The 115,343-nt window shown below is 36.4% G+C and carries 107 protein-coding genes (2 of these 107 only partly in view); 61 read left to right on the top strand and 46 right to left on the bottom strand.

All coding sequences use genetic code 11. The annotated features are described in order from the left end of the window. Positions 1–842, bottom strand: partial view of a dehydrogenase E1 component subunit alpha/beta gene (locus ABJH90_RS02210; RefSeq protein ID WP_348141939.1) — the 5' portion only. It extends 1,135 nt beyond the left edge of the window; the window shows 842 of its 1,977 coding nt (coding positions 1–842); the start codon lies at positions 840–842; its stop codon lies beyond the left edge, outside the window. 132 nt (positions 843–974) lie between these two features. Here ABJH90_RS02210 and ABJH90_RS02205 point away from each other — a divergent pair, with 132 nt between their 5' ends. The 5 genes from ABJH90_RS02205 (at position 975) to ABJH90_RS02185 (ending at position 5,155) form a co-directional block, all read left to right on the top strand. Then, the gene (locus tag ABJH90_RS02205; protein ID WP_348141938.1) at positions 975–1,925 is read left to right on the top strand and encodes a 2-oxoglutarate and iron-dependent oxygenase domain-containing protein; all 951 of its coding nucleotides are present in this window, start codon (positions 975–977) and stop codon (positions 1,923–1,925) included. 106 nt (positions 1,926–2,031) lie between these two features. Beyond that, positions 2,032–2,361, top strand: a complete 330-nt coding sequence (locus ABJH90_RS02200) for a translation initiation factor (protein WP_348141937.1) — start codon at positions 2,032–2,034, stop codon at positions 2,359–2,361. A 139-nt stretch (positions 2,362–2,500) separates the two neighbouring features. After that, positions 2,501–3,433: a DUF1835 domain-containing protein gene (locus ABJH90_RS02195; protein WP_348141936.1), complete on the top strand. Its 933-nt coding sequence runs from the start codon at positions 2,501–2,503 to the stop codon at positions 3,431–3,433. A gap of 1 nt (position 3,434) precedes the next feature. Beyond that, the gene (locus ABJH90_RS02190; protein WP_348141935.1) at positions 3,435–4,307 is read left to right on the top strand and encodes a nucleoside phosphorylase; all 873 of its coding nucleotides are present in this window, start codon (positions 3,435–3,437) and stop codon (positions 4,305–4,307) included. Continuing rightward, on the top strand, positions 4,304–5,155 hold the full coding sequence (locus tag ABJH90_RS02185; RefSeq protein ID WP_348141934.1) for a substrate-binding domain-containing protein: 852 nt from the start codon (positions 4,304–4,306) through the stop codon (positions 5,153–5,155). The genes ABJH90_RS02190 and ABJH90_RS02185 overlap by 4 nt, the downstream gene beginning before the upstream one ends. Here ABJH90_RS02185 and ABJH90_RS02180 read toward each other — a convergent pair. After that, positions 5,142–5,807 carry a uracil-DNA glycosylase gene (locus ABJH90_RS02180; RefSeq protein ID WP_348141933.1) on the bottom strand — a complete coding sequence of 222 codons (666 nt, stop codon included), beginning with the start codon at positions 5,805–5,807 and terminating at the stop codon, positions 5,142–5,144. The genes ABJH90_RS02185 and ABJH90_RS02180 overlap by 14 nt on opposite strands. An 89-nt stretch (positions 5,808–5,896) precedes the next feature. After that, positions 5,897–6,961 carry a DUF6340 family protein gene (locus ABJH90_RS02175; protein ID WP_348141932.1) on the bottom strand — a complete coding sequence of 355 codons (1,065 nt, stop codon included), beginning with the start codon at positions 6,959–6,961 and terminating at the stop codon, positions 5,897–5,899. Positions 6,962–7,182: 221 nt separating this feature from the next. Between ABJH90_RS02175 and ABJH90_RS02170 the strand changes: the two genes are divergently transcribed. Both ABJH90_RS02170 and ABJH90_RS02165 read left to right on the top strand, forming a co-directional pair. Beyond that, complete coding sequence (locus ABJH90_RS02170; protein ID WP_348141931.1) at positions 7,183–9,354, top strand: DNA mismatch repair protein MutS; 2,172 nt, start codon at positions 7,183–7,185, stop codon at positions 9,352–9,354. A 149-nt stretch (positions 9,355–9,503) separates the two neighbouring features. Continuing rightward, complete coding sequence (locus tag ABJH90_RS02165; RefSeq protein WP_348141930.1) at positions 9,504–9,917, top strand: thiol-disulfide oxidoreductase DCC family protein; 414 nt, start codon at positions 9,504–9,506, stop codon at positions 9,915–9,917. 1 nt (position 9,918) lies between these two features. Here ABJH90_RS02165 and ABJH90_RS02160 read toward each other — a convergent pair whose 3' ends face one another. The 5 genes from ABJH90_RS02160 to aroC are packed head-to-tail and all read right to left on the bottom strand — an operon-like array spanning position 9,919 to position 15,405. Next, on the bottom strand, positions 9,919–11,091 hold the full coding sequence (locus ABJH90_RS02160) for a flavohemoglobin expression-modulating QEGLA motif protein (RefSeq protein WP_348141929.1): 1,173 nt from the start codon (positions 11,089–11,091) through the stop codon (positions 9,919–9,921). Then, positions 11,088–11,915: an N-formylglutamate amidohydrolase gene (locus ABJH90_RS02155; RefSeq protein ID WP_348141928.1), complete on the bottom strand. Its 828-nt coding sequence runs from the start codon at positions 11,913–11,915 to the stop codon at positions 11,088–11,090. The genes ABJH90_RS02160 and ABJH90_RS02155 overlap by 4 nt, the downstream gene beginning before the upstream one ends. Continuing rightward, entirely contained in the window at positions 11,908–12,939 is a 1,032-nt protein-coding gene (gene gshB / locus ABJH90_RS02150; protein ID WP_348141927.1) for a glutathione synthase, read from the bottom strand. The genes ABJH90_RS02155 and gshB overlap by 8 nt, the downstream gene beginning before the upstream one ends. 16 nt (positions 12,940–12,955) lie before the next feature. Beyond that, complete coding sequence (locus ABJH90_RS02145) at positions 12,956–14,281, bottom strand: dicarboxylate/amino acid:cation symporter (protein ID WP_348141926.1); 1,326 nt, start codon at positions 14,279–14,281, stop codon at positions 12,956–12,958. A 59-nt stretch (positions 14,282–14,340) separates the two neighbouring features. After that, positions 14,341–15,405 carry a chorismate synthase gene (aroC, locus tag ABJH90_RS02140; protein ID WP_348141925.1) on the bottom strand — a complete coding sequence of 355 codons (1,065 nt, stop codon included), beginning with the start codon at positions 15,403–15,405 and terminating at the stop codon, positions 14,341–14,343. A gap of 229 nt (positions 15,406–15,634) precedes the next feature. Between aroC and ABJH90_RS02135 the strand changes: the two genes are divergently transcribed. After that, complete coding sequence (locus ABJH90_RS02135) at positions 15,635–16,507, top strand: UDP-2,3-diacylglucosamine diphosphatase (RefSeq protein ID WP_348141924.1); 873 nt, start codon at positions 15,635–15,637, stop codon at positions 16,505–16,507. Here ABJH90_RS02135 and ABJH90_RS02130 read toward each other — a convergent pair. Continuing rightward, the gene (locus ABJH90_RS02130; protein WP_348141923.1) at positions 16,493–19,408 is read right to left on the bottom strand and encodes an FAD-linked oxidase C-terminal domain-containing protein; all 2,916 of its coding nucleotides are present in this window, start codon (positions 19,406–19,408) and stop codon (positions 16,493–16,495) included. The two genes, ABJH90_RS02135 and ABJH90_RS02130, sit on opposite strands and share 15 nt — an antisense overlap. Before the next feature lie 77 nt (positions 19,409–19,485). Here ABJH90_RS02130 and ABJH90_RS02125 point away from each other — a divergent pair, with 77 nt between their 5' ends. Together ABJH90_RS02125 and ABJH90_RS02120 are read left to right on the top strand one after the other, a co-directional pair. Next, the gene (locus ABJH90_RS02125; protein WP_348141922.1) at positions 19,486–19,983 is read left to right on the top strand and encodes a hypothetical protein; all 498 of its coding nucleotides are present in this window, start codon (positions 19,486–19,488) and stop codon (positions 19,981–19,983) included. A gap of 104 nt (positions 19,984–20,087) precedes the next feature. After that, the gene (locus ABJH90_RS02120) at positions 20,088–21,194 is read left to right on the top strand and encodes a TlpA disulfide reductase family protein (protein ID WP_348141921.1); all 1,107 of its coding nucleotides are present in this window, start codon (positions 20,088–20,090) and stop codon (positions 21,192–21,194) included. 75 nt (positions 21,195–21,269) lie between these two features. Here the strand turns inward: ABJH90_RS02120 and ABJH90_RS02115 are convergent, their stop codons facing one another. Continuing rightward, entirely contained in the window at positions 21,270–22,922 is a 1,653-nt protein-coding gene (locus tag ABJH90_RS02115) for a hypothetical protein (RefSeq protein WP_348141920.1), read from the bottom strand. 165 nt (positions 22,923–23,087) lie between these two features. After that, on the bottom strand, positions 23,088–23,735 hold the full coding sequence (locus ABJH90_RS02110) for a rhomboid family intramembrane serine protease (protein WP_348141919.1): 648 nt from the start codon (positions 23,733–23,735) through the stop codon (positions 23,088–23,090). A 60-nt stretch (positions 23,736–23,795) separates the two neighbouring features. Between ABJH90_RS02110 and ABJH90_RS02105 the strand changes: the two genes are divergently transcribed. Beyond that, positions 23,796–24,683 (top strand): lipid A biosynthesis acyltransferase, encoded by an 888-nt coding sequence (locus tag ABJH90_RS02105; protein WP_348141918.1) that lies wholly within the window; start codon positions 23,796–23,798, stop codon positions 24,681–24,683. A 20-nt stretch (positions 24,684–24,703) separates the two neighbouring features. Here the strand turns inward: ABJH90_RS02105 and glmM are convergent, their stop codons facing one another. Further along, positions 24,704–26,092, bottom strand: coding sequence for a phosphoglucosamine mutase (gene glmM, locus ABJH90_RS02100; protein ID WP_348141917.1), 1,389 nt, complete (start codon positions 26,090–26,092; stop codon positions 24,704–24,706). 95 nt (positions 26,093–26,187) lie between these two features. Between glmM and ABJH90_RS02095 the strand changes: the two genes are divergently transcribed. Both ABJH90_RS02095 and ggt read left to right on the top strand, forming a co-directional pair. Next, the gene (locus tag ABJH90_RS02095; protein WP_348141916.1) at positions 26,188–26,781 is read left to right on the top strand and encodes an acyl carrier protein phosphodiesterase; all 594 of its coding nucleotides are present in this window, start codon (positions 26,188–26,190) and stop codon (positions 26,779–26,781) included. Further along, positions 26,769–28,451, top strand: a complete 1,683-nt coding sequence (gene ggt / locus ABJH90_RS02090; protein ID WP_348141915.1) for a gamma-glutamyltransferase — start codon at positions 26,769–26,771, stop codon at positions 28,449–28,451. Before ABJH90_RS02095 ends, ggt begins: the two co-directional genes overlap by 13 nt. Before the next feature lie 58 nt (positions 28,452–28,509). Here ggt and ABJH90_RS02085 read toward each other — a convergent pair whose 3' ends face one another. Then, the gene (locus ABJH90_RS02085; RefSeq protein WP_348141914.1) at positions 28,510–29,262 is read right to left on the bottom strand and encodes a LexA family transcriptional regulator; all 753 of its coding nucleotides are present in this window, start codon (positions 29,260–29,262) and stop codon (positions 28,510–28,512) included. 403 nt (positions 29,263–29,665) lie between these two features. Between ABJH90_RS02085 and ABJH90_RS02080 the strand changes: the two genes are divergently transcribed. From ABJH90_RS02080 to ABJH90_RS02055, 6 genes are all read left to right on the top strand, one after another. Continuing rightward, the gene (locus tag ABJH90_RS02080) at positions 29,666–30,439 is read left to right on the top strand and encodes a TIGR03915 family putative DNA repair protein (RefSeq protein WP_348141913.1); all 774 of its coding nucleotides are present in this window, start codon (positions 29,666–29,668) and stop codon (positions 30,437–30,439) included. 137 nt (positions 30,440–30,576) lie between these two features. Then, positions 30,577–33,438, top strand: a complete 2,862-nt coding sequence (uvrA, locus tag ABJH90_RS02075; protein WP_348141912.1) for an excinuclease ABC subunit UvrA — start codon at positions 30,577–30,579, stop codon at positions 33,436–33,438. 46 nt (positions 33,439–33,484) lie between these two features. Then, a complete protein-coding gene (locus ABJH90_RS02070; protein WP_348141911.1) occupies positions 33,485–34,171 on the top strand; it encodes a TIGR00730 family Rossman fold protein in 687 nt (228 codons plus the stop codon). Between the two features lie 7 nt (positions 34,172–34,178). Next, entirely contained in the window at positions 34,179–37,016 is a 2,838-nt protein-coding gene (locus tag ABJH90_RS02065) for a metalloprotease (protein WP_348141910.1), read from the top strand. Positions 37,017–37,173: 157 nt separating this feature from the next. Then, on the top strand, positions 37,174–39,585 hold the full coding sequence (locus ABJH90_RS02060; protein WP_348141909.1) for a thiamine pyrophosphate-dependent enzyme: 2,412 nt from the start codon (positions 37,174–37,176) through the stop codon (positions 39,583–39,585). Positions 39,586–39,743: 158 nt separating this feature from the next. Next, entirely contained in the window at positions 39,744–40,121 is a 378-nt protein-coding gene (locus tag ABJH90_RS02055; RefSeq protein WP_348141908.1) for a DoxX family protein, read from the top strand. A 5-nt stretch (positions 40,122–40,126) separates the two neighbouring features. Here ABJH90_RS02055 and holA read toward each other — a convergent pair whose 3' ends face one another. After that, the gene (gene holA / locus ABJH90_RS02050) at positions 40,127–41,131 is read right to left on the bottom strand and encodes a DNA polymerase III subunit delta (protein WP_348141907.1); all 1,005 of its coding nucleotides are present in this window, start codon (positions 41,129–41,131) and stop codon (positions 40,127–40,129) included. 26 nt (positions 41,132–41,157) lie between these two features. Here holA and ABJH90_RS02045 point away from each other — a divergent pair, with 26 nt between their 5' ends. From ABJH90_RS02045 to ABJH90_RS02035, 3 genes are all read left to right on the top strand, one after another. Then, a complete protein-coding gene (locus tag ABJH90_RS02045) occupies positions 41,158–41,604 on the top strand; it encodes a type I restriction enzyme HsdR N-terminal domain-containing protein (RefSeq protein ID WP_348141906.1) in 447 nt (148 codons plus the stop codon). A gap of 12 nt (positions 41,605–41,616) precedes the next feature. Continuing rightward, the gene (locus ABJH90_RS02040; RefSeq protein WP_348141905.1) at positions 41,617–42,618 is read left to right on the top strand and encodes a glycosyltransferase; all 1,002 of its coding nucleotides are present in this window, start codon (positions 41,617–41,619) and stop codon (positions 42,616–42,618) included. Between the two features lie 99 nt (positions 42,619–42,717). Next, positions 42,718–43,569 carry an OmpA family protein gene (locus tag ABJH90_RS02035; RefSeq protein WP_348141904.1) on the top strand — a complete coding sequence of 284 codons (852 nt, stop codon included), beginning with the start codon at positions 42,718–42,720 and terminating at the stop codon, positions 43,567–43,569. Between the two features lie 48 nt (positions 43,570–43,617). Here ABJH90_RS02035 and ABJH90_RS02030 read toward each other — a convergent pair whose 3' ends face one another. From ABJH90_RS02030 to ABJH90_RS02020, 3 genes are all read right to left on the bottom strand, one after another. Next, positions 43,618–44,238, bottom strand: coding sequence for an L-threonylcarbamoyladenylate synthase (locus ABJH90_RS02030; protein ID WP_348141903.1), 621 nt, complete (start codon positions 44,236–44,238; stop codon positions 43,618–43,620). Positions 44,239–44,302: 64 nt separating this feature from the next. Beyond that, positions 44,303–45,178 carry a glycoside hydrolase family 16 protein gene (locus ABJH90_RS02025; protein ID WP_348141902.1) on the bottom strand — a complete coding sequence of 292 codons (876 nt, stop codon included), beginning with the start codon at positions 45,176–45,178 and terminating at the stop codon, positions 44,303–44,305. A gap of 115 nt (positions 45,179–45,293) precedes the next feature. Then, positions 45,294–47,621 carry a UvrD-helicase domain-containing protein gene (locus tag ABJH90_RS02020; RefSeq protein ID WP_348141901.1) on the bottom strand — a complete coding sequence of 776 codons (2,328 nt, stop codon included), beginning with the start codon at positions 47,619–47,621 and terminating at the stop codon, positions 45,294–45,296. A 128-nt stretch (positions 47,622–47,749) separates the two neighbouring features. On the opposite strand from ABJH90_RS02020, the gene ABJH90_RS02015 reads away from it, so the two are divergent. The 4 genes from ABJH90_RS02015 to ABJH90_RS02000 all read left to right on the top strand — a co-directional run bounded on the left by ABJH90_RS02015 (position 47,750) and on the right by ABJH90_RS02000 (position 51,153). Next, positions 47,750–48,295: a DsrE family protein gene (locus ABJH90_RS02015; RefSeq protein ID WP_348141900.1), complete on the top strand. Its 546-nt coding sequence runs from the start codon at positions 47,750–47,752 to the stop codon at positions 48,293–48,295. A 4-nt stretch (positions 48,296–48,299) separates the two neighbouring features. Beyond that, positions 48,300–49,574: an amidohydrolase gene (locus ABJH90_RS02010; RefSeq protein WP_348141899.1), complete on the top strand. Its 1,275-nt coding sequence runs from the start codon at positions 48,300–48,302 to the stop codon at positions 49,572–49,574. Between the two features lie 168 nt (positions 49,575–49,742). Next, positions 49,743–50,516 (top strand): hypothetical protein, encoded by a 774-nt coding sequence (locus ABJH90_RS02005; protein ID WP_348141898.1) that lies wholly within the window; start codon positions 49,743–49,745, stop codon positions 50,514–50,516. Positions 50,517–50,634: 118 nt separating this feature from the next. Then, the gene (locus tag ABJH90_RS02000) at positions 50,635–51,153 is read left to right on the top strand and encodes a hypothetical protein (protein ID WP_348141897.1); all 519 of its coding nucleotides are present in this window, start codon (positions 50,635–50,637) and stop codon (positions 51,151–51,153) included. A 15-nt stretch (positions 51,154–51,168) separates the two neighbouring features. Here the strand turns inward: ABJH90_RS02000 and ABJH90_RS01995 are convergent, their stop codons facing one another. Further along, positions 51,169–52,077, bottom strand: coding sequence for a patatin-like phospholipase family protein (locus tag ABJH90_RS01995; RefSeq protein ID WP_348141896.1), 909 nt, complete (start codon positions 52,075–52,077; stop codon positions 51,169–51,171). After that, a complete protein-coding gene (locus tag ABJH90_RS01990) occupies positions 52,074–54,164 on the bottom strand; it encodes a M1 family metallopeptidase (RefSeq protein WP_348141895.1) in 2,091 nt (696 codons plus the stop codon). Before ABJH90_RS01990 ends, ABJH90_RS01995 begins: the two co-directional genes overlap by 4 nt. Positions 54,165–54,245: 81 nt before the next feature. Here ABJH90_RS01990 and recG point away from each other — a divergent pair, with 81 nt between their 5' ends. Then, on the top strand, positions 54,246–56,351 hold the full coding sequence (recG, locus tag ABJH90_RS01985) for an ATP-dependent DNA helicase RecG (RefSeq protein WP_348141894.1): 2,106 nt from the start codon (positions 54,246–54,248) through the stop codon (positions 56,349–56,351). A 49-nt stretch (positions 56,352–56,400) separates the two neighbouring features. Here the strand turns inward: recG and ABJH90_RS01980 are convergent, their stop codons facing one another. Then, entirely contained in the window at positions 56,401–57,510 is a 1,110-nt protein-coding gene (locus ABJH90_RS01980) for a DUF2911 domain-containing protein (RefSeq protein WP_348141893.1), read from the bottom strand. A gap of 358 nt (positions 57,511–57,868) precedes the next feature. Here ABJH90_RS01980 and leuC point away from each other — a divergent pair, with 358 nt between their 5' ends. Genes leuC through leuB form a run of 4 tightly spaced genes read left to right on the top strand, consistent with a single transcriptional unit; the run spans position 57,869 to position 62,575 of the window. Next, on the top strand, positions 57,869–59,278 hold the full coding sequence (leuC, locus tag ABJH90_RS01975; RefSeq protein ID WP_348141892.1) for a 3-isopropylmalate dehydratase large subunit: 1,410 nt from the start codon (positions 57,869–57,871) through the stop codon (positions 59,276–59,278). Positions 59,279–59,311: 33 nt separating this feature from the next. Then, the gene (gene leuD, locus ABJH90_RS01970; protein WP_348141891.1) at positions 59,312–59,908 is read left to right on the top strand and encodes a 3-isopropylmalate dehydratase small subunit; all 597 of its coding nucleotides are present in this window, start codon (positions 59,312–59,314) and stop codon (positions 59,906–59,908) included. 42 nt (positions 59,909–59,950) lie between these two features. Continuing rightward, positions 59,951–61,468, top strand: coding sequence for an alpha-isopropylmalate synthase regulatory domain-containing protein (locus ABJH90_RS01965; protein ID WP_348141890.1), 1,518 nt, complete (start codon positions 59,951–59,953; stop codon positions 61,466–61,468). A 51-nt stretch (positions 61,469–61,519) separates the two neighbouring features. Continuing rightward, the gene (gene leuB / locus ABJH90_RS01960; RefSeq protein WP_348141889.1) at positions 61,520–62,575 is read left to right on the top strand and encodes a 3-isopropylmalate dehydrogenase; all 1,056 of its coding nucleotides are present in this window, start codon (positions 61,520–61,522) and stop codon (positions 62,573–62,575) included. 73 nt (positions 62,576–62,648) lie between these two features. Here the strand turns inward: leuB and ABJH90_RS01955 are convergent, their stop codons facing one another. The 5 genes from ABJH90_RS01955 to ilvD form a co-directional block, all read right to left on the bottom strand. Continuing rightward, positions 62,649–64,241 carry an NADP-dependent glyceraldehyde-3-phosphate dehydrogenase gene (locus tag ABJH90_RS01955; RefSeq protein ID WP_348141888.1) on the bottom strand — a complete coding sequence of 531 codons (1,593 nt, stop codon included), beginning with the start codon at positions 64,239–64,241 and terminating at the stop codon, positions 62,649–62,651. 56 nt (positions 64,242–64,297) lie between these two features. Then, positions 64,298–65,773, bottom strand: coding sequence for a ketol-acid reductoisomerase (gene ilvC, locus ABJH90_RS01950; protein ID WP_348141887.1), 1,476 nt, complete (start codon positions 65,771–65,773; stop codon positions 64,298–64,300). A 33-nt stretch (positions 65,774–65,806) separates the two neighbouring features. Beyond that, a complete protein-coding gene (gene ilvN, locus ABJH90_RS01945; protein WP_348141886.1) occupies positions 65,807–66,334 on the bottom strand; it encodes an acetolactate synthase small subunit in 528 nt (175 codons plus the stop codon). A gap of 6 nt (positions 66,335–66,340) precedes the next feature. Then, the gene (gene ilvB, locus ABJH90_RS01940) at positions 66,341–68,074 is read right to left on the bottom strand and encodes a biosynthetic-type acetolactate synthase large subunit (RefSeq protein WP_348141885.1); all 1,734 of its coding nucleotides are present in this window, start codon (positions 68,072–68,074) and stop codon (positions 66,341–66,343) included. Positions 68,075–68,142: 68 nt separating this feature from the next. Then, positions 68,143–69,819, bottom strand: a complete 1,677-nt coding sequence (gene ilvD / locus ABJH90_RS01935; RefSeq protein WP_348142786.1) for a dihydroxy-acid dehydratase — start codon at positions 69,817–69,819, stop codon at positions 68,143–68,145. Positions 69,820–70,109: 290 nt separating this feature from the next. On the opposite strand from ilvD, the gene ABJH90_RS01930 reads away from it, so the two are divergent. Continuing rightward, complete coding sequence (locus ABJH90_RS01930; RefSeq protein WP_348141884.1) at positions 70,110–70,844, top strand: nitroreductase family protein; 735 nt, start codon at positions 70,110–70,112, stop codon at positions 70,842–70,844. Here the strand turns inward: ABJH90_RS01930 and ABJH90_RS01925 are convergent. From ABJH90_RS01925 to ABJH90_RS01910, 4 genes are read right to left on the bottom strand one after another with little or no spacing between them, the layout of a single operon-like run. Further along, positions 70,841–71,686, bottom strand: a complete 846-nt coding sequence (locus tag ABJH90_RS01925) for a biotin-dependent carboxyltransferase family protein (RefSeq protein WP_348141883.1) — start codon at positions 71,684–71,686, stop codon at positions 70,841–70,843. The two genes, ABJH90_RS01930 and ABJH90_RS01925, sit on opposite strands and share 4 nt — an antisense overlap. Continuing rightward, positions 71,679–72,416: a 5-oxoprolinase subunit PxpB gene (gene pxpB, locus ABJH90_RS01920; RefSeq protein ID WP_348141882.1), complete on the bottom strand. Its 738-nt coding sequence runs from the start codon at positions 72,414–72,416 to the stop codon at positions 71,679–71,681. Before pxpB ends, ABJH90_RS01925 begins: the two co-directional genes overlap by 8 nt. Continuing rightward, complete coding sequence (gene pxpA / locus ABJH90_RS01915; protein ID WP_348141881.1) at positions 72,413–73,159, bottom strand: 5-oxoprolinase subunit PxpA; 747 nt, start codon at positions 73,157–73,159, stop codon at positions 72,413–72,415. Before pxpA ends, pxpB begins: the two co-directional genes overlap by 4 nt. Further along, a complete protein-coding gene (locus ABJH90_RS01910) occupies positions 73,156–74,349 on the bottom strand; it encodes an Nramp family divalent metal transporter (RefSeq protein ID WP_348141880.1) in 1,194 nt (397 codons plus the stop codon). Before ABJH90_RS01910 ends, pxpA begins: the two co-directional genes overlap by 4 nt. Positions 74,350–74,573: 224 nt before the next feature. Here ABJH90_RS01910 and ABJH90_RS01905 point away from each other — a divergent pair, with 224 nt between their 5' ends. The 7 genes from ABJH90_RS01905 to ABJH90_RS01875 all read left to right on the top strand — a co-directional run bounded on the left by ABJH90_RS01905 (position 74,574) and on the right by ABJH90_RS01875 (position 79,529). Beyond that, the gene (locus tag ABJH90_RS01905; protein WP_348141879.1) at positions 74,574–75,017 is read left to right on the top strand and encodes a hypothetical protein; all 444 of its coding nucleotides are present in this window, start codon (positions 74,574–74,576) and stop codon (positions 75,015–75,017) included. Positions 75,018–75,044: 27 nt separating this feature from the next. Beyond that, the gene (locus tag ABJH90_RS01900; RefSeq protein ID WP_297692177.1) at positions 75,045–75,335 is read left to right on the top strand and encodes a hypothetical protein; all 291 of its coding nucleotides are present in this window, start codon (positions 75,045–75,047) and stop codon (positions 75,333–75,335) included. A gap of 219 nt (positions 75,336–75,554) precedes the next feature. Continuing rightward, entirely contained in the window at positions 75,555–76,667 is a 1,113-nt protein-coding gene (locus ABJH90_RS01895; RefSeq protein ID WP_348141878.1) for a histidinol-phosphate transaminase, read from the top strand. Positions 76,668–76,720: 53 nt separating this feature from the next. Continuing rightward, positions 76,721–77,467, top strand: a complete 747-nt coding sequence (locus tag ABJH90_RS01890; protein ID WP_348141877.1) for a VIT1/CCC1 transporter family protein — start codon at positions 76,721–76,723, stop codon at positions 77,465–77,467. A gap of 521 nt (positions 77,468–77,988) precedes the next feature. Beyond that, positions 77,989–78,852, top strand: coding sequence for a 3-keto-5-aminohexanoate cleavage protein (locus ABJH90_RS01885; protein ID WP_348141876.1), 864 nt, complete (start codon positions 77,989–77,991; stop codon positions 78,850–78,852). Between the two features lie 18 nt (positions 78,853–78,870). Continuing rightward, positions 78,871–79,140, top strand: coding sequence for a hypothetical protein (locus ABJH90_RS01880; RefSeq protein WP_348141875.1), 270 nt, complete (start codon positions 78,871–78,873; stop codon positions 79,138–79,140). Continuing rightward, on the top strand, positions 79,137–79,529 hold the full coding sequence (locus ABJH90_RS01875; protein WP_348141874.1) for a hypothetical protein: 393 nt from the start codon (positions 79,137–79,139) through the stop codon (positions 79,527–79,529). Before ABJH90_RS01880 ends, ABJH90_RS01875 begins: the two co-directional genes overlap by 4 nt. Before the next feature lie 104 nt (positions 79,530–79,633). Here ABJH90_RS01875 and ABJH90_RS01870 read toward each other — a convergent pair whose 3' ends face one another. Beyond that, positions 79,634–79,918 carry an HTH domain-containing protein gene (locus ABJH90_RS01870; RefSeq protein ID WP_348141873.1) on the bottom strand — a complete coding sequence of 95 codons (285 nt, stop codon included), beginning with the start codon at positions 79,916–79,918 and terminating at the stop codon, positions 79,634–79,636. 256 nt (positions 79,919–80,174) lie between these two features. Between ABJH90_RS01870 and ABJH90_RS01865 the strand changes: the two genes are divergently transcribed. After that, on the top strand, positions 80,175–80,570 hold the full coding sequence (locus tag ABJH90_RS01865) for a hypothetical protein (RefSeq protein ID WP_348141872.1): 396 nt from the start codon (positions 80,175–80,177) through the stop codon (positions 80,568–80,570). On the opposite strand, the gene ABJH90_RS01860 is transcribed toward ABJH90_RS01865, so the two are convergent. Next, positions 80,567–81,820: a hypothetical protein gene (locus ABJH90_RS01860; RefSeq protein ID WP_348141871.1), complete on the bottom strand. Its 1,254-nt coding sequence runs from the start codon at positions 81,818–81,820 to the stop codon at positions 80,567–80,569. The two genes, ABJH90_RS01865 and ABJH90_RS01860, sit on opposite strands and share 4 nt — an antisense overlap. Positions 81,821–81,934: 114 nt before the next feature. On the opposite strand from ABJH90_RS01860, the gene tsaE reads away from it, so the two are divergent. The 7 genes from tsaE to ABJH90_RS01825 all read left to right on the top strand — a co-directional run bounded on the left by tsaE (position 81,935) and on the right by ABJH90_RS01825 (position 88,466). Next, positions 81,935–82,357: a tRNA (adenosine(37)-N6)-threonylcarbamoyltransferase complex ATPase subunit type 1 TsaE gene (gene tsaE, locus ABJH90_RS01855; RefSeq protein WP_348141870.1), complete on the top strand. Its 423-nt coding sequence runs from the start codon at positions 81,935–81,937 to the stop codon at positions 82,355–82,357. A 492-nt stretch (positions 82,358–82,849) separates the two neighbouring features. Next, positions 82,850–82,984: a hypothetical protein gene (locus ABJH90_RS01850; protein ID WP_348141869.1), complete on the top strand. Its 135-nt coding sequence runs from the start codon at positions 82,850–82,852 to the stop codon at positions 82,982–82,984. 102 nt (positions 82,985–83,086) lie between these two features. After that, positions 83,087–83,731, top strand: a complete 645-nt coding sequence (locus tag ABJH90_RS01845; protein WP_348141868.1) for a hypothetical protein — start codon at positions 83,087–83,089, stop codon at positions 83,729–83,731. A gap of 140 nt (positions 83,732–83,871) precedes the next feature. Next, the gene (locus tag ABJH90_RS01840) at positions 83,872–85,071 is read left to right on the top strand and encodes an alanine dehydrogenase (protein WP_348141867.1); all 1,200 of its coding nucleotides are present in this window, start codon (positions 83,872–83,874) and stop codon (positions 85,069–85,071) included. Between the two features lie 3 nt (positions 85,072–85,074). After that, positions 85,075–85,461 (top strand): DUF4258 domain-containing protein, encoded by a 387-nt coding sequence (locus tag ABJH90_RS01835; protein ID WP_348141866.1) that lies wholly within the window; start codon positions 85,075–85,077, stop codon positions 85,459–85,461. A 147-nt stretch (positions 85,462–85,608) separates the two neighbouring features. Then, positions 85,609–86,415, top strand: coding sequence for an NIPSNAP family protein (locus tag ABJH90_RS01830; RefSeq protein WP_348141865.1), 807 nt, complete (start codon positions 85,609–85,611; stop codon positions 86,413–86,415). Between the two features lie 386 nt (positions 86,416–86,801). Next, entirely contained in the window at positions 86,802–88,466 is a 1,665-nt protein-coding gene (locus tag ABJH90_RS01825) for a hypothetical protein (protein WP_348141864.1), read from the top strand. 106 nt (positions 88,467–88,572) lie between these two features. Here ABJH90_RS01825 and ABJH90_RS01820 read toward each other — a convergent pair whose 3' ends face one another. Beyond that, the gene (locus ABJH90_RS01820) at positions 88,573–89,739 is read right to left on the bottom strand and encodes a proline dehydrogenase family protein (protein WP_348141863.1); all 1,167 of its coding nucleotides are present in this window, start codon (positions 89,737–89,739) and stop codon (positions 88,573–88,575) included. 138 nt (positions 89,740–89,877) lie between these two features. On the opposite strand from ABJH90_RS01820, the gene aroB reads away from it, so the two are divergent. After that, positions 89,878–90,939: a 3-dehydroquinate synthase gene (gene aroB / locus ABJH90_RS01815; RefSeq protein WP_348141862.1), complete on the top strand. Its 1,062-nt coding sequence runs from the start codon at positions 89,878–89,880 to the stop codon at positions 90,937–90,939. 116 nt (positions 90,940–91,055) lie between these two features. Further along, complete coding sequence (locus ABJH90_RS01810) at positions 91,056–91,376, top strand: hypothetical protein (protein WP_348141861.1); 321 nt, start codon at positions 91,056–91,058, stop codon at positions 91,374–91,376. Here ABJH90_RS01810 and ABJH90_RS01805 read toward each other — a convergent pair. The 3 genes from ABJH90_RS01805 to ABJH90_RS01795 all read right to left on the bottom strand — a co-directional run bounded on the left by ABJH90_RS01805 (position 91,373) and on the right by ABJH90_RS01795 (position 93,719). Then, positions 91,373–91,894: a DinB family protein gene (locus ABJH90_RS01805; protein WP_348141860.1), complete on the bottom strand. Its 522-nt coding sequence runs from the start codon at positions 91,892–91,894 to the stop codon at positions 91,373–91,375. The two genes, ABJH90_RS01810 and ABJH90_RS01805, sit on opposite strands and share 4 nt — an antisense overlap. Positions 91,895–92,029: 135 nt before the next feature. Continuing rightward, the gene (locus ABJH90_RS01800; RefSeq protein WP_348141859.1) at positions 92,030–92,509 is read right to left on the bottom strand and encodes a winged helix-turn-helix transcriptional regulator; all 480 of its coding nucleotides are present in this window, start codon (positions 92,507–92,509) and stop codon (positions 92,030–92,032) included. Between the two features lie 106 nt (positions 92,510–92,615). Continuing rightward, entirely contained in the window at positions 92,616–93,719 is a 1,104-nt protein-coding gene (locus ABJH90_RS01795; RefSeq protein ID WP_348141858.1) for a M14 metallopeptidase family protein, read from the bottom strand. A 268-nt stretch (positions 93,720–93,987) separates the two neighbouring features. Between ABJH90_RS01795 and ABJH90_RS01790 the strand changes: the two genes are divergently transcribed. The 3 genes from ABJH90_RS01790 to ABJH90_RS01780 all read left to right on the top strand — a co-directional run bounded on the left by ABJH90_RS01790 (position 93,988) and on the right by ABJH90_RS01780 (position 95,617). After that, positions 93,988–94,356 carry a helix-turn-helix transcriptional regulator gene (locus ABJH90_RS01790; protein WP_348141857.1) on the top strand — a complete coding sequence of 123 codons (369 nt, stop codon included), beginning with the start codon at positions 93,988–93,990 and terminating at the stop codon, positions 94,354–94,356. Between the two features lie 176 nt (positions 94,357–94,532). Next, the gene (locus ABJH90_RS01785; RefSeq protein ID WP_348141856.1) at positions 94,533–94,799 is read left to right on the top strand and encodes a DNA topoisomerase IV; all 267 of its coding nucleotides are present in this window, start codon (positions 94,533–94,535) and stop codon (positions 94,797–94,799) included. 2 nt (positions 94,800–94,801) lie between these two features. Next, positions 94,802–95,617 (top strand): TerC family protein, encoded by an 816-nt coding sequence (locus ABJH90_RS01780; protein ID WP_348141855.1) that lies wholly within the window; start codon positions 94,802–94,804, stop codon positions 95,615–95,617. Positions 95,618–95,675: 58 nt separating this feature from the next. On the opposite strand, the gene ABJH90_RS01775 is transcribed toward ABJH90_RS01780, so the two are convergent. From ABJH90_RS01775 to ychF, 4 genes are all read right to left on the bottom strand, one after another. Then, a complete protein-coding gene (locus ABJH90_RS01775; protein WP_348141854.1) occupies positions 95,676–96,602 on the bottom strand; it encodes a sterol desaturase family protein in 927 nt (308 codons plus the stop codon). Positions 96,603–96,723: 121 nt separating this feature from the next. Next, a complete protein-coding gene (locus ABJH90_RS01770) occupies positions 96,724–99,399 on the bottom strand; it encodes a DNA gyrase/topoisomerase IV subunit A (RefSeq protein WP_348141853.1) in 2,676 nt (891 codons plus the stop codon). Between the two features lie 31 nt (positions 99,400–99,430). Then, positions 99,431–101,284 carry a DNA topoisomerase IV subunit B gene (locus ABJH90_RS01765; RefSeq protein WP_348141852.1) on the bottom strand — a complete coding sequence of 618 codons (1,854 nt, stop codon included), beginning with the start codon at positions 101,282–101,284 and terminating at the stop codon, positions 99,431–99,433. 149 nt (positions 101,285–101,433) lie between these two features. Next, positions 101,434–102,528 (bottom strand): redox-regulated ATPase YchF, encoded by a 1,095-nt coding sequence (gene ychF / locus ABJH90_RS01760; protein WP_348141851.1) that lies wholly within the window; start codon positions 102,526–102,528, stop codon positions 101,434–101,436. Between the two features lie 104 nt (positions 102,529–102,632). Between ychF and ABJH90_RS01755 the strand changes: the two genes are divergently transcribed. Then, positions 102,633–103,418 carry an agmatinase family protein gene (locus ABJH90_RS01755; RefSeq protein WP_348141850.1) on the top strand — a complete coding sequence of 262 codons (786 nt, stop codon included), beginning with the start codon at positions 102,633–102,635 and terminating at the stop codon, positions 103,416–103,418. 11 nt (positions 103,419–103,429) lie between these two features. Here the strand turns inward: ABJH90_RS01755 and ABJH90_RS01750 are convergent, their stop codons facing one another. Further along, positions 103,430–103,780, bottom strand: a complete 351-nt coding sequence (locus tag ABJH90_RS01750) for a 4Fe-4S dicluster domain-containing protein (protein WP_348141849.1) — start codon at positions 103,778–103,780, stop codon at positions 103,430–103,432. Between the two features lie 112 nt (positions 103,781–103,892). On the opposite strand from ABJH90_RS01750, the gene ABJH90_RS01745 reads away from it, so the two are divergent. The 3 genes from ABJH90_RS01745 to ABJH90_RS01735 all read left to right on the top strand — a co-directional run bounded on the left by ABJH90_RS01745 (position 103,893) and on the right by ABJH90_RS01735 (position 107,099). Beyond that, complete coding sequence (locus ABJH90_RS01745) at positions 103,893–104,954, top strand: acyl-CoA reductase (protein WP_348141848.1); 1,062 nt, start codon at positions 103,893–103,895, stop codon at positions 104,952–104,954. A 76-nt stretch (positions 104,955–105,030) separates the two neighbouring features. After that, positions 105,031–106,095, top strand: a complete 1,065-nt coding sequence (serC, locus tag ABJH90_RS01740; protein ID WP_348141847.1) for a 3-phosphoserine/phosphohydroxythreonine transaminase — start codon at positions 105,031–105,033, stop codon at positions 106,093–106,095. A gap of 53 nt (positions 106,096–106,148) precedes the next feature. Further along, positions 106,149–107,099: a D-2-hydroxyacid dehydrogenase gene (locus ABJH90_RS01735; protein WP_348141846.1), complete on the top strand. Its 951-nt coding sequence runs from the start codon at positions 106,149–106,151 to the stop codon at positions 107,097–107,099. A gap of 112 nt (positions 107,100–107,211) precedes the next feature. Here ABJH90_RS01735 and ABJH90_RS01730 read toward each other — a convergent pair whose 3' ends face one another. Genes ABJH90_RS01730 through ABJH90_RS01715 form a run of 4 tightly spaced genes read right to left on the bottom strand, consistent with a single transcriptional unit; the run spans position 107,212 to position 110,088 of the window. Beyond that, a complete protein-coding gene (locus ABJH90_RS01730; RefSeq protein ID WP_348141845.1) occupies positions 107,212–107,865 on the bottom strand; it encodes a hypothetical protein in 654 nt (217 codons plus the stop codon). Continuing rightward, on the bottom strand, positions 107,862–108,695 hold the full coding sequence (locus ABJH90_RS01725; RefSeq protein ID WP_348141844.1) for an ABC transporter permease: 834 nt from the start codon (positions 108,693–108,695) through the stop codon (positions 107,862–107,864). The genes ABJH90_RS01730 and ABJH90_RS01725 overlap by 4 nt, the downstream gene beginning before the upstream one ends. Beyond that, positions 108,692–109,549: an ABC transporter ATP-binding protein gene (locus ABJH90_RS01720; protein ID WP_348141843.1), complete on the bottom strand. Its 858-nt coding sequence runs from the start codon at positions 109,547–109,549 to the stop codon at positions 108,692–108,694. The genes ABJH90_RS01725 and ABJH90_RS01720 overlap by 4 nt, the downstream gene beginning before the upstream one ends. Continuing rightward, positions 109,546–110,088 carry a hypothetical protein gene (locus ABJH90_RS01715; RefSeq protein WP_348141842.1) on the bottom strand — a complete coding sequence of 181 codons (543 nt, stop codon included), beginning with the start codon at positions 110,086–110,088 and terminating at the stop codon, positions 109,546–109,548. The genes ABJH90_RS01720 and ABJH90_RS01715 overlap by 4 nt, the downstream gene beginning before the upstream one ends. Positions 110,089–110,394: 306 nt before the next feature. On the opposite strand from ABJH90_RS01715, the gene ABJH90_RS01710 reads away from it, so the two are divergent. The 5 genes from ABJH90_RS01710 (at position 110,395) to ABJH90_RS01690 (ending at position 114,595) form a co-directional block, all read left to right on the top strand. After that, a complete protein-coding gene (locus tag ABJH90_RS01710; protein ID WP_348141841.1) occupies positions 110,395–111,027 on the top strand; it encodes a DUF937 domain-containing protein in 633 nt (210 codons plus the stop codon). A gap of 86 nt (positions 111,028–111,113) precedes the next feature. Continuing rightward, a complete protein-coding gene (locus ABJH90_RS01705) occupies positions 111,114–111,575 on the top strand; it encodes a DUF6146 family protein (RefSeq protein WP_348141840.1) in 462 nt (153 codons plus the stop codon). Positions 111,576–111,601: 26 nt separating this feature from the next. Continuing rightward, complete coding sequence (locus tag ABJH90_RS01700; protein ID WP_348141839.1) at positions 111,602–111,919, top strand: DUF6787 family protein; 318 nt, start codon at positions 111,602–111,604, stop codon at positions 111,917–111,919. 54 nt (positions 111,920–111,973) lie between these two features. Beyond that, entirely contained in the window at positions 111,974–112,300 is a 327-nt protein-coding gene (locus ABJH90_RS01695) for a hypothetical protein (protein ID WP_348141838.1), read from the top strand. Positions 112,301–112,348: 48 nt separating this feature from the next. Further along, on the top strand, positions 112,349–114,595 hold the full coding sequence (locus ABJH90_RS01690) for a TonB-dependent receptor (RefSeq protein WP_348141837.1): 2,247 nt from the start codon (positions 112,349–112,351) through the stop codon (positions 114,593–114,595). Positions 114,596–114,661: 66 nt separating this feature from the next. Here the strand turns inward: ABJH90_RS01690 and ABJH90_RS01685 are convergent, their stop codons facing one another. Both ABJH90_RS01685 and folE read right to left on the bottom strand, forming a co-directional pair. After that, entirely contained in the window at positions 114,662–114,955 is a 294-nt protein-coding gene (locus tag ABJH90_RS01685; RefSeq protein ID WP_348141836.1) for a hypothetical protein, read from the bottom strand. A 56-nt stretch (positions 114,956–115,011) separates the two neighbouring features. Further along, positions 115,012–115,343, bottom strand: partial view of a GTP cyclohydrolase I FolE gene (gene folE, locus ABJH90_RS01680; protein ID WP_348141835.1) — the 3' portion only. The gene runs 268 nt beyond the window's last position; only the last 332 of its 600 coding nucleotides appear in the window; the start codon falls outside the window, past its right edge; it ends in the stop codon at positions 115,012–115,014.

Raw genomic sequence — 115,343 nt, 5'->3', positions numbered from 1 at the left:
CCCTGGGCGTGCAGATACTCCACATAATTTTCTAGAGGATCCTTCGCTGCCCACTCCTCCAATAGTTTCTTTGGAACATATTTAGTACCGCTGGCCTCTTCATGTCCCCGCATTCTAAATGTTTTGAACTCCAATAAAACAGGCCTGGGCTGTTTCCTGATGCTTTCACATATCTCAGTAACTTTGCTATAAACTTCAAGAATATTATTCCCATTTATAATATGGGCTTCCATTCCATAGCCCTTGCCTTTATCAGCTATATGTTCACACTTAAATTGCTCTGAAATTGGCGTTGAAAGTCCGTAACCATTGTTTTCAACACAAAATAGTACCGGCAAATCCCAAACAGCGGCGACATTAAGAGCCTCGTGGAAGTCTCCTTCACTGGTTGCTCCTTCTCCGGTAAAAACTGCAGTTACTTTTTTTCTCTTTTTTAGAAGATCAGCCAAAGCAATCCCGTCTGCCACTCCTAATTGAGGTCCCAGATGAGAAATCATTCCCACAATGTTATACTCTTGTGTTCCAAAGTGAAAACTTCGATCACGACCATTGGTAAATCCACTGGATTTTCCCTGCCATTGTGCAAATAATCGAAATAAAGGTATCCCTCGCGTGGTAAAAACACCAAGGTTTCTATGCATTGGAAGAATATATTCATCCTCATTTAAAGCACTGCTAACACCTATAGAAATAGCCTCCTGACCTATGCCACTAAACCATTTAGAAATCTTTCCCTGTCTTAAGAGAATAAGCATTTTTTCTTCGATCATCCTTGGCTTGAGCATTGCCCGGTAGAGCTCCAACAGCTTTTCTTTGCTAATCCCCTTGCTTAAATATTGCATATTTCAACGAATAGATTGTACGCCTATTTTGGGTATAAATGTAACAAAATTGCCCTCAATAAAACAGTATAAATGGGATGCATATTTGCACTTTATATTTATTAACTTTGGAAGTACTAAAAAACCATTATAATGAGCAGTATACCCAGTGTAGACCTGAGAGATTATACAAGTGGTGATCCGCAACGAAAAGAAATATTCATAAAAGAAATAGGCAATGCTTTTGAAAATATTGGCTTTGTGGCTCTGAGTGGTCATTTTCTTTCTGATAATCTGGTTGAAGATTTGTATGGTGAAGTTAAAAAGTTCTTTAATTTACCTGAAGGAGTAAAGGATTCCTATCATATAAAGGGCATAGGCGGACAAAGAGGCTATACCTCATTTGGGAAAGAACATGCCAAAGGAAGAAAAGAAGGAGACTTAAAAGAATTTTGGCATTTTGGTCAGTTTGTTGAGGACGATTCGGAATTGGAAGCTGAATACCCTGATAATGTGACCGTCAAAGAATTGCCAGAATTCAATACAGTTGGCGAAGAAACTTATAAGATGCTGGAGAAGACCGCCAAGTATGTCCTGAGAGCACTGGCTCTGCATCTGAATCTGTCTGAAACTTATTTTGATGAGTATATTAAAAATGGTAATTCTATTTTAAGGCCAATTCACTATCCCCCTATTGTGAACGAGCCTAAAAACGCTGTCAGAGCAGCTGCTCATGGAGATATTAATCTTATAACACTTTTAATGGGTGCTCACGGCAGAGGCCTTCAAGTTCAAAATCATAAGGGAGAATGGGTAGATGCCATAGCCAGTTCAGATCAATTAATGATCAATGTTGGTGACATGCTTTCTCGTTTATCCAATGATAAATTAAAATCGACTGTTCACAGGGTTATCAACCCACCACGTGAATTATGGAGTACATCCAGATATTCAATTCCTTTTTTCATGCACCCTATCAGTGGCATGCCACTTAATTGCCTCGTAAATTGTATTAATGACGAACATCCCAAGCAATTTGAAGATATTACGGCGGGTGAGTTTTTAAATGAACGCCTAATTGAACTCGGATTAATTAAAAAATGATTTATTACTTTAGATAAAATTATGTAACTAATTTTATTTCAATTAATTATAATATATTTGATTTTGAAATAATTTTTGTTTTACCAAAAAACACTCAAGTCTTAAAATGGATTTAAAAGATCAATTAAAAAACTTATTTCCAGAACACATCTCTTCTGAAGTAGAAAAAATGAATGCAAAGAAATCCGAAGTATGGCTTCAGAAAGAGCCCATAATTTGTAAATATGAAAAAAGAAAAGGAAAACCAATTACAATCCTGGAGGGATATAATGGCGCTGAGAAAGATTTTAAGAAATTGGCCCAGGATTTAAAAAAGAAATTAAGTGTTGGTGGGACGTTTAAAAACAACTCTATCATAATTCAAGGAGATTACAGAGACAAAATAATGATTTTATTACAGGAAATGGGATTTAAGACAAAACGTGTTGGAGGTTGACAAAATAAGGCCCTTGACGCCTGCGGAATAAGCCAAAAATATTTTTAACAAAATTTCATGAGGTTTTTCTGTTAATTTTTTTTGTTTTTTTCGATTAAATGTTACTTTTAAACGTTATAAACTAAACAACCCATTAATAATGAGTTCCCAATTGCATATCACCAACGGGGATAGTTTCACCCAAAAGTTGAAATCGCTAAAACTTAAGGGCGAAATAATCACCTGGCGCGAAATGTTATGTGAGGGGAAAACAGAAACCAATGTGGGCAGTGAATCATTTTGGAAAACTCGATTCGATTTTCTTCATAAAAATTATAAGGTAAGTAAAACCTGGTTTGTTGAAAAAACATTAAAAGAATATCGTTCTCTCTGTAATCATAAACAGCAAGATCAGATTGTACTTTGGTTTGAATATGACCTTTTTTGCCAGATAAATATGCTGGCCGTCTTAAGTTGGCTTAAGAAGCATCGGCGATATGCCGAGATTTATTTGGTGTGCAGTGGGGATGAAGATGAAACAAATCGCTTATACAGACTAAATGATTTAAGTGACGAACAACTACTGAATTCTTATGAGAATAAAGTAAAACTTTCTCAGAACGATATTGAATATGCAGACTATGTCTGGCAATTGTACTGCAGTGATAATCCTATCCGATTAGAAAATCTAATCGATTTTGATAATTATCAATTTGATTATCTCTCAGATGCCATCAAAGTTCACCTACGCAGATTTCCGACTATAAAAAATGGATTAAACGAATTGGAGAATCGGATTTTGGAATTTTCTCTTCAGCAGAAACCAAAATCTAAAAAGGAATTATTAAGTTCCCTGATTCAAAATCAAGGTTTTTATGGTTTTGGCGACACCCAATATGAGCGTGTAATTTCAAACTTAAGGCCACTGTTTTCCACTTTCAATCCAGTGCGTTTAACCAAGAAAGGAAAAGAAATTCTTGAAGGAAAAACCAATTATTATTCCCAAATACGGGACAACGAAGATTATCTTGGAGGTGCGTTAAAATATAACTTCTTATATAACACTGAGTCCGACAGAATTTTAAAACTGTAGTATGCAGCTGAGTGCATCTGAACTCATTCTTAATGCTGACAATAGTATATACCACCTTAATTTACTCCCCGAAGACCTGGCAGAGACTGTCATAGTTGTTGGCGACCAAAACAGGGTTCCATTAGTTTCCAAATATTTTGATACCCTTGAAATAGAAAAAGGAAAAAGAGAATTTATTACACATACGGGTACGCTTAACGGAACAAGGATTTCAGTTGTATCTACTGGTATAGGAACCGACAATATTGATATTGTCATGAATGAGTTGGATGCTTTGGTAAATATTGATTTCGAGACAAGAACTATAAAAGAAGACAAAACTAGCCTGGACATAGTCCGAATTGGCACTTCAGGCGGAATTCAACCGGATATAGAAACAGATTCCTTTTTATTAAGTGAATATGCCATTGGTTTTGACAATGTGCTTCATTTCTACGAGAGTGAACATATTCAACACCCTGAAATGCAACTTGCTTTTATAGATCATGCATCTTGGTCCGTTTTCAAGTCCATTCCTTATGTGGTGGAGTCAGATCTACAATTGACAGAAAAACTACGCTCAGACAGCGTTATATTAGGCTTCACAGGTACAAACGTTGGCTTCTATGGACCCCAGGGTCGAAGGCTACGCTTATTATTGGAAGATAATGATCTAAATTCCAAATTAAGTTCTTTTGAATACAATGGAATGAGAATCACTAATCTGGAAATGGAAACATCAGCAATTTATGGGCTTGCAAAATTAATGGGGCACAGAGCAGCATCAATGAACTGTGTACTAGCAAACAGAAGTACAGGCCAATTTTCCAGGGATCCTGTTAAAACTATTGATGCCCTTATTAAGTATACACTTGAAAAACTTACGGCCTATTGAAAACAATAAAGATCGTAGGCGTCCCGGAACACTTTAATTTTCCCTGGCTAATGGCTATAGAAGAAGGTGCGTTTAAAACAAGAGGAATAGACCTGGTATGGACAGATATCCCGGAAGGTACAGGAAAAATGAGTGCAATGTTAGAGAATGGTCAGGCAGAATTGGCCATTATTCTTACAGAAGGAATTGTGAAAAGCATTACTGAAGGTAACCCCGTAAAAATAGTACAAGAATATATTGCAACACCACTTCAATGGGGAATACATGTTGCGGCTAATAGTAAATACCAGACGGTAACAGATTTGGAAAATACCACGGCGGCCATCTCCAGATTTGGAAGTGGTAGCCACTTAATGTCTTTTGTAAATGCCCAAAATCAAGGTTGGGAAACAACTTCTTTAAATTTTGAGATTATTCATACCCTGGATGGGGCTATAGAAGCTCTTAAATCAGGAACTGCAGATTATTTTATGTGGGAACACTTTACAACAAAACCCATTGTTGATGCAGGGATATTCAGAAGATTAGAAGACTGCCCTACTCCATGGCCATGTTTTGTTATTGCTGCTACTGAATCATTTCTCATAAAGAATAAGGAGATTCTTAGCCATATTTTAGAAGTTATTAATCTTTACACATCAGAATTTAAACTTATTCCAAGTATTGACAGGACATTATCCAATAAATATGGGCAAGGGTTAGAAGATGTGCGTGAATGGTTAAGAATGACCCAATGGAGCCAGTCACAGTTAAGTGCGAAAACAATTGAGAATGTTCAGGATTATCTGTTTAAATTAGACTTGATAAGTAACAAACTTGAGGTTGATAAACTTATCACCAGTTTATAAGCTCTTTGCCCATCTTCTTTAATAATTCATTTGTTTTACTGAAATGCTTGTTACCAAACCAAAGACCCCTGTTCGCACTTAAAGGAGAGGGATGACCAGAGGTAAGAATATGATGTTTTGAAGTATCTATCAATGCGATTTTCTTTTTAGCAAATCCTCCCCATAACAAAAATACCAGTCCTTCCTTTTCGGCTGAAAGCTTCCGGATAACGGCATCAGTAAAAACTTCCCATCCCTTATTCTGATGACTGCCGGCGCTATTCGCTCTCACAGTAAGTGTAGCATTCAATAACAAAACACCCTGGTCTGCCCAATGTTCGAGGTTACCACTTTTTGGGTATGGTTTGCCGATATCCCTTTCTATTTCCTTAAAGATATTTATTAATGATGGGGGATGACGGATTCCATCTTTTACCGAAAAACAGAGACCATTGGCCTGATTAGGTCCGTGATAAGGATCCTGACCAATGATAACCACCTTAGTTGCTTCAAAATTTGAGTGGTCAAATGCAGCAAAAATTTTATTCCCCTTTGGATAACATATAGTTGAGGTATATTCATCTTTAACAAACCGCACAAGTGAATCAAAATAAGTTTGTTGGAATTCAGAATGCAGCTGACTCTGCCAGCTCGGATGAATGGAAACGTTCATTTAATACAGGGCTTATTACCAGCAGTAAAATTAAACCAATAATAACCACTTTACCAAATCATAAATAACATTCCAATCGGTCTGGAAAACTATTTGGAAGTCAAGGGTTCTGATTGTTGGAGGATGATTAACTCATTTTGCTGCTGCCGGTATTTTAAAGCTTCTATATACTCCGTTATTTTTTTTGTCTGGTATTGAGAATAAGCTCTGGTTGCCCAGTCCATTGCCACTACCAAATTATTGTTACGCTCATTTAAAATCGCCAGGTTATAGCAGGCTTTGCTACTTATTTTTGGGTCATTATTTTCCACCTCCTTTTTCCAAAGGTCCTCTGCGGCTTCCCAATCACCAGATAAGGTATAAATTTCAGCCTGTTCAAAACCTGGAGTACCGCGAACATAATAATCTCTGATAATACTATGCTCATAGGGTTGTAATCTGGCACCGTAGGAACTTCCTGTCTGTTCACTCTGCTCCACTATACTTTCCGTTCTGTCTTCTATTGCCTGCAGGGCCTCATAAGGATCGAGCCCCTTTGCTGTTGAAACAATCTGATTGTTAAAAGTAAATTCATCAATAAGAAGTTTACTCGAGGGGTCATAAATCCGCCATCCGTTTTCAATCAAGGTTTCAAGCGTAATCTGATGTGCAGCAACTTTTTCTTTTACACGCAGCAAATTTAGTTGCTCCATCGTGGTTTTTTTTAAAGAAACCCTGGTATCTGAATCATAATAAGCCATTGAAAAAATGGCATCAACCTCATATTTATGACATAAAGACTCAACTGTGTTCCAGTCTAAGTAGTTGCCGTAATTATTAAGATCTGCCTCATTTTGCACTATATCTGCCAGCAATATTATAGTGTCAAAACGCTTGTCACCTACAAGTTCATTATACAACCCACTTATTGCTGCGTCCCTTGCTTTTATGGCAAGTTGTTTATTTTCTCTGGAAATAAGCTGGTTTAGTCCGGTTTGCTCTTTCTCTTCCTTTAAATGTACCTTACCTCCTATAATTCCAACTCTTTTAATGGCATTTGAAAGAGAAACCTGAGCAGGCTCCATGGTCTGTATTTCAACATTCCTGGTTGTGCTGCAACTAACTATAATCATAAATAGAAACAGTAAGACAGTACTATTGTAATATCTTCTCATATAAACAGCTTTTATCCTTAGAATTATATTTAAATAGTTGTTCTATAGTTACTAAACACCTGTTTATATAGGATTATTGTCCTAAATGCTAAATTCAGTACGCTTTTAGACCAAACCTTTTTTAGAGTTATTCCATCGCATAAGGTTATTTTAACTCATGGTACAATAGAATTTTCAAAATCACCCCTATTCCATACCTTTGCCATCTGCAATTCTTAGTGATGCAAAAAATAGATAAAAAAACCTTACAAGATTTAGAGTTCCTATTGGTGTTACAACAACTGTCAGACCGCTGTAGTACTGAGCTGGGAAAGATAGGTGCTGAGGCTATTCAACCCATAGCCGGAAAAGAAGATCTCATGGAAGTATTAGGGCAAACCTCTGAATATCTGGCTTCTTTCAGTAATGACAATCGGATTCCTAATCACGGTTTTGATTCTATAAACAAAGAATTGCAGCTATTCAAAATAGAGAATACAACCTTGGAAATTTCGGGTTTTCGACGAATTGGCATTATCTGTATTACGGTGAATACCCATAAAAAGTTCTTTAAAAAATTTAAGGATTATTACCCCTTTCTATTTGCCAGTTCAGAACAAATAGAATCCAATTCCGAGATAACTTCGAATATAGATTTGGTTATCGATCGTTTTGGTGAGGTGAAAGACAATGCTTCTGGAGCATTAAAAGTAATACGCATGCAAATAAACCAGGTTAAGGGTAAAATTAATCAAAGTTTTGCTGTTGCCCTTAACACCTGTCAGTCTGCGGACTATTTGGACGAAATCCGCGAGTCTGTTGTAGAAAATCGGAGAGTGCTGGCGGTTAAGGCCATGTACAGGCGGAAAGTAAAAGGTACCGTAATGGGAACCTCCAAAACCGGAAGTATAGTTTATATAGAACCGGAAGCTTCGTTAAAAAATAGTAGAGAGCTAAATAACCTTGAATTTGATGAAAAAGAGGAGGTTCAAAGGATTCTTAATCAATTGACAAATCTGATCAGGCCTTACGAATATCTCCTGCGTGAATATCAGAGTTTTTTAACACAGATTGATATTACAGCTGCCAAGGCCAAATACGCAAGTGAAATGAATGCGTTATTACCTGAGATAAATTGGAATGGCAGGCTTTATTTGCGTGATGCTTTTCATCCCTTACTTTTTTTAACCAACAAAAGAAGTAGACAAAAGACATGGCCGCAGACCATTGAACTACATCCAGAGAAAAGGATAATTGTAATTTCCGGGCCCAATGCCGGAGGGAAAAGTATTACTCTAAAAACAATAGGATTACTTCAGGTTATGCTGCAAAGCGGGCTTTTGATTCCTGTTCACGAACGGAGTTCTTTATGTCTGTTTAAAAATATTCTTACAGATATAGGTGATAATCAATCTATTGAGAATCATCTCAGTACTTACAGTTACAGACTTAAGAATATGAATCGGTTTCTTAAGAAGTGTAATAAGGATACCTTATTCCTTATTGATGAATTTGGAACCGGAAGTGATCCTGAATTAGGTGGTGCTCTTGCAGAGGCTTTTTTAGAAGTCTTCTATGAGCGGGGAGCATTTGGTGTTATTACTACCCACTATGCCAATCTAAAGGCTTTAGCGGATGAATTACCACATACCACAAATGCGAATATGTTATTCAATTCCAAGACTCTTGAACCTACTTTTCAATTAGAATTAGGACAGCCCGGAAGCTCTTTTACTTTTGAAGTAGCTCAGAAGAATGGGATCCCATATAACTTAATAAACAAAGCTAAGAAGAAGGTTGAACGGGGGAAATTGCGGTTTGATGCAACCATTGCCAAAATGCAAAAAGAGCGGAGTAAAATGGCTCAAACTGGCACCAGGCTTCAGGAAGAAGAATCCAAAGCCAGGGATGAAGCAATGAGGTTGGAAAAACTGAATGCCAAAGTAAAATCGAAGTTGGAGAATTATCAGGAATTGTATGACCATGACCAGAGAATGATCCATTTGGGTAATAAAGTAAATACTATTGCCGAGAAGTATTTTCAGGATAAAAAGAAACGTATTCTGGTTTCCGAACTTATAAGAATCGTGGAGACTGAAAATAGTAAACGCAAGAAAAAGTCTGCTGCTCAGGCCAAAATGGAGCGACAAAAAAAGGTTGAAACAGCTCAGGAAGTACAGAAAGAGGTAAAAGTTATTCGTGAGAAAAAGAAGGTAGAAAAGAAAAAGGCAGGTTTAAAAGAGAAAAATAAACCGAGACCAGTTTTTAAGATTGGAGACCGGGTTAGACTGTTTGAGGGCAGGGCAATTGGCAGCATTGACAAGCTCGAAAAAAATAAAGCTGTAGTGAATTACGGAATGTTTACCACCAATGTAAGTGTGGATCAATTGGAATTGGTTGAAGTTAAAAAGTAACTATTAACAGTCATTCCTAGGAAAATGAAATTTATAATTGCCTTCGAATTGATTTTTAATCAAATCTTCAATGGTATGTGGGCTAAAGAATTTCTTAAAGACATTATAAAACATCTCGGAATCTAATTATTAGGCTTTATTTTTGATTTGTGACATCACAAGAGGATAAAAAAATTATATTGTTCGATGGCGTTTGCAACCTTTGCAATAGTGCCATTCAATTTGTCATTAAGCGTGATAAAAAAAACGTCTACAAGTTTGCCGCGTTGCAAAATGATGTAGCTACATTGCTTCTTCATGAAAGGGGAATTGATTCCTCACAAATAGATTCAATCATTCTCATTGATCCTAATATTGCCTATTATACTAAATCAACTGCAGCTTTGGAGATTGGCAAGTCTTTTGGAGGTGCTTGGCGTCTGTTAGGTATTTTTCAATGGATTCCAAAACCCATAAGGGATTGGATCTATGATTTTGTAGCAAAAAATAGGTATAGCTGGTTTGGAAAACAAAATGAATGTATGGTACCTACCCCGGAGCTAAAAGCAAAATTTCTGGATTAAGCTATTTTAGATTATTCAATATAAAATCTAGAGTGGCATTGGTGCTTAGTTTTTCTGTAAAAGCGAGATTATTGAAACTTATGGGCTGCGCCAGGCCTAAGTCTTGCAAGTATTTAATTTGATCAACGTTGTTTAATGCTACTTTTCCGGTAAGTAGAATATCCATTGACTCATTACTTTTATATCGTCTGTAGACTTTTTTTAACCCACTTAAGTATAACCTATCTTTGGTAAACCCACCTCCTCTGTGGGCTCTTAAGGTTATTGAAAAGGCATCATTTCTGTTCAGTTTGTATTGATTATGTATTAGATCGAAGGTATCAGCAAAACTATAACCCTTAATTAAACTATCTGATGCTAAAACTCTATACGCCAATTCTTTGAGTCTTTTTATTGTTAGTGCTCCGCTCATATATTCACTAAAAACAGCCAGCCCTTCCTGGGTTTCGACATTCTTGGGAAACCCGTTGGAAAATATTTTTAATGGTTGAAGTGCAGCATTAAACGTAGTAACCAGGTGCACCCCAATTTCATGATTGGCTAATGTAAGCAGTTGGTTTTGGCTAAATCTCGCATTTCGCTTTATAAGTAATGTTTTGGTTGCATTACTTACCATGGCATCAGCAGCTATATGCGTCGCATATTTAATATTTACAGGAAATTCATAGGTTGTGGCAAAATCTTCAAAATACGCTTTTGCCTCTTCTGTGGAAAAAACTTTTTCCATATCTGCAGAAGCAGGTTCATCATCAAAATGTAGTATGAATTTAGCATTCTGAACATCCTTCTCTGTAGGAGTTCCATATATGTTGAGCGAATTGTAATAAAACTCTTTCCCTTTGCCAATTGTTTTGATGCATTGCACCATATTGGCATAATAATAAATAATGTCGGTATATAAATTCTTTAATTCAGGATCCTGAATGCGCTCTAATCTTTGTGCATAAAATAAGCGATGAAGCTTATAGGGATCGAACTTTAATTTTGGGTATTTAAATTCGGGATCATCTATATATTTTGAAGCAAAAAACTTATGTTTTTCCTTTTCGATATTTAGTGGATTTACATAGCTGAGTAACTCGATACTCCTTATCAACCGATCGAGGTTGTCATCCACTTCCACTAAATCAGGGTACTTGTACTGAATTGCCAGGCGATGGTCTTCCGTAATCATAAATCTTTTTCGTGAAATTCTTTAGCCTGCAAAGGTACTAATTCTTTTAATTGCAACTCTACAGAACGTACTACTTCGGGATAAATAATAGCAGTGAGCTCATCACAATACACCTTTGCAATTTCTGTCGCCAAAACAAGGGTATTATTAAAAGTTGTTGTTATATATTTAAGAAAAAAACCATTTCCCTGAAAGGTGTCGTTAATTTTGCAATCCGATTTTATATTATTAGGTAATTTCATTGCACCCAGCTTTTGTTGCCAGTCTGTAACAATACTGCCAAAACGTCTGTTGTCAATGTTGCTGGTTCCAAGGTTCCAGGTAGGCACTTGCCTGTCCCAGCGTTTCCAGTTATAACTATGCATATCAAAAACTATGGCCTTGCCGTATTTCTTTTCAATTTGGTAAATGAGTGCGTGAACAACATTATAGAACGATGCGTGTTTACGCATACTAAGATCATATTCTTTTGCAGATAATGGTGTTTTCCATAACTGCTTTCCCCAGGCATCGGCATAGATGGCCCCGTCAGGAGGACGATTAAGATCATATTCAAATCTGCTATCACAACCCGATATGACAATAGGATGCGATTCTACCATTTCCCTGGTGCATGGATCTTCTTCGAACCATCGGTCATATTCGGTATGGAGACAATTATCCCAAAGTGATTTTCTGAACTGATGCCCATTGTGGACCGCAGCACAGATGTACGGGGCGTATTCACTTATTTTTAAAGTAAAAGAATAATCTTCAGAAACCGCCTCAAATGGGGTTTCAGATTCAATATTTGAAATAATTTCGGCAACTGAGAGCTTAAGCATTCTCAACCTCATTTCGCAATCTGGAACGTCTATCAAATGCCTGTAATTTGTCTACCACCTTGCTTTCTACAAAGTCTATTATCTTTGACTGAATTTTGGTTTTATAGACCTTATTCATATAGGTTATCCCACCGGGGGACATAACATTTACTTCAACTAATTTACCGCCTATAACATCGATTCCTACAAAAAATAGTCCATCCTTCACCAGTTTAGGTCCTATCTGTTTACAAAGGGCTTTTTCTTGTTTTGTAAGTGTATGCTTGGCAACTGAACCGCCTGCCGAAACATTGGAGCGATGATCATCAGACCCAGGAATGCGTCTCATTGCTCCAATGGGTTCTCCATTTAAGATCAGTATTCTTACATCACCCTGATCTGCACCTTCAATATATTCCTGAAGAATAACATAATTGGATGAACCATCGGAACTGGTAACATAAAAATCCAAAAGCGACTTTATATTTGACATTGCTGATTTTTCAATCAGGATAACTCCCGAACCCCCAAAGCCATTTAATGGCTTTAAGATCATTTTATCAGCTTTGGATTCTTTAACCTGCTTTACCAGATAATTCTTATTCTTGGAAACATGGGTGACTGGAATTATATTACTATGACTATCACCAAAGGCAGCGGTGTACAGTTTGTTGTTCGCCTCCCTTAAACCCTGCAGGGAATTTACAATGAACACATCATCCTTTACGGAATCTAAGAAATTCAGCATAATTGGGTCCAGTGGCGGATTGGCTCTCATGAAAATAACATCAAAACCAGCCAATGGCAGCATATCCTCCCTTATTTCTGCCTGTTTATAAAAGGACTTCAGATTTCCGGGTACTTTCTCCATTCTCCCTAAAACAGTACAAAAAGCATTGGTAACACTATTCCGAATTGTGAGATTCGCAGGAGTACACAAAGCTACGCCGTGATTTCGTTTAACGCATTCGTGAATTAACGCAAGGCTTGTATCATTCTCAGGATCAATCTCCTCCCAAGGATACATAAGAAAACAAATATTCATGGGTATAGTTTTAAATTTATTTTACTTCTTCATAAAATTCATCCCAGTCCTCTATATGGGGTTTACCTAATTTACCGACAGATTTGGCAACAACCATGGCAACGGTTGCATCTCCGGTAACATTTATAATAGTTCTGCACATATCCAAAGGCCGGTCTACTGCAAAAATAAGTGCCAGACCAATAGCCAGTTTATCTGATGGGAAACCAATAGATTCCAGAACAATTACAAGCATTACCATCCCTGCTCCGGGTACAGCCGCTGATCCAATCGATGCCAGTAAGGCTGTGAGAACAATAGTTAATTGCCCCCCAAGGGTCAGATCAAAACCAAGAGCCTGAGCGATAAAAACAGCCGCAACACCCTGATATAAACTTGTGCCATCCATATTGATAGTGGCCCCTACCGGGAGTACAAAACTAGACACCTCTTTGTCTACACCTATATGCTCCTCTACTCTTTCCATTGTAACAGGAAGTGTAGCCGCACTCGAACTTGTAGAAAATGCCAATAGCTGTGCCGGACTAATCTCCTTCAAAAACCAGAAAGGATTCTTCTTTGTATAAATAGACACTACAAGGGTGTAAAAAACAATCATTAAAAAAAGCCCTAAAACCACTACTCCGGCATATTTCAATAACGCCAGTAATAGATCCGGGTCGCCGGAAGAAGCAACAACATTGGCTAATAATGCAAATACCGCAAACGGCGCGGTTAGCATAATTAAATCTACCATTTTTAGAACAACATAATTTAATGAATCAAAAAACTTCTTCAGCGGTTTAGCTCTTTTTTCACCTATTAATAACAAAGATATGCCCAGGAAAATGGTAAAAAATATAACCTGTAACATCAATCTGTTATCACTCATGGCACCAAATGCATTATCGGGCACCATATCTTCTAAAAATTGCAGAGGCCCTACTTCTTTTCGCCTGGAAGCTTCTTCCAGTTTTGAAGTAACACCACTATCTGAAGCATAGGTCTCTGTTAATTTTGTAATTGTTTCTTCTGAAATGCCCTCGCCTGGTTGCAAAATATTAACCAAAACCAATCCGATAGTAATGGCAATAATTGTTGTGCATATATAAATGGCTATTGTTCGAAGTCCTATTCTTTTAAATTTTGAAATATCCTTTAAATCAGAAATCCCTTTAACTAAGGACGCGAGTATAAGAGGAATTGCAATTAGTTTAAGTAATTTAACGAATATAGTCCCAAAAGGGTTAATCCAATCCTGCACGAAACCACGACCCCATTCAATATAAGTCATTGCGAAGCCAAAAAGAAGGCCAAGGATCATCCCTATGAGGATTTGCCAATGCAATTCCAGTTTCTTCATATAAAAAGTTTAGGTTAGAAAGATAGTATTTTGATAGGAAAACCCCTAAAAAAGCAAGTTTATAATTTAATGGTTCTGTTTAGTAGTGTGAAATCCGCAAGTACCAATGCCGCCATTGCTTCTACTATTGGCACCGCTCTTGGTACCACACAGGGATCATGTCTGCCTTTACCCTGAGTTTTGACCATGTTCCCATCTTTATCAATAGTTTCATAAGACTGAATAACAGTAGCAACTGGTTTAAAGGCTACGTTAAAATAAATGTCCATACCATTGCTTATGCCCCCCTGTATTCCGCCACTGTTATTGGTAATCGTGGTGCCATCTGCTCTAAATTGATCATTATGAACACTTCCTTTCATTTTGACCCCTTCAAAACCGCTACCATATTCAAACCCTTTAACTGCGTTAATAGATAACATAGCCTTGCCAAGATCGGCATGAAGCTTATCAAAAACAGGTTCTCCCAGTCCAATAGGGACATTCTTTACTACACAGCTAATAATCCCGCCAACAGTATCTCCTTCCTTTCGGATTTCTTTAATATAAGATTCCATCCTGGTCGCTGTATCCGGATCCGGACATCGCACGGCATTGCTTTCAGTTAATTTTAAATCCAGTTCTGAATAGGGTTTTTCAAGTCGAAGAGAACCAACTTGAGAAACAAAGGCATTAATACTAATCCCATTTAAAAATTGTTTAGCGATTGCACCTGCAACCACGCGGCTGGCTGTCTCGCGAGCAGAACTCCTGCCCCCTCCTCTATAATCTCTAAAACCATATTTTTTATCATATACATAATCCGCATGAGAAGGGCGATATGAGTCCTTTATATGAGAGTAGTCTTTTGATTTTTGATTTGTATTATAAATCGCAAAACCAATAGGTGTGCCCGTAGTCTTTCCTTCAAAAATACCGGAATAAAAAACCACTCTATCCGGCTCTTTACGCTGGGTGACTATGGCCGACTGGCCGGGCTTTCTTCTATCCAGCTCATTTTGAATTGCTTCCATATCCAGAATTATTCCAGATGGGCATCCATCCAAAACTCCCCCGATGGCTTTACCGTGTGATTCACCAAAAGTAGTGAGTTTAAAAAGTGTTCCAAACGTATTACCAGCCATAAATTAGGGTCTATCCAATATCCAATTAAGAGTTAAAACTCCATCTATTACCAGCCAAAGATAGATGTTAAATGAACGGAATCCAAAACGCTTGTCCAGTTAATATTAAGGTAACAAATGGCTGTTTATCTGTGTAAAACTTAACCTTGACATTATACATTAATGACTTTAACTTAAAATAATATTATACCAATGGGCCTAATTTTGCAATAAAGTAATTCTTTATCCTTTGAAGAAGCGGAATATAGATGTAGTGGTAATATCTGATGTGCACTTAGGTACCTTTGGCTGCCATGCAGAAGAATTAATGGCTTATTTAAGCAGCATAAAACCTAAAAAATTAATTCTGAATGGGGATATTATTGATATCTGGCAATTTAACCAGCACTACTTTCCTGCCTCCCATTTGAGGATTCTCAAAAAAATTATAAGTATGGCTTCCAAGGGTACCGAAGTCATTTACATTACCGGTAATCATGATGAGATGTTGCGTAAGTTTAGCAATACGTATGTAGGAAACTTTAGTATTCATGACAAATTAGTTTTAAACTTAGACGGGAAAAAAGCCTGGTTTTTTCATGGAGATGTTTTTGATATTTCCATTCTACACGCAAAGTGGCTTGCTAAACTGGGGGGATATGGTTACGATATCCTGCTCCGTTTAAATAGACTTATAAATTGGTTTTTAACTAAACTCGGGAAAGAAAAATATTCACTTGCAAAAAAAATTAAAAATAGCGTTAAAAAAGCTATAAAATATATCGACAATTTTGAGAGAACGGCAATAGAAACTGCAATAGCCAAGGGTTATGACTATGTGATATGCGGACATATTCACCAGCCCAAAAAGGAAATACTTGAGACAAAGAATGGCAAATGTACTTATCTTAATTCCGGTGATTGGGTTGAAAACCTCACTGCTTTGGAATATTCATTTAAGCGTTGGAAAATCTATAACTACAGCTATGACAAACTTTCTCCCTTTTATGCTGATGAGGAATTAAAGTCAATGGAATTAAACGAATTAATTAGCTCCCTCGAAATGAAACCGGTCTCAAAACAACAACTTGCGGGAAAAAAAGACAAATCAATTGATGCGTAATGCCTTTTTTAAAATAGTTACGGGGTGTAGGGCTTGTCTTCCAGTACCATCAAATATCTGATGTCTGCAGCTGGTTCCGTTAGCGGCAATAATTACGTTATCATCAGATTTTCTTATTGATGGAAAGAGTTTTAACTCGCCAATTTGCATGCTTGTATTATAATGATCCTTTTCATAGCCAAAGGATCCCGCCATGCCGCAACAGCCGGACGCTATGATACTAACCTTATAATTTTCCGGAAGATTTAATATATCAAAAGTCACTTTTTGATTAGAAAGTGCCTTTTGATGGCAATGATTGTGAATTTTAATTGTAGCAGCCGACCTTGTAAACTGTTCTTTATGTATAGTTCCATTTTTTATCTCATTGGACAGGAATTCCTCAATTAGGAAGGATGCAGAAGCAATTGCTTCAACTTTTTCCGTTTCAAAATGAAACCTTTTGTATTCATCTCTGAAGGTCAGAATTGCAGATGGTTCTATTCCCAGAATTGGTATACCATGTTTTGCATATTCATACAGTTCCTCTATATTTTTAGCTGCCAGTTTTTTAGCCTCTTTCAAAAACCCTTTTGAAATAAATGTTCTACCACTTTCGGCGTGAATGAGACTTACTTCATACCCTAATCCGCATAACAAGTCTATTGCGTCCTTGCCTACCTCAGCATCCAGGTAATCAGTGAATTCATCAATATATAAAATAATTTTTTTTTCTTTATTAACTAATTGTTTATAAGTCTTTTGAAGATATTTATTTAAATTAATATTTGAAACATTAGGCAAGGTTCTTTCAGTCGCTATTCCTGAAATTTTCTTGATCATATTACCCAACATTTGGGAATTATAAATCGTATTCGTTATTTTGGGAACTATACTTCCCAAAGCATTCAGCCTGGTGTTATATGCAAATAGTTTATTCCTGAAACTATATCCGTTTGTCACCTGATATTGATATAGAAATTCAGATTTTAAGGTGGCAACATCGACATTACTGGGGCATTCACTGGCACATGCTTTACAACTTAAACAGAGGTCGAATACCTCTTTTAATTCATAAGAATTAAATCGGTTTATCTCAGCGGAATTTGTTAGTACTTCTCGAAGTAAATTTACACGTCCTCTGGTCGTATCTTTTTCATTCTTTGTCGCATGATAACTCGGACACATCCCCCCCGCAGCTTTATGGGTTTTCCTGCAATCTCCGCTTCCATTACATTTTTCTGCAGCTTTTAATATTCCCTCACTGTCTGAGAAGTCCAAAAGGGTATTGATATCAGGTTCAAGTCGATCTATTTCGTACCGCAAAGATTCATCCATAGGATAGGCGTCCACTATTTTCCCAGGATTAAAAATATGGTCAGGGTCAAAATATGATTTTATTCTGGTAAGCAGTTTATAATTCTCATCACCAATCATCATAGGAATAAATTCTGCCCTGACAATTCCATCGCCGTGTTCTCCACTAAATGACCCTCCAAATTTTTTGGTGAGTTTAGCTACATCTGTAGTGATTGCCCTGAAAAGTGAAACATCATCAGCCTGTTTTAAGTTTAGAATTGGTCTTAAATGGAGTTCGCCCGCACCTGCATGAGCGTAATAGACAGCATCCTGACCATAATCTTTCATAATCTGTGTGAATTCTCCAATGAAATCATTCAGATCATCTAAAGAAACCGCGGTGTCTTCTATACAGGCTACGGCCTTCCTATCCCCCACCATATTTCCCAAAAGACCAAGACCTGCTTTTCTTAATGCAATGGCTTTAGTAATATCGTTCCCTTTCAGAATAGGATTAGCATAGCTCAGTCCGGAGCTTTTTATCGTTTTTAGGAGTTTTTGTAAATTTCCTTCAAGACCTTCTTCAGATTCATCTTTCAATTCTAACATAAGCAAGGCTGCCGGATCGCCTTCAACAAAAAATCGGTTGGATAACTGCTCTCTATTATTTTTAGTACAATCTAAAATCACTTTATCCATCATTTCGCACAGGTGCAAATTGTGCTTCATAACAGGAACTACATCCTGAAGGCAATCTTCAAGGGTTTTATAGTGGGTAACAACCATAGCGGCAATTGGAGGGGGGCTATCATCTAATTGCAAAGTGATTTCCGTTGTAAAAGCAAGTGTTCCTTCGCTCCCACTTAGTAGTTTAGAAATATTAATTTCATCCTCAGGGCCACCAAAAAGGTTGCTAAGCAATAATTCATCTACTGCGTAACCGGTATTTCTTCTATGAATACTGCTTTTTGGAAATTCTTGCTTAATATTTTGCTGTATTTTTTTATTTTGCAACTCGGTAAATAATTCCCTGTATATAGTTCCTTCAAGGGAATTTAAACTCATTTTTTTTCTATATTCTGATGGTGTAACAGATTTAAAGGTAGCCTGGGAACCATCTGAAAGTATTGTTTTTAAAGAAATAATTTTATCGCGTGTTACCCCATATTGAATAGATGTTGTCCCACTCGAATTATTTCCCACCATACCTCCAATCATACAGCGGTTAGAGGTTGATGTATTTGGTCCGAAAAACAAACCATGCTCTTTGAGATATTCATTTAGTTCATCTCTGATTACCCCCGGCTGAACTGTAACAGTTTTTCCCTCTGCATCTAATTGTAGAATTTTAGTCAGATGTTTGGATACGTCAACAACTATTCCATCTCCAACGCATTGTCCTGCTAATGATGTGCCGGCGGTTCTCGGTATTAGCCCAATGCAGTGTTGCTTAGCAAAATGAACCAGTTTTACAATGTCATTTTCATCTTTGGGAAAGGTTACAGCCATTGGCACTTTTCTGTATACAGAGGCATCAGTTGCATACAGGGCTCTGGAAAGCTTATCAATATGTATAGTACCTTCCAGGTCACTACTAAGATCTATTAAAAGATTTTTATCCAATCTTGAACAATTTTAGTTGCAAAATTAAGTTTTTATTAGCTGAGAGTGATTTTAAACCTAAACTAAAATCAGAACATATGAAAATTTTAAATCCGGTTTTATTACTAACATGTCTTTTTACAATTACAATTAGTGCACAAGAAATTTCTGATAACGCCATTGGCCTTCGCCTGGGGGACAGTGATGGATTTGGTGCAGAAATATCATATCAAAGATTACTGAGCAGATATCACAGATTGGAATTAAATCTGGGTTGGAGAGACAGCAGGGAGTATGATGCTTTTAAAGTAACTGGGCTTTACGAATGGGTACGCCATATAGATGGTAATTTTAACTGGTTCTATGGTGCGGGCGCGGGATTTGGAAGTGCAAGTTTTGAACCGGTTCCTGATGATGTCACTCCCGATGGCGGTTTTTTTGTTTTAGTAGCAGGAAATGTAGGCGTAGAATATAATTTTGATATCCCACTGCTATTATCATTTGACATAAGACCTGAACTGGGTATTTTGGGATATAATGACTTTTCAGATAATTTTGACTTTGATGTTGCATTGGGAATCCGTTATCAGTTCTAAAACAACATTTTATTAGTACAGATGTCCTTAACATAACCTTATGTATAAGGACTTTTTTTATTCTGCTTTATATAATTACCTTTGCCCAGCTTATTTAAAAAACGATGAAAAAATACTTTTTTACAGCATTGCTATTCGGGATACTTATAGCATGTAACACTACTCCCGATGGATTTAAACTGGAAGGCACACTTAGTGGTGAAGTGGACAACGGAACACAGGTCTTTCTTAAAAAAACTGATGACGCTAATCAGTTAATAGAAGTAGACACTACTACTATAGAAAACGGGAAGTATACATTTACTGGAACTTCAGCATTACCGGAGCTTCATTATTTATTAATAAACAAGGTGCGAGGTAATATTCCGGTAGTTCTTGAAAACGGTTCTATTGAGGTCAATGCACAAAAAGACAGTCTGGCTTTCGCCAAAATGAAAGGCACCTTACAAAATGATTTATTCGCTGATTTCCTGGAGGAATCAAGAAGTCTGGCTCGAAGGGCAAGATCGATGTCCGATGAAATGAGGAACGCTACTGCACAGCAGGATACTGCTTCTATGACATCTTTGAGGGATGAATACTTCGAATTACAGGAAGAAGCCAGGACTTTCGAAATTAAATTTGCCAAAGAACATCCAGAGGCGCTTATTTCGGCATTGATCATTGAAAAGGTCCTGGCAACCAAAGGACTTCCGGAAAATGAAATTAAGGAATTGTATGAGGCACTCACACCAACTATAAAAGAAACAGTTGTGGGCCAACGAATAAAAGATAAACTTGATAAACTTGTAAATACTTCGATTGGGTCTAAAGCACCAAATTTTACTGCACCTACCCCTTCTGGTGATGAATTAGCTTTGAATGATGTTTTAGGAAAAGTAACCATAGTAGATTTTTGGGCAGCCTGGTGTAAGCCATGCAGGGCAGAGAATCCTAATGTAGTTCAGGTTTATAATAAATACCATGACAAGGGTCTGAATATTCTTGGAGTTTCTTTAGACAGACGAGCAGAAGACTGGACTAAGGCTATTGAAGACGATGGTTTGGTCTGGAACCATGTTTCAAATATTCAATATTTTGATGAAATCGCAGAACTCTATAATGTTAAGGCAATCCCTGCAACATTCATCCTCGACGAAAATGGAGTTATAATTGCTAAAGATTTAAGAGGAGCGGCCTTAGAAAATAAAATTAGTGAACTCCTTCAGTAAAAAAAGGAAATTTTGTATAACAAAAAGCCCTGATGTTTTGAACATCAGGGCTTTTTCATTTAATCCAATAGTTCTTTAAAACTTATTCTGTACATCGTCGAATTCACCTTCTATGGTAACGTTATCCCCCATTTTAACTTCACCAAAAATATTGACCACAGAATCAGTACCTATAAATTCTATGGTAGATCCATCTTTTAAGTCTAAATCTCCATAAATGGTAAGATCTCCTTCTATTCGTAAAGTCGCACCTTCTTCAATTTTAATTTCTTTCCTTTTCCTATTTCTACCTACTAAAAGGTTGCCGTTCATTTCTAAAAGACCACTAACCATTTTAATATCTACATCATTAATGACCGTCCAGGAACCACACATTAATAAGGATCCTTCTACCTGGATAGAATTAAATCTCTTAGCACCCCTAAAGGCAATATCCTGACCATCATTAATAACTAATTTACTGGTCCCAATGTATTCAGGTAGCGTTGCACAGGTCGCCGCCAAACTTTGCGACAATCTATTGAGTTTTATGATCTGTAAACCTTCCGCTCCTGAAGCAGCAAAAGCATAATCCCCTTTAGATTCTACATAATTAACAGAACCATTAATCTGTATTACTCCGTAAGGTGCGGCAGAAGGGCCTCTATCTTCAGATAGTGAAAGCCCGGCACCACCATTGGCCATTAATATTATATCCTTGTTAAAAGCAACTGCATTATTAACCACATCTCCTGTTGCTGAGTTATTGGGGTCAATACTTATAGGAATGTACTGCAGCCGGGTACCTGAACTATATGAATATAATCCAACTCCCTTACTTCCTTCCGCTACAACAATTTTATCATCTATAAAATCAATCGTTCTTTTGGTATAATCACCAAAATCTGAACTGATTGCTATTTCTTTTTTAGTCTTTAAGTTATCATCCAATATTCGCAAACCGAAGCTCGCATCTAACAGAGCCACTTTATTGTTGCTAAATGCCAATGATCTTAGGTCCGAAAATAATTCCTCTTTTTTAACATCAAAGTCTTTTGTGTCATATATTGTAACAGATCCATCTTTTCCACTGGTTACATAAACTTCTTTTCCATCTACTTGCACATCTGTTGCATTATCACCAGGTTGGTAACCATAGAGTACGCCTGCACTTAAATCCATAGTACCTCCAGCATTGATTCTTATTTTAGTCACAAAAGAACTGGAAGAAGCAGTCAAAGACGCCTCTTTGTTTAGACCTCCAACTGCATATAAATATCCATCTGAATATTGTAATGAGTTAATATCAGAATTTAAATAGATTAGTCGCGAGGTTACCACGGGATTATGAGGGTCAGAAACATTTATAATATCAATGGCTCCAAAAAAATCTTCACCTGCTACATTATAAGAAACATATGCATAATCACCGTCAACATCAACATGTGTAGCAGTTAAAACAGTACTTCCACCATAGCTTGGTGGGTTTACCTGGGCGACAAGTGTAATCGGGTAATCTCCTGCTTCATCGGCTTTGGCCGCAGAGAATTGCTTATTTGTGTTTTGTTCATCTTCGAAAATATCCAGCACTCCGGAATTTTCGAAACTAATACTACCGCTTAACTCTACTAAATCGTTTTCCAGGACGAGATTCTCCTGCTGTTCGTCAACGAATACCGTAGTTTCATCGCTACAGGCCACAAAAAAGACCAATAGGGCCATAAGTGAATATGGGACTCTTTTAAACATAAGTAGGTATTTTAAATTAATTTGGGCAATTAACTAACGACAAAAGAACGAAAAAGGTATATAATACCAGGTATTTTTTCGTCGAACAGCAAAAATAAAACGATTACAAATTGAATTTCTCTGCACTATATCTAAGTTTTTAGTTATTTTTTGGTGTGCGAACGTTTAAATTTTACCCAATTTCTCAAGAATAAATAGAATTATAATTGGGATGGAAAGAAGGATCACCATAAAGGTATCGGTTATTATAAGGTCGGGTTTAAAAAGTAATGTTGTTGCATATCCTCCAATAGCGCCTCCAAAGTGAGCAGTATGTCCAATATTACCCAAGCGCTTTTTCATTCCATATATGGAGTATAACATATAGGCAAGACCCAAAATATATGCCGGGATAGGAATTGGTATAAACATAATTCCCAGCTGCATATCAGGTTGTAATAATATCGCTGCATATAATATCCCGGTTACAGCACCACTTGCGCCCACAGCGCTATAAAAAGGTTCATCTTTATGAAAAAACATGGCTAGTAAACTTCCAGCTATAAGGCTAATAAAATAAATAATTAAAAATTTTTCCCAGCCAAACCAGTTTATTACAACCGGGGCAAAGAAATATAGGGTAAACATATTCATGAAAAGATGGGAAATATCTACATGAAGAAATCCTGAAGTTACTATTCTATCTCTCTGCCCCGCCTTTATGGCACCTATTGCAAACTTATAGCGATCAAAAAACGCAACATCGCTAAAACCTTTTAGGGATATCAAAAGATTTACGGCCATTATTGCGATCGTTGCAAGATGCATATTCATAAAAATATCAATTTAATTAAGCGCCAAATATAGCTATATTTGCCCATATTTATTTTGCGCATGCAACTTCTTGTATATATTCTTGCCTATCCCTTTTTATTGTTCATATCTATACTCCCCTATAGGTACTTCTATTTTTTTTCCGATATAGTTTATTTTTTGGTATACCGTATTTCAGGTTACCGGAAAAAAGTGGTTTATAATAATTTAAGGCTCGTTTTCCCTAATAAAAGTGATAAGGAGATAAAAAAGATTCAAAAGGCGTTTTACAAACATATGTGCGATATGTTTCTGGAAACCATCAAAACCTTAAATATTAGTGAAGAAGAATTAAAAAAACGCTATGCCCTGCCCAATATTGATTTACTTCTTGAAGTGGAGAAAAAACGAAGTATTTTGGTTATGTTTCCTCATTATGGCAATTGGGAATGGAGTATCATCGTAAATCGTTATGTAAAGTCAAAAGGATTTGCTGTATATCAAAATATTGGTAATGTATATTTTGATCGATTGATAAAAAAAATCCGTGCAATATGGAGTACAACTCCTATTTCTCAGAGAGAAACGGTTATAACTATGGCACGTAATCATCAAAATGGTATTAAAGGAGTATATGGGATTGTAAGTGATCAATCTCCTCAGCCACACTTGGCGCAATACTGGACAAAATTCATGAATATAAAAGTACCTGTTTTTAATGGTCCTGAAGTACTGGCAAAAAAGTATGACCATGCTGTAGTTTTTGCCAAAGTATCTAAGGTTAAACGGGGGTATTATAAAACTGAATTTATACCAATTGCACTGGAAGGGAGTAAAACAGAAGAGCATGAAATCACCAATCAGTTCCTAAAGCTAACCGAGGAAGAAATTATCCAGAATCCCCAGTATTATCTTTGGACACACCGGAGATGGAAACACCGAGATAAAGTACCGGAAAAATATCTCTAATTCAGGCGAAACTTTTTAAATTAGATTTCTGCAATTTCTCTAATCTCGCCTATTATTCTATCAGCCAGAGAATCAGCTTCTGTTTGCGTCTTTGCCTCGGTATATATTCGTATAATTGGTTCTGTATTGGATTTTCTCAAATGCACCCAATTTTCTGGAAAGTCTACTTTTACCCCATCAATAGTCGACACTTCCTCGCTACTATATTTTTTTTCCATAGAAACTAAGATCTCATCAACATCAAGATCCGGTGTTAACTGAATTTTCTTTTTGCTCATATAGTAGCTTGGGTAACTGTCGCGTAAGTCCTTTACAGAACCTCCTTTCTCTGCCATAAGCATTAAAAATAAGGCGGTACCAACAAGAGAGTCCCGTCCGTAATGACTTGAAGGATAGATAATTCCGCCATTTCCCTCACCTCCTATTATTGCATTATTGGCCTTCATTTTCTTTACTACATTCACTTCACCAACAGCTGCAGCCTCATAGTTTCCTTTATGTCTAAGTGTTATATCCCTGAGGGCCCTCGACGAAGATAAATTGGAAACCGTGTTTCCCTTTGTTTTTCCAAGAACATAATCCGCACAAGCCACTAAGGTGTATTCTTCACCAAACATTTCACCATCATTACTTATAAATGCCAAACGATCTACATCCGGATCAACGACTATTCCAAAATCAGCTTTTTCCTTTAACACAAGCTGACATATATCTCCCAAATGTTCTTTCAAAGGTTCGGGATTATGCGGAAAATGTCCCGTGGGATCACAATACAACTTTATTACCTCCACTCCTAAAGATTCAAGTAATTTCGGAATAGCAATGCCACCTGTAGAATTTACACCATCCACTACCACTTTAAATTTGGCTTTTTTAATAATATCTGCGTCAACTAATGGTAAATTAAGAACTTCATCAATATGTATATCTATATAGGCGTCATTTTTGGTAATTGTTCCAAGGTCATCTACTTCAGAAAAATTAAAATCCTCTTTTTCTGCCAATTCAAGAATAATTGCCCCTTCGGCTGCATCCAGAAACTCGCCTTTTTCATTTAATAGTTTTAGTGCATTCCATTGTTTTGGATTGTGACTGGCGGTAAGAATAATACCCCCATGGGCGTTTTCCAATGGAACCGCTATTTCCACGGTAGGTGTAGTAGACAAACCAAGGTCTATAACATCTATTCCTAGTCCGAGCAAAGTGGATACCACTAAATTCTGAATCATTTCTCCCGAAAGACGAGCATCTCTTCCCACAACTACCTTTAAATTATTCGATTTGGAATAACTTTTAAGCCATGTGCCATAAGCTGCTGCAAATTTCACGGTATCAATCGGAGTGAGATTATTCCCAGGCTTCCCTCCTATGGTACCTCTTATGCCTGAAATTGATTTTATTAAAGTCATAGAATTTTAAATAGTTTTTGCAAATATACATGTCTTAGCAATTATCATGCGCTCCTAATTTGTAAATTCAGCTGTGAAGATTATATTCGTGGTGAATGAACTTTTTAGCACATATATATCTATCCTTTGGAGATGATGAAATAACCATCGGAAATTTCATTGCAGACAGCATAAGAGGAAATAAATACAAGCACCTTCCGGATAGAATACAAAAAGGTATACTATTGCATCGTGAAATAGACACTTATACAGACTCACACCCTATAACCAGAGTAAGCAGCAAAAGATTGCACAAGAATTACAGTCACTACAGCAGGGTAATAGTCGATATTTTTTATGATCACTTTTTGGCTAAAAACTGGAAGCAATATTCGGATACTCCTTTGGATATTTTTGTAGATAAATTTTATGATTTACTGGAAGATAACATTACCATTCTTCCTGATGGCACTAAACGAATGATCCCTTATATGATAAGTGATAATTGGTTACTCAATTATGCTAAAATGGAAGGAATAAGCAGAGTTTTGAATGGTATGAACAGAAGAACGAATAATAAAAGTAAAATGAATTATGCCATTCTTGATCTTGAAGAAAACTACGAAGCATTTGAGGTAGAATTTACGGATTTTTTTAATGAACTAGTGGTCTTTTCCAAACAGAAATATAATTTAATATGCGCGTACTAATTCTTCTTTTTGCGCTTCTCCTTTTTGCGCAATGTAAAAAACAACCCCCTCAACCGACTGGTGTCGTAAGTAAAAATGCCATGGTAGTATCTGCACGTGAAGAGGCTTCAAAGGTTGGAATAGCCATACTTCAAAAAGGAGGGAATGCTTTTGATGCAATGGTTGGAACTGAACTTGCATTGGCAGTGGCGTATCCATTTGCCGGTAATCTTGGTGGAGGTGGATTTATGGTTTACCGCAAAAGTGATGGCAATATAGGAGGGCTTGATTATCGTGAAAAGGCTCCATTGGCGGCGCATAAAAATATGTATCTGGATTCCCTGGGAAATGTTATTCCGGGTAAGAGTACCATCGGTGCAAGCGGAACGGGAGTTCCCGGAACTATAGCGGGGATATTTGAAGTGCATAATAAATTTGGCACTTTGCCTATTGAAGATATTATTGATCCGGTTATAAAACTGGTAGATCAGGGGGTTGAGGTAACAGCAAAGCAAGCCGACAGGATGGATAAGTATTGGGATCAGATTAGAAGTGTAAATGGAGAAAATACTTTGTTTTACAATAAATGTGATGCCGGAGACACACTGAGATATCCTGCCCTGGCCAATACTTTAAGGAGAATAGCAATTAACGGAAGGGATGAATTCTACAAAGGAGAAACTGCCAAAATACTGGCAAGATTTATTCAGGAAAAAGGCGGTTATGTAACTGAAGAAGATCTGGCCAGGTATGAGGCTAAATGGAGACAGCCCATTGTGTTCAATTACAAGGACTTAAGGATAATTTCAATGAGCCCTCCCAGCAGTGGTGGGGTAACGATCAATCAAATCTTTAAGATGATTGAATCTTATGACATCTCAGACTTTGGTCATAATTCTGTTAAATCTATTCAGTTGTTTACTGAGGCGGCAAGGCGGGCCTATGCGGACAGGAATTTCTTCCTTGGAGATCCGGATTTTGTGGTTATTCCTCTCGATGTTTTATTAAGCAAGAAGTATTTACAAGCTCGAATGGAGAACTTTTCATTTGATGCAGCCACGCTCTCTAGCGAAGTGCAGCACGGTACAGTGGAAATTATGGAAAGTAGTGAGACTACTCATTATTCCATTGTTGATCAGATGGGAAATGCTGTTTCTGTAACAACAACCTTAAACGGGGCATATGGTTCCAAACTCTATTGCGATGAATTAGGGTTCTTCCTAAATAATGAAATGGATGATTTTAGCGCTAAGCCAGGAGAGCCCAATATGTTTGGGCTCATAGGAGCTGAAGCCAATAGTATAGCAGCCGAGAAACGAATGCTAAGCTCAATGACCCCAACTATTGTTGAAAAAGACGATAACCTTTGGATGGTTGTCGGTTCTCCCGGGGGATCTACAATAATTACCGCCGTTGCGCAGACAATTTTAAACACTTATGAATTTAATTTGAGTATGCAAGAATCTGTAAACGCGCCTAGATTTCATCACCAGTGGCTACCAGATCATATCGTTTTTGAGACTGAGGGATTTTCAGATGCGCTGAAAATTGAGTTAAAATCCAAAGGTTACCATATTAGTGAGAAACCCACACCTATCCTTGGAAAAGTGGATGCAATACTGGTTTTACCGGATGGCAGCCTTGAAGGAGGGGCAGATAAACGAGGAGATGATACGGCAGTAGGCTTTTAAACCTCAGAAGTTTTGAATTAACGATTCTTTCTTAAATTTTAATCCCGTTTTTGAAAAGTTACTTCCTTAGTTGGTTTTTTAACTCTTCCATAGATTCCTGCAATTGCCTTAGCAAGCCTTTTTCTGTTGTAGCATCTACCCCAAAAGTTATTTTGCTGCTTACCTGCCAAAGTTCCTGTATTTGCTCGGATTCTATTTCATAAGGTGGATAGATTTCGTTAAGTGAAATCAAAAGCATTTTTGAATTCCCGGGCAATTTTTCAATCTTTTTAACCAGAACAGCATCATGAAGTACAACTACATAGATCTTATTGAGATTTATATCATCCAGACCTTCCACCGCCTTTGCTAATATCCATTCACCAGGTTGCAGATTAGGCAACATACTATCACCCTCAACCTGGAATCCCCTGTAAGTAGCATTTCTGAATTCGGGAAGTGGGAGATCAAAGGCAGGTAATTGTTTGTACCAACTTGTGTCCTGAATATTTTGAGGATAACCTGCAGCGGCCTTTGCATTTACTAAAACCATATTGTCATTATCCGAAGAATCGACAGTTACAACTTTTGGGATTACACTGGTCCCCGAATAATTTAAATGTTGATTGTTACTATCGCCAAATAACCATAGCGGGTTCACATTAAATTGTTTTAACATTTCAACGACAACCTTGCCAGAAAGTTTGGTCCGTCCGCGTTCTATATCGGCAGTAGTATTTGGAATTCCGAGCATACGGGCAAATTCGGCCTGTGTATATCCCAAATCCCGCCTTATCTCAATAAATCTTTTTATAGTAAGTTCATTTTCCATTTCTATTTTTCTGTTTTTTCCGTCCTATGCAGATGTTTAAAACCGTTATCAATCTATCAAACCATTAAATAGTACTTCTCCCTATCCTATTTTGGAAAGTGTCCCTATTCAGGATTATCAAATATACAAAATTTGGATTATTTCCAAAATATTTTAGGATTATTTCCTAATTTAGGATATTTTCCATATTTTTGGAATATATACAAATGAACTTAGTCATGTTAGATGAGATTATTACTAAAAAATTAAGCCTATGGGCTCAAAGAGGATTAGATGACAGCTTTTATGTAAATAGCAATAGAGAGATCATAAAAGAAAAGAGGCTGTCAAAGATTAAACAGAATGTATCAAGGAATATATCCAAGAAATCAATAAACAAACAATTAAGCCTATTCTAAAAGTTATGGAAAGAGAAAAAATATTACTATACGATGGGAGTTTTAATGGGTTTTTAACCTCCGTATTTGTTGCATTTGAGCAAAAAATAAATGTTGTTGATATTCAAAGAAAAAGTCAGGTTCAAAAGGGCTTGTTTACTGAAACACAAATTATTTTAACACAAGTGAATAAAGCTAAGCGGGTCTGGAATGGTATTAGCCAAAGAAGTAATAACGCAATGAAGAATATTTATTTTGCTTTTTTAAGTGAGACGGCTGGTATCGAACAATTGCTTTATTTATATATTCAAAAAATAGTTGCTAAAGGGTCTCCCAATCACATAGATTTAACTGATGACATGGTTTTTAAGATAAATCATTTGGCAAATATTGTGAGTAAGAAAAAAAACCAGATGGAGGCATTTATGAAATTTAATGTCTCCGCAGATGGTATTCATTTTATTATTGCGGAACCCGAGTTTGACATATTACCTCTTGTATCAAAACACTTTAGGTCTAATTACAGCGACAGGCACTGGATTATTTACGACATAAAGCGGAACTACGGCCTTTACTTTAATCTTCATACACTTCAATTAAAGTCATTCGATTCAAAAGAAATAATAGCGAATGCCAGACCTTTAAATAATCTTATTCAAACTAGTACAATGAGTGTTATTGAATTGTGGAATACTTATTTTGCAAACAATTCTATTAAATCTTTGATTTCCAACAAACTACATACGCATCAATTGCCTAAACGGCGCAGGAAATATCGGCAAGCTAAGGAAGCTGTTTAGCATCATTGTTTTTGTTTTAATTGGACTCCAAGAAGGCGATTTGCATTGGCTTATTTAAAGGCCTTTAACAAAATCAAAATAAACCACGCTTCCTTTTTAGTCGTCAAAAACGTACCTTTGCAACTTTGTCTAATTCAATGATAAATTACGAGGAGAATATTGAAGTCAAGGGAGCCCGCGTTCATAATTTAAAAAATATTGACGTTACCATCCCAAGAGAAAAACTGGTTGTAATAACCGGGCTTTCCGGAAGTGGCAAATCTTCATTGGCTTTCGATACTATTTACGCTGAAGGCCAGCGTAGATATATAGAGACCTTTTCTTCTTATGCAAGACAGTTTTTGGGAGGACTTGAGCGTCCGGACGTAGATAAAATCGATGGTCTGTCTCCAGTTATCGCGATAGAACAGAAAACCACTTCAAAATCACCGCGTTCCACGGTGGGAACAATTACTGAAGTTTACGATTTTCTTAGGTTGCTATTTGCCAGGGCCTCGGATGCCTATAGCTATAATACAGGCGAAAAAATGGTAAGCTATAGTGATGATAAGATTAAAGAGCTTATTAGCGAAAGTTATTTTGCCAAAAGGATCAGCATCCTGGCCCCGGTAATTAAATCTAGAAAAGGACATTATCGCGAACTTTTTGAGCAAATAGGAAAGCAAGGCTTCGTGAAAGTTAGGGTAGATGGTGAAATTATGGATATCACCAAAGGAATGAAAGTGGATAGATATAAAACCCATGATATTGAAATCGTTATTGACCGTCTGAAAATAGATGATAATGAAAATTTGAATAAAAGGCTTTCCGAATCAATAAATACAGCCATGTATGGTGGCGATGATGTCTTAATGGTTCTTGAAGAAGGTGAAGCAGTTCCAAGATATTTTAGCAGGAATTTAATGTGCCCTACTACCGGTATTTCATATCCTTCACCTGAGCCCAATACATTTTCCTTTAATTCTCCCAAGGGCATGTGCAACCACTGCAACGGCCTGGGGCATGTCTTCGAAGTAAACGAGAATAAAATTTTTCCGAATAAAAAATTATCTATACAATCAGGTGGTATTGCGCCCCTTGGTGAGTATAAAAGTTCATGGGCATTTAAGCAATTAGAAACTATAGCCAAACGATATGAATTTGAACTTACTGATGCCATATCTGTAATTCCGGATGAAGCACTTAAGACTATTCTATATGGAGGCTCTGAACAGTTCGAAGTTGATTCTAAAACCCTGGGTGTAAAAAGACTATACCACATAGACTATGAGGGTATTGCAAATTTTATAAAAAACCAGTACCATCAGGCAGATTCTACATCAATTAAACGTTGGGCCAGAGATTTTATGGATAAAAGAATCTGCCCCACTTGCAATGGTTCAAGGTTAAAAATAGAATCACTTTATTATAAAATCGAGGATAGGAATATAGCAGAATTGTGTCAACTTGATATTTCTGATCTCGCCGATTTTTTTGATCAGCTTGATTCCAAACTAAAAGGAAATCAAAAAAAGATTGCCGAGGAGATCATAAAAGAGATTAAATCGAGAATTAAGTTTTTGTTAGATGTGGGCCTGGACTATTTGTCGCTGAACCGTAGCTCAAAATCACTTTCTGGAGGCGAAGCGCAACGTATAAGGCTCGCAACACAAATAGGATCCCAGTTGGTAGGGGTTCTGTATATATTGGATGAACCCAGTATTGGATTACATCAACGTGACAACAATCGCCTGATCAAATCATTGGAATCACTCAGGGATATTGGAAATTCTGTAATTGTAGTGGAACACGACCGCGATATGATTGAAAATGCAGATCATGTAATTGATATAGGTCCACATGCGGGAAAACATGGGGGCGAGATAATCTCAGAAGGAACTGCAGCTGAACTCATTGAACAACATACATTGACTTCTCAATTTATAACAGGAGAGAAGGAAATTCCTATTCCTGATACAAGGAGAAAAGGGAATGGGAAAAGTTTAAGTCTGAAAGGCTGTACAGGCAATAATTTAAAGAATGTATCGGTTGAATTCCCATTGGGGAAAATGATTGCGGTGACAGGTGTTTCTGGTAGTGGTAAATCAACACTAATTAATGAAACGCTTTATCCAATTATGAATGCCCATTATTTTAATGGGGTTAAAAAGCCTATGCCATATAGTGGTATTAAAGGTCTCGAAAACATTGATAAGGTAATAGATATTAATCAATCTCCTATTGGAAGAACACCAAGGTCTAATCCGGCTACCTATACCGGTGTTTTTGGAGAAATACGTGCCCTTTTTGCCAAAACACCAGAAGCTGCTATAAGGGGTTATAAGCCGGGCCGGTTCAGTTTTAATGTAAAAGGTGGCAGATGTGAAACTTGTCAGGGAGGTGGATTGAGGGTAATTGAAATGAACTTTCTTCCCGATGTATATGTTGAATGTGAAACCTGTAATGGAAAACGATTTAACAGGGAGACTCTGGAGATAAGATATAAAGGACAATCTATTGCAGATATTCTCGAAATGACCATGGATGAAGCAGTTGCCTTTTTTGACCAAATACCAAAGATTTATAGAAAGTTAAAGACAATTCAAGATGTTGGACTAGGTTATATTTCATTAGGACAGCAATCAACTACACTTTCAGGCGGAGAAGCTCAACGCGTAAAACTTGCAACCGAATTGTCTAAGCGGGATACAGGAAACACTTTTTATATTTTGGATGAACCCACAACCGGACTTCATTTTGAGGATATAAGGGTGCTCATGGAAGTTTTAAATAAATTAGTGGACAAAGGAAATACCATTGTGATAATTGAACATAACATGGATGTCATAAAAATGGCCGATTACATAATTGACATAGGCTATGAAGGAGGTCGCGGAGGCGGCATGATAGTTGCGGCAGGATCTCCTGAAGAAGTAGCCAAAGACGATAAAAGTTATACCGCATTTTACCTCAAAAAAGAATTTAGTTTAAAAAATTCGAGGCTGGAAGTTCGGGGTTAAATCTATAGATTTATGAGATCGATTTAAGTGACAAAAAAATAAAAATATGAGGAAAGAGAAGCATCATAAAGGATGGAATGAAATTAAAACCAATGATTCATGGGCCATTTTTAAAATTATGGGTGAGTTTGTAAACGGTTTTGAAAAAATGAGCGCAATTGGCCCTTGTGTTACAATTTTTGGTTCTGCCAGGACAAAAGAGGATACCAAATATTACGAACTTACTGTAAATGTTGCCAAAAAAGTTTCAGAAGCTGGTTATGGTATTATTACAGGCGGTGGTCCTGGTATTATGGAAGCAGGTAATAGAGGAGCGCATTTGGCCGGAGGGACCTCTGTTGGGCTGAATATAGATCTTCCTTTTGAACAACATGACAATCCTTACATTGATGATGATAAGAGCTTGGATTTTGATTATTTCTTTGTGCGAAAGGTAATGTTTGTAAAATACTCGCAAGCATTTGTAGTTTTACCTGGAGGATTTGGCACACTTGATGAACTCTTTGAAGCTATTACGCTAATTCAAACAAATAAAATTGGTAAATTCCCCATTATTCTGGTCGGAATATCTTTCTGGAAAGGTTTGATAGACTGGATTAAAGGCACTATGCTGAAAGCAGGAAATATTAGTAAGACAGACCTCGACTTAATACGCATTGTTGATAAAGAGGAAGAGGTTGTAGAAATTATTGATGCTTTCTATAAAGGTCATACCTTAAGTCCAAATTTCTAATTCAAATATGTTACTACGGCGCATTCCGACTTTTCTATTAATAGCTGTTATCTTCTATTTCATATTTGGGATTAGTAGTATTTATGCGCAACATACTAATAGCCTGAAAGCTGCTTTAGAGTCAGAGACCAGGGAAATAAATATCCAACAGGAATTTGAATATTTAAATGATTCACAAGATACCCTAAGCGTATTGTATTTTAATGATTGGGCAAACTCCTATTCCGACAAAAGCACTGCTCTTGCAAGGCGATTCGCCGAGGAATTTAAAAAGAGTCTTCATTTAGCCAAAGATAAAGATCGGGGCAGGACAGAAATTTTTACTATTGTAGACGATGAATACCGAGCTATCTCCTGGAGTAGAACTTTCGGCCTGGATATCATTAAAATTGAACTCAATACTCCTTTGGTTCCGGGTGCTTCCGCTAAATTATTTATTACTTATACTGTCAAGCTGCCACCAAATAAATATACTCCCTATGGATATAACAACGAAGGGGGTTATTATTTAAAAGATTGGTATCTGACACCGGCGGTTTATGACGGTCAATGGCAATTGTATTCAAACAAAAATCTTGAAGATCTACACACAGGAAATACTAATACCAATATTATTTTCAGCTATCCTGATTCTTTATTCTTTGGTACTAATTTCAAGGAAGTAAATATCTCAGGATTTCCAGGTAAAAAACAAGCTACATTGGAAGGGGTAAACAGAAAGAGTGCTTACATTATTCTGAATGCACAAAAAAAGTTTACCAAACATGTCACTCCCGAACTAATAGTGGTAACAGATCTCAAGGCAACAAAATATGATGAAATTTCACAAGGTGTTTCAATTAATAGGATTTCACGTTTTATTCATGAGAGTCTTGGAGACTTTCCATATGAGCAGCTATTGGTAAGTGAAGTGGATTTTAATAAAAACCCTATTTATGGGTTAAATCAGCTACCTTCTTTTATACGCCCGTATGAGAAGCAGTTCCAGTTTGAAATGACATTTATGAAAACTGCACTTAACAGTTACATAAAAGAATCCCTATTCCTAAATCCAAGAAAGGAAAAATGGGTTGCGGATGCCGTGATCAATTACATAATGATCAAATTCGTGGAAGAATTTTATCCCGATCAAAAACTACTTGGAAAACTTTCTAAAGGTTGGCTGATTAAAGGATTTCATTTAGCTCAAATGGACTTCAATGAGCAATATTCCTTTTTGTATATGTTTACGGCTAGAAAAAACCTTGATCAGGCGCTTAACACACCAAATGACTCCCTGATAAAATTTAATCAGAAAATAGCCAATACCTATAAAGCAGGACTTGGCTTAGCCTATCTTGCAGATTACACAAGTGTTGATAATATTGATATAGCTATCAAAGAGTTCTATGAACAATTTAAATTAAAACCAGTAAGACCATCAGATTTCGAGCGTGTTTTAAAGAAGAATTCTGAAAAGGATATCGATTGGTTTTTTAAAAGCTATGTCTCAACGAACGAACGTATTGATTTTAAGATATCTAATGTAGTTAAAACACAGGATTCACTTTATGTAACACTCAAAAACAAAACAGGTACAGACGTTCCAATATCCTTATTCGGATTGAAAAAAGATGAGGTAGTCTCTGAATATTGGTTTGATGGAATTAAAACCGAGCAAACTTTTACTATACCGCGAAATTTGGAAGACAAGTTAGTTCTTAACTATGATCATACCATTCCAGAATTTAATCAGCGAGATAACTGGAAAGCGTTAAAGGGTTTCTTTATCAGCCATAAAAAGTTAAAATTTCAGTTTTTTAAAGATGCTGAAGATCCTTATTACAACCAAATTTTTTATGTGCCGACATTAGGTTTTAATATATATGATGGTCTAACTCCCGGGATTAGATTTACTAATAAAACACTTCTTGAACGACCTTTTGTATTTGATTTTTCTCCACGGTATTCATTCAGAGAAAAAGCACTGGTTGGAAGTGGTAAACTTACCTACAGGCACTATCATGGAAAGAGTGGATTTTACGTCACTAATTATGCTCTCCGTGGATCTTCTTCTCATTTTCAAGTCAATTCGCGCTATAGCACATTTACCCCCTCGGTTAGCTTTGGATGGCGCCCTGCAGACCTTATTTCAAATAAGCGGCAGTTACTTACTTTGAGATATGTTAATGTGTTTAGAAATATTGATCCTAGCCTCGATATAGAAACCGATCCCGATTATAGTGTATTGAATGCAAGGTTTAGAAATACAAACAACGGAATTATCGACTATTTCTCATGGTTTGCGGACGCCCAACATTCTTCTGATTTTACCAAATTAGCGTTCAATCTCGAATACCGGAAACTATTTGTCAATAATACCCAATTTAATTTTCGGTTTTTTGCCGGTAAGTTTTTAAGAAACAAGACGAGCGGAGATTATTTTAGTTTTGCGCTGGACAGGCCCACAGATTATTTATTTGATTACAATTATCTGGGTAGATCCGAAGATTCGGGGATATGGAGTCAACAATTAATTATTGCCGAAGGTGGTTTTAAATCTCAATTGGAAAACCCTTTTTCTAACGATTGGATTGCTACCACGAATTCTAGCGTAAATATTTGGAGATGGATAGAAGCATATGGGGATTTAGGTTTTATCAAAAACCAAAATCAACCCACAAGATTCGTTTATGACTCAGGGATACGTCTTAATTTACTTACAGATTATTTTGAATTATATTTTCCCGTATATTCTAATAACGGTTGGGAAATTGCACAGCCGAACTATGCAGAACGAATTCGTTTTATAATCACTTTAAGTCCTAAAACTTTATTAGGGCTTTTCACCAGGCAATGGTTTTAGAAATTATACTATTCTTAAAAAAAATCTATTTTTTTAAATTATTTACAATTAGTTCTTGCTTTTTAGTGGGTTTATTCATTTTTTATTAATATAAAACCAATTTTTTTGATTGTAAAAATCATACTGTTTTCATATTTTTGCTACAAATCTTTCCCTAATGAGTTTTAAACTACAAACCAGTGATGACATTTCCTTCGAGGATTTTAGGGCACAGATTTTAAAAGATTATGAAATAGCGATCACAAGCCGGGAGTGCAGCCTTTTGGGCAGAAGGGAAGTTCTCACAGGTAAAGCCAAATTTGGAATTTTTGGTGATGGAAAGGAATTGCCACAATTAGCAATGGCCAGATCTTTTAGAAACGGGGACTTTAGAAGTGGTTACTATAGAGATCAAACCTTTATGATGGCACTTGGGCAACTTAGCCCTAAAGAATTTTTTCATGGTCTGTACGCAACTACAGATATTGAAAAAGAGCCCATGAGTGCCGGAAGGCAAATGGGTGGACATTTTGGATCTTACAGCCTTAATCCGGACGGTTCATGGAAAGACCTCACCACACAAAAAAATAGTAGTCCTGATATATCGCCTACTGCAGGTCAGATGCCTCGGCTTCTTGGTCTGGCACAGGCTTCAAAAATCTACCGCAATGTCAAAGGGATAGATACCACCAATTTTTCCAACAATGGAAATGAAGTTGCCTGGGGTACAATAGGTAATGCCAGTACATCTGAAGGTCATTTTTTTGAAACATTTAATGCAGCGGGAGTTTTACAAGTGCCCATGATCATTAGTGTATGGGATGATCAATATGGAATTTCAGTGCCTGCCAGATTCCAAACAACCAAAGAAGATATTTCAGAAGTTCTTAAAGGATTCCAAAGAGATGAAAATAACAAGGGTTATGAGATTCTAAGGGTAAAAGGCTACGATTATACGGCCCTAATTCATGCTTATGAAAATGCTTCTGAACTGGCAAGAGAAGAACATATACCAGTATTGATCCATGTGACTGAGCTGACGCAACCTCAGGGGCATTCCACTTCAGGATCGCAGGAAAGGTATAAAAGTGAGGAAAGATTGCTCTGGGAAAAAGAAAATGATTGCAACAAGCGGTTCAGAGAATGGATTCTGGAAAAGAAAATTACTGACAATGCATCTTTGTTAGTAATAGAATTAGCAATTAAAAAAGAGGTTAGGACTGCTAAAAAAGAGGCTTGGATAGAATTCTTATCTCCTCATAAAGAGGCTAAAAAAATCCTAATAGAACTATTGGATAATCTGGCAGTAAATAGTCCCAACAGGGCATCTGTAACTAAAATCAAGAATGACCTTATTGCCATTGAAGAGCCACTAAAAAAAGATTTGGCTTCCAAGTCAAGAAAAGCGCTTCGCCATGTATTAGGTGAAAATTCTAAGGAAAAAGATGCCTTGACAAAATGGATTGAAAAATTCCTTAAAGACTCACAAATAAAATTCAGCTCACACCTCAATAGTGAATTATCCAACAAGGCAATAAACGTTGAACAAATAAGACCTATATACGATGATAAGCCTGAAAAGGTAGATGGAAGGATTATATTGAGAGATAACTTTGACAGGCTTTTTGACAAATATCCACATGCCCTCATTTTTGGAGAAGATAGTGGAGCAATTGGCGACGTAAACCAGGGGTTGGAAGGTCTTCAAAAGAAATATGGTGCATTGCGGATTGCTGATACAGGTATACGAGAGGCTACTATAATTGGTCAGGGAATTGGTTTGGCACTAAGGGGGCTCAGACCGATAGCGGAAATACAATATCTGGATTATCTGTTATATGGCCTACAGACTCTTAGTGATGATTTGGCCACATTACTTTATCGTACGGTTGGCAAACAAAAGGCTCCGCTAATTATTCGCACCAGGGGGCATCGCCTGGAGGGTATTTGGCATTCCGGCTCTCAAATGGGGGGTATTATTCACTTCCTTCGGGGGATTTATGTGTTGGTCCCCAGGAATATGACTAAAGCAGCCGGCTTTTACAATACATTGATGAAAAGTGATGAACCGGCACTAATTATTGAAAGTTTAAACGGGTATAGGCTTAAGGAAGACAAACCAAATAACCTGGGCGAAATTTGCACCCCCATCGGAGTGGTTGAAATTGTTAAAGAAGGTACCGATATTACACTTTTATCCTACGGTTCTACGCTGCGTATCGTTCAACATACGGCTCAGGAATTAAAAGAAGTGGGAATTGATGTGGAGGTGATTGATGCACAGTCCTTACTCCCTTTTGACCTTACAAATAATGTCTTAAGCAGTATCAAAAAAACCAGTAGACTGCTGGTCATTGATGAAGATGTACCTGGTGGATGTGCAGCTTATCTCATGCAAGACATTATAGAACGTCAGGGGGCTTATAAATACCTGGACAGTGCACCTCAAACCCTTACCGCAAAAGCTCACAGACCAGCCTATGCTTCCGATGGCGATTATTTTTCTAAACCAAATGCAGAAGACATATTTGAAAAGGTATATGATATAATGCATGAGGCAAATCCAACTGAATATCCAAAACTTCGCTGAGAGAACTACGCTATAATTATTTTATTATAGTTTCGATTCTGATGTATTTATCTAAATGTGATGGTGCTATTCTGTCATACTACATTAAGTGAATTCTAAACTATTTGACAAAAAGTTATTAAAAAAAGCTTACATTAGATTCTCCAATCTTAAAATGAATGACTAAAAAACTTAAAAGTGATATTGGTCTGGCAGTTCTGCGTATTCTTCCCTCTGCCTTTTTATTATCTCATGGTATTCCCAAGTTGCAAAAACTTCTAAATGGAGATTTTGAATTTGCCGATCCGATAGGAATCGGAGCTACGCCTTCTCTGTTTCTTGCAGTTATTGGTGAAGTCATTTGCCCTATACTGGTAATAATTGGTTATAAAACCCGTTGGGCCACCTTACCAATTCTGATATTAATGGTTGTGGCGGCCTTTATTGTGCACGGTTCAGATCCTTTTGGAAGAAAAGAACTCGCTCTGTTGTACTTAGTGTGTTTCGCGGTTATAATGCTACTAGGTCCAGGACGGTATAGTATCGACAAAAAGTAAACTTTCTATATTATTTTAACCAGAAGTTCCTTCAGAAGATCAGCTTGCGAAATATTATAAGCCCCTACCCCTTTTCCTTTTAAGTCCATTTCCCGTAAATAAGCAATAATACTGCTAACACGCTTCATGGGGTAATTTCTGGACGCTATCTGAAACTCTCCCACGAAATAAGGGTTGATCCGTAAAGCTGAAGCCACATTCTTAGGAGAATGGTCCGATAGTCCATGATATTGAAGTAACTGTGTGAAAAAAGTATGCAACAGGCTCACAGTAACAACAAAAGGGTTATCCTTAGGATTCTGTGCAAAATAATTGATTATCCTGGTAGCTTTGACAACATTTTTTTCTCCTATAGCCTTTTTTAATTCAAAATTATTGTAATCCTTGCTTATACCTATGTGTTTTTCAATAAGATCGGGGGTGATCTCGGTGTTCTTTGGAAGTACTAATTGTAATTTTTCTAATTCATTATTAATTCTGCTAAGGTCTGTTCCCAAATACTCTACTAATAAAACTGAGGCCTTATGTGAAATTGCATAGCCCTTCTGTTTTAAAGTTAGTCTAATCCAATCTGAAACCTGATTTTCATACAGTTTTTTACTATCAAAAATGACACTCCCTTCAGCCAGAAGAGTTTTGTGTAATTTTTTACGTTTGTCTAATTTTTTGTATTTATAACAGAAAACCAGCACTGTTGAAGTTTGTGGATTGGCAGCATAAGCACTTAATTCCTCTATATTTCTGGATAAATGCTGCGCTTCCTTCACAATGACCACCTGTCGTTCGGACATCATTGGATATCTCTTTGCATTTGCCAGCACCTGTTCTAAAGATACTTCCTTGCCGTATAAAACCATTTGATTAAAGCCCTTCTCCTCCTCCGTAAGTAGGTTATCACTAATAAACTGAGCTATTTTATCAATATAATAAGGTTCATCACCCATCAAAAAATATATAGGGCTTATGTTCCCGTTTCGGATGTTATTTACAATCTGCTTTACTTCTTCCATCCAAAAAAAATTACCAAATTTGTTTTATGCTACCTCTCAACTTTCCTGGCTACAATTTCCGATTCAAAAGTAGCGAAAATAAGCAGCAGATTTTTGACATAATACGTAAAAAATTTGTTAGCCTGCAGCCCGAAGAATGGGTACGGCAGCACGTAATTCATTTTTTAAACGTGGATAAAAAGTATCCTACGTCTCTAATTAATGTTGAAAAAACCTTATCGCTAAATGGTTTGAGAAAAAGATATGACATTGTAGTCTTTAATACAGATGGTAGTATCCATATTCTGGTAGAATGCAAATCCCCTAATATTATAATCTCACAGGACGTTTTTGATCAGATTGCACGCTATAACTTAAAAATGAAAGCAGAATACCTGATGGTCACCAATGGATTAGATCATTTTTACTGCAATATGAATTATGAAGAAGAAAAATATTCTTTTTTAAGGCAAATTCCTGATTTTAGCCGTTAATTTGCAACCGTTTTGAAATTTGCAATCGTCATACTAAATTGGAATGGAGAAGTGCTCCTGGAACGCTACCTGCCTTTGGTGGTTCAATATTCCGGTAACACTGACATCTATGTAGCGGATAACGCCTCTACTGATGGATCTGTGGCTTTTGTAAAAGAAAACTTTCCTAATGTAAACATTATTCAAAATAGTGCAAATAATGGATTTGCTAAAGGATACAACGACGCATTAAAACAGGTGGACGCGGACATTTATTGTCTTCTAAATTCCGATGTTGAAGTAACACCCGATTGGCTAGAGCCTATAAAAGAAGCATTTCTAAAGTTTCCGGATGCATCTATAATACAACCTAAGATTCTTGATCTGTTACGAAGAGATTATTTTGAATATGCGGGAGCAGCAGGTGGTTTCTTAGATCAGTTTGGATATCCATTCTGCAGGGGGCGCATTTTTCAGGCCATCGAAAAAGATGAAGGTCAGTACGATGATACTGCACAAATTTTCTGGGCAACCGGTGCCAGTATGTTTATAAAAAGTGAGGTTTTCGATAGCCTTGGAGGATTTGATGAGGACTATTTTGCCCATCAGGAGGAGGTTGATCTATGTTGGCGGGCACAAAACAAAGGCTTAAAGGTTTACTATGTTGGAGCATCATATGTATATCATCTTGGAGGTTCCACATTGAGTAATATGAACCCAAAAAAAACTTTTTTAAATTTCAGAAACTCACTTTATTCTATCACTAAAAACCTCCCCCGAAAAAAAGCATTTCCTATAATTTTTGTTCGGCTTATCCTTGATGGTATCGCGGCTGTTAGATTTATTTTACAGTTTAAACCTGTTCATTGCTGGGCTATTTTTAAGGCACATTTAAGCTATTACCGGCATTTTGGTAAAATGTATAAGAAAAGGGAAAAGGACAATTTTATCCCATCGTATTACATTACAAAATCCATAGTATGGTCCTATTTCGTATATCATGTAAAGAATTTTAACATTTTAGTAAAAGATTAACTAATTTTGAGAAATTAAAGGAAATCAAATGTCATAATTTTACCATGAATTAGACGAGAGTTGATTTAAACAAACAATTAATTTTATATAAACATTATTATGAAAAAATTTATTCTAGGCTTTATTGGAATGGCGGTCCTTTTATCATCTTGCGTATCGCAAAAGAAATATGCTGATTTAGAGTCTAAACACAAAGAGACACAGGACCTGTTAAATTCTGCTACAGTTAAATTGAATTCCTGTCTTGAGGAAAAAGCAACAGCAGATGCAAGATTGCAAACTTTGGAAGATCAGAATTCATTTCTGAAGGCAAACAATCAGGAGTTAATAAATAACATGGGGAACTTAACCACCCTAACAACAAAGGGTGCAGAAAATCTTGAGAAATCTTTGGAAAGTCTTCAGGAAAAAGATCTCACCATTCGTAAATTACAAAATGCTATCACCAGAAGAGATTCTGTAAACCTGGCACTAGTCCAAAGCCTGAAAGGTGTTCTTGGAAATTTAGATGACCAGGATATAGAGATCAATGTTGAAAAGGGTGTAGTTTTTATTTCCATTTCGGACAAACTATTATTTAGTAGTGGAAGCTATAATGTTACGGCAAGAGCTAAGGAAATATTAGGAAAAGTTGCACAAGTTGTAAACAACAAACCAGATTTTGAGTTTATGGTAGAAGGACATACGGATGATGTTCCTTACAGAAAAGGAGTTTTACTGGACAACTGGGATTTAAGTGTAAAAAGATCTACAGCTGTTGTTCGTATTTTACAAAATGATTATCGCGTAGATCCAAAAAGGATGACTGCAGCAGGTAGATCACAGTATATTCCTGTTTCTCCGACTGAAAAATCTAAAAACAGAAGAACAAGAATTGTTGTACTTCCAAAAATTGATCAGTTCTATAGTATGATTGAAGAAGGAATGAAAGATCCTGCTATTAACGACTAAATATTAAATAATTTTATTAAAAAACCGCGGTCATTGATCGCGGTTTTTTTATATGATATCAGGATCTCCTTTGCCTACTCTAAGTACTTCCGGCACGTCTCCTGAAAGATCAATTACCGTAGATCCTATATTACCTCCATATCCTCCATCAATAACAATATCTACTAGGTTATGCCACTTTTCAAAAATTAATTCAGGATCTGTAGTATATTCCAAAAGTTCATCTTCGTCCCGAATTGAGGTTGATACAATTGGATTACCTAACTCTTCAACCAAAGTCCTTGCAATATTATTGTCCGGAACTCTTATACCTACAGTCTTTCTTTTCTTAAAATCCTTAGGTAATTTACTGCTACCTGGCAATACAAAAGTATAAGGGCCGGGAAGTGCCCGCTTAAGAATCTTAAATGTTGGAGTATCCAATTGCCTGACATAATCCGAAAGATTACTAAGATCTGCACAAACAAAGGACCAGTAAGCTTTTTCTAATTTAATTCCCTTTATACGGGCAATTTTTTCCATGGCCTTTGTGTTGGTAATATCACAACCCAGTCCATAAACCGTATCCGTAGGATATATGATTAAACCTCCTTTTCGCAAAATGGAGACAACCTTATCTATTTCTTTTGGATTAGGATTCTGTTCGTATATCTTAATGAATTCGGCCATTTTCTTACTAGATATTTGGAATAACTATTATTGAGGTCAAACGCAAATAAAATGAATAGGGATTCTATTTAACCTGATAGACACGTACATAATCTACCTCCATAACGGCAGGAAAAATGTCATCATTTACACCTTCCAGACCTCCCCAATCACCTCCAACAGCTATATTCATTAAGAAATAAAATGTTCCTGAAAAAGGCCAGTTTTCCGCATTAGAAATAGCAGGTCGCGGAAATATGAGCTTAATATTCTCTATATCATCTATATAGAATTTCAGGTACTTGTTAGTCCACAGAATGCCATAATTGTGAAATTCTTCTTCTATTGTCTCCAGTAAAACCGGACCAGAAGTTACTTGTGTCCCATCTCTATGATTGTTGGCAACACTGTGAATGGAAAAATGAGTCTGGTTGGGTTCAAAACTTACATACTCCATAATATCAATCTCGCCACATGCCGGCCATCCTGCCGTTTGAATGGTGCTGCCCAGCATCCATAAAGCTGGCCATAAACCATTGCCTTTATGATCAGGGATTTTTGCCCTGATCTCCATCCTTCCATATTTAAAATGGGTAATACTATTTAATCTTGCAGAAGTGTATTCAACCATTCCCGGGCCTTGTTCTATTTTTTTCGCTATTATTTTAAGTGTTCCATCACTTACTGTAACATTTTCGTCTTCAGTATAATTCTGTAGTTCATTATTACCCCAGCCGTTTGCGCCTGTCTCAAAAATCCAGTTCTCTTCAGACAGGGTATTTCCATCAAATTCGTCCTGCCAAACCAGAACCGCATTATCCCAATAATCAGGAGAATTAACATCTGGTAAATTATTGGTGTCTGTTGCTTCAGGTAAAACTGTTGCCTGATTTTCCTGCGGACTGCTCTTACTGCCTCCAATCAGGAATACAGTAAAAAGGAGAAAAATATTTTTATACATTGATTCAAATTGGACTGTTCTATTTTCCAAAGATAATATGAAAAACTTATGGCTGGCTACTAATTTGTCAATAGGTTAGTATCTACTTCAATAGTAAATAATAATCATTAGCTCTCTAATGATCAATGATTTCCAGTTTGGCAAATCGAAGAAGCAGCTTTTTTATATCGCCTTTTACAAATTGTATTTCCGCCTTCTTGTCATTGCCGGCTCCTTCAATGCGCAATACCTTACCACGACCAAAACGTGTATGATTTACCAGAGTCCCTTCTGATAGATTTGGATCTATAGTATTTGTATTTCCAATTGGTTTGGATAATTCCGGTTTAAGTTTTCTAAGTTTTCGCAGTTGATTTTCATTGGGTTTTCCAATGCCTGGTGGAATACCATTTTCAGGTTTTGATGCTCTTAGCTTTGACTTATCAACTTCACCAAAAATATCGGTATTAATTAAAGGTTTATACCGATACGTGTTTATTGGAGTCAGGTTCTCGATATACCTATCCTCTATTTCTTCAATAAAACGACTGGGTTCTGCATCAATTAATTTACCCCAGCGATATCTATTTTGGGTATATGTTAGATATGCCTGTTCCTCGGCACGGGTTAACGCAACATAAAATAGCCTGCGCTCCTCTTCCAACTCACTTCGTGTATTCATGCTCATTGCAGAAGGGAAAAGATCCTCTTCCATCCCAACAATATAAACAAAAGGAAACTCCAATCCTTTGGCAAGGTGAATGGTCATTAGAGCCACTCGATCATCATCACCGGTGTCCTTATCCAAATCCGTAGCCAGTGCTACATCTTCCAGAAACTCTGTAAGATCACCTTTTGCATCTGCCAATTCCTTTTGCCCTTCAACAAAGTCTTTGATACCATTTAATAATTCTTCTATGTTCTCCATTCGAGCAATACCCTCGGGAGTGCCATCCTTTTTAAACTCCAGGAGAATACCAGTTTTCTTAGCCACATGCTCAGCCAGAGTAAAAGCATCCGCATTCTCATTCATAATCTGAAAACTCTTTATCATATTAGTAAAATCTTCGAGTTTTCTTTTTGTGCCCGTATTTATTTTTAAATCTATTTTATCTAAATTCTCCATTACTTCAAATATTGATCTTGAGTAATGATTAGCGGCTACCGTTAGTCTGTCAACTGTGGTTTGGCCAATACCACGAGTAGGGAAATTAATAACTCTTTTTAAAGCCTCTTCGTCCTTTGGGTTGATTACGAGTCTGAGATAGGACAACAAGTCCTTGATTTCCTTTCGCTGATAAAATGAAAGGCCTCCATAAATTCTATACGGAATATCCCTTTTACGCAAGGCATCTTCAATGCCCCGGGACTGGGAGTTTGTACGATATAGAACCGCAAAATCTCCATTTGCCCGCTGGTTTTGCATTTTGTTTTCAAAAATTGAGCCGGCCACATATCTTCCTTCCTCAGCATCAGTGGTACTTCTGTGAAGTTTTATCTTGGTACCTTCGTCATTAGCTGTCCATACTACCTTTTCCAGTTGGTTTTTATTGTTGGCAATGATTGAATTTGCAGCGTTAACTATATTTTTGGTAGAGCGGTAATTTTGCTCTAACCTATATACGGCAACATCGTCATAGTCTCGCTGAAAGTTTAAAATATTAGTAATGTTTGCGCCTCTGAAAGAGTAAATACTCTGAGCGTCATCGCCCACAACGCAAATATTTTGAAAGCGGTCAGCCAGCGCTTTTACAATAAGATATTGAGAGTGATTGGTATCCTGATACTCATCTACCAGAATATATCTGAACCTTTCCTGATATTTCATTAAAACTTCTGGGAAACGGCTTAATAATTCATTGGTGCGCAAAAGTAAGTCATCAAAATCCATTGCCCCGGCTTTAAAGCATCGGTCCACGTAGTTTTGATAAATATCACCCAATCTGGGGCGCTTTGCCATGGCGTCTGCCTCCATTAATTCGGGATTTTGGAAGTAGGCTTTAACGGTAATTAAACTGTTTTTGTAGGATGAAATACGATTTTGTATTTGTTTGTATTTATAGATGTCCTTATCTAATCCCATTTCTTTAATTATCGATGAAATTAAACGTTGTGAATCCTGAGTGTCATAAATGGTGTAATTACTCGGATAACCTAATTTATCACCATCAAAGCGAAGTAAACGGGCAAAAATGGAGTGAAAAGTTCCCATCCATAAGTTTTTTGCTTCAGAACCGCCCACAATACTGGCTATTCGCTTTTTCATTTCTCTGGCAGCCTTGTTTGTAAAGGTAAGTGCCAGAATATTAAAGGGATCAACGCCTTGCTCCATTAAGTGGGCAATTCTAAATGTAAGAACCCGGGTTTTTCCTGAACCGGCCCCGGCAATTACCATAAGAGGTCCTTCCTTGTGTAAAACAGGGCCTTTTTGAGCGTCATTTAAATCATCCAAAAATGTATTCAAGCTAGAGGCATTTTATGAAGTGAATTTAGCCATAATTAACCTCATGAAAAAGTTATAAACTAATATTTATGAACTTTGACTTCGTATTATCTGCAATTTGAATATATTTAGAAAATCTATTGAACTACATGTCAAAATACTTATTTTTTAACGTCTTATTCTGCCTTCTATTCGGATTTACTTCTTTGCATTCACAGACAAAAAAATCGGGTCCGGTTATTACCGGATATGGGGAAGTTTGGAGCATAAAAAATCCCGATTTCAAAACCTATCCCGCAAAAGAATACAAGGTTGTTTTTGATATTATGAACACTTCCAAATCCTCTGACCAGCTGAATAAAAGTATTGAAACTGCAGCTCGATTTTTAAATATGCATGTTCAGAGTGGTATTCCGCTTGCCAATCTTAAAGTTGCCCTTGTAGTCCACAATAATGCCTCTAAAGATCTTCTGAAAAGTTCGGAATATAAAAGTAGATACGGTACATATAATCCAAACGAAGAATTAGTACAAAAACTTTTAGATGCGGGTGTTGAGATTGTATTTTGCGGTCAATCGTCACTTTCACGAGATATTCCTATTTCCCAAACCATTGATGGCGTTGAACTGGCCTTATCTGCTATGACCGCTCTGATTCAATTTCAGAATGATGATTTTCAACTTATAAAATTCTAATACCATGAACAAATTAATACTAGTAACAGCATTCCTTTTTGGAAGTATTTCCATGGCCCAGGAGCTGAACTTAACTAATGATTATAAACTTGTTGAAGACAAGGTTATTGAATGGAGACGAGAGATACACCAAAATCCGGAATTGTCCAATCGTGAATTCAAAACTGCTGAAAAAATAGCTGCACATTTAAACGCATTGGGCATAGAAGTGCAAACTGGAGTGGCCCATACCGGAGTTGTTGGTGTGTTGAATGGAAATCAATCGGGAAAGGTTGTAGCACTAAGGGCGGATATTGATGCCTTGCCAGTAACTGAGCGCAATGATCTCGAGTTTAAATCCTCAGTTACTTCTGAATTTCTTGGTGAACAGGTAGGCGTCATGCATGCCTGTGGGCATGATACACATACGGCTATTTTAATGGGCGTTGCAGAAGTTTTATCCAAAAACAAGGATAAAATAAAAGGTTCAGTAAAGTTTATATTTCAGCCTGCAGAAGAAAGTCCGCCTCCGGGAGAAGAAGGGGGTGCGCTCCTAATGGTAAAAGAAGGTGTGTTAAAAAACCCGGATGTAGATGCAATTTTTGGACTTCATATTAATTCTGCTACTCCGGTAGGGGTCATCAGGTATAAATCCGGGGGCACTATGGCATCGGCACAACGTTTTGTTATTAATGTGAAAGGCAAGCAAACCCATGGGTCTCAACCCTGGTTGGGTGTAGATCCTATTCTTATTAGTGCAAAAATTATAGAAGGACTGCAAACAATCATTAGCAGAGAATCTGATCTTACAAACGAAGCAGCAGTAATTAGTGTAGGTAAAATAAAAAGTGGGGTTCGTTTTAATATTATTCCCGAAAGTGCAGAATTGATCGGTACTATTCGTACCCTGGATTATGATATGCAAAAAATGATCAACCGAAGAATGGAGGAAATGGTTCCTGCTATTGCTGAGGCTTATGGAGGTGAGGCCTCGTTAGAAATTCATACTAATACAGCTATTACCTATAATGATCCGGATCTTGTTGTTCAAATGTTGCCTACTATACAACGTGCTGCCGGGGAGGGTAATGTCCAGACTCAGAATGCCGTTACCGGGGCGGAGGATTTCTCTTATTTTCAGCAACAGGTGCCCGGGTTTTTCTTTTTCTTAGGGGGGATGACACCCGGAACTAATGTGTCCTTTCCACACCATACACCTGATTTTTTAATAGATGATAGCGGTCTACTTCTAGGGGTAAAAACACTTACAGAAATGAGCCTGGATTACTTAAATATGTGAAATTGAATTTTCCACTTGCTTTAAACCGGGCATTTACTGGATAAAATCTATTTTAGAATACAATTAATTGACAAAGAAAGAATTGAAGAAACTTTAAATGACTTATTTTTGTGTCACATTTTAAAAGAAGGATTAAAAACCCAATTTTTTAATTAATCTAAATTCCTTATGAATAGAATTACTTTATCATTTCTCCTTTTACTTTTGTTTGGCGGTGCTTTGCAAGCACAGAATAAAAAAGAACTTGTAGCTCAGGTTAACAGTTTAAATGCCGAGTTGGAAAGCACTAAGGCCGAACTTTTAGAATCCAAAAAAAACGAAAAAATAAGTAAAACCAGGGCAGATTCTTTTGAAAGTCAGTTGCAGGGCCTGGAGGAGAATAACGCTACATTGCTGGCTAATTTAAATAATATCACCACACAATCTAATAACAAGTTAGACAACCTGGGCAGTGTAATGGAAAGTCTGAGAAAGAAAGAAGCGGAACTGAAATTTATTAATGACGCATTAACCAGTAATGACTCCATTTCGCTGCTCGTGCTTACCAATTTCAAGCAAACCTTGGGGGAAAATGCAAATATAAAAGTTGAACGAGGATCAGTTATTGTAATTATGGATAATGCCACGTTATTTGGAGCCAATTCTAACAGTACAGAATTACAAGCCGGAGCTACAGAATCTCTTGGTAAAATAGCAGGAGTAATTAAAGCAAATCCTGATATGGCGGTTACTCTTGAATTCCACGCAGATGATGCTCTTAGTTGGGATATTGTCTATGCACAGGCTGCTTCTGTAACTACAATTATTGGGAATACAGCTGATGTTAAAGCAGGACGAATTGCGGTCTCCAGAAAAACAGACTTATCCAGTTCTTTATATATTAAGCTGCACCCTGATTTCAATTTATTCTACCTTAGCTTAAGACAGAATATGAAGAAATGAAAGGAGGTATCCTCGGATATTGATACAATACAACTTTACGTATTAAGTTAAAATGAAGAGATAATTTTTTGAATAATCTAACGTTCTACATCCATAAACCAAACTAAAATACCAAAACATGACTGGGGACGGAATTTTTCAACTATTTGCATATTTATTACCTGCTGTGGTAACCGGGGCTATAGCTTTTTATTTTTTTAGATTACATACCAGAAACGAGGAAGGTCGCAGAAGATTTTTACTTCACAAGGATTCACAAAAAGATGCCATGCCTATACGCTTGCAAGCCTATGAAAGGATGGCTCTGTTTTTAGAGCGCATCTCAATACCTAGTCTGGTGGTGCGAGTGGCGCCAAAATCTGCTGATAAAAATGCTTATGAGCAATTATTGATCCGAAGCATTGAAAACGAATTCGATCACAATTTGTCACAACAGATCTATATGAGTGATGATTGCTGGAATATTATAAAAGCTGCTAAAAATGCTACAATTCAATCCATAAGAAAAGCCGGAATGAGCGAATCTGACTCCGCTGATAAGTTTCGTGAAGATGTTCTAAATGAGACTATGGATAAACAATCTCCTTCTGCAACTGCTCTGGCCTATGTGAAAAGGGAAATTGGAGAAATTTGGTGATTAGTTGCATATGAATTACTGTTCCGGTTCAAAAGCACTTATTTCAATATTTTTAGTCTTTGCAAACTCAAATCCCTTTTCCCACCAGGATGTCATTTTCTCCTCATTGAAGATTAGTGAATTTGTTGTCAACACCGTAGGGGTGTAATAAAAATTGATTATTGCATTATTATTATTGGCAACGTATTTTCCAATTCTTATGTTCTGACGCTCAATTCTGTCTAACATAAATGCAAACATACTGGTCAGGAGAGAAAATGCATTCTTGGAAGGCATTCTGTTAAAGTGAGTAACTTCAGTATGCAGAATAATTGCATCTACTTCTGTTGCCCCTCTCATAATGGCCTCTTCAATGGGTACCATACTACCAAGTCCTCCATCAGCATATTCACAACCTTCTTTTCGCACTAAACTCATAAAAGGGGTATAATTGCATGAAATCCAAATCCATTCACAAAAATCCTCATACTCAAAATCTTTAATGGACTTATACTCCACGGCATTTAAGGAGAGATTAGAAACCGTAACTACAATATCCTTGGGTCCGGATTTAAGAATCTCAAATTCTTCAGGTGTGATCGTATTTTTTATAAGTTCCAAAAGGTTGTGGCTTTCACCAAAAGTTCTGCTTCCCCTGTAAAAATTCTTTAGAACATTCCAGTGGTTTATGCCAATATTGGCCACACCGTATTTATTTTGAATCACAAAAGGGCAGTTGCTAAAGATACTGTCCTGATCAACTGAAGTATAAACATCCTTTATTTTTTGAATCTTTTGAAGTGCCAGATGAGAAATGAGCAAGCTACCAGTAGATGTCCCAATGAAAAGGTCATAATTGTGACCTAATTCCTGCATTAAGTATTGGGCAACCCCACCTGCAAAGGCACCTTTACTTCCACCCCCGGATATAACTAAAGCTCTCATTCTACCTCCAGTTTACTTTTAATATAACGCAATTCTTTTCCCTTTAGTTCTTTGGACAATTTTAGAAATCGCTCTTTTTGTTTGTCGTCTTTTAATAACCTCTCTATCAAGTTTCTGGCAAAATTTCTGAATTGCCAGGAATGATGAACCGAGGCATTAATCAAATCCAACAGGTTTTGGTCTGTCAAAGGAAATACCTCAACCAGCAAAGAAAAGGCATTCTGTCGTACTTCAAAGGAATATACAGCCGAGGTATAACCGAATAATTCCTCGGTATAATCTGCCTTCTGTACATCATTTAAATAGTCTTTTGTTAATACCGCCAAAAACAACCAAAGCAAACGCACATTTTTATTAGGAAGGCCAATAATTCCCTTTGTTTTTTCTAAATATGTTATTCTATCATTTGGATAGGATATCCACAAACGGTAAAGTGCATTTTCAATTGTAATATAGCTATTATCTTGTAATAATGATTCAAATTGATTTTTAAGTCCTGATGGAATTCTATCGGCTGTAATACATAAAGCCTGTCTTGTCTGTAAGTCTTTGGTTGTAAAAGCATTTTTTAAAAAGCTTTCGGACAAAGATTTATGATAATCCAGGATGATATTTTCTTTTATCCTGGGTGATGAATTATTGTCCCATACATTTTTAATTAGTTGTTCATTATTGGTGTTACTGGAGGTCAATTCCCATTGAAGTTCAAAATATGTTTTTAAATCCCCTGATGATTCACTAAGTAATTTCTTCACCTTTTCATAGGGGAATTTTGTATCTAAAAGCCAGGTTTGCTCAAATTCCATAAGGTCTGAATCAGTAAATTTTTGCATCTCTCCAATAAAATCAGATATAGTCACATTAGAATACTTGTATTTGTTCAAATACGACTGAATACCTTCCTTAAATGCTATATCACCAAGAATATTTCTAAGTATATGAAGTGCCCAAGCCCCTTTTTCATAAAAGGTTAAACTACTTGCTTTAGGATTCGTTAGAGCTTCTCCTTTTCCCTGGCTGGATAATTTTTGTAGTTGTTTAGCAGATTCATAAAGTTTCCAATAAAAATAATCTTCACCAAATATTTTTTTTTCTGCCAGCTGTGCATAATATGTGGCAAATCCTTCATGAAGCCAGTGATGATTGCCATCTTTTTCAGTTACCAGATTCCCGAACCATTGATGGGCCATTTCATGAGCGTTCACATTTACATAATTCTTATCCACAAAAGCTACCCTGTCTATTACAAACCCATCAGAAAAAATAGTTGTCCCGGTGTTCTCCATCCCGGCATATAAAAAATCGCGTACAGGTATTTGTTTGTAATTCTGCCACGGATAGGCTATCCCGATTTCATCTGAAAGAAAATCAAAAATTTCGGTGCTATACCTGTAAGTGGGTTCTTCTTTTAAGCTGTCCTCTGGATAGTAATAAAGCTCCATAGGAATTCCGCTCTTACTTTTAAACCTATTACAATTATAATTCCCAATTGCAAAAGCAAGCAGATAACTGCTCATTGGCTTGTGCATATCAAAGAACCAGGTTTTCAGAGAATCTTTTAAAAGCGTATCCTTTAATTTACCATTTGCGATAACTTCATACTCCTTATCAAAAGTGATGCTCAAGTCAAACTCAACTTTCTCATTCATATCATCAAAACTGGGAAGCCAGTGACTGGTATATTTTCCCTGGCCCTGAGTCCATATTTGATTATTATCAGGGATTGAGTCATCCCATCCTAAAAAGTAAACTGTTTGCTCTGGAATTGTGTAATAATTCAGTGTTAACTTATAAGTTTTGTCTGCTTTTAGTTTTTTATAAAAAATAATTTTTGCTTTAGTATTTGTATGTCGAACTTTTTTACCATTCAATAAAACAGATGAAAAGTCCATGTTTTTGGCATCTAAAAAAACAGAATCCGTCTTGTTGAGTGCTTTAAAGGAATAAGTTACTTTACCATTTATTCTTTTATAATCTGGATCTGGAGTTATCTCTATATCCGCTTTATAGAAATCAACTGAAGGTTGCGGCTGACTAAATAAAAACCCCGTTAGAAGAAAGAATAAAAGTGAATTAATAAAATTCATAATTCTTATTGTACAATTGTCAGACCAAAATTAGCATTTTGTGGTATTGCAGTTGTATGTAGTAACCATTATTTTCGTTCTATGAATACGAATTATCTTCAAACTCCTGTTACATATTTGAAAGGTGTTGGTCCAAACAGGTCCGAAATGCTACAGGCGGAGCTGGGGATAGTGACTTATCAGGATTTGATTAATCTGTTTCCCAATAGGTATATTGATAAAACAAGGTATTATAAAATTAATGAGTTACAAAGAGGAAATGCTGATGTTCAGCTTATTGGGAAAATCACCCATATTAAAACTGTAGAGCAAAAAAAGGGAAGCCGGCTTGTCGCCTCATTTAAGGATGCTACAGGCGAAATGGAGCTGGTTTGGTTCCGAGGGCAGAAATGGATTCGGGAAAATATTAAATTAAATATCCCTTATGTCATTTTCGGAAGAACTAATTGGTTTAGTGGCAAATTTTCAATGCCACACCCGGAAATGGAATTACTTTCTGAGCATGAAAAAGGGATAAGGGTGTCGTTGCAACCTATTTATCCCTCCACAGAAAAACTAAGTGCCAGGGGGATTACAAATAGAGTGATAAGCAAATTAGTGCAACAATTGTTTATAGAAACAAAGGGAGAATTTAAGGAAACCCTCTCCCCTACTATACTTGATGAACTCAGGCTCGTCTCAAAAACTGAGGCCATGTTCAATATTCATTTTCCCAAAGACCTTAAATTATTATCAAGAGCACAATTTCGTCTGAAATTTGAAGAGTTATTCTACATTCAATTACAGCTTATCTCAAAGAAATTAATTCGAAAACAAAAATTTAAAGGTCTTCTCTTTGAAAAAGTAGGTGATCTATTTAATAGCTTTTATAAAGACCATTTGCCTTTTGAACTTACCGCTGCTCAAAAGAAAGTCATAAAAGAAATAAGGGCAGATCTCGGTAGTAAAGCTCAAATGAATCGTCTTTTACAAGGAGATGTGGGGTCCGGTAAAACTGTTGTAGCATTAATGACTATTTTATTAGCACTAGATAATGGTTATCAGGCTTGTTTAATGGCTCCTACTGAAATATTGGCCAACCAGCATTTCAAAAGTATCAAAGAATTGCTGGGAGATATTGGGGTAAGTATAGCTCTACTCACCGGATCAGTTAAAAAAGCCAAGAGAAAAGTTATTCATGAGCAACTAGAAGATGGCACGCTTGATCTTCTCATTGGTACTCATGCAGTATTAGAAGATAAAGTACAATTTAAAAATCTGGGGTTAGCTATAATTGATGAACAGCACAGGTTTGGGGTTGCTCAAAGATCGAAATTATGGCATAAGAATGAGGTGCCTCCACATATATTGGTAATGACTGCAACTCCAATTCCAAGGACCTTGGCTATGAGCCTTTATGGGGATCTTGATATTTCAGTAATTGATGAGCTACCTCCCGGAAGAAAAGCTGTGAAGACCGTACACAGATTTGACAAAAACCGATTAAAAGTGTTTCAATTCTTGCGAGATGAAATAAAGAAAGGAAGACAGATATATATTGTTTATCCGCTTATTCAGGAATCAGAAGCATTGGATTATAAGGATTTGATGGATGGCTATGAGAGTATCGCACGCGATTTTCCACTCCCGGAATATCAGATTTCAATAGTGCACGGCAAGATGAAACCACAGGACAAAGATTATGAGATGGAGCGCTTTGTTAAAGGGGAAACAAATATAATGGTGGCTACAACAGTCATTGAAGTAGGTGTTAATATCCCCAATGCCTCCGTTATGATTATAGAAAGTGCAGAACGCTTTGGACTATCCCAATTGCATCAATTAAGAGGTCGTGTAGGCCGTGGAGCTGAACAGAGCTATTGTATCCTTATGACCAGTTTAAAATTATCTTCAGATGCCAAAACCAGACTCGAAACCATGACCAGTACCAATGATGGATTTGAAATTGCGGAAGTAGACCTTAAACTTCGTGGACCTGGTGATCTTATGGGAACACAGCAAAGTGGCATTTTAAATCTTAAAATCGCAGATATTGTTAAGGATAACGATATCTTAAAAACTGCCAGATACTATGCCGTAAAGATTCTTAATGAGGATCCCGGATTGCAGAAAGAAGGAAATAAACAAATTAGATATGCGTATGCCCAATTAATGAAGCACAAGAATATCTGGAATTATATAAGTTAAGAGCCGGACTTAATCCGGCTCTTAATATTACTTATAATCAGGAAGACATTTAGTTAATCCCTTCGCCGTTTTCTAGTTTGGTTATATTGGCAGCAATGGCATCCTTATTTTGCTGATCTGGTGCTCTCTGAGCAGCAATTTTCAAATGCTTTAAAGCAGTCTTATAATTGCCCATAGCAGAATAAGCTCTGGCTAATCCATAATCAACAGGCCATTGCCCTTTATTCTTCTTTGAATTCATTTTAAAGACTTCAAATGCTTTTTCTTTTTGATCTTGCGCTATTAATTGCCTTCCATATCCATGGACCTCAAATATTGTGGCAAGCCCTAAAGCTTCATCCATAACGGCATCTGCTTCAGCTGTTTTTCCCTGCTTAGTAAGAATTTTTGCTTTTATACTAAGATTGTTGAAGGTCTTTTGACTAAAAAACATTCCTGCAATAGTGGCGTCTATCCACCCAAGTGCCTCATCAAGATCACCACCATTATTCAAAGAAAAATTAGCTGCCTGCTCCCAGGTTCGACGGTTAAATCCAGGAGAATTCTGCAGTTTATGCCGAATGTCTGCCAGCACAATATTGGTTACATCTACTTCAATTTTAAAAGGTATTCCTTTCTTTTCCCAGTTTAAGGAAGCTATTGCAGAATTGGCTTCAACCTCAGAAAATTGGTAAGTCAATTCCTCAGTATGTGGAATTTCTTTTGTCATTACATCAACTCTTAGCACATCTTCAGAAGGTTGGTAAAAATAACTGCCCCAGGCCTTGAAGTTTTTTGAGAATATTATAGTCGCCTTGTTGTCTTCATGAATTATCATGTGAAGTCCATATTTTCCTGCACTCAAAGGTTGCCCTTCAATCTTAACGTCATCTGTAAATTTGATTACGGTGTTTTCATTAGCGCCTGCACGCCATGGGGATTCTTTAGCTGTCCCAAAACCCAGATTGTTCATCCCGTAGGGTACCAATTTACCCCATACTTCGCGATCTTTTACCGCTGGCCTTGAATAGGAAATTGAGATATCAGATATACCTATTCGTTGTGATACTTTTGCCTTCTGACTTCCCCTGGGCAGATCTAATTGCGCAAAACCTTTAACGCAGAAAAACATTAGTATCACCAGAAAAAATGCCGAACTATTCATGTATTTTTTTTTCATCACTTAGTTTGTTTAAATATTAATTGTATAGTTAGATTTCATTAAAGATAGGTATAGCCTTTTCTTGAAATCGTTACAGTAATGTTAAACCACAGGCGGGCCATGTTAAACTGGAATAACACATAAATTCTATACAAACTTTCACATACAAATAATAAGATAGATTAGTGACTCCTGTTAACATAAAACTGAAAAGTGGACACACCTGACTTATACCATTGATTTTCAATATTTTATATTACTTAATAGCTAATTGAACATCGTAATTTAGAATCACATTGTTTTACCCCCTTTTACTTGTATTTCATACATTTGTTAGCTGTGCTAAAAAGCTATTTATTAGTTATTTGAATATTATATGAAAAAAACACTATTTGATAAAGTTTGGGACTCACATGTAGTCAAAAAAGTACTGAATGGACCTGACGTATTGTTTATTGACCGCCATCTCGTTCATGAAGTAACAAGTCCGGTTGCATTTTTAGGTTTAAAGAATAGAAAAATTAAGGTTCTATATCCGGAACGTACTTTTGCCACGGCAGATCATAATACACCTACATTAAACCAACATCTACCGGTTAAAGACCCCTTGTCCGCAAATCAACTTAGGGCATTGGAACAGAACGCAAAAGAACATCAAATTCCTTATTGGGGACTAGGTCACGAAAAAAACGGCATTGTCCATGTAATTGGCCCTGAGAATGGAATTACATTACCAGGATCAACAATTGTTTGCGGTGACTCTCATACTTCTACGCATGGTGCTTTTGGTGCCATAGCTTTTGGTATTGGGACTTCCGAGGTAGAAATGGTTCTGGCAACCCAGTGTATTATGCAGCCTAAACCTAAAAGTATGCGTATTACAATAAATGGCAAATTAAATAATGCCGTTACTCCAAAAGATGTCGCTCTCTTTATCATTTCTAAATTGAGCACTTCAGGGGCTACTGGATATTTTGTTGAATACGCAGGAGATGTCTTTAAAGAGATGTCTATGGAAGGACGTATGACTGTATGCAATTTAAGTATTGAAATGGGTGCGCGTGGAGGCATGATCGCTCCGGATGAAAAAACATTTGAATATGTTAAAAATCGAGAGTATACACCAAAAGGTGAGGCATGGAATAAGGCAATGAGCTACTGGGAAACATTATATACAGATGATGATTCTGTTTTTGATCACGAAATCACATTTAGCGGTGAAGATATTGAACCAATGATTACCTACGGAACTAATCCGGGAATGGGTATCGGAATATCAGGTGGTATCCCTAAATCTGATGCTATTGAGGGCGGTGCATCTACATATAAGAAATCTCTTCAATATATGAATTTTGAAGAGGGAGACAATATGCTGGGGAAAGAAATAGATTTTGTTTTCCTTGGAAGCTGTACCAATGGCAGGATAGAGGATTTCAGGGCTTTTACGAGTCTGGTTAAAGGAAGACAAAAGGCCAAAAATGTAACTGCCTGGCTGGTTCCCGGCTCACACAAAGTGGAGGACGCTATTAAAAAAGAAGGCTTGCTGGATATCCTGAATAAAGCTGGTTTTGAATTAAGAGAACCAGGCTGCTCTGCTTGTCTTGCCATGAATGACGATAAAATTCCGGCTGGCAAATATGCTGTAAGTACGTCTAACAGGAATTTTGAAGGAAGACAGGGGCCCGGGGCAAGAACACTTCTTGCTAGTCCTTTGGTAGCTGCCGCAGCAGCAGTAACAGGTAAAGTAACAGACCCTAGGGAGTTGATGGCGTTTGAAACAGCCTAATATTTTTTTAATAATTAACTGATACAACTACTAATGGCATACGATAAATTTAAAGTTTTAAGCAGTACAGCTGTTCCACTTCCAATAGAAAATGTGGATACTGATCAGATTATCCCAGCAAGGTTTCTAAAGGCAACCGAACGCAAGGGTTTTGGGGATAACCTTTTTCGCGATTGGAGATATCAATCTGATAATACTCCCAAAGAACATTTTGTACTGAACAACCCAATTTACAGCGGGAAAATATTGGTTGGTGGGAAAAATTTTGGATCTGGTTCTTCTAGAGAACACGCTGCATGGGCCATCTATGATTATGGTTTTCGGTGTGTCGTAAGTAGTTTTTTTGCGGATATATTCAGAGGTAATTGTATGAATATTGGCGTTTTACCTGTTCAGGTAAGCCCTAACTTTCTTACAAAGATTTTCGAGGCGATTGAAGCTGATCCAAATACTGAATTTGAAGTCAATCTTCCGGAACAAAGTTTCACTATTAAGACAACGGGTGAAAAGGAAAGTTTCGAAATAAATGATTACAAAAAGGAAAACTTACTCAACGGATTTGACGATATTGATTATTTACTAAACATAAAGACAGAAATTGAGACTTATGCTAAGGACACGCCTCTTTAACATTTAAGTTAATTAATACTTCATAAGCCATTTACTTTTAGCATGAACACAAGGAAGATTGAAATAATGGATACCACATTGAGGGATGGTGAGCAAACTTCGGGTGTGTCTTTCACTGCAACGGAAAAGCTTACGCTTGCAAGACTTCTTTTAGATGAATTAAAAGTGGATCGCATAGAAATTGCATCTGCCAGAGTTTCAGAAGGTGAATATAAGTCGGTGGAACAGATAGCCGACTGGGCCAAGAGCGTAGGGTATTTGGATCGCATTGAAGTACTTACATTTGTAGATAATGGTCTTTCACTAAAATGGATGGAAAAGACCGGAGCCAAAGTACAAAACCTATTAACCAAGGGATCTTTGAATCACCTCAAGTATCAACTCAAAAAAACACCTGAGGAGCATTTTTCAGATATTGCCAATGTACTTAGTCTGGCAGAAAAACAGGGAATTACCACAAATGTATATCTCGAAGATTGGAGCAATGGGATGCGAAATTCCCCTGACTATGTTTTTCAATATCTCGACTTCCTTACTAAACAACCAGTTAAAAGAATATTATTACCTGATACTCTGGGCATTTTGACTCATGGAGAAACTTTCGATTTTATTTCGCAAATTGTTACTCGCTATCCTGATATCCATTTCGATTTTCACGGGCATAACGATTATGACTTAAGCGTTTCAAATGTTATGGAAGCACTGAGGGCAGGTTGTCATGGATTACATCTGACTATAAATGGCATGGGAGAACGTGCTGGTAACGCTCCATTAGCAAGTGTAGTAGCGGTGATAAATGATTTCATGCCGGAAATTGAGATTAATGTGGAGGAATCTTCGCTATATAATGTGAGTAAACTTGTATCAACATTTACAGGATTTGGAATTCCGGCAAACAAGCCGATTGTTGGTGACAATGTATTTACACAAACAGCTGGAATACATGCAGATGGAGATAATAAAAATAATTTATACTTTAACGATTTATTACCCGAACGATTTGGTAGAAAACGCAGATATGCTCTGGGTAAAACCTCCGGAAAGGCCAATATTCAAAAAAATCTTCAGGAATTAGGTCTTACATTAAATGATGAAGAAATTAAAAAGGTCACCCAACGTATTATTGAATTAGGTGACAAAAAGGAGAAAGTTACTAAAGAAGACCTTCCATATATTATTTCAGATGTTTTGGATAGTGAGTCTTATCAACAAAAAACATTTGTTAAGTCGTATGTGCTTACCCATTCAAAGGGACTTAAGCCTTCAACTACTGTAGCGGTGGAAATCGAAGGCCAATCTTATGAGGAAAACGCCCAGGGAGATGGCCAGTTTGATGCCTTTATGAATGCTCTAAGAAAAGTATATCAATCCAAAAAAATGGAACTACCTGTTCTTATAGACTATGCTGTGCGTATACCTCCCGGAAGTAACTCTGATGCCTTGTGTGAAACCATAATAACCTGGCGGAACAAAGGGAATGACTTTATCACTCACGGGCTGGATTCAGATCAAACAGTTTCCGCAATTAAGGCGACTGAAAAAATGTTGAATATCATTTAAATTATCTCTATAAAGACAACTATTTTCTACTAATTAGATCCAAGTAATAATATGAAATTAAATATAGCACTCTTGGCCGGAGACGGAATTGGACCCGAAGTGATAGATCAGGCGGTAAAAGTTTGTAATACCATTGCAACAAAGTTTAATCATGAAATAAACTGGAGGCCGGCATTGACTGGCGCTGCTGCGATTGACGCTGTAGGGGACCCCTACCCTGATGATACACATGAAATATGTGCCACATCAGATGCGGTACTATTTGGCGCTATTGGTCATCCTAAATTTGACAATGACCCTTCTGCAAAAGTGCGCCCGGAACAAGGTTTATTGCGAATGAGACAAAAACTGGGATTATTTGCTAACGTAAGACCCACTTTCACCTTTCCGTCTTTAATTGATAAATCCCCGTTAAAAAGGGAGCGGATAGAGGGTACCGATCTGGTATTTTTAAGAGAACTTACAGGTGGTATTTATTTTGGAAAACGAGGAAGGGAAGATAATGGAGAAACAGCTTATGATACCTGTACATATACCCGAAAGGAAGTACAGCGTTTGGCTAAAAAAGGTTTTGAAATGGCTCAAAAACGCTCTAAACGCCTCTGCTGTGTGGACAAAGCGAATGTTTTAGAATCATCCCGTCTATGGAGAGAAACCGTACAGGCTATGGAAAAGGATTATCCTGATGTAGAGGTTTCCTATGAATTTGTTGATGCTGTGGCTATGCGGCTTGTACAGTGGCCAAGTGAATACGATGTACTTATTACTGAAAACCTGTTTGGTGATATTCTTACAGATGAGGCTTCTGTAATATCCGGCTCTATGGGATTAATGCCTTCTGCTTCAATTGGAGAGAGTATAGCCTTATACGAACCAATTCATGGGTCTTATCCGCAAGCTGCCGGCAAAGATATTGCGAATCCTTTGGCAACAGTTTTGTCTGCGGCTATGTTATTTGATGGATTTAATTTGTCTGATGAAGCTGAGGCAATACGCAAGGTGGTTAATAAATCTCTTTCTGAAGGTATAGTTACTGAAGACCTAGCCGAAGGAGGAAAAGCCTATAAAACAAGTGAAGTTGGAGACTGGCTCGCTTCAAATATTTAGGAAGAAATATATTTAATTTTCCAGGTCAGTTTTTGGGTTTCCACAATTAATTTTATACATATCAGATTGATATTTATAAAAGATAATCGGTGCTAATAAAGTTGGATAACTTGGTTTCCAATAACTTTTCGAGAATTTCATTATTTAACTCCGTATCCTTCGAGGCTACAAACGTCCTTATAGAGAACGATCGCAATGCGTCGTGAACGCTCAATGTAGCAACCGCAGAATCCTTTCTCCCTGTGAAGGGGTAAACATCTGGTCCGCGTTGGCAGGAGCTATTCAAATTTACCCGACATACCAGATTCGCCAGGTTGTCTATTAAAGGAGCAAGGGTGTATACATCACTACCGAACAAACTTACCTGTTGCCCATAGTTAGATTCAGCCATATCATCTAATGGTTCCTGAATATCTTCAAATGAAAGGATGGGAATCACAGGTCCAAACTGCTCTTCTTCATATACTTTCATATCCTTAGTCACAGGGTAAAGGACAGCTGGCCAGATATAATTATCAGAATGTTCTCCTCCTTTTGCGTTCAGAATTTGCGCTCCTTTGTCCAGCGCATCATCAATTAAATCTTGTATATATGCCGGTTTATCCGGTTCAGGTAAAGGGGTAAGAGTTACTCCCTTATCCCATGGATTACCAAACTTAAGTTCATCTACTTTTTTTGAGAATTTTTCAGTAAACTCTTCCACTAGTTCCTTATGTACATATATAACTTTAAGTGCGGTACAGCGCTGACCGTTAAAAGACAAAGCGCCGGCCAGACATTCATTTATAGCCAAATCCAGATTTGCATCGTGTAATACAATAGCGGGATTTTTTGCTTCCAGTCCTAATACAAGTCGCAAACGGTTGCTTTTTGGATGCTGGTTTTGCAATGCATTTGCAGATGAACTATGCCCTATTAAAGCCAGGACATCTACTTTACCTGTCTTCATTATAGGACCCGCAATAGCACGCCCACGCCCGAACAAGACATTGACAACGCCTTTCGGAAAACTATCTTTAAATGCTTCTATTAATGGTGAAATCAAAAGCACTCCTTGCTTCGCAGGCTTAAAAACTGCGGTATTTCCCATGATAATTGCCGGAATAAGCAAACAGAAAGTTTCATTCAAAGGATAATTATAAGGTCCAAGACATAATACTACACCAAGAGGTCCGCGCCTTATATGAGCATAAACTCCGCCATTCTTATCAAATTTCGCGGAATTACGATCCAGTTCCTTATAATCTTCAATAGTATCGTAGATGTATTCTATAGTCCTGTCGAATTCTTTTTCAGAATCTGGTAAAGTTTTACCTATTTCCCACATTAAATATTTGACCACCTGATTCCTTTTGGTCTCCATTATACGGACAAATTTTTCCATACATTCTATCCGATCTCTGACCTTCATAGTTGGCCATACACCCTGCCCCTGGTCATATGCTTTAACGGCAGCATCTAATGCCTCTATAGCCTCCTTTTCGGCCATGTCCGGAACTGAACCAAGTAATGTTGGCGCATATTCAGACGTACTTGAGATAGTAGAGTAAACATCGGTCGTGGCACCATCCCACTCTTTTAATTCCCCATTTACTAAATAAATCTTTTGATTTATTGGCTCATTAATACGAAATGCCTCAGGAATTAGCGATACGGTTGTTTCCATGTTGTCTTTTGTCTTAAAAGCTTAGAATAATTTAAATACGGCTGAATTATGTTTATCTAAACGATGGGTTTCATCGCAGTCATGGACTCCCTTAACCTCGTTCCAATAATCTCAACCGGATGCTCACGAAGGGCTTTATTTACTGCTATTAACTTGGCGTTATCCACACCATTGCCCTTTCCTTGGCCATATGGGGTGCCAATAACATCAATATCTACTTTTTTCATAAAATCACCTAGTAAAGGTTTACAGGCATGATCAAATAAATAGCAACCATATTCTGCAGTGTCAGATATTACCCTATTCATTTCAAATAATTTCTTTCTGGCAATGGTATTAGCTATTAGCGGTGTTTCGTGCAATGATTCATAATACGCAGATTCTCCTATTATTCCGGATTCTGTCATAGACTCATAAGCCAGCTCCACCCCTGCCCTCACCAAGGCAACCATAAGCACACCATTATCATAATATTCCTGTTCAGAAATTTCATCATCGCCAGCAGCTGTTTTTTCAAATGCGGTTTCTCCCGTTTCCGCACGCCAGGTCAACAGGTTTTTATCATCATTTGCCCAATCTTCCATCATTGTCTTAGAAAAATGCCCGCTCATAATATCATCCATATGTTTATGGAATAATGGCCTCATAATATCTTTTAGCTCTTCTGATAACTCAAAGGCTTTTATTTTTGCAGGATTAGACAAGCGGTCCATCATATTTGTGATCCCGCCATATTTCAAACCCTCTGTTACTGTTTCCCAACCGTATTGAATAAGTTTAGAGGCGTAGCCCGGGTTAACTCCCTTCTCTATCATTTTATTAAAGCAAAGAATGGATCCTGTTTGTAATAAACCACACAGAATTGTTTGTTCTCCCATTAAATCAGATTTTACTTCCGCTACAAATGACGACTCCAATACACCGGCTCTATTGCCACCGGTAGCTGCTGCATAGGCCTTAGCCTGCTCATAACCCTTCCCTTCCGGGTCATTATTAGGATGAACAGCCATCAAAGTTGGCACGCCGAAACCTCTTTTGTATTCTTCTCTAACTTCTGATCCGGGACATTTTGGCGCAACCATAATAACTGTTAGATCCTTCCTTATTTGCATCCCCTCCTCTACAATATTAAATCCGTGAGAATAAGACAATGTTGCTCCTTTTTTCATTAAAGGCATTACTGCATTTATTACAGAAGTGTGCTGCTTGTCCGGGGTTAAGTTAATGACAAGATCTGCGTCGGGCACCATATTTTCATAGGTTCCTACATTAAAACCATTTTCACTTGCATTTTTATAAGATTGGCGTTTTTCCTTAATAGCTGCCTCTCGAAGCGTATAAGAAATATCCAATCCAGAATCCCTCATATTTAAACCTTGGTTTAAGCCTTGTGCACCACAACCGACAATAACAATCTTTTTTGATTTTAGAGCATTAATCCCATCCGAAAATTCGGTAGAGTCCATAAACCGGCATTTACCTAATTGTAATAATTGATCTCGTAAGGATAGCGTATTGAAATAATTTGTCATGTTTAATATTTGTTATTTTTTATTGAATAAGATTTATGATTGATGGAATTCATTAATAATTGGAGTGATAGGCATTGTAGATTTTGTTACCGTAATTCTCCCTGAACGTACGAATTGCATTATTCCATAAGGTTCAAGTTCATCATGCATTTCATCAATCTCATGTCTTCTGCCTGTTTTAGCCAAAACAAAATACTCCCTGGATACCGTTACAATTTTGGATTTACTCGCCGAGATGATATTCTGTATCTGAGGTTCGTCAAACAAAAGATGTGAAGCAATTTTAAATAGAGCAGATTCCTGATAAATGGTCTCCTCATCTGTATGATAAAATGCTTTAATAACTTCAATTTGCTTCTCAATTTGTCCTACTATTTTACGTGTCCAATCTTCTGTAGTATTGATGACAATAGTAAACTTGGATACATGCTCAATTTCAGATTTTGAAACATTTAAACTTTCTATATTGATGTGTCTCTTTAAGAATATACCAGATATTCTATTGAGCATTCCAACATTATTTTCGGAATAAACCGATATGGTAAACCACTTTTTTTCCATGCTTATTTATTTTAAACGAATATCTGAAACCGATGCTCCGGAAGGGATCATCGGGAAAACATTATCTTCATTTTCAACACTCACTTCCAGAAAGAATGGCTCTTTTGAGGCCATCATAGCCTGCACCGCCGATTTAAGGTCCTTGCGTTCTTCTACCTTTTTTGCTTCAATACGATATCCTTCAGCTATTTTTACAAAATCCGGATTGGTCATTACCGTTGAAGCATATCTGCTCTCAAAAAATAATTCCTGCCATTGCCTTACCATCCCTAAGTGACCATTGTTTAAAACAACAATTTTTACTGGTGTCTTATTCTGAAAAATAGTCGCTAATTCCTGAATAGTCATTTGAAAACCCCCATCTCCGATAATTGCAACCACTTCCCTGTCCATAGCACCCATTTTGGCACCAATAGCAGCAGGAAGTGCAAAACCCATGGTCCCCAAACCTCCTGAAGTAATATTACTTTTAGTCTGTTTGAACTTGGCATACCTGCAGGCTATCATTTGATGCTGACCTACATCGGTAACTATAACCGCTTTATTTTCTGAAGCCAGATTTATTTCTTCAACCACTTCACCCATGGTTAGACCATCTTTGGTTGGGTAAAGATCACTTTTAATTACGGCTTCATATTCTTCTTGATAACACTTTTTGAACTTATTATGCCATGCATCATGATTATTTTCTTTAATTAATGGCAGTAATAAATCGAGTGATTCTCTTGCATTACCTAAAATGGCTACATCCGCTTTTACATTTTTATCAATCTCCGCAGGGTCAATTTCAAAGTGAATTACTTTTGCTTGTTTTGCATAGGTCTCCAGATTTCCTGTAACCCTGTCATCAAAACGCATTCCTATGGCTATAAGAACATCACATTTATTGGTAAGTACATTAGGGCCATAATTCCCATGCATCCCTACCATCCCCACATTTAAGGGATGATCCGTATCCATAGCTGATAAGCCCAAAATGGTCCACGCAGCGGGGATTCCGGCTTTTTCAACCAATGCTTTAAGTTGCTCCTCTGCTTTTCCAAGAATTACACCATGACCAAATACTATAAAAGGTTTTTTTGCATTGTTTATTAATTCTGCCGCAGATTCAATTTTTGCAATCTCAGGCTTTGGGTCAGGCTTGTAGCTTCGGACTGCTATACAACGACTGTAACTAAAATCAAACTCTTCAAATTGCGCGTTCTTTGTAATATCAATTAATACAGGGCCTGGACGACCCGATTTTGCTATAAAAAAAGCCTTTGCCATAATTTCAGGAATCTCAGAAGCTTTTGTAATCTGATAATTCCATTTGGTAACCGGGGTAGATATACCAATTATATCGGTTTCCTGAAATGCATCGGACCCTAGCAGATGCCGGGGTACCTGACCCGTAATACAAATCATTGGAGTAGAATCTATCTGAGCATCTGCGAGACCGGTTACTAAGTTTGTTGCTCCGGGGCCAGAGGTTGCTACCGCAACACCCACTTTTCCCGTAACACGGGCAAAACCCTGTGCTGCATGAGTCGCTCCTTGTTCATGCCTTGTAAGCACATGTTGAAGTTTATCCTGAAACTTATATAGCTCATCATATACAGGCATAATAGCACCACCTGGATAGCCATATATCAAATTCACATCTTCTGCAAGAAGACAATGGATAATTGCTTCAGCACCGCTGATTCTTATTGAAGTCTCCTCGTGTGTCTTCGATTTTTCTTCCTTTAATGTTTGCATACGCATTATTTTTTATTAAATGCTATTACTTTCTTGGCCTTATCTTTATCAAAATTTGGTATGAAAGCTTAAAATTCATCTGTTACGCAACCCTGCGAGGCCGATGAAACTGTTTTTGCATATTTATATAAGCTTCCTCGATTAACTTTAAGTGGCGGTTGCACCCATTTTGACTGTCTTTCACTAATTTCTTTTTCGGTCAAATCTACTGAAATACTGTTTTTTTCTGCATCAATTGTAATAATATCGCCGTCTTTCAGCAAAGCAATCGTACCGCCATCCTGAGCCTCAGGAGAGATATGCCCCACTACAAAACCATGGGTTCCACCGGAAAAACGGCCGTCGGTAATTAATGCAACATTTTTTCCAAGTCCTGCTCCCATAATCGCAGCTGTTGGTTTCAACATTTCCGGCATACCAGGTCCTCCTTTAGGTCCTTCATATCTTATAACCACCACATCTCCATTTTTTACCAATCCTTTACCTATTCCATCATTTGCCTTGAATTCATCATCAAAAACTTTGGCCGGACCAGTAAAATAAAGTCCTTCTTTGCCTGTTATTTTCGCTACCGCTCCGTCTTTTGCCAAATTCCCATAAAGAATACGCAGGTGTCCTGTTTCTTTTATTGGATCTTTCAGTGATTTGACTACTTTCTGACCGGGTTTCAAATCTGGTAAATCTGCTAAGTTTTCGGCAATTGTTTTACCGGTAACGGTTAAGCAGTCGCCATGTAGCATTCCATTATCAAGCATAAATTTCATTACAGCAGGAGTACCTCCCACACGATGAATATCTTCCATCAAATATTTTCCACTAGGTTTTAAGTCGGCCAAAAAAGGAGTTGTATCACTTATTTTTTGAAAATCATCCAGGGTAAAATCAATTTCAGCAGCTTTCGCAATTGCTAAAAAATGCAATACCGCATTTGTGGAACCTCCCATAACCGTTATTAGGCGAATTGCATTTTCAAATGACTTACGTGTAATAATATCACTCGGTTTAATATCCTCTTCTATTAAATGCCCTATTGCCTTGCCTGAATTAATACAATCCTGGTGTTTTTCCTTGCCAATGGCAGGATTTGAAGAGTTATAGGGCAATGCCATGCCTAAGGCTTCTATTGCCGAGGCCATAGTATTGGCAGTATACATACCGCCACAAGCCCCTGCCCCGGGACATGCATTTTGGATGACACTTTTAAAATCTTTATCATTCATAGTCCCGGCAACTTTCTCACCCCAGGCTTCAAATGCAGAAACAATATCGAGTTTTTTATCCTTAAAACACCCTGAAGCAATGGTCCCTCCATAAACCAAAATAGAAGGTCTGTTTAAGCGGATCATAGCCATCAAGGCACCCGGCATATTTTTATCACAACCAACAACGGTTACCAGGCCATCATAATTCATTGCCTGAACCACTGTTTCCATAGAATCGGCTATAATATCTCTTGAGGGTAATGAATAGCGCATTCCGTAAGTTCCCATTGAAATTCCATCGCTAACTCCAATGGTATTAAATACTAGTCCTACTAAATTATTTTGTTGAACTCCCTGCTTTACTTCCTGTGCCAGATCGTTCAAATGCATATTACAAGGATTTCCCTCGTAGCCAGTACTTCCGATTCCAATAAAAGGTTTTTTTAAATCCTCCTCCTTTAATCCAAGTGCATACAACATTGCCTGGGCAGCAGGTTGAGTTGGATCTTGTGTTACATTTTTACTGTATTTGTTCAATTCCATTAAATAGGTTCTCTTTAAATCTTTATAGCTCTTAATTGCTATACTTTTCAAAGATAATTGTTTAAAAAAGTTGATGTTTTTAACAATTAGTGCTGGTTCAAATTCAATAAAACATTTATTTGATTAGTTCATTGATTTTCAACTATATAAGAGCCTCATATATCCCATATTCAATAAATGGTGAAGTGTCTTTAATAGGCTTATTTTGAATTACATTTTATGTCAGTTCAAATATTTGTATGTGAAAATGTATAATCTTTTCTTTGCGGTATTAGATATTATACATAGTTATGAAAATAGAAAAAACAGTTACGGAAGCTATAACCTTCAGAAGGTCTGTACGTATTTATAAACAAGAAGATGAAATTGATTCCAAAGCGGTAAAGAAATGTCTTGAGAATGCTGTTTTGGCACCTACAAGTAGTAATTTACAATTATGGGAATTTTATCATATTACAAGTAAAGATGTCCAAAAGAAGATAAGTGCTGCATGTTTTGACCAACCTGCTGCTAAAACAGCTAAACAATTGGTCGTAATTGTGGCAAGAAAGAATCTTTGGCGGATAAGAGCAAAAGCAAATCTTAATTTTTTAAAGAAGAATTTTGGTGATAAGCCGATTGAAGATTACGACAGCAGGGAAAAATTTGCAATAACCTATTACAAAAAGCTTATACCTTCACTATATATTGACTTTTTAGGTGTTTTGGGACTGATGCGCTATTTAGTTTTTAACCTGGTAGGGCTCTTCAAACCGGTTTACAGACAGCTTCGAAACTCTGATATGCGCATTGTTGCCCATAAAAGTGCCGCATTGGCCGCTCAGAACTTTATGATCTCTATGGCAGCAATTGGTTACGACACTTGTCCTATGGAAGGATCAGATACCTTGCGGATAAAAAGAGTTTTGAACTTACCCAGAGGTGCTGAAATCAATATGGTTATCGCTTGTGGTGTGCGAGATCCGAAAGGTACATATGGTCCACGCTTCAGGATCCCTTTTCAAGAAGTATATAAAGAAATCTAGTGCCTTAAAGGGTGAAGGGAAACCTTATCCCCAAATTTCTTTTGAGATAAGAGTGCAATTGATTTAGTTGCCAATTGAAGCACCCTGGGGTATCCGCCGGTTGTTTGCCCGTCTCGCATCAATATGATTAATTTACCGGCAGGTGTTAATTGAACAGTTCCGGGCAGGGTTGCAGAAGTTAGCATCCTGTGAGAATGTGCTCCTATTAATTCTTCAAGCTGATAGGCCATCCGGTTATTTTCCTTGGCTATGGTGAATTTATTAGTAAATAATAACTTTAATTGATCATCCGTTAATATTTTATATTCAGGACCTTGAAGCACAATCAATTCATGCTCCTTATGCCAGGCTTCTGGTTTTATATGACTTATTTTTGGAGAATATTCCGTATGCTTTTCAATGGGTATTTCCATTCGTTCCTTAATACGATTCTTATCAGTAATTGGCTTGTAGAATGATCTGCTCCTTAATTTAACTTCTGTCAGAAAGCCGCCTTTAACAGCCAGGTAACTTCTAAAACCATTAATTAGTTTTCCAAAGGATAATACATCTCCTTCATTGGCTCTATGTACTTCATAGGAATTGATAGGAATACCATTTAAAGTCGGGGACATTTCAGCTCCGGTTATAGAGAAAAAACTCGAAGTATGAAATTCAAGTTCAGGACCTGTCATCGTGATTTCCATCAAGGCATCCATTTCCTCATTCTCCAATAAAGAATTTGCTACGGAGGCGGAGTAATTATCCATACATCCACATACAGGAACTCCTTTTTCACGGTAACCAAACCTCCCAATATCCTGAATTGTGGTAAAAAACCCTGGACGAATCACTTTAATCATCTATCTTGATTTTATCGAGGTTATATATTCCAACCTCCGCCTCTATTTTATGCAAATCATATTCTGCGCGGGAAATAGCATAGAATTGAATCTGATCTCCTACATTTACAAAGCAAGGGGTTTCAAGATTCACATTAAAAAGAGATATCGGACAATTTCCTATAATATTCCATCCACCCGGAGAATCTTGTGGATATATCCCGGTTTGTCTACCTGCAAGGCCAACAGAACCTTTATAGACCTGGAGCCTGGGTACAGATTTTCTTGGGGTTTCCAATTCTTCGGGTAAACCCCCCAAATACATAAAACCAGGTAAAAATCCAATGCCGTAAACAGTGTAAATGTGATGCGTATGTGCCTTAATAGTATCTTCAATACTCTTACCTAAAGTTGTGGAAACTTCTTCCAGATCAATGCCAAATTCAAGGTCATAACAAACAGGCAATTTCCATAAAAAACGTTGAGGAGTTCCACCAGCCTTCCTGTTCTTATAACATTCCTGTAATAGAAATTTGGTTTTAGAAAAATCTATTTTATTCTCCCGATTAATTAAGGTAAGGGAGTTGTAGGCCGGGACTAATTCCCAATTAATAGCGTCTTTAAAAACCAATTTGAAACTTTCAGCAAAACCAAGGATATCATAAAGAATAGCTTCTGACACCTCATTTGGCCATTCTATCAAAATTGCATCTTCTCCAAAAGGTCTAATTGATATGGGATAGGAACTCACTTTTTTAGAAAAATATGCTGCTTAGGCAATTCGTCCGAAAGATACATTAATATTTGTAAAGCTGTAGCTGTATCACCATGAATACAATAAGTGTCTGCTTGAATTGGCATTTGAACACCATTCAAGGTAAATACCTCGTTATTTATAACCATTGATATAATATGATCCAGTACTTTTTTTGGCTCTTCTATCATGGCTTGTGACGAACGCCTAGAAACAAGACTTAAGTCCTCATTGTAATTCCGATCACCAAAAGCTTCGAGGGATATTTTATAGCCTTTTTTGCGAGCTTCTTCTTCTATAACTGAACCATATGGCAGGTATAATAAAACATCGTCCTTATACGCCAGGATACTTTCCAAATAAATAGTAGATAACTCCAAATCCTCGGCAATATCATTATATAGGGCTCCATGCGCTTTAATATGATGCAGTTGCATTTCGGCCTTGCTTAAAATAACTTCTAATTCTTTAATTTGTTTCCGAATACTGGCTTTTAGAAGGTTCTTTTCTATTTTCATTGATTTGCGACCAAAATTATCTCTATCCGGATATGAAGGGTGCGCACCTACTTTAATTCCAAACTTTTTGGCCAACTGTACTATTTCAGACATAGTGGTTATATCACCTGCATGACCACCACAAGCTATGCTACAGGAACTAATATGCGGAAAAAGGGCACTTTCATTGCCTATACCTTCTCCCACGTCACAGTTAATATCTATAAACACTTTGCCGATCATATTATTCCAAAAACACTGAAAATACTTTTAGCCCCAAGAACTATTACTAAAATAATGATAATAATTGCAGGTACGTTCTGCCAAAAGGAATTCTTAAAGGTTCCAAGTACGGAAGGTTTATTTACTATCCAAATCAAAATTATTCCGATAATGGGCAGCAGCAGCCCATTGGCAACCTGTGCAAATTGTATTATAACTATTGGCCTGATTCCAAAAGAGAGTGAAATCACCCCAATAAAAAGAACTACCATCCAAACAATCCTAAACCGGGCATCTGTTACTAGAGCATTCCACGCAAAACAACTGTTAGCTACATAGGCAGCTGCTAAAGGGGCCGTAATTGCTGAGGTAATCCCTGCTGCAAAAAGACCAATTCCCATTAAATATTTCGCACTTTTACCATATAATGGCTCTAAACCTTTGGCCAGATCCAATGCATCTTTAACTTCTGTTGAATTAATAGCCGCCGCGGAAATAATAATAGCAATTGAAACAAGTCCTCCGAGGCCAATGGATAAAAAGGTATCTCTTCGGACACTTTTAAGATCGTCTGAAGAATTCCATTTTTCCCTTATCAATGAGGCATGTAGAAATAGATTATACGGAACCACAGTGGTTCCTACCAAAGCGATTATATTAAATAGGCTGTCATTGGGTATGGAAGGAATAAATAAGCCCATTAACATTTCCTTTATATCTGGTTTAGTAAAAAGAGCAGTTAAAACAAACGAAACACTCATCATCAACACAAGTGAAATAAATACCTTCTCCAAGGTTTTATAAGATCCTAAATACAACAACATAAAGGCAATAAAGCCAATAATCCATGGATATAATGGCACATAATTAGAGCCAAATAAGACTTGTAAACCCAAGGTAGCACCACTTATATTACCTGCCTCGTACGCAGTATTACCAATTACTATAGCGCTAAGTATAATACCCATAACAAGGTAACGCAGCCAGGGAATCGTTAATTGATCTCTTATAACCTCTGCAAGCCCTTTCTGCGTAATAACCCCGACTCTGGCAGACATTTCCTGCAGAATAATCGTGGCAATAATGGAAAGAAGCATAGCCCAAAGCAATGCATATCCAAATCCAACACCGGCAATTGTGCAAGCTGTTATTGTACCCGGACCGATAAATGCAGCAGCAACTAATACCCCTGGGCCAAATTTCTTGAACATTTAATTGTAATAAGTTAAAGATGGAGGAGTAAATATAGACTCTTTAAAGAATAATGGCGCTCCGAAATTCAATTTTAATTGAAAGAAATTTTAACAAAAAAAGTGCAGTTCGTCTAAAATATTGCAGTTCGTCTAAAAGTGAGTTGTCATACATCGATAAAATATAATATTCCAAAAAACTCTGGGTTATAACTATCCCAAATTAAAAATTTACTTACTTAAGCATGACGTGTATAGAATGTAAAAAAGAACTTAGTTATTTGGATCATAAAACTGCCATGGAATCTTATGGTGTAGAATTATGTTCCAAACATAAAAAGCGCATGGATAAACTCATCAGGCAAAATAACACCCCAATAGAAGCTATAAAGCTTTATTATGGGCTTAAACAAGCCGGAGTTCATCCAATGTTAGAATGGTGGGACGGTAAAAAATCAGTAGATATTGCATTTTCAAGGGTCAAATTAAATATAGAAATCGATACTGAATATCAAATGCTTACCCATGAACAGGCAATGAACGATCTGGAAGAAACCATGCACTCATTTCAAAATGGTTTCACCACCTTAAGAATTCCTAATATGGTTATTAAGCATTATTTAAAGGAAACAGTAAATAATATATTGGGTATCAAAGAAGGTTTAAGGGCCAATATCAAAGTAATCTAATTGTGTTTTAACTAAACCCCGGAAATTATGGAGGCTAATAATTCATATACAGAAAGATCATATAAATTGAGTAAACTTATTCTTTTTCTTTTAACTTTTGCTGCATTTGCAATTGTAGTTAACATTAACCCCGTGTTTTCAAGATACCTTTTTGGTTTACCAATAATCCTTTCAGGTATTTTAGGTGTAGTTGGCACAATCATCCTTTATAAAGGTCGCAATGAACCTATTAATGAAAAGAAAATCATTGCCATAACTGTTAATTCCGCAATGGTAATTCTGATTGTAACCATTTTTATTTCCAATACCCTCTACTAAATTACATAGTTTTAAATTCTCTGATCAGAAACAGGTAATTTGATAGCAGTAAGGCTTTTTAAAATAATTTCTTATACTTCTGACTGACAGATTCCTCACTTTTATTTGAGATTTAAACAGGTGATATAAGTCTAGAATATTATTTCCCTCAGGCTTTAATTAATATCCAAACTTATTCTTTAATTATTCTTTGTAACTTATTTTTCATAATTTCAGAACATGAAAAATATAGATAGAAGGCAATGGTTAAAAACAGTAGGTTTAACGAGCAGTTTCGCATTATTAGGGGGATTAGAAAGTATGGCGCTGGATTTTCCTCTGCGAACTAAATTAGCCGATTCAATGGTATTGCTTAATGCCAACGAGAATCCTTATGGTCCTTCCGAAAGGGTCAGAAAAATACTTACAAATTCGTTTGATGAAGCCTGTAGATACCCGTTTAGAAGTTTATCCAGTTTAGTTGAAATGATTGCCTTAAAGGAAGGTGTTACAAAGGATCATGTGGTTGTAACAGGTGGCTCCACAGAAGGCCTAAAGGCGGCCGGTCTTGTTTACGGACTGGGTGGTGGCGAGATTATTTCTGCAGATCCTACTTTTCAAGCCATGTTGCGTTATGCGGAAACATTTAAGGCAAAAATACATCGCGTCCCTTTGAATGAAAATATGGAACACGACTTGCCTGCAATGGCCGAGAAGATAAATAAGAATACCAGGCTTATTTTTATTTGCAATCCAAATAATCCAACCGGTACTCTCCTGAATAAATCAAGTTTGCTGGATTTCTGTAAGTCACATGATAAAGATGCAGTAATATTTAGCGATGAAGCCTACTATGATTTTATTACGGAACCCGATTATCCTTCAATGGTAGAGTTGGTAAAAGAAGGAAGAAATATTATTGTCTCTAAAACCTTTTCAAAAGTTTATGGTCTTGCCGGATTACGAGTTGGTTACTTAATTGCCAGGCCGGATATTGCCCGTAATTTGAAATCAGCTGTAATGGCAAATACAAATATTCTGGCAATTGAAGCAGCCAAGGAAGCTTTGAGAGATGATGAATTTTACAAGTTTAGTGTTATGCAAAATTTTAAGGCAAAATCACTTATCTATCAGCATCTTGATGATTTAGGTTTGGAACATATAAAATCGCACACCAATTTTGTCTTTTTTAAAACCGGTAGGCCAATTCAAACTGTGATCAATGATATGAAGAAGCATAATGTTCTGATAGGGCGCCCTTTTCCACCTTTAAACAATTGGGCTCGTATTAGCACTGGAAGATTGGAGGATATGGAAACATTCGGCAAAGCTTTAAAACAAGTAATGAGCTAAAATATTTTATTCCACACTTCTCTTTTATACTATAGCATTCAATAGAACTCTTTATGATGGAAAGTACAGAACTACATAATGAAAATGCTTTACATAAACACACCGGGTTTTTAAAGAAATATGAAAAATATTTAGGTGAGTTCGTTTATGGCGGAATAGATGGTTGTGTAACCACTTTCGCTGTTGTAGCGGGCTCTGTAGGTGCGGGCCTTGATAGTGCTATAATAATAATTCTTGGATTTGCAAATTTGCTGGCAGATGGGTTCGCTATGTCTGTTGGAGCTTACTTATCCAATAAAACAAAAAAAGATAACTATAATAAGCACAAACAAATAGAATATTGGGAAGTTGATAATCTTCCCGAATTGGAAAAAGATGAAATAAGGGTTATATACAAGGAGCAAGGTTTTGAAGGAGAACTTTTAGAAGAAGTAGTGAACGTGATTACCAGCGATAAAGACCGATGGGTAAATGTAATGATGAAAGAGGAATTAGTAATGTTTGATGAGGATAAATCTCCTGTAATAATTGGTGGTGTTACGTATTTGTCATTTATTATCATAGGTATAATTCCACTTTTGGTTTATGTGGTGGATTACATTTACTCACTTGAAAGTAATCTTTTTCTTCTTTCTTCCATATTAACGGCAATTGGTTTTATCATAATTGGTTGGCTAAAGGCATTTGTTAATCAGACACCTTTCTGGAAAGGAATATTAGAAACATTACTATTGGGCGGTATTGCTGCAATAGTTGCCTATTTCATTGGAGATTTTCTGGAGAGCATAATTATTAATTGAATATAATAGGGTTTATTCAGCAGTAAATGAGGCCTTTTCAACGAATATATCTACCTAAAATCGGGTTTCTTACCCTTAAAAGGAGGAAAAGTATTACTATAGACCTCTTAATTATTTATTAATAAAACCCTGATCTAATGAAAAAAAGAGCTACACTTTCCTTTATTCTATATAGCTTTTTTATATTTTGTTTCCTCTGGTCAGTATATATTTTCATTTTTAAGTTTTCCTGAAAAGAGATTTGGATCTTGATTAATACTATAAGAATCCTGTGAATCTCAGGTAATATTTCTTGGATATATTATTCATAATCCCTTGTGAATTAAGTGACTATATAGTATAATATCTGTACTTTCCAACCGGATAACCAGTAAATATTAGTTTCAGGTATCTAATCCCTGTATTTAATTATATTAGCGTAAGGAAGACTTTATAAGGTCAAAAGAAACATATTGAGGTTGTACTTTTTCTTATTGAATGTATTCTTTTAAAAAACTATTCTGAGCTTACACTTTTGTGCTATGTCTGATAAATTGATAGTCAACTTTACCCCTACAGGGATGATCCCTACAAAAAAAATGACTCCTCATGTGCCAATTAGTGTATCCGAGATTGTAGAAGATGTACATAGGGCAACTGAAGTGGGAATTACCATGGTTCACTTGCATGCACGGGATGAAGTCACTGAAGAACCCAGTTATAAAAGAGAAATTTATAGCGAAATAATTAGTGGTATCAGAAAATTTGATCCATTTCTTGTGATTTGTGTTTCCTTAAGTGGCAGAAATTTTAAAGAACTGGAGCAACGGGCAGATGCCCTGTACCCGGATGGTGATCTGAAACCGGATATGGGTAGTTTAACCCTGAGCTCCCTGAATTTTAATAAAGTCGCCAGCATGAATTCTCCTGATATGATACAGAATTTGGCGAATGTAATGAAGGAAAAGGGAATTGTTCCGGAGTTGGAAGCATTTGATATAGGGATGGTAAATTTTTCAAAGTACCTGATAAAAAAAGGTCTGCTTGAACCACCCTATTACTTTAACATTCTCCTTGGTAATATTGCATGTTCACAAGCAAATTTGTTACATGCGGGAATCATGATTCAGGATCTTCCGGAAAATTCACTTTGGAGTTTAGCGGGAATTGGAAATGCGCAGCTTAAAATGAATTCATTGTCAATAGCTGTTGGTGGAGGAGTAAGAGTGGGTATCGAGGATAATATATGGTTTGATGCAGATAGAACAAAGCTAGCCCGTAATGTTGAGTTAATTGAAAGAATACATACCATTGCCAAAGCCAATGCCAGGGAACTTATGACTTCTAAAGAGTTCAGAGTACTTATGAACATGGAGCCTGGTAATGGAAGTTATGGACGCAAATAAATAAAATCCCATGGCCTAATGGAAGTAAATAAGGATAGATTTTATAGGATAAAATGGTTTTGGAATATTCTTAAGAACGGCCTTTTTCTCTTTGGGGTTAGGAATCGACTGGCTACCTTAGGATTTGACTTTAACCCGTTTTATTGGGTTCTGGAGGGAGTTTCTGATTGTGTACCCCCCAGGATAAAAGGGGATCTCTCTGATTATGAAGTGGTTAAACTGAATTTAAAAGAAATTGAGATCATAAAAAAAAGTTCGTTGGCCCTGATCCGATCACTGGAATTATGAATTTTCATGATCAACTTCAGCATATAGGACTTAAACACAAAGGAGAAATTGTAGCCTTTGTATTTATTGAATTATATGATTTTGATTTTAAGAAGAAAGTTTTTCATTTAAAAGAAAACGAAGCCTATCTTTTTAACCAGTACACCTTTGAAGCACACAGAGGTAAAAACCTCGCCCCATATTTAAGATATCAAAGTTATCTTATGCTTCAGGACATGGGACGGAATAGAATTTACAGCATAACGCAGTATTTTAACAGATCATCCAAACGTTTTAAAAAGAAATTAAATGCGAAGAATCTGCAGTTATTTATGTATATCATTCTGTTTAAAAAATACCACTACCATTTTCTTATAAAAAATATGAGTCCTGGAATCCCTGCAAAATAAAAGCCAGCTTTTAGAAGCTGGCTTTTAAAAAGAGAACAATCGAAAAACTAATTAACAAATCCTTTTATTACTACAAGTTTCTTTTATCATTCTTAATTTAATCCCTAGTTTAAATAACTCCCTCTAAATAATTCAGTCACCTCATTGTTATTAGTAACCGATAGTGAAATTCGAAAATCGAGCTTAAAATGGTTACTGTAGTAATAGGTTTTCCTCCTTCTGCTGTACTCTACAGGAGCATTAAAATCCTTTAAAACTTCCAGAAGATTATACACAGATCGTTCGCTCAATTCCATTCTTCGTGCAAGTGATTGCGGGGGACCTGTACATTCTGACTCAATAAGTAAATGAAGTTTTTGCAAGTTTTCTAAAGTTTTAATTTTATTCATCTTCTACTCTTTTGTGTCATAATATAATTTTCGGGGATATTTATTTAAAGTGTTTGTTGGAAATATGGCTAATAAACGAGCTATATTAATTCTTTTATAATATTATAGATTATATTCTATATATGCAAATAATTATAGTATTTTTTCTATCTAATCATAAATTAAGTTGTCTTTTATAAGAATTCTGTTCTTTTTTATCTCTTTTTAAAACCTTATCTTTGAAAAATTAACTTTTATATCGATTATTTTCTAGGTAATGTTTAAAACTATAGATCGTTTGATGCAGTTCATTAAATTTGCCGGACTAAGCGCAAGGCAGTTTGATATATCTATTGGTGCCAGTAACGGCTACACTTTACGAATGAAAAAGAACAATGCTTCTATTGGTAGTGATGTCATTGAAAACATTCTTAAGGTTTATCCCCAGCTAAATGTCGTCTGGCTGATAACTGGGGAAGGTGAAATGTTAAAAAAGAAAGAAGAACCAGAAATTCTTGATTTTGAGCAGCTACCTAAATCCAGGCAGCAAGAGATTGAAGACCTTATTGAACAAAAAATCAAAGAACGCCAGGAAGAGGAATTAAAACGATTACTAAAAGAAGTAACGGAAGAGATTGAAAAAACTCAAAACCGTTTAAAAGAGAATCCTTAATTGATTTTTAACTGTTTTACGAGTTCTTCCCTTAAGGTTATAAGCTTCATTAATTGCTGTTTGGCATTAGTTTCCTGGGCTATATCTTCTTTCAGTTTTTTAAATCGTTTTACATTTTTGTAAAGTACGCTGTTTGTACTAAGATCAGTATTTTTTAGAAGATCCTCTATTTCCTCCGTCAGATGCTCATACATTATTAATATTTCTACCCTGTATTTGATAGTTTTTGATATCGCCAAAAGAAGAAGTACAACGCAAAATATGGCGGGGAATGCCCTTATATTGCCAGCTGCATCCAATGAAAATACATCCTGGGTGGCTTCCCAAAACTGATAGGAGTACAAGATTATTGGCGAAAGGATAGCGAATTTCCACCAATGCCGACATATAACAAACCATAAAACCATAGGAATAAGGATAATCAACTTTTGCAGCAAAAACCAAATAAAAATTCTCACATTAAGGAATCCATTATTACCAAGCTGAATTATTCCTAAATCCAATACTTGTTCATTTTCAGGAATTAAATAATGTATAAACCAAAGAAACGTTGTAAAAATCAACAAACAAACTACTATTACGTTTAGGCGATCTCGATGTGCGTTAACTAGGTCATTTATTGGGCGTGTATGCCTATTGAGCCGATTTTCTAAAATTAGTTTCGCATTATAGATTTTGTGAAGATAGCTGGTCCAGGTTATTTTATCTCTTTTCTTAATCAGTGATTCTAAATTTTCACGGTAAAAATTGTTTGATTTTCTTATGTTCCTTCCCATTAAAGATTTAATAGAAATTTCTAATAGTCTTTTCCGATAGGATTTAAAATAATATAAATCCCAAAAAACGATTATACCTATTACAATTGTTAGCGAAAATATTTTTATGGTCCAAGGATAGTCCTCATAATAAAATGGATAAAAGCTGTATTTACCATATGGTTTAAACAAACAATCTAATATGTCATTAAAATATAACATAAATAAGGGAACTATTAAGTATTTCCACCTCATAGAAATTGTAGCAAACCATATTAGAAGCAAAATAAATGGAATGATATCTTTCAAAAGATCCCAAACAAAAGTGCTGTTGCTTCGGAAGATATGATAATACTCGATCCCAAAGAGTAAAATTGCCTTATGATCATTGCTAAACAGTAGATGTGCATATCCTAAAAATGGCAAAAAGGCAATTGCAATTGCTATGAACACGTCTGACCTGTATTTCTTTTGCCAATTAGATTTCAAAGCCATTTAAACTTATTTATTAAGATAACAAATTCTATTTTTACCTTTTGAAAAAAAACTTAGTTATATGTTCGTTTTTTATTATCACTGACAATTAAATATACTGATTTTATTCTATAAATGCAGAAAATAATCTATACAATTGAGGAATTAGATAAAGTTGCGAAAGAGATACTGGGCAACGTATCTTCTAAAATCCTATGTTTTTATGGAGAGATGGGATCCGGGAAAACAACACTAATTAAGTCTCTGGTCCGGGTTTTAGATGGGGGAGATCAGGCTAATAGCCCCACATTTGGGATTGTAAATGAATACCAAAGCCAAAAAGGAGAGCTTTTAGGTTATCATTTCGATTTTTACCGCCTGGATAGTGAAGAAGAGGCGCTGGACCTTGGACTGGAAGATTACTTTAGTCAGGATACCTGGATTTTTATTGAATGGCCCGAAAAGATTGGATCACAACTCCCCAAAAATTACACAAGAATTTCACTGGAAATAATTGATCCTGTTACCCGGCAAATTCAAATAAAGGAAACTGATTAATGATATCAAGTACTTAAGTATATTGAAATTATGTGCTTTGAAGTACTAATATCCCCAGAATTCCAATTATCATAGCCTCGATAAAATGTACTAAAATATCGACCATTGGCAGCTGGTGTGAAAATTATACATTCTCCATTCTTTTCATTTGTTAAAATTTTATTTAGAAAACCAAATCTTTTATGAATGTTCCTTTCTACATTTTAAATCTAAAACCATGAATATTTGTATCAACTTATAAAGTCTAGAATAAAAACTAATAACTCCGCAGCCGATCAATTGATCTGATTATGCTCACCGAGAAAAGAATCTGACATCGTAAAAGGCACATTTTTATTGTCCGGAGTTCGATGAACGACAAAAATATCGGTGAAATGCTAGTTTTTTACGTTAAAAGGTTATATTTTTCCGACAAATAACAATTTGTTAGTGCTTTTTTTCCTACATTTGTTGTTGAGAACGGATCAAATCTTTAACGAAAAACAATTTACGATGAACACTAAGAGACTTTTTTTTGGAATTTGCACCTGCCTTATTCTGATGGCAGCAGCTTGCACCCCCGACACTTCTGGAGACGATCAAATATATGAAGATGGAATTGAGAAGGAAAAAATTATATTAAAGTAGTCGGAGAATCGAAATAGTGTAAGAAATAATATTTTAAAAAGGGCAATCATAAATTGCTCTTTTTTGCGTTAGAGCAATATATTCCCCTTAATTATTGCCAAAATGAACCAAGTCCCTGATAAGAGTAAAAAAGCTAAGAAAAGATTATATATAGAATCCCTTGCTATTTTTTTAATTATTGTAGCTCCTTTCATTTTTAAATCATATGATTATTTACCAAGAGACCCGGAGGCCACTATAAATTTCCTGGGAATGACCATTGACAGAAATGGATTTGCAGATATCTATACCTATGCATGGTTCTTATTAGGTAAAATAGTCCCTTTTTATTTGTTATTAATATGGTTCTTTACCAACAAACACTGGTGGTATCATATCCTTTTGATCCCCATTTGTATGTACGCCTTCCAGATATTTGAAGTCCTCTTCTGGGAGGACAACATAGTGGATACAGATAATATTTTTTGGTTACTCCCTATATGTATGTTGGTAATTCCTTTTGTTTACTTTATTAGAGTAAAACTTTACGATAAATACGTTCACGGCATAGACCTGGACGCTATGGATGTAGAACTCCAATACTATAAAGACAAAGAGCGATGGGAAAATGAAAAAGTAGGTGTTAAGACAAAAAATGAGGATCAAATGGAGGAGGATCTATCAAAAAAAACACCTGATAATGCACTGAAAAATACATTTAAGCAGATACAACACTCTTTAAGAAGTCTTTTTAATATGTTTTTATAGAAAGAAGAAAAAATAATTAGTTCAAATCCTGCTCTCTTAGAGCAGGATTTTTTTTACCCTTAATCTTTCGGGCCTGCTTCATCAAAAAAAAATTGTAATTTTGAGATTGACCGTAAATTTACGGTTACCAATTACTTCTTATGAATCAACCTTCCTCACCATTTAGTAAACAACAGTTACTTCCACAGGAAGAAACACTGGAAGTTTTAAAACAAAAAGGAGAGCTCTTTATTGGGATCCCAAACGAAAATCAATATCAGGAAAAACGTATTTGCCTAACTCCGGATGCGGTAAATGCTTTAACCTCAAATGGTCACCAGGTCTTAATGGAGGCAGGTGCAGGTGAAAGTGCAAGCTATACCGACAAGGAATATACTGAAGCAGGTGCCAAAATAACCCGCGACACAAAAAAAGTGTTTTCTTGTCCACTTTTATTAAAAGTTGAGCCCCCTACCCTGTCGGAAATTCAGTTGATGAATCCACAGGCGACTATTATTTCCGCATTGCAAATAAAAACAAGGTCTAAGGAATATTTTGAGGAACTAGCCAAAAAAAGGATCACGGCAATAGCATTTGAATATATTCGCGATGAGGATGGTAAGTATCCTGCTGTTCGTTCCTTAAGTGAAATTGCAGGTATTGCTTCGGTGCTTATCGCTTCGGAAATCATGGCAGCCACCAACCAGGGAAACGGGCTTATGTTTGGTAATATTAGTGGAGTACCCCCAATAGAAGTGGTGATCGTAGGAGCAGGAACCGTTGGAGAGTTTGCCGCCAGGTCCGCCTTGGGGCTTGGAGCCAATGTAAAAGTCTTTGATAACTCACTTACTAAACTACGGAACATTCAAACTAATCTTAAACAGACTATATATACTTCTACCCTACAACCCAAAAACCTCTTAAAGAGTCTTAAGCGTTGTGATGTTGCCATAGGGGCCGTTCGCGGTAGTGACAGATCACCTATTGTAGTTTCTAGCACCATGGTGGAACATATGAAAAAAGGATCGGTGATTATTGATGTGAGTATAGATATGGGAGGTTGTTTCGAAACCAGTGAACTTACCACCCACGATAAGCCCACTCGCGAAAAATTTGGTGTCATCCATTACGGTGTACCGAATATTCCAGCCAGATATCCCAGGACGTCATCCGTGTCTATAAGTAATATATTTACTCCTTATCTACTAAAGATCGGTGAAGATGGTGGCCTGGAAAATTCACTAAGATTTGACAGAGGTCTGCGAAATGGTTTATATATGTATCACGGCATTCTTACTAATAAATCTGTTGGTGAATGGTTCGATCTAAAATACAGTGATATCAACTTTCTTATTTTTTAATTAATGGCATTTCTGAAACGATTGGGATTTTACCTTATAGGATTATCCATCGGACTTGTTTTCTTTTTCTTTTTTCTGAAAAAAAAATCTGATGAAACCGGCGTCAGCTTTTGTTACCTGCCTAATTGCAGGGTGTTAAAAGAATTACGGTCCAAACCTTCTACTTATTCCGGGCAGATAGATCAGATGGTTGCAGACCAAACCCTGGACTCTCTTACTATTGCCTACTTCATGAATGAAGGTGATGTTAATTTTAAAAAGAGTAACACTGAAAATACAACTTGTAAGACCTATTTAATAGAAGGAATGGTAAAGGAAAAATTGATGGTTTTAACTGTAAAGAACTGTGACAGTATAGTTTTAATAGATAATTATCAAGTACTTGATTAATAATCATATAGAATAATTTGATTAAAGTTATAATTAATTATATTTTGAACGATTAAACATTTGATATAAGACAATTATTTAAGGAAATACCTACTAAGCAGGCATAATTTTCATAACTTAAAATCAAAACAGATTCAATTCTAAAAAATGGAATTATTCAAATACGGCTTAATAGTTAGTTTACTTATATTATGTGGTTGTGAAACCAAGAAAGAAACAGCCAATGAACAAGTTGAGGTAATACACAGCAGAGAATTCTATCAACTTAAAACTTATTATTTTGATACTAATGAGCAAGAATCCATTGCCGATGACTATTTTAGAAATTCGCTGATACCGGCACTTCACAGACAAAACATAAAAAATATTGGTGTTTTTAAGCCCAGACCGCATGAAGCGGATACAACTAAGCGTACTATACTATTAATTCCATATGAATCTTTGGAACAATTTACTGGTCTGGACGAGGCGCTGATAAAAGATAGCAAATATGTAATTTCAGGAGGCAATTTTATCAATGCTTCGCATGAAAACCCTCCATATGAGCGAATACAATCTATACTTATGCGGGCATTCGAAAATATGCCTAAGTTGTTTACCCCGCAATTTGAAGTTCCAAAGACCAATCGAATATATGAATTACGTAGTTATGAATCCCCTACGGAAGAATATTACAAAAGAAAAGTGGCTATGTTTAATGAAGGAGGTGAAATTAACCTTTTTGATCGATTAGGTTTTAATGCCGTCTTTTATGCTGAAGTAATATCGGGACCTGATATGCCAAATCTTATGTATATGACCACTTTTAAAGATCAAAAAACACGAGATGAACTTTGGAAAGCTTTTTTTGATTCCCCTGAATGGAAAGAATTACTCACTTTTCCAAAATATGAGAATACTGTTTCTCATGCAGATATCTACTTTCTGTACCCTACAGATTATTCAGATTATTAAACTTGACCCTTTGTCAATTAAACAAAACTCAATTTGACTAATCGGTTAAATTTGGAAATTACTCTAAATTGTCTACTTAACTAATTAGTGACTACAAAATATTAATGCTGTCTATATTTGTAGTCCTATTCTTACTTATTTTAGTTTAAGACATTCAACAGACAATAATCACTTAAAACTAAATTAGAGATTATTTCGTATATAAGTTCAGAAGTATAATAAATTGGGGTGTTTAGAGTTATTATTTAGGAAAAGGTGGTATTAATTAGTCTATGCCTGACAGAGCCCTAAATAGTATGTTTTTAATAATAATTCTGTAATTGAAAAATCGCTATTGTTAATGGGCTTAAAATGAAGGTAGTATCGCTCCGTGATAACAAATTTTGATGAAAAATATTTTGATTCTTTTTTTATGTTTTTTCTTTAGTCAGCCAAACCATGCGCATGATCAGGCTCCCTTAATTGAGTCCAGTATTGATGACCCAATAGAATTGAGTAAGAAAATTATTAATGAGGGCGCCGACTCCTGGAACGAGGATGCAAAACAACGCATACTTGAAACTTATGGTTCCGGTAACTCGGCTATTACGGCGAACAAAAATTATATTTTACTGGAATCACCAAGCCTGGTATTTGATTACTTCCAGGGGGGGTTTGCCAATTCACAGGAACTTTTAAGTAAAGATCTATTTCTTAAAATTTTGAATCAGGCTGTAAATTCACCAGACATAGTCAGTGCAGAAGTAGCCAAAGCAAGCCAGGAGCAAAGCTTAAAAGAATATCTTTTAGCCTATGAAATAGTAAAGAAATTTAAAGATTCTAATTCTCTGAGCAATGAAGATGCGATTAAGTTTTTAGAAAACAGATTTGGATATAACAAGCTTAGTTTCGCTAAAAATTTAACAGATGCCAGTTCAGAGAATTATAATACGGTAACAGACAAGAAAAAATCAAAAAAAGTAATTTCAAAAATAAATTTTATAAAGAAGACATATCCAAGTCAAATCCCTTTAATAAACGCTCTAGCAGAATTGGAAGAATTTTATCACCTATTGCAAGAAGCAAATATTGGCTTAACTGCATATGTACCCTATAATAATTTTAAAAATTCAGTCTACAAGTTAAATAAGCAAAGAATAAGCGAAAGAATACAATGGCGTTCATCCTTAGAAATTAAATATCCTACAAATGGAACAGTTTGGATTGCTCCTGGTCCTGTAGATATAGAATGGACCACATCTAATATGGATGAAAGCAAAAATATTAAGTTCTTTTTAACCAGGGACGATGTTGTAGTGCAAGAACTAGGTGTTTTTAAGAACAATCACTTTGAAAAAGATGTGAAGCTTAGAAAAGGGCTTCCCGCCGGAAATAAGTATAAAATCATGGGAATTGAACTCTTTCCGCTTAATAAATACCATATAGCGAAGTATGCTACTCCATATTTTACCATAAAAAAGGAAGATAAAATACCAGAAGAAATTATAGTCGAAGCCCCTGCTGAAATTGTAGAAACCCCTGCTGATGTTGTAGAGATACCTATTGAAGTTAAAGAGGTTACGGTTGAACCAGTTCCAGAGCCTGCAAAAGTAGTTAAGAAACCTGCGACCCCGATTCAAAAACCTATAGAGACAATTGCTGTAGTAGAGGAAGAAAAGAAAGAAATAGTTGTGAAAGAGGAAGTTAAGATCCCAAATAGAACTGTTTTTGAAGGAAGAAAAATTTCATATCAAAAAGAATTGGTGGTAGATAATGAGATAATAACCATAAGTCTTTATGATCACGGTAGAGCAGATGGTGACATTGTATCTATCTATCTTAATGGTGAGCAAATTGTAGCTAAACACATATTAACATACAAGAAAAAAAGTTTTGAGGTAAAACTGAATTCAAATAAATCAAATGATCTATTTCTCTATGCTCATAATTTGGGTAATTTTCCTCCAAACACGGTCTCTATAGAAATAAAAGACGGTTCTAGTGCAGAAAATATTGTACTGAATTCTGACTTGTCAAGTTGTGAGGCAGTATTAATAAATGTAAAACAATAGTGATTTAAGGAAATACCTCTGACAAGAATTTAATCAGGATTTTCTACAAAAGCATCTTATTTAGTAGCTCTATAAATTAATTTACCAGATAAAATAAATGGTCCGTCTAAATTTTTCTTCGACGACGTTCTTTTTTTAGCAGCTCCAATTCCCTGTTAGTCTGTCCCGCAACCGAAGTATTTTCTTCGGCCCGGCGTATTAAATAAGGCATTACATCACGTACGGGTCCGAAAGGTAAATATTTTGCCACATTATAGCCCTTCTCCGCCAGATTAAAAGAAATATGGTCGCTCATGCCGTATAGTTGGCCAAACCAAATACGGTGGTCATTATGAGCGATCCCTTTTTGCTTCATCAAATCAATTAATTTGTAAGAGCTTAATTCATTATGGGTACCGGAAAAAAGAGAGATCCTATCCAGGTGTTCAACTATATAAGCTACTGTTGTATCATAATAAGAATCGCTTTCAGATTTAGTAGCACATATAGGGGTAGCATAATTATGTTCTAAAGCTCTTTCATTTTCCTTTTCCATATAAGCTCCACGAACGGTCTTGATTCCAATTTTAAAATCTTCCTTCTGGGCTTTAGCATGAAGCTCTTTAAGGTAATCCAAACGATCCCAGCGGTAAAGTTGTAGTGTATTAAATACAATAGCTTTATCCTTATTGTATCTGCGCATCATTTCTTCCACCAATTCATCTGCCGCATCCTGCATCCAACTTTCCTCGGCGTCTATTAAAAGTGAAACATCGAGGTCATAAGCTTTTTTACATGTAGTCTCAAAACGGCTCACTACTCTATTCCATTCTCCTTTTTCTTTTTTTGACAGGGATTTGCCTTCTCCTATTTTTTGGAATAACGCCACTCTGCCATAACCACTAGGTTTAAAGACTGCGAAAGGAATAGCATTTAATTCCTTTACAAAATCGAGTATCTTCAAGGTTTTCTCAAGGGCGGCATCGAGAGGATCTTCTGTATCTTTACCTTCAACAGAATAATCAAGAACAGAAGAAACGCCTTTGTTCCACATTTTATCTACTACTGTCATGCAATCTTTCTCACTTACACCCCCGCAAAAATGATCGAATACCGTTGCCCGAATAAGACCATCAACAGGTAATCTTGCTTTTAGAGCAAAATTGGTCATTGCCGTACCAATTTTAACAAGTGGTTCATTAGCTATCATCTTAAAAAGAAAATAGGCTCGTTCCAATTCAGAATCGGATTTTAGAGAAAATGCCGTTGAAGTATCTTCAAAAATTCTATTCATTATTGCTGATTAGTTATCATTTCAAAGATAATAACAGAATTTGTATTCATTTACTAAAAAATAGCCTTTATTTTGTGTTTTACTTTTAATAAGTCATTAATATAAGATTATCACGAAAGGCAATATAAACTGTAACCCATGGAATCAATTACTTCTTTTTCTGCTCAAATCCATTTTAATTATTTGGGATATGAAGCTTTCGAATATCATTTAAAAAAATCAAACTATTCCAGTATTTTTATTCTTGTTGATGAAAATACCCGGGAGCACTGTCTGCCTAAATTTTTAGCGAGTGTTGGAGGGAGTACTAACTTCGAGATTGTAGAGATAGAATCTGGAGAAATTAATAAAAGTATTACTAGTTGTATAAAGGTTTGGGAAGCGCTTTCAGCAAAAGGTGCGGATAGACAGAGTTTATTAATAAACCTGGGAGGTGGTGTTATTACAGATTTGGGTGGTTTTGTAGCCGCAACTTTTAGAAGAGGCATAGATTTCATTAATATTCCCACAAGCTTACTAGCCATGGTAGATGCGTCTGTTGGAGGAAAGACAGGAGTTGATATGGGGATGTTAAAAAATCAGATAGGTGTAATAAACCAGCCTAAAATGGTGCTCATTATTCCTAAATATCTGAATACGCTAAATAAAAGGCAATTGAATAGTGGTTTTGCGGAAATGCTCAAACATGGCCTAATCTCAAGTGAGCCGTTTTGGAGAGTTCTTAAACAAGTTAATTCTGTTGACCAATTGGAAGATCATATTTACGAATCCATAGTCATAAAAAATGAAATAGTTCGTCAGGATCCGAGGGAGAAAAGTCTTAGAAAAATATTAAATTTTGGTCATACCCTCGGTCATGCTATTGAATCCTATTTTTTAGAGAATCCGGAACGCGAATCCTTGCTTCACGGTGAGGCGATTGCCATTGGAATGATATTGGAAGCATTCTTGTCGCATCAACAAACCGGTTTGGGAATTAATCAATTGGAAGACATTAAGAAAACATTACTCAAACATTTTGAAAAAATTGATTTTAATGATAATGACATCGATGCGATTATAGATCTTTTAAAATTCGATAAGAAAAATTCTCACGGAAGTATCTTCTTTGTTCTTTTAAAAAGGATTGGTGATGCCCAGATTGACAATAGAGTTCCAGATGATATGTTAAGCCAGGCATTTTCATACTACAAAGATTAGCAGCTTCATATACTAAAATTGCTGTTTTACAACTCTTTGAATTCCTAAAGAAAAAAAAAGTATAGTTTAGGTATAGGATTAAGACAACACATACGGTTGTATTCAAATACCTGCATATGAAACGAATACTTATAGATTACAAAAAGTTAAATCACGAAGTAACTAATCTTCTAATTGAATCCTATCCTGACGGATATGGAGATGAAGATATAATTTCTTTTAGAAATGTTAACGGTGAGTTCATTGAAGCCGTAGAACTGCAAACAGCAGATACCCTGTATCTTATTAAAATAAGTAAGAGTCTTTCTCATTTCATTGCCAATTTCGATGAAAACATAGCCGAAGGGCTTGAAGCAATAAAAGATGAATCTATTGAAGGACCTTCCTTAGAACTTAATATTGAAGAAGAAAATGAGGACGAAAAAGATTTTGATTAGTCTTTAAGGTAACGCTCACGTAATATGTTTCTATGGTGTCTCTGGTGGCCACAACAAATGAAACCCAAGGCCGCAACACTCATAGGTGAACCACTTGCAATTCCAACTCTTTTCAATGTCTCATCAGAAAATTTTTCAAAAAGAGCAATGGTAGATTTTCGTATTGTTCTATAATTTTCTATCAATACTTCCTTATTCCAACTTTCTGCATTAGATTCTGCAACAAACATATCCTGATCAAACCCTGGTAAAGGTGTTTTATCGTTTCTGGCAAATCTAAGAGCCCTGTATTGAAATACGCGTTCCGCATCTAAGATATGGACCAAAACCTGGGCCACCGTCCATTTTTCCACACTATAGGCATAATGAAATTTATCTTCTGGAATACTCGAAATAAATAGTGGAAAGTTCTCTAATTGCCTTCTTAACATCTGCAGTAGTTCCACGTCGCCCAAAGTTGTAATGTAAGGTTCGTAAAAGGGGTGGAAATCTTCTTTTTTCAATTCAGAATTCTTCATAGAGGCTAATAAGAAAGTTAATATCTTTCTAATTTGTGTTATTTAAGAGAATAGCTATGCGAAAATTTTACCTAAGTCGATAAAAATCGTACATGACTAAAATATCAGGAAGTTGAACTCAAATACTGTTCCTATTTATAACTCATTAAAAATGGTGTGCATTAAACGTTTTTTGTCATTAATACTCTCTTCCAGGGAAATCATGGTCTCCGTTCTGCTAATCCCATCAATATCATCTATCTTAAATATGATATTCTTGGCGTGGTTAGTATCTTTCGCTCTGATCTTACAAAAAATGTTGAATTTACCGGTAGTAATATGGGCTACAGTAACATAGGGAATTTGATTCAAACGCTCCAAAACAAACTTGGTTTGATGTGTTTTTTCCAGAAAGATGCCAACATAGGCTATGAATGCATAGCCTAGTTTTACATAATCCAAAGTAAGTGAAGATCCGCGAATAATACCAGCTTCCTCCATTTTTTTAACCCTAACGTGAACAGTTCCGGCAGATATCAGTAATTTTTTTGCAATATCAGTAAATGGTGTTCTGGTATTGTCAATTAACATATCCAGAATTTGATGGTCTATTTCGTCTAATTTTATTTTCCCCATTTTAAGAATAATTTTTACTTGGGGGTAAATTTAAGAATTTAAATGTAATAAATAATGCGTTTTTTTGAGTTATACGCAAATAAATACCGCTTTTTCGTGATATAATTTAAAAAAGGAGCTTATGCAATTTTCTGTCAGATTTTAGGAAGTCAAGATCATTTTGATCAATACAATTAAGGTATTTATGACCAAAGCTATCCTTCAATTCACCCATTACTTCAATTAAAGGGTTGAACATTATGGTTTCATCATTCAAAACCTCTTTATAAAGTATACCAATATTATGGTCATATTTCTTATGAATAAGATTTGCATTTAAGAGTAATAAATCAAAATAACATTTATTATTTTCAGGAATGTCAAAATAAGTATTCAAACTGTAGCCTTCAACTTTATCTTGTGCAATTACCAATATTGCTGTGATTATGGCATAAAAAATGAACTCCCTTGTTTGTTCTCTTTGGTAATCATCTGGAAAGTGACCTGCTTCAAATAATATGGTGGGTGTTCCCATTAGTTGAAATGTATCACCTACACAATTAGGATTAAAGGCATCATCATATCTGCCAATCTGATCTGGTATTAGAGATGACAACGCTTTATGTATGGCCACAATAATTTTCATACTTTGACCTCTGCTAACTGAAATGTTACGTTGAATATCATGCGCAGGGGCCAAAAACGACAAAGTGGCTGGTTTCTCAAGGCTGCCTACATTAAAAATCGTTCGCTGATCATGGAGATTAAAACAATAATCAGGCTTTATTTCATCATATAGAACTCGCAGTATTCGGCTTTCTGGTTGACTCAATTCCAGTGCATCTCTGTTTAAATCTACTTTATTCGCATTTTCTCGTGTATAGACCACAGCACCATCAGGATTTAAGACCGGAACTATTGTTAGCGTTACCGATGATAAAATTTGATTCGTGAGCTCGTTGCTCTTATTTAAATAATTAATTAAGTCCAGTACAGCCTTAGTCGTAGTCGTTTCATTACCATGCATCTGAGACCACATTAAGATTTTTATTTTCCCGCTACCCAATGTTACTTTATGAATAAGTCTATTTTCTACAGATTTTCCCAAAGGAGAAATTTTATTCTGAATTGATTTCCTCCTAATAAAAGATTGAAGCTGCGAACTACTAATATATCTTCCTTGCACAGAAAGCTCTTTTATTTCCAGATAATTTAAAGAAGAAAATTTCACAGATGAATTAATTTGTATTGCAAATGTAAAGGCAAATTCAATTACAAATGTGATAAATTTAGTTACATTTGTAAACACAATAGGGTGTCAACCTGGGAGATATGCATACTGTTGTAAACAATCTAAGGCTTAATTTTTTTAATTAGATTTAATATATTCTATATCAGATATTTAAATATGTTTAATTGTATTTTTACTATAATGTTTATTCATTAAGATAATGCGAATATATCAGAAAAAATAAACCCAATTAATCAGTTATTGTACAATGGTAAACACAGAAGAGTTTGTACAGCGTTTAGAAAAAATACTTAAATATTATGGGCTTTCCGCTTCGGCTTTTGCGGATAAAATAGCAGTCCAAAGATCTACTATTTCTCACTTACTCACAGGCAGAAACAAACCCAGCCTTGAATTTGTTCTAAAGGTTGTTAAGTCGTTTCCCGAGGTTAACCTTTATTGGTTGCTAAATGGAAAGGGTACCTTTCCGTCTGTTCAAAAAGGAACAACTGCTCCCTACTCTACCGAAACTGAATCCTCCAAAGAATACCCGGCCAACTCGAAATCAATTAAAAAAATAATAATTTTTTATGATGATGGTAGTTTTGAGGCTTTTAACAAAAATACGGGGCACTAGCAACATAGGGTCATAAATTCATTAAATACTCGGCATAGATATTCGTACTATTTTGTTATTTTGCAATTATGAAATGGCTCTACCCTATAGTTTGTGTTTTTTTTGTCACAAGCTCCTGTTACCAACCCAAAAGAGACTGCAAGGCTTTTAAAAATGGTACTTTTACATTTACTTCAATGATAAATAACGAAGAAAAGACCACCACTTTTGTTCGGTATGAAAATATTGAAATCGATTTTTATGAAGGAAAGAGTGATACCTCCTCTGTAAGGTGGATTAATGACTGCGAATATATCGTGAAGAAATTGAACCCAAGGAGTATGTTCGAAGAGAAATCAATTCATATGAAAATACGATCCACAACAGATAGTTCCTACTCTTTTGAGTACGGGATCGTGGGTGAAACAAATAAATCTGTGGGAACTGTTATAAAAATTAAGTAATTATGTTCGATATTCTTACAAGTCCGGATGCCTGGGTAGCCCTCCTGACTTTAACTTTTTTAGAGATAATATTAGGTATAGATAATATTGTATTTATATCGATTGCTGCAAACAAACTACCGGAAAAAGACCAAAAAAAAGCTACTAATCTAGGATTATTACTGGCCATGTTACAGCGTATCATATTGCTGTTTGCGGTTTCTTTTCTTATAGGCTTAAAGATTCCCTTTTATTATATAAATGAATCCTGGGTCTCAATTGGAATAAGTGGCCAGGCCCTGATCCTGTTTTTTGGAGGCATTTTCTTATTATATAAAAGTACTTCAGAAATTCATGAAAAAGTAGAGATGCCGCAACATGACGAAGAAGAACTAAAATCTAAGAATATTACCAGTCTCTCTAAAGCTATTGTGCAAATTGTCATAATTGATTTTATATTCTCTATAGATTCAATATTAACAGCTGTAGGAATGACCAATGGTATTGGTGACAAGCCCATGGATGCACTTGTACTAATGGTTATTGCTGTGGTTATTTCTATCATAATCATGATGGTCTTTGCCAATTCTATACGGATTTTTATTAATAATCATCCTTCCATGCAAATACTGGCTCTTTCCTTTTTAATTCTAATAGGATTTATGCTTATTGCCGAAGCTGCACACCTGAGCCATGCAAGAATCTTTGAGCAAGAGATTGGAGCAATTCCAAAAGGGTATTTATATTTTGCGATTACCTTCTCTTTATTGGTGGAATTTTTAAACATGAAGATGCGCAAAAAAAATAAGCCGGAAGAGATGCCGGAAAAGCAAGCATAAAAACATGGCAGGCTTGCACCTTTTTGCTTTAGATTTCAGGATATAAAATCACTAAAAGCTACAACATTTGTGTTTCCTGAAGTTTTCGTTGCTGTTGTTTTACCGTCAAAGTACTGCCGTCATGGCTCCATCCGGGTGGTCCGAATATATACATCAGGGCATGGGATAGCTTTTTCGACTTTTTCACATCCTTCCAGATATCCTTATATTCATGAGTGAGAATAACGAGAGGGTTATAAGAGTTAGGTGGGTGAATAACTCCATATTTAATTTCCTTATCATCATTCAATTCTTTCCAGGTCCCGAAGACTTTGTCAAAAATATTGAGGATTCCCCCATGATTTTTGTCCAGATACTCTACATCCTGGGAATGATGTACCTGATGCATGGTATGCGTATTAAAAATCTTTTCAAGGAACCCCATTTTTGGAATATAGATGGAATGCAATTGAAATTGCCATATAATCTCTATCCCTATACATACCAGAACCATTTCTGGTGGAAATCCAATAGCAGGCATCCACATATAGAAAAATGGTTTATAAAAAATCGTGAACCACCCATTACGTACCGCTGTGCCTAAATTAAAATTATCAGAGGAATGATGCACAATATGAGCAGCCCAAAATAATCTTATTTCATGGTTTGCCCTATGGAAACAATAATAAGTAAAATCGTCTGCGAACATACATATTAGCCAAACATACCAGGCATAACCAAAAGACTCATACCCGAGAAGGTTTGTTCGCACCTCATTGGTAATTGGATTACAAAGATCATATGTGACCTCAAAAAGGGCTAAAGCAAAAATGACCTTAAATACGGGACCTATTAGCGCAGCTCCTATCCCCATGGCACCACTTGCGAACAAGTCTTTCCATTTATATAGTTGTACATCTCCGTGAGTTTTGCTATATATAAGTTCTAAAATAATTAGTACTATGAAACAAGGTATACCGTAAACTAAGGGGTTGGTAAAAACCATAAATTTGTTGAAGTTTTCTTTTTATTCTTGCAAGTTTGGGCAATTATAGCCAAAACAAATACCATTAACAAGTTAAAACTAATGTCTTTCTAATTATAACAGATGAATACTTTATATATTGCTAAAAAAGCTTTGTTTGTCCGTCGTCATCTTCCTTACTAAGACTGTCTTTGGCATTTACTTGACTATTATCTTGTTTAAGCTTTGTATTTGACTCTCTCGTCTCCGGAACTATATTTTCTTCATCCACCACCTCAATGTCCAGGGTGTCATGAACTTCAGGCACCTCATATGGCAAGGGATCCAGGGCGTTAATCTCGAGGATTTTTTCTTTGGTTAATTGATTTCCCATTGCAGAACTGCCTTTTACACTAATAAACTCCTCTATATTGATTGTAAGGTTGTCTTTACGTTCTTCGCCTCTTTTTTTCGAATACACTAATTCTGCCATAGGCCGATAATCCGTAAATACTTTTTCGAGATAGGATTTTGCGTGGTCTGTGATTATTTTTTCCTTTTTATCGCAGTTTTCCACAAGAAATCGTTTTATGTAAAACAATTCTTTTTCTCCTTCCCAGTATATTACAGATATAGGTTTATTAGGGACCCATTTTTCCAAAACAATTATATCATCATCAAAACGCATGGTCAGTTCTGGAATAACCGCTTTCAGAATCCCTTTTTGGTTAATTATAAGAAGCCGGTCTTCGCTGGTAAATTCTCCCATTAATTCACCCCGGTTATCCACGTTCAGCCGCTGAACAGTATCATCAAACCATAACTTTCGGGGTTTAAGAGTGGAAAGCCCTTTTTCCTTAAGTTCCACTCTTTTTACAGAATATTTAGTTACAATATTCCCTTTTGAAGCGCGACCCTTTATCATCACATCTGCAAAATCCAGGTCCCACTTTAATTTCTTTATATTTCCTGCTTGCCTGAGCAAAATCGTAACTACTTCTGCTTCGCCATTTGGATTCGCCGAAAAATATCTAATCTCAGAACTATTTTTACCAGTAGTAAGATCGTAAAGTTTATCACGAGTAATTCCGGTAACGTTGAATCGCTTAACATAGGTCGACCCTCCTCGACCATCCTTATAAATCATATTGTAGGTCGTACGCTGGTCTTTTTTCTTAAATACCGCTACGTGAATTATGTTTTTGCCAATAAATATTTTTGAATCTACCTTGGTTATCATCATATGACCGGTTTTGGTAAATACGATGATATCATCTATGTCACTACAGTCTGTGACATACTCATCGCGTCTTAATGAAGTTCCAATAAAACCCTCCTCCCTGTTCACATATAGCTTAGTGTTCCTTATGACTACTTTGGTTGCCTCAATATCATCAAAAATTCTAATTTCAGATTTACGCTCGCGGCCTTTACCGTATTTACTTTTTAATTCCTTGAAATATGAAATAGCGAAATCTACCAAATTTGCCAGATGGTCTTTAGTTTGGGCAATTTTATCTTCCAGACTTTCAATGTACTGTTGTGCTTTATCCAAATCAAATTTGGATATTCTTTTTATCCGTATCTCGGTAAGTCTTACAATATCTTCTTCAGTCACGCCCCTTTTGAGGTGCTTAATATGAGGCTTAAGTCCTTTATCTATGGCGCTTATAACTCCTTTCCATGTTTCTTCTTCTTCTATATCCCTATAGATCCGGTTTTCTATAAATATTCGCTCAAGGGACGCAAAATGCCATTGCTCCTGGAGTTCAGCCAACTGTATCTCCAATTCGGCTTTTAGCATAGCTACCGTATTGTCCGTAGAACGTTGAAGCATTTCTGTAACCCCTATAAATAAGGGTTTGTTATCTTCTATAATGCAGCCCAAAGGAGAAATTGAAGATTCGCAGGAAGTAAATGCGTATAAGGCATCGATTGTCTTATCTGGTGAAATACCCCCGGGAAGATGTATGAGTATCTCAACCTGTGCAGCTGTATTATCTTCAATCTTCTTTATTTTAATCTTTCCTTTATCATTTGCTTTAAGGATTGAATCTATTAATGAAGAAGTATTTGTGCCATACGGTATTTCGTTAATAACCAGTGTTTTTTTATCAAGTTGTGAAATTTTAGCCCTTACCCTTACTTTGCCTCCTCTTATTCCATCATTGTAGTTGGTTACATCTATAATACCTGCGGTGGGGAAGTCTGGAAACAATTTAAAACGCTGACCTTTCAAATGCTTAATAGATCCATCAATAATCTCATTAAAATTATGAGGGAGAATCTTAGTAGACAAGCCAACCGCAATGCCTTCCGCTCCCTGTGCCAGTAATAAAGGAAATTTAACCGGAAGATTTACAGGTTCTTTTTTTCTGCCATCATAAGATGACTGCCACTCCGTAATTTTTGGACTAAATACTACCTCTAATGCAAATTTAGATAGTCGGGCTTCAATATAACGTGATGCCGCAGCCCTATCTCCCGTTAAAATATTACCCCAATTCCCTTGAGTATCAATAAGTAATTCTTTCTGGCCTATCTGTACCATAGCGTCTGCTATGCTCGCGTCACCATGAGGATGATATTGCATTGTATGTCCAACTACATTAGCAACCTTATTATACCTGCCATCATCCAACTCCTTAAGCGCATGCATTATTCTACGCTGCACGGGTTTAAAACCGTCTTCTATAGCCGGTACTGCCCTTTCTAAAATCACATAGGAAGCATAGTCTAAAAACCAATCCTTATACATGCCCGTAACCCGGGTAAGAGCCCCCTGGTCACCACCATGGTCTTCTTTACGCACATCATTTACTTCGTCACTCTCCTCCATAAAGAAAGATTAGTATTAATCTAATATATAGTTAATTATCTTCTATTAAGTCAATTTCCACTTTAAGATTTTGTATAATAAATTCCTGGCGGTCCGGAGTATTTTTTCCCATATAAAACTTTAAAAGTTCTTCAATAGACAATGCCTTATCGAGCATAACCGGCTCTAAACGTATGTCATCTCCAATAAAGTGTTTAAACTCATCCGGCGAAATTTCACCTAGTCCTTTAAAACGTGTGATTTCCGGTTTTCCTGTCAACTTGGTTATCGCTTCAATCTTTTCGTCCTGACTGTAGCAATAAAACGTTTCTTTTTTATTTCTTACTCTAAACAACGGTGTTTGTAAAATATATAGATGATTCTCTTTTATCAATTCAGGGAAAAACTGAAGAAAAAAAGTAATAAGTAATAATCGGATATGCATCCCATCTACATCGGCATCAGTAGCTATTACAATATTATTATAACGTAAATCCTCCATGGATTCTTCTATATTCAATGCCGCCTGAAGCAGATTGAATTCTTCATTTTCGTAGACTATTTTTTTCGACATCCCATAAGAATTCAGAGGCTTTCCACGAAGACTAAAAACCGCTTGCGTATTTACATCTCTCGATTTAGTTATGGACCCTGAAGCTGAATCCCCTTCTGTAATAAACAAAGTTGATTCTAATCGCCTTTCACTTTTCATATCTCCCAGATGCAACCTGCAATCTCGTAATTTCTTGTTATGAAGGCTTGCTTTTTTTGCTCTATCTCGAGCTAACTTTCGTATCCCAGAGAGTTCCTTGCGCTCTTTCTCTGCCTGAACAATCTTAAATTGGATTTTTTCCGCGACTTCTGAGTTTTTGTGCAGGTAATTATCGAGTTGTTTCCCAATAAAATCATTGATGTAGGTTCGTACAGTTGGGAGCCCACCTCCCATATCTGTTGAGCCTAACTTGGTTTTCGTCTGACTTTCAAAAACGGGCTCCATAACCTTTATAGAGATAGCCGAAATAATTGATTTCCGTATATCTGAAGCATCATAATTCTTACCGTAGTAATCTCTTATTGTTTTTACTATGGCCTCTCTGAACGCAGCTTGATGGGTACCCCCCTGCGTGGTATGCTGTCCGTTAACAAAAGAGTGGTATTCTTCACTGTACTGGGTTTTACTATGCGTAATAGCAACTTCAATATCGTGTCCTTTTAGGTGAATTATTGGGTATAATAAATCCTCTTGTGTATTGTTGTCCTCCAGTAAATCTTTAAGCCCATTTTCGGAAAAGAATTTCTCTCCATTGAAAACAATTGTCAGTCCCGGGTTGAGATATACATAATTTTTGAGCATGCGTTCTACATACTCATTTCTATATATGTATTTTTTAAATATAGCTTCATCAGGGATAAATGTAATCTTCGTCCCTCTTCTCCTGGAAGTTTCTTCCAAAAGTTCTTCATTCACCAATTCGCCTGTTTCAAATTCAGCAGATTTGGATTTGCCATCTCTGTTTGACTCTACTTTGAAAAATGCAGATAAGGCATTAACTGCCTTCGTTCCAACCCCGTTAAGACCAACAGATTTTTTAAAGGCGCGTGTATCGTATTTACCTCCGGTATTCATTTTGGAGACCACATCAACCACCTTTCCCAGTGGAATACCCCTGCCATAGTCCCTGACAGTTACTTTTTCACCCTGTATAGAAATGTCTATAGTTTTGCCGGCACCCATGACAAATTCATCAATACAGTTGTCTATAGTTTCTTTTAGTAAGATATAAATGCCGTCATCAGCCGATGATCCATCGCCAAGTTTTCCAATATACATACCTGGACGAAGCCTAATATGCTCCTTCCAGTCCAGTGATCTTATGTTTTCTTCGGTATATTGAGACTCTGCCATGATATTTGGGGATTACCCCTGCTAATATAAAATTTCAACGCAGAAATCAAAATGTGCACTATAGAAAGTAATTAACAATAAAACACCATGTATTGTTGATAGTGAGATTATAGTGATAGTCAAAATGACAAATCGAAGGTTATGGCTTCTTAAACATTAAACCTGAAATGCATAACATCACCGTCCTTTACTACATACTCTTTTCCTTCCACACGCATTTTACCAGCTTCCTTGACTTTTGTTTCGCTTCCATAGGCAATGTAGTCGTTATACGAAATAACCTCAGCCCTAATAAATCCTTTTTCAAAATCTGTATGAATAACTCCTGCCGCCTGGGGTGCCGTGGAACCTACCTTAATAGTCCAGGCCCTAACTTCTTTAACTCCTGCGGTAAAATAGGTTTGAAGGTGCAACAGTGAATAAGCTGCTCGTATCATTTTAGCCGAGCCCGCCTCCGTCAACCCTAAGTCTTCTAAAAACATTTGTCGTTCTTCGTAAGTATCTAATTCAGTAATGTCTGCTTCAGTGCCCACTGCCAAGACAATTACCTCTGCCTTTTCATCTGCAACTTCAGCTTTTACCTGTTCTACATAATCATTTCCCGAGACCGCGGATGCTTCATCTACATTGCAGATATAAAGAACTGGTTTGTCTGTAATAAACTGTAGAGGTTTTATAAAATCATTTCGGTCATCGTCTTCAAAAGCTAAAGCACGCACAGATTTACCGCTTTCTAAACCTTCTTTTACAGCTTGCAGGACCGCAGCTTCTTTCTGAGCCTCTTTATTACCTGTTCTGGCTGCTCTATTTACCTTATCTAACTTCTTCTCAACCGTTTCAAGGTCTTTTAACTGCAATTCCATGTCTATGGTCTCTTTATCCCTGATAGGGTCTATAGACCCATCCACATGAACTACATTATCATTGTCAAAACAGCGTAAAACATGTAAAATAGCATCGGTTTCGCGTATGTTACCTAAAAATTGATTTCCTAAACCTTCTCCTTTGCTTGCCCCTTTTACCAGTCCGGCTATATCTACAATTTCTACCGTTGCTGGAATAACCCTTTCAGGACTAACCAGTTCTTCCAATTTTTCTAACCTATGATCAGGTACGTTGACCACACCAATATTAGGCTCAATTGTGCAAAAGGGAAAATTTGCACTTTGCGCTTTTGCATTGGATAAACAATTAAAAAGAGTGGACTTGCCAACATTGGGGAGTCCTACAATACCTGCTTTCATCTATTATATCTTAGATACATCCTGGCAACCTAAAACCAGCTTACCATATTTTGGGTGCAAATATAGTTTTTACCTGTATATTTAGAATCATTTAAGCTGCCATTATGAAGAAAATTACCCTTCAGGGAATTCTATATGATGAGAAGTCGTCTTTTTTAAAAGGTCCTGCCCTTGCACCACCAAAAATTAGAAGTCTTTATAATAGTCCCTCTGCTAATTACTTTGCAGAAAACGGCCTGGAAATATTACCTGAAAGTTTTGATGACAAAGGAGATTTTGAAGTTAGGACCTATTTTGATATTGAAAAATTAACCTATGAAAACATAAAGAGCAATAACCCCTTGTTGACCTTAGGGGGTGATCATTCAATTACTTATCCCGTTATAAAGGCTTTCAATAGGGTTCATGGAGCTGTAGATTTGATTCATATCGATGCTCATGCCGATCTTTATGACATATTTGAGGGAGACAAATACTCCCACGCTTGTCCGTTTGCAAGAATCATGGAGGAAAAGTTAATCAACAGACTGATACAAATTGGGATAAGGACGCTTTCAATTCATCAGCGTGAACAGTCAGAAAAATATGGCGTTGAATCCTTTGAAATGAGCCAATTGGACAAATTACCATCTTTAAAGCTTAGAAATCCGGTCTACATCTCTTTGGATATGGATGCTTTGGATCCTGCCTATGCCCCTGGTGTATCACATCACGAACCTGGTGGCTTGAGCACCAGGGAGGTATTAAATATAATTCAGGCAATAGAAGTTCCTATTCTGGGAGCCGATATTGTGGAATACAATCCAACCCGCGATATAAACGATATGACAGGTATGGTATGCGCAAAATTATTTAGAGAAATAGCTTCGAAAATGAGCCAGAATAATTGATAGAATATAATCTATTCCGGGTGCATAAATCGTTGTTTGGCTAAAAGTTCATCTTCCGTCTCTACCCTATCTTCATCCGGGACACAACAGTCTACCGGGCAAACTGCAGCGCATTGAGGTTCTTCATGGAAACCCATGCACTCTGTACATTTATCCGGGGCTATATAATATATCTCATCACTTATTGGTTCCTGTACTTCATCAGCGTTTACGGTCTTCCCATCTGGTAATACAACCTCACCTTTAAGAGAGGTTCCATCGTTAAATCGCCATTCATCTGCACCTTCATATATTGCGGTATTTGGGCATTCGGGTTCACAAGCCCCACAGTTAATACACTCATCTGTAATTATAATAGCCATAATTTTCTTTTCCTTTTAATCTGCAATATACTTGCCCTGATTGTTGCTACTATGTTCCAGCATGTATATTTTTGCCCAAAGGTAAATCCTAAAACACTATTGGACAAATATAATGGTCACACTAGAGCAACGATTTAATGCTTTTATTAAACTTGGAGAATTTTTTAGGAATTTCACTAAAACTTCATCAGATAATCTAAGTTCTGCAGATGTTAGTGATGAATGGTATTCAAATTTTGAGAGTGCTATCACTTTAGCAGGCCATAAAAATGGTTGGTTTACAAAACAACAGGTGATGTTCGCTATAATTGCCTGGGCGGAACAGCTTAGCGAAAAAAACCTCAATGAATGGTTATTGCGTTACCCTCTCGAGAATAACACTCATAAAACTGTTGCCATAATAATGGCAGGAAATATTCCTTTGGTTGGCTTTCATGATTTTGTTACTACCCTTATATGCGGGAACCGGGTTTTAGTAAAATGCTCCTCTAATGATAATATACTCTTACCCTTTATTGCGAATTACTTAAAACATATTGAACCGGGGCTGGTTTCTGAAATAGAGTTTAGCGATGGAAGGTTAACAAAATTTGACGTCGTTATCGCAACAGGAAGTAATAATACGGCTCGTTATTTTGAACATTACTTTGGCAACAAGCCCAATATCATAAGAAAAAACAGAAACTCCATTGCTATACTTACAGGAGAGGAAACTAAAGAACAACTCAATGAGCTGGGCGAAGATATATTCCGTTATTACGGATTAGGGTGCCGAAATGTTTCCAAATTATTCGTCCCTATAGACTATAATTTTGATGATTTTTTTGAAAGTATAAATACTTATCAAAGTTTAATTGACCAGAATAAGTACGCGAATAATTATGATTATAATAAGGCTGTTTATTTGATGAGTGAATTCCAATTTCTGGACAATGGTTTTTTCTTACTAAAAGAAGATATGGGTTATGCTTCACCTATAGGTACAGCTTTTTACGAGCGATATACTACAGCGGATGATTTGAAAAAAAGACTACAGAAGGATACAGATCAGATTCAATGTATTGTTGGAGGTGATATAATTGAAAATTCGTTGCCGTTTGGTAAAACTCAAAAACCAGATTTATGGGATTATGCCGATGGAATAGACACTGTTGAATTCCTGTTAAAAACATAATAGAAATAATCTATATTACTGATTAGTTTTTCGGTATTATTTATGACCTTTAGATCCTCAAAAAAATAAGTTAAAGATGAAAAAACATAATTTTAGTGCAGGCCCTTGTATATTGCCAAAAGAAGTGATGCAAAAAGCGTCGGAAGCCGTAGTTGAATTAGATGGTATTGGTCTTTCTCTTATTGAAATTTCACATCGCAGTAAAGAGTTTGTTGCTGTTATGGAAAAAGCAAGGTCTTTGGCTCTTGAACTTTTGGGACTTGAAGGAAAAGGGTATAAAGCTTTATATCTCCAGGGAGGTGCAAGTCTGGAGTTTCTTATGGTCGCTTATAACTTTTTGGAAAACAAAGCAGGATATATTAATACCGGTACCTGGAGTACTAAAGCAATCAAGGAGGCAAAGCTATTTGGTGATGTAACAGAGATTGCTTCTTCAAAAGATAAGAATTTCAATTATATTCCACGAGGTTATGTGGTTCCTAATGACCTGGATTACCTTCACTTAACTTCTAATAATACGATTTTCGGGACACAGATAAAGGAATTTCCTAATACTAAAGTTCCATTAATTTGCGATATGAGTTCCGATATTTTCTCAAGACAAATGGATTTTACCAAATTTGATCTTATCTACGCAGGAGCACAAAAAAACATGGGTCCTGCAGGTGCAACACTAGTCATTATTAAGGATGATATACTTGGACAAGTATCCAGACAAGTTCCTTCCATGTTGGATTATCAGGTTCATTTGAGTAAGGATAGCATGTATAATACCCCATCTGTTTTTGCGGTGTATGTCTCCATGCTTACGCTTCAATGGTTGAAAGATTTGGGAGGAATAGCTGCCATTGAAGAAATCAATGATAAAAAGGCCGGTCTTATTTACTCGGAGATTGACCTTAATCCGTTGTTTAATGGATTTGCGAAAAAAGAAGATCGCTCAAATATGAATGCTACATTTACATTAACTGATGAATCACTTAAAGATACCTTTGACGAAATGTGGAAAGAAGCAGGAATTAATGGATTAAACGGTCATAGATCCGTAGGCGGCTATCGGGCATCTATATACAATGCCCTTCCATTGGAAAGTGTGGGTGTTTTAGTAGATGTAATGAGTGACCTGGAAAGAAGAGGTTAATTACTAGATAATAGAACCAAATAAATTTAACGTTAAACTTAGAACATCAGAGGATGAAAATACTTGCTAACGACGGTATATCACAGAATGGAATTTCAGCATTGGAAGAAGCCGGATTCGAGGTAATCACAACGACGGTAGCCCAGGAACAACTTGTTGATTATATCAATAAAAATGAAATTATAGGGATCCTGGTGCGAAGTGCTACTCAGGTTCGTAAGGATATTATTGATAATTGCCCTTCTTTAAAGCTTATTGGCAGAGGTGGTGTGGGTATGGATAATATTGACGTAGCTTATGCCAAGGAAAAAGGCCTGCATGTCATTAATACCCCGGCCGCTTCATCTGAATCTGTAGCCGAATTGGTTTTTGCTCATTTGTTTGGTGGGGTTCGGTTTCTATATGATGCCAATAGAAATATGCCGCTTGAAGGAGACAGCAATTTTAAAAAATTAAAAAAATCATATGCTAAAGGCGTTGAGCTACGTGGTAAAACCCTCGGGGTAATCGGATTTGGCAGAATAGGGCAAGCAACTGCAAAAATTGCAATTGGGATAGGTATGAATGTTATATTTCACGACCCCTTCATAGATTCCGCAACAATTAAAGTACCTTTCTTCGATGGGCAGTCGGTTAGTTTCGATTTTAATAATAGATCAAAGGAAGAGGTGCTTAAAGATTCAAACTTCATCACTGTGCATGTACCGGCGCAAAAGGATTATGTAATTGGCAAAAAGGAATTTGATATTATGAAAGATGGGGTTGGTATAGTGAATGCTGCCAGAGGTGGTGTTGTAGATGAAGTTGCTCTTATTGAAGCTTTAGAGAATGGAAAAATTGCTTTTGCGGGCCTCGACACTTTTGAATCTGAACCTACTCCGGAAATAAAAATTCTAATGCATTCAAAGATTTCACTGACTCCACATATTGGCGCAGCCACGGCAGAAGCTCAAGACCGTATTGGCCTGGAATTAGCTAATCAAATTGTTGCACTTTTGAAATAAGTGACATCAAACAAAAAATCTTTGGTTTTAAGTATTAAAAGAGATTTGGTCCTTTAAGAGCATCCGCTTTTCAGTTATGTTCCTACAACTAATTTTTGGGTTTTTCAATAGCTTATTTCACAAATTGAACCTCTGATAGTCTTAAAAAGATCTTGCCCGTTTTAGATCCTTCCTGCTTAATGACTTTCCGATCAACTTCAGTTTCCTTACCCAGGAAACGTAAAGGTATTTTTACACCATTAACAGCAAATTGTACCTCTATAGCTGCCGGAAGAGCATCCATATAATTTTGATAGCCCAAATAGGTAGTAAAAACCCCTTCCGTTTTAGTGCTTATCTCTGATTTCACTATTCTTTTTGCCTTTGTATCCATAAAAAGAGTCGCTATGGCAAAGTTAGATTTTGAGGAGGTTGGAATTATATTAATAACTTTACATAAGACACCTTTATGATACTCTTCTCCCCTGTTTACAGTTATAAATGGATGTCTAAAGATTTCAGTTAAAGTAAGATCCAACCCTCGTTTAGGAAGCATAATAAAATCATCTGACGTAACTTTAGTAGATTCTCCCTGTTTATACCGGACTTTTCCATATTTAGTTGGCATGTTAATAAAACTGATGTCAACATCCAATTCTATATTGGCATTAAAAGACTTTATAGAGTCCATGCGCTTTTTTATTTCGAGCAGATCATTATCAATCTCCTGCCCGCTAATAAGGTTCAGGCTTATAAAAAATATGAATATAAAACTTAATCTTTTCATACCTGAATGTCTCTTCTTTTAAAAATAATTATCCCGATTATCATAGTAATTAAAGTGTAACCAAATAACATGAAATTTTTAAAGTATATGGTAGAATACGGTATTTTATAATAGAAAAAATACTGCCAGCTATCTGTCAATTTGGAAAAAAACAGTTCATTAAGGAATTCATTTTGAAAGTCGATCTTTAACAGCAGATTGCTACATATTAAAAAAATAGCCGAAACGATCCATGTCTTTGTGGCATCTTTTAATATAACCGCTAGTGTTAAACTTACCACCGAAAAGAAAATCATGGAATTGGCTCCGGAAACAAAGGCGTATATAAGTCTGTAAAAAGCTTCATCCGATTTAAAAAAATTCAATCCATCCAAATACACAACTAAATCCCCTCTGCCGAAAATCCAGTAAGAGACTAAAAAAGTGCTAACCGCCAAAAGGAGTACAATTAATAGCGTAAATACTATCGAAACAACATATTTACTTAAGATAAAATTTAATTTACCCACCGGCTGAAGCATAACTGTTTCCAGTGTCCTGTCTTTATATTCAGAGGTAAGAAATCCTGAAATAATTATCATTAGTATTAATGGGATATGAAACCACAACGAATTCAGGATCAGATAAATAATTAAATTCCCGTTGAGAAGATTGCCTTTGAACTCAAAAGAATCCTTCAGGTTAGCTAATAAAAGATCAATTATTCCTGCACCCTGATAATAGGCACTCACAATTACAAATCCTTCTATAATAAGTATGGCAGCCAAAGCATAAAGCGTTTTACTCTGTTTGCGGATTTTATATATTTCTGAGCGTATTAAGGATATCATATTTTTTCCCCTCCAAATAAGGCTTTTAAATCTGTTTGTGGAATGCAGGCTGTTACTTCCTGCCCCTCTTCTATTAATTTTTGTAGAATCTCAGAAATGCTTATCATTTTAGGAGATACAAAAGCCGATTTTTTTGAAAATATAGCATTGATACTTTGCAATACTTCAGACATTTCTAAATTATTTCCCACAATTTTGTAGGTGGTAACGCTATCATTAAGCAATTCTGCTGCAGGCCCTTTTTTTATTATTTCTCCCCCGTTAAGAATACAAAGAGTGTCGCATAAATCTGTTAATTCGCCAACAATATGAGATGAGATAATTATGGTAATTTGATTCTGGCGGCTAAGCTTTTTAATCAATTCATGTAAAGCTATAATTCCCATGGGATCTAAACCTGAAAAAGGTTCATCTAGCACTATGCAATCAGGGTTATTCAATAAGGCCACCGCCAGACCCAGCCGTTGCTTCATTCCCAGGGAATAATTATTTACTGCATCTGTTCTTTTGGTCGAAAGACCAACCTGCTGCATAGATTGACTGTAAAGTTCTTTGGTAAGATTTAAACCCTGACTGCGAGCAAAAACTTTTAAATTTCCATAAGCAGAAAGATAACCGTATAATGCAGGTTTCTCTATTATTCCACCGATGGGCTTAATTCCTTGAGAATTTATTTCTATACTCCCGCCATCTGCCTTAATAAGGCCTAATAAGATGCGAAATAATGTAGACTTACCTGTGCCGTTTGCTCCTATGAGTCCATAGATTTTACCTTTATGACATTCTAAGGTCACATTCTTCAGAACTTCAAGGGAACCATAGGATTTGGAAATATTCCTGGCTTCAAGTATCATATCGCCCTTTCCAGATGTAGTCTCCTGTAGTCAAATCTGGAGACATAAACCTTTTCGAGAAATGTTCTTTCCCAAAAGTAATTTCGAAATAAAAATAGTGGGTCCTGAGCCATAAAATAAGGGAAATAATGATACCATTTTACTCCTTTAGACCGAAAATAAGAAATTATTTCATCTTTATAACCCAGTTCTTCCGCAGCAACGATCGCCGCATTGCGTTGACATTTAGATCCCGCATACATTTCGGCAATCCTGGAATTAAACCCGTGAATAAAAAAAAGATCTTTGGCCCTTTTATAATTTTGAAATCTTGACCAGCCGTCCATAATAACCAGAAAAATATGTACAAAAGAAAAAAGAAAGCACCCAAACCAAAAAGCTACCCAAAAGAGGGAAAATTGTTCCAAAGAAGCTTCAAATTGAACCCAATAAAACCATGATTCCAATAAAAACAGTATCAAAGACCAATGCAACAGACTGCCTACGCGTAAATATGAAACCAGCGGATGAGGTTGCGGTGGGAGTTCCAAATAATTCATATGCAAAGATAACTAAAAACAGAGTAATTTATTTTAAGGAATGCGCTTAATACGGATGTATAAATTAGTCTTTGAAGAGAATCCTTAAAGTTGATTATTACAAAAATTCGTGTTTTGACCACGCTAAAAAGCTCTTAAGAAACAACTTAGTTAATAACGTCAGCTAGCATAGAAAATGATTCATCCATTCATTATAAATAATAGAATTTACCATTATAGTTTTTGAATCTAATTTTTATTAATACTTTTCTTTTTGAATCTTTAGATTTTGTACATTACACTGATATATAACAAAATACTAAGTTAATGGAAGGATTATTAGATTTATTAAACAGTCCTGTTGGGAAACAGGTAATAAGCGGCGTTGCAGGACAAACCGGACAAGCTGAAAACAAAACAGCTGATGTTTTGAGTATGGCTATGCCTTTACTATTAGGGGCAATGAAAAAAAATGTATCCACTCCCGATGGCGCACAGGGGTTGATGAATGCTTTATCATCGAAACATGATGGAAGTATTCTCGATGATCTGGGAGGCCTTTTTGGAGGGGGTGTAGATCAAACCGTTATGGATGATGGAGCGGGCATTTTAGGGCATGTTTTTGGAGGCAAGCAGGCCAATGTAGAAAATGCTTTAAGCCAACGATCCGGTATAGATGCAGGGTCTATAGCCAATATCTTAAAAATCGCAGCTCCTCTTGTTATGGGTGTTTTAGCAAAACAAAAAACTGAAAATAAGGTTAGTGATGCGAGTGGAATGAATAACCTGTTAGGTGGTATGCTAGGTGGACAACCGGAACAAAACCAAAGTCTTCTTACCTCACTATTGGATGCAGATGGAGATGGCAGTATTCTTGACGATGTTGCAGGAATGGTTATGGGTGGCTCAAAAAAGAAAGGTGGTGTAGGAGGTTTATTAGGTGGCATTTTTGGTAAGTAAATTAGGATTTCTAGATTAATAATTAACAAAACCATTTGCTAAATCAAATGGTTTTTTTTGTATTTTATTATTTAAAATATATTTCTATGAAATTTAAAATTTTAATTAGATTTTTTTTCGGTTTGGTTTTGTCATTGTTTATTGTGCAATGTTCGGGATCTAAAAAATCTATTGATATTTCTAAAGAAGAAGAGAAGGTATTTAATCATATTGGGAGAGACACTGTTAGCATCAAGAATGATACCTTACAATATGAAATAATAATTATGGAAATAGGTTTCAATACCTGGCTGCAAAGTATAGCAAAACCAAGAGGATATTATACTCAAAACTATATGGAAAACAGAAATAGGATATATGTAATAAACTGGAATCAACGCGTTCTGCAGCCTCAAAAATTTGATCCCAATTTATATGAGTTGCAGATCCAATATGATCCCAATGTTGATTATGGATATGAAGTGAACTACAAACTCTACAATTATTTTATATATTTTCAACGTAAATACAATCAACGCCTGGGACCGTTTGCGCCACGAATTAATTGAATATATTTGCTCCGATTTTCTTTTTTATGGATAAACTTAAAAAACGTTGGGGTATAGAATCCAATTTTCAACTCCTCATAATTCTCATTGTATTTTCAATTACAGGTTCTGCTGCAGTATATATTGCAAAACCATTTCTTGGATGGATAGGTTTGGAAAGAGGTAACTTTCCCGAAACCTGGTGGAGTGGCTGGGTATACTGGACTCTAAGAATATTATTGATCTTCCCATTCTACCAGATTCTTTTAGTGGTTTTTGGATGGCTTTTTGGACAGTTTAAATTTTTCTGGAACTTTGAAAAAAAAATGTTGAATAGGATCGGACTAGGTTTTCTTTTTAAGTAAATTAGTCTTTTCTTAACTAATCTTGATTGCTTTTTTTGATTACTTTGCAACTGAATGAATCTAGATAAAAAAATATCACATTCATTAATTTCATTGGTGTTAATAGTTTTTTTGACTGTTCCAACAGTCTTAAAACTGGTCCATGCATCACATCATATCACCGTAGAATGTGACAGTAGCATTGAATCACATTTTCATGAGAAAGAGTTTTCTTGTGATTTTGATAATTTCAATTTTTCTCATGATTTTTTTAATGTTGCGATTGCAATAAAGCTTGTACCCATTGTTTTATCCCTGCAAAGTACAACATCATTCTTCGATTACACTCCTAAATTAGTAAACCTTCTTCTTTCCTTAAGGGCTCCCCCTTTAGTTTCATAGTCCATTTTATTTTTTTTTAATTTTATTTATTCAATTTCAAAACAGGTTATGAAATATATATTTTCAATACTTTTTATATCATTTTATTTTAATATTAACGCACAGTGCACTCTTAGAGGGAATATTTCAGGGGAAGATTCAAATACCTCATTAGAACAGGTTTCCGTATACATGCCACAATTGGAAAAAGGTACGGTAACCGGAAGCAATGGAGAATTTACCATGAATAATCTTCCAATAGGGACTTACAAAATTATTGCTTCCTATATGGGCTACCAAACATATTCTTCAACCATAACACTTACTCAGGGCACAATTACTTTGGATATTGTACTCTCGCCAAGTGCCATAGAAATGGAGGAGGTAATTGTATCTACCCCATTCCACAAATTACAACGTGAAAACGTAATGAAGGTTGAACAGGCTGCGGTTGAATCATTGAGAAAAATGGGGGCTATAACCCTTTCTGATGGGATCACAAACATCCCGGGTGTGGAAAGTGTTTCCACAGGCGTAGGGATTGGAAAACCTGTAATACGAGGTTTAAGCTCAAACAGGGTTTTAGTATATTCTCAAAGTATACGCCTGGAAAACCAGCAATTTGGTGACGAACACGGTCTTGGTGTAAGTGCGGCAGGTATAGAAAGTGTGGAAGTCATTAAAGGTCCTGCATCTCTTCTTTACGGCTCCGATGCCTTAGGAGGGGTACTTTATTTAAATCCGGAACAATTTGCTAATGTTAATGAAGTCGATGGAGACATTAATTTAAATTATTTTACCAATACGCAAGGTATCAATGCCAATGCAGGCTTCAAAACTTCTGGTGAAAAGTTCAAATTTCTGGTACGCGGTGCATATACATCTCATGCTGATTATAAAACGGGAAATGATTTAAGAGTAACTAACTCCCGTTTTAATGAATTTGATCTTAAAACAGCCCTTGGCTACCAATTCGGAATATTTAAAACGGAGCTGCGCTATAATTTAAATAGCTCAGATCTGGGTATACCTGAAGAAATTGAAATTCAGAATTTAGACAGAACCCCAATTTCGCCCTATCAGGAAATAAACAGCCATATACTTAGTTCAAAAAATGATTTATTTTTTAATAATTCAAGCCTGAGAATAACTCTAGGCTATATCTTTAATAGCCGTAAAGAATTTGAGGAGGAGGAAGATGCAGAACTGCCACAGACTAACCTGGCTGATTTAAAACCAGCTCTGGACATGAAGCTTTCTACATTTAGTTATAATGTTCAATATAATTTACCTAGTCTTGGCCGCTTGCAAACAATCGCAGGTGTCCAGGGAATGAGACAGGAGAATAAAAACTTTGGGGAGGAGGTGTTAATTCCAGATGCAATTACCAATGATATTGGCCTTTTGGCAACCTCACATATTCACTTCGAGAAAAGCGATGTCCAACTAGGCATCCGATTTGATAACCGGGCTATTAAGGGAGAAGAAACAGGCAATTCTGGTGAAGAAGGATATATAGCACAATTGGATAGGAATTTCAATAGCTTTAATGCAGCACTGGGATATAGAATTGATTTTTTTAAGAATTTTATAGGTCGAATCAATCTTGCAAGTGGCTTTAGAGCCCCTAATTTAGCCGAACTAACTTCAAATGGGGTTCATGAAGGTACTAACCGATTTGAAATAGGAAATCCCAACCTTACGAATGAAAAAAATCTGCAAACAGATATCGCACTGGAATACGGCAGTGAACATTTTGAATTCTTTGCAAATGGTTTTTACAATAAGATTAATGATTACATTTTTATTGAGCCCAACGGAGAATTTGTAGATAATAACCCGGTTTACAATTACATACAACAGGATGCAAATTTATACGGTGGAGAAATTGGTTTTCATTTTCACCCACACCCGCTGGACTGGTTGCATGTGCAAAGCAGCTTTGAATCAGTTATAGGGCAGTTGGACAATGATGACTACCTACCATTGATACCCGCAAATAAATTAAGTAATACCATTCGTTTGGAATTTAATAATTCCCATAAATGGATAACAGATGGTTATGTCTTTATCACCTTAAATACCATATTTGATCAAAATAAGGTAGCACCCTTTGAAACTTCCACTGAGGGTTATAATCTCTTAAATGCTGGTTTTGGAGCAGGTCTAAAACTCTTTAAACAAGATGTTGAATTGGTGGTAACTGCCTTAAATATTCTGAACAAAGATTATATTTCTCATTTATCCAGGCTTAAGGTAGACGATATTTCAAATATTGGAAGGAATATAAATATAGGATTAAGTATTCCTTTATAAGAAATGTTGGTTTAACTTATAATATGAATCAAAAGGGTTGTTTCAGGAAATTGAAATATAAACGGCTTAGCTTTCTTCAATAGTTATGGTCTTATCGGCCTTAAAAACATAAGTATAGAGCCACATTAAGATGAAGGAAGGTATCACATCTAGCCCAGGCACGATTTCTTCGATAAAAGCAATCAATCCGGCTATTTTACCGGGATTTCCTTTGTACATTCTTGTCATCAGCCAACCTGCTATAGGTGCCCATATTAGATCTGTGAATTCCCCAATACCTGGGATCATAAAGGAAAGCATTCCAATACCATCGAAAAGGAGTCCTAATAAAAGGAGTTGATATTTTTTCTTTTTAATCATTTAGAAAATATAAATAAATATCCTATTTACTAAGTTTAACTCTTTATGCGACAAAATTAAGACAGATTTGAACTGATTAATTTTAAAAATTCATTGCGAGTTTCTTCTTTTTCGAAAGAGCCTCTAAATCCCGATGTTGTAGTAACGGAATTCTGCTTTTGAACCCCCCGCATCATCATACACATATGTGCAGCCTCGATAACAACGGCCACTCCCTGAGGTTTTAAAGTGTCATTTATACAATCTAAAATCTGCTCGGTTAAGCGTTCCTGAACCTGCAACCTTCGTGAAAAAACATCTACTATTCTTGGTAATTTGCTCAATCCTACGATCTGTCCGTTTGGGATATAAGCAATATGAGCTTTCCCAAAAAAAGGTAACATATGAT

Source organism: Eudoraea sp., from assembly GCF_039969275.1.
Taxonomy (GTDB): Bacteria; Bacteroidota; Bacteroidia; order Flavobacteriales; family Flavobacteriaceae; genus Eudoraea.
Note: the sequence above shows the minus strand (reverse complement) of the source record. Positions and strands in the feature narration are given on the sequence as shown.

Coding starts and splice junctions, on each gene's coding strand:
- ABJH90_RS01885 (WP_348141876.1), top strand. CDS start 77,989: ATGTCTGATAAATTGATAGTCAACTTTACCCCTACAGGGATGATCCCT.
- ABJH90_RS01770 (WP_348141853.1), bottom strand. CDS start 99,399: ATGGAGGAGAGTGACGAAGTAAATGATGTGCGTAAAGAAGACCATGGT.
- ABJH90_RS02190 (WP_348141935.1), top strand. CDS start 3,435: ATGCAGCTGAGTGCATCTGAACTCATTCTTAATGCTGACAATAGTATA.
- ABJH90_RS01735 (WP_348141846.1), top strand. CDS start 106,149: ATGAAAATACTTGCTAACGACGGTATATCACAGAATGGAATTTCAGCA.
- holA (WP_348141907.1), bottom strand. CDS start 41,131: ATGGAAGAAGTAAAGCAGATTGTAAATAACATCCGAAACGGGAACATA.
- ABJH90_RS02030 (WP_348141903.1), bottom strand. CDS start 44,238: ATGGCCGAATTCATTAAGATATACGAACAGAATCCTAATCCAAAAGAA.
- ilvC (WP_348141887.1), bottom strand. CDS start 65,773: ATGACAAATTATTTCAATACGCTATCCTTACGAGATCAATTATTACAA.
- ilvB (WP_348141885.1), bottom strand. CDS start 68,074: ATGCAAACATTAAAGGAAGAAAAATCGAAGACACACGAGGAGACTTCA.
- ABJH90_RS01825 (WP_348141864.1), top strand. CDS start 86,802: ATGAAAAATATTTTGATTCTTTTTTTATGTTTTTTCTTTAGTCAGCCA.
- ABJH90_RS02060 (WP_348141909.1), top strand. CDS start 37,174: ATGAGTTTTAAACTACAAACCAGTGATGACATTTCCTTCGAGGATTTT.
- ychF (WP_348141851.1), bottom strand. CDS start 102,528: ATGAAAGCAGGTATTGTAGGACTCCCCAATGTTGGCAAGTCCACTCTT.
- ABJH90_RS01990 (WP_348141895.1), bottom strand. CDS start 54,164: ATGAATTTTATTAATTCACTTTTATTCTTTCTTCTAACGGGGTTTTTA.
- ABJH90_RS01745 (WP_348141848.1), top strand. CDS start 103,893: ATGGTCACACTAGAGCAACGATTTAATGCTTTTATTAAACTTGGAGAA.
- ABJH90_RS01780 (WP_348141855.1), top strand. CDS start 94,802: ATGTTCGATATTCTTACAAGTCCGGATGCCTGGGTAGCCCTCCTGACT.
- ABJH90_RS01835 (WP_348141866.1), top strand. CDS start 85,075: ATGGCATTTCTGAAACGATTGGGATTTTACCTTATAGGATTATCCATC.
- ABJH90_RS02110 (WP_348141919.1), bottom strand. CDS start 23,735: ATGAATATGCATCTTGCAACGATCGCAATAATGGCCGTAAATCTTTTG.
- ABJH90_RS01775 (WP_348141854.1), bottom strand. CDS start 96,602: ATGGTTTTTACCAACCCCTTAGTTTACGGTATACCTTGTTTCATAGTA.
- ABJH90_RS02070 (WP_348141911.1), top strand. CDS start 33,485: ATGAGGAAAGAGAAGCATCATAAAGGATGGAATGAAATTAAAACCAAT.
- ABJH90_RS02160 (WP_348141929.1), bottom strand. CDS start 11,091: ATGATTACGGAAGACCATCGCCTGGCAATTCAGTACAAGTACCCTGAT.
- serC (WP_348141847.1), top strand. CDS start 105,031: ATGAAAAAACATAATTTTAGTGCAGGCCCTTGTATATTGCCAAAAGAA.
- ABJH90_RS01890 (WP_348141877.1), top strand. CDS start 76,721: ATGATGGAAAGTACAGAACTACATAATGAAAATGCTTTACATAAACAC.
- leuC (WP_348141892.1), top strand. CDS start 57,869: ATGAAAAAAACACTATTTGATAAAGTTTGGGACTCACATGTAGTCAAA.
- ABJH90_RS01785 (WP_348141856.1), top strand. CDS start 94,533: ATGATAAATAACGAAGAAAAGACCACCACTTTTGTTCGGTATGAAAAT.
- ilvN (WP_348141886.1), bottom strand. CDS start 66,334: ATGGAAAAAAAGTGGTTTACCATATCGGTTTATTCCGAAAATAATGTT.
- ABJH90_RS01840 (WP_348141867.1), top strand. CDS start 83,872: ATGAATCAACCTTCCTCACCATTTAGTAAACAACAGTTACTTCCACAG.
- ABJH90_RS02080 (WP_348141913.1), top strand. CDS start 29,666: ATGGAAAGAGAAAAAATATTACTATACGATGGGAGTTTTAATGGGTTT.
- ABJH90_RS01820 (WP_348141863.1), bottom strand. CDS start 89,739: ATGAATAGAATTTTTGAAGATACTTCAACGGCATTTTCTCTAAAATCC.
- ABJH90_RS02175 (WP_348141932.1), bottom strand. CDS start 6,961: ATGAGAAGATATTACAATAGTACTGTCTTACTGTTTCTATTTATGATT.
- recG (WP_348141894.1), top strand. CDS start 54,246: ATGAATACGAATTATCTTCAAACTCCTGTTACATATTTGAAAGGTGTT.
- ABJH90_RS02115 (WP_348141920.1), bottom strand. CDS start 22,922: ATGTTTAAAAGAGTCCCATATTCACTTATGGCCCTATTGGTCTTTTTT.
- ABJH90_RS01995 (WP_348141896.1), bottom strand. CDS start 52,077: ATGAGAGCTTTAGTTATATCCGGGGGTGGAAGTAAAGGTGCCTTTGCA.
- ABJH90_RS01865 (WP_348141872.1), top strand. CDS start 80,175: ATGTTTAAAACTATAGATCGTTTGATGCAGTTCATTAAATTTGCCGGA.
- ABJH90_RS02120 (WP_348141921.1), top strand. CDS start 20,088: ATGAAAAAATACTTTTTTACAGCATTGCTATTCGGGATACTTATAGCA.
- ABJH90_RS01830 (WP_348141865.1), top strand. CDS start 85,609: ATGGAATTATTCAAATACGGCTTAATAGTTAGTTTACTTATATTATGT.
- ABJH90_RS02180 (WP_348141933.1), bottom strand. CDS start 5,807: ATGAACGTTTCCATTCATCCGAGCTGGCAGAGTCAGCTGCATTCTGAA.
- ABJH90_RS01930 (WP_348141884.1), top strand. CDS start 70,110: ATGAAAATAGAAAAAACAGTTACGGAAGCTATAACCTTCAGAAGGTCT.
- ABJH90_RS01870 (WP_348141873.1), bottom strand. CDS start 79,918: ATGAATAAAATTAAAACTTTAGAAAACTTGCAAAAACTTCATTTACTT.
- ABJH90_RS02015 (WP_348141900.1), top strand. CDS start 47,750: ATGTCAAAATACTTATTTTTTAACGTCTTATTCTGCCTTCTATTCGGA.
- ABJH90_RS02000 (WP_348141897.1), top strand. CDS start 50,635: ATGACTGGGGACGGAATTTTTCAACTATTTGCATATTTATTACCTGCT.
- tsaE (WP_348141870.1), top strand. CDS start 81,935: ATGCAGAAAATAATCTATACAATTGAGGAATTAGATAAAGTTGCGAAA.
- ABJH90_RS02155 (WP_348141928.1), bottom strand. CDS start 11,915: ATGCTTAAGCTCTCAGTTGCCGAAATTATTTCAAATATTGAATCTGAA.
- ABJH90_RS01700 (WP_348141839.1), top strand. CDS start 111,602: ATGGATAAACTTAAAAAACGTTGGGGTATAGAATCCAATTTTCAACTC.
- ABJH90_RS01895 (WP_348141878.1), top strand. CDS start 75,555: ATGAAAAATATAGATAGAAGGCAATGGTTAAAAACAGTAGGTTTAACG.
- glmM (WP_348141917.1), bottom strand. CDS start 26,092: ATGACTTTAATAAAATCAATTTCAGGCATAAGAGGTACCATAGGAGGG.
- ABJH90_RS01765 (WP_348141852.1), bottom strand. CDS start 101,284: ATGGCAGAGTCTCAATATACCGAAGAAAACATAAGATCACTGGACTGG.
- ABJH90_RS02105 (WP_348141918.1), top strand. CDS start 23,796: ATGCAACTTCTTGTATATATTCTTGCCTATCCCTTTTTATTGTTCATA.
- aroB (WP_348141862.1), top strand. CDS start 89,878: ATGGAATCAATTACTTCTTTTTCTGCTCAAATCCATTTTAATTATTTG.
- ABJH90_RS01925 (WP_348141883.1), bottom strand. CDS start 71,686: ATGATTAAAGTGATTCGTCCAGGGTTTTTTACCACAATTCAGGATATT.
- ABJH90_RS02200 (WP_348141937.1), top strand. CDS start 2,032: ATGGATTTAAAAGATCAATTAAAAAACTTATTTCCAGAACACATCTCT.
- ABJH90_RS02205 (WP_348141938.1), top strand. CDS start 975: ATGAGCAGTATACCCAGTGTAGACCTGAGAGATTATACAAGTGGTGAT.
- ABJH90_RS01705 (WP_348141840.1), top strand. CDS start 111,114: ATGAAATTTAAAATTTTAATTAGATTTTTTTTCGGTTTGGTTTTGTCA.
- ABJH90_RS02095 (WP_348141916.1), top strand. CDS start 26,188: ATGAACTTTTTAGCACATATATATCTATCCTTTGGAGATGATGAAATA.
- ABJH90_RS01755 (WP_348141850.1), top strand. CDS start 102,633: ATGAAGAAAATTACCCTTCAGGGAATTCTATATGATGAGAAGTCGTCT.
- pxpA (WP_348141881.1), bottom strand. CDS start 73,159: ATGATCGGCAAAGTGTTTATAGATATTAACTGTGACGTGGGAGAAGGT.
- ABJH90_RS02045 (WP_348141906.1), top strand. CDS start 41,158: ATGCTACCTCTCAACTTTCCTGGCTACAATTTCCGATTCAAAAGTAGC.
- ABJH90_RS01750 (WP_348141849.1), bottom strand. CDS start 103,780: ATGGCTATTATAATTACAGATGAGTGTATTAACTGTGGGGCTTGTGAA.
- ABJH90_RS02005 (WP_348141898.1), top strand. CDS start 49,743: ATGAATAGAATTACTTTATCATTTCTCCTTTTACTTTTGTTTGGCGGT.
- ABJH90_RS01900 (WP_297692177.1), top strand. CDS start 75,045: ATGGAGGCTAATAATTCATATACAGAAAGATCATATAAATTGAGTAAA.
- ABJH90_RS01910 (WP_348141880.1), bottom strand. CDS start 74,349: ATGTTCAAGAAATTTGGCCCAGGGGTATTAGTTGCTGCTGCATTTATC.
- ABJH90_RS01695 (WP_348141838.1), top strand. CDS start 111,974: ATGAATCTAGATAAAAAAATATCACATTCATTAATTTCATTGGTGTTA.
- ABJH90_RS01965 (WP_348141890.1), top strand. CDS start 59,951: ATGAACACAAGGAAGATTGAAATAATGGATACCACATTGAGGGATGGT.
- ABJH90_RS01715 (WP_348141842.1), bottom strand. CDS start 110,088: ATGAATTATTTGGAACTCCCACCGCAACCTCATCCGCTGGTTTCATAT.
- ABJH90_RS01685 (WP_348141836.1), bottom strand. CDS start 114,955: ATGATTAAAAAGAAAAAATATCAACTCCTTTTATTAGGACTCCTTTTC.
- ggt (WP_348141915.1), top strand. CDS start 26,769: ATGCGCGTACTAATTCTTCTTTTTGCGCTTCTCCTTTTTGCGCAATGT.
- ABJH90_RS01810 (WP_348141861.1), top strand. CDS start 91,056: ATGAAACGAATACTTATAGATTACAAAAAGTTAAATCACGAAGTAACT.
- ABJH90_RS01880 (WP_348141875.1), top strand. CDS start 78,871: ATGGAAGTAAATAAGGATAGATTTTATAGGATAAAATGGTTTTGGAAT.
- ABJH90_RS02170 (WP_348141931.1), top strand. CDS start 7,183: ATGCAAAAAATAGATAAAAAAACCTTACAAGATTTAGAGTTCCTATTG.
- ABJH90_RS01860 (WP_348141871.1), bottom strand. CDS start 81,820: ATGGCTTTGAAATCTAATTGGCAAAAGAAATACAGGTCAGACGTGTTC.
- ABJH90_RS02125 (WP_348141922.1), top strand. CDS start 19,486: ATGAAAATTTTAAATCCGGTTTTATTACTAACATGTCTTTTTACAATT.
- ABJH90_RS02065 (WP_348141910.1), top strand. CDS start 34,179: ATGTTACTACGGCGCATTCCGACTTTTCTATTAATAGCTGTTATCTTC.
- uvrA (WP_348141912.1), top strand. CDS start 30,577: ATGATAAATTACGAGGAGAATATTGAAGTCAAGGGAGCCCGCGTTCAT.
- leuD (WP_348141891.1), top strand. CDS start 59,312: ATGGCATACGATAAATTTAAAGTTTTAAGCAGTACAGCTGTTCCACTT.
- ABJH90_RS02195 (WP_348141936.1), top strand. CDS start 2,501: ATGAGTTCCCAATTGCATATCACCAACGGGGATAGTTTCACCCAAAAG.
- ABJH90_RS01875 (WP_348141874.1), top strand. CDS start 79,137: ATGAATTTTCATGATCAACTTCAGCATATAGGACTTAAACACAAAGGA.
- ABJH90_RS01805 (WP_348141860.1), bottom strand. CDS start 91,894: ATGAAGAATTCTGAATTGAAAAAAGAAGATTTCCACCCCTTTTACGAA.
- ABJH90_RS01955 (WP_348141888.1), bottom strand. CDS start 64,241: ATGGAAACAACCGTATCGCTAATTCCTGAGGCATTTCGTATTAATGAG.
- ABJH90_RS01720 (WP_348141843.1), bottom strand. CDS start 109,549: ATGATACTTGAAGCCAGGAATATTTCCAAATCCTATGGTTCCCTTGAA.
- ABJH90_RS02085 (WP_348141914.1), bottom strand. CDS start 29,262: ATGGAAAATGAACTTACTATAAAAAGATTTATTGAGATAAGGCGGGAT.
- ABJH90_RS01980 (WP_348141893.1), bottom strand. CDS start 57,510: ATGAAAAAAAAATACATGAATAGTTCGGCATTTTTTCTGGTGATACTA.
- ABJH90_RS01800 (WP_348141859.1), bottom strand. CDS start 92,509: ATGGGGAAAATAAAATTAGACGAAATAGACCATCAAATTCTGGATATG.
- ABJH90_RS01710 (WP_348141841.1), top strand. CDS start 110,395: ATGGAAGGATTATTAGATTTATTAAACAGTCCTGTTGGGAAACAGGTA.
- ABJH90_RS02010 (WP_348141899.1), top strand. CDS start 48,300: ATGAACAAATTAATACTAGTAACAGCATTCCTTTTTGGAAGTATTTCC.
- leuB (WP_348141889.1), top strand. CDS start 61,520: ATGAAATTAAATATAGCACTCTTGGCCGGAGACGGAATTGGACCCGAA.
- ABJH90_RS02055 (WP_348141908.1), top strand. CDS start 39,744: ATGACTAAAAAACTTAAAAGTGATATTGGTCTGGCAGTTCTGCGTATT.
- ABJH90_RS01725 (WP_348141844.1), bottom strand. CDS start 108,695: ATGATATCCTTAATACGCTCAGAAATATATAAAATCCGCAAACAGAGT.
- ABJH90_RS01905 (WP_348141879.1), top strand. CDS start 74,574: ATGACGTGTATAGAATGTAAAAAAGAACTTAGTTATTTGGATCATAAA.
- ABJH90_RS02145 (WP_348141926.1), bottom strand. CDS start 14,281: ATGAAGAAACTGGAATTGCATTGGCAAATCCTCATAGGGATGATCCTT.
- ilvD (WP_348142786.1), bottom strand. CDS start 69,819: ATGGAATTGAACAAATACAGTAAAAATGTAACACAAGATCCAACTCAA.
- gshB (WP_348141927.1), bottom strand. CDS start 12,939: ATGAATATTTGTTTTCTTATGTATCCTTGGGAGGAGATTGATCCTGAG.
- ABJH90_RS01845 (WP_348141868.1), top strand. CDS start 83,087: ATGAACCAAGTCCCTGATAAGAGTAAAAAAGCTAAGAAAAGATTATAT.
- aroC (WP_348141925.1), bottom strand. CDS start 15,405: ATGGCTGGTAATACGTTTGGAACACTTTTTAAACTCACTACTTTTGGT.
- ABJH90_RS02025 (WP_348141902.1), bottom strand. CDS start 45,178: ATGTATAAAAATATTTTTCTCCTTTTTACTGTATTCCTGATTGGAGGC.
- ABJH90_RS01730 (WP_348141845.1), bottom strand. CDS start 107,865: ATGAAAAGATTAAGTTTTATATTCATATTTTTTATAAGCCTGAACCTT.
- ABJH90_RS01690 (WP_348141837.1), top strand. CDS start 112,349: ATGAAATATATATTTTCAATACTTTTTATATCATTTTATTTTAATATT.
- ABJH90_RS01850 (WP_348141869.1), top strand. CDS start 82,850: ATGAACACTAAGAGACTTTTTTTTGGAATTTGCACCTGCCTTATTCTG.
- ABJH90_RS02035 (WP_348141904.1), top strand. CDS start 42,718: ATGAAAAAATTTATTCTAGGCTTTATTGGAATGGCGGTCCTTTTATCA.
- ABJH90_RS01790 (WP_348141857.1), top strand. CDS start 93,988: ATGGTAAACACAGAAGAGTTTGTACAGCGTTTAGAAAAAATACTTAAA.